This is a genomic window from Streptomyces sp. 142MFCol3.1, assembly GCF_000424945.1.
Lineage (GTDB): Bacteria > Actinomycetota > Actinomycetes > Streptomycetales > Streptomycetaceae > Streptomyces > Streptomyces siamensis.
The window spans coordinates 1-115,343 of record NZ_AUKV01000026.1 but is presented as its reverse complement, the minus strand read 5'-3'; the positions used below and the strand labels follow the sequence as shown (position 1 = coordinate 115,343).

Annotated in this window: 98 protein-coding genes, 1 tRNA gene, 3 pseudogenes and 1 riboswitch (1 of these 103 running past the window's edge); of the genes and pseudogenes, 49 read left to right on the top strand and 53 right to left on the bottom strand. The window is 69.5% G+C overall.

Annotation, left to right across the window (positions count from 1 at the left end; genetic code table 11):
- Window positions 1-33, bottom strand: partial view of a chromosomal replication initiator protein DnaA gene (dnaA, locus tag H305_RS0132415; RefSeq protein WP_063611371.1) — the 5' portion only. It extends 2,040 nt beyond the left edge of the window; only the first 33 of its 2,073 coding nucleotides appear in the window; its start codon is at window positions 31-33; the stop codon falls past the left edge of the window.
- A gap of 396 nt (window positions 34-429) precedes the next feature.
- On the opposite strand from dnaA, the gene rpmH reads away from it, so the two are divergent.
- The 9 genes from rpmH (at window position 430) to H305_RS0132370 (ending at window position 7,433) form a co-directional block, all read left to right on the top strand.
- Window positions 430-567: a 50S ribosomal protein L34 gene (gene rpmH, locus H305_RS0132410; protein WP_006381191.1), complete on the top strand. Its 138-nt coding sequence runs from the start codon at window positions 430-432 to the stop codon at window positions 565-567.
- A 21-nt stretch (window positions 568-588) separates the two neighbouring features.
- Window positions 589-960 (top strand): ribonuclease P protein component, encoded by a 372-nt coding sequence (gene rnpA, locus H305_RS51320; protein WP_078629361.1) that lies wholly within the window; start codon window positions 589-591, stop codon window positions 958-960.
- A complete protein-coding gene (gene yidD, locus H305_RS0132400; protein ID WP_028804109.1) occupies window positions 957-1,322 on the top strand; it encodes a membrane protein insertion efficiency factor YidD in 366 nt (121 codons plus the stop codon). The genes rnpA and yidD overlap by 4 nt, the downstream gene beginning before the upstream one ends.
- 3 nt (window positions 1,323-1,325) lie before the next feature.
- Window positions 1,326-2,612: a membrane protein insertase YidC gene (gene yidC / locus H305_RS0132395; protein WP_028804108.1), complete on the top strand. Its 1,287-nt coding sequence runs from the start codon at window positions 1,326-1,328 to the stop codon at window positions 2,610-2,612.
- 15 nt (window positions 2,613-2,627) lie between these two features.
- The gene (locus tag H305_RS0132390; RefSeq protein ID WP_028804107.1) at window positions 2,628-3,137 is read left to right on the top strand and encodes a protein jag; all 510 of its coding nucleotides are present in this window, start codon (window positions 2,628-2,630) and stop codon (window positions 3,135-3,137) included.
- 118 nt (window positions 3,138-3,255) lie between these two features.
- Window positions 3,256-3,972 (top strand): 16S rRNA (guanine(527)-N(7))-methyltransferase RsmG, encoded by a 717-nt coding sequence (gene rsmG / locus H305_RS0132385; RefSeq protein ID WP_028804106.1) that lies wholly within the window; start codon window positions 3,256-3,258, stop codon window positions 3,970-3,972.
- Window positions 3,973-4,305: 333 nt separating this feature from the next.
- The gene (locus tag H305_RS0132380) at window positions 4,306-5,379 is read left to right on the top strand and encodes a ParA family protein (RefSeq protein WP_078629360.1); all 1,074 of its coding nucleotides are present in this window, start codon (window positions 4,306-4,308) and stop codon (window positions 5,377-5,379) included.
- Entirely contained in the window at window positions 5,376-6,470 is a 1,095-nt protein-coding gene (locus H305_RS0132375; RefSeq protein ID WP_028804104.1) for a ParB/RepB/Spo0J family partition protein, read from the top strand. The genes H305_RS0132380 and H305_RS0132375 overlap by 4 nt, the downstream gene beginning before the upstream one ends.
- Before the next feature lie 345 nt (window positions 6,471-6,815).
- Window positions 6,816-7,433 carry a GNAT family N-acetyltransferase gene (locus H305_RS0132370; protein WP_028804103.1) on the top strand — a complete coding sequence of 206 codons (618 nt, stop codon included), beginning with the start codon at window positions 6,816-6,818 and terminating at the stop codon, window positions 7,431-7,433.
- 130 nt (window positions 7,434-7,563) lie between these two features.
- On the opposite strand, the gene trxA is transcribed toward H305_RS0132370, so the two are convergent.
- From trxA to H305_RS0132335, 7 genes are all read right to left on the bottom strand, one after another.
- Window positions 7,564-7,896 (bottom strand): thioredoxin, encoded by a 333-nt coding sequence (gene trxA, locus H305_RS0132365; RefSeq protein ID WP_028804102.1) that lies wholly within the window; start codon window positions 7,894-7,896, stop codon window positions 7,564-7,566.
- Window positions 7,897-7,938: 42 nt separating this feature from the next.
- Window positions 7,939-8,904: a thioredoxin-disulfide reductase gene (trxB, locus tag H305_RS0132360; protein ID WP_028804101.1), complete on the bottom strand. Its 966-nt coding sequence runs from the start codon at window positions 8,902-8,904 to the stop codon at window positions 7,939-7,941.
- A 182-nt stretch (window positions 8,905-9,086) separates the two neighbouring features.
- Window positions 9,087-10,079, bottom strand: coding sequence for a hypothetical protein (locus tag H305_RS0132355; RefSeq protein WP_028804100.1), 993 nt, complete (start codon window positions 10,077-10,079; stop codon window positions 9,087-9,089).
- Window positions 10,076-10,804, bottom strand: coding sequence for an RNA polymerase sigma factor SigM (sigM, locus tag H305_RS0132350; protein WP_028804099.1), 729 nt, complete (start codon window positions 10,802-10,804; stop codon window positions 10,076-10,078). The genes H305_RS0132355 and sigM overlap by 4 nt, the downstream gene beginning before the upstream one ends.
- Before the next feature lie 28 nt (window positions 10,805-10,832).
- A complete protein-coding gene (locus H305_RS0132345; RefSeq protein ID WP_028804098.1) occupies window positions 10,833-12,554 on the bottom strand; it encodes a protein kinase family protein in 1,722 nt (573 codons plus the stop codon).
- 118 nt (window positions 12,555-12,672) lie between these two features.
- Window positions 12,673-14,928 (bottom strand): murein biosynthesis integral membrane protein MurJ, encoded by a 2,256-nt coding sequence (gene murJ, locus H305_RS0132340; RefSeq protein ID WP_028804097.1) that lies wholly within the window; start codon window positions 14,926-14,928, stop codon window positions 12,673-12,675.
- A 46-nt stretch (window positions 14,929-14,974) separates the two neighbouring features.
- Window positions 14,975-17,377, bottom strand: coding sequence for a DUF6049 family protein (locus tag H305_RS0132335; RefSeq protein WP_028804096.1), 2,403 nt, complete (start codon window positions 17,375-17,377; stop codon window positions 14,975-14,977).
- Between the two features lie 221 nt (window positions 17,378-17,598).
- Here H305_RS0132335 and H305_RS0132330 point away from each other — a divergent pair, with 221 nt between their 5' ends.
- Window positions 17,599-19,083, top strand: a complete 1,485-nt coding sequence (locus tag H305_RS0132330; RefSeq protein WP_028804095.1) for a CCA tRNA nucleotidyltransferase — start codon at window positions 17,599-17,601, stop codon at window positions 19,081-19,083.
- A 141-nt stretch (window positions 19,084-19,224) separates the two neighbouring features.
- Here the strand turns inward: H305_RS0132330 and H305_RS0132325 are convergent, their stop codons facing one another.
- The 4 genes from H305_RS0132325 to H305_RS0132310 form a co-directional block, all read right to left on the bottom strand.
- Window positions 19,225-19,716 (bottom strand): LppU/SCO3897 family protein, encoded by a 492-nt coding sequence (locus H305_RS0132325; protein WP_028804094.1) that lies wholly within the window; start codon window positions 19,714-19,716, stop codon window positions 19,225-19,227.
- 112 nt (window positions 19,717-19,828) lie between these two features.
- Window positions 19,829-21,091 (bottom strand): MFS transporter, encoded by a 1,263-nt coding sequence (locus tag H305_RS0132320; RefSeq protein ID WP_028804093.1) that lies wholly within the window; start codon window positions 21,089-21,091, stop codon window positions 19,829-19,831.
- Window positions 21,092-21,169: 78 nt separating this feature from the next.
- The gene (locus H305_RS0132315; protein ID WP_028804092.1) at window positions 21,170-22,252 is read right to left on the bottom strand and encodes an inositol-3-phosphate synthase; all 1,083 of its coding nucleotides are present in this window, start codon (window positions 22,250-22,252) and stop codon (window positions 21,170-21,172) included.
- 43 nt (window positions 22,253-22,295) lie between these two features.
- Complete coding sequence (locus tag H305_RS0132310; RefSeq protein ID WP_028804091.1) at window positions 22,296-22,979, bottom strand: PadR family transcriptional regulator; 684 nt, start codon at window positions 22,977-22,979, stop codon at window positions 22,296-22,298.
- A 374-nt stretch (window positions 22,980-23,353) separates the two neighbouring features.
- Between H305_RS0132310 and H305_RS0132305 the strand changes: the two genes are divergently transcribed.
- Together H305_RS0132305 and H305_RS0132300 are read left to right on the top strand one after the other, a co-directional pair.
- Window positions 23,354-26,068, top strand: coding sequence for a transglycosylase domain-containing protein (locus H305_RS0132305; RefSeq protein WP_078629359.1), 2,715 nt, complete (start codon window positions 23,354-23,356; stop codon window positions 26,066-26,068).
- A 122-nt stretch (window positions 26,069-26,190) separates the two neighbouring features.
- On the top strand, window positions 26,191-27,696 hold the full coding sequence (locus H305_RS0132300) for a glycosyltransferase family 87 protein (protein ID WP_028804089.1): 1,506 nt from the start codon (window positions 26,191-26,193) through the stop codon (window positions 27,694-27,696).
- Window positions 27,697-27,787: 91 nt separating this feature from the next.
- On the opposite strand, the gene H305_RS0132295 is transcribed toward H305_RS0132300, so the two are convergent.
- The 3 genes from H305_RS0132295 to H305_RS0132285 form a co-directional block, all read right to left on the bottom strand.
- Window positions 27,788-28,819, bottom strand: coding sequence for an alanine racemase (locus tag H305_RS0132295; RefSeq protein ID WP_028804088.1), 1,032 nt, complete (start codon window positions 28,817-28,819; stop codon window positions 27,788-27,790).
- 128 nt (window positions 28,820-28,947) lie between these two features.
- On the bottom strand, window positions 28,948-30,069 hold the full coding sequence (femX, locus tag H305_RS0132290; RefSeq protein ID WP_028804087.1) for a peptidoglycan bridge formation glycyltransferase FemX: 1,122 nt from the start codon (window positions 30,067-30,069) through the stop codon (window positions 28,948-28,950).
- A 163-nt stretch (window positions 30,070-30,232) separates the two neighbouring features.
- Window positions 30,233-30,553, bottom strand: a complete 321-nt coding sequence (locus tag H305_RS0132285) for a hypothetical protein (RefSeq protein ID WP_028804086.1) — start codon at window positions 30,551-30,553, stop codon at window positions 30,233-30,235.
- A gap of 310 nt (window positions 30,554-30,863) precedes the next feature.
- On the opposite strand from H305_RS0132285, the gene rpsF reads away from it, so the two are divergent.
- The 4 genes from rpsF to rplI all read left to right on the top strand — a co-directional run bounded on the left by rpsF (window position 30,864) and on the right by rplI (window position 32,572).
- Window positions 30,864-31,154: a 30S ribosomal protein S6 gene (rpsF, locus tag H305_RS0132280; RefSeq protein WP_028804085.1), complete on the top strand. Its 291-nt coding sequence runs from the start codon at window positions 30,864-30,866 to the stop codon at window positions 31,152-31,154.
- A gap of 77 nt (window positions 31,155-31,231) precedes the next feature.
- Window positions 31,232-31,825, top strand: a complete 594-nt coding sequence (locus tag H305_RS0132275) for a single-stranded DNA-binding protein (RefSeq protein ID WP_028804084.1) — start codon at window positions 31,232-31,234, stop codon at window positions 31,823-31,825.
- A gap of 45 nt (window positions 31,826-31,870) precedes the next feature.
- The gene (gene rpsR / locus H305_RS0132270) at window positions 31,871-32,107 is read left to right on the top strand and encodes a 30S ribosomal protein S18 (RefSeq protein WP_003949403.1); all 237 of its coding nucleotides are present in this window, start codon (window positions 31,871-31,873) and stop codon (window positions 32,105-32,107) included.
- Between the two features lie 18 nt (window positions 32,108-32,125).
- Window positions 32,126-32,572 (top strand): 50S ribosomal protein L9, encoded by a 447-nt coding sequence (gene rplI / locus H305_RS0132265; RefSeq protein ID WP_028804083.1) that lies wholly within the window; start codon window positions 32,126-32,128, stop codon window positions 32,570-32,572.
- A 182-nt stretch (window positions 32,573-32,754) separates the two neighbouring features.
- Here the strand turns inward: rplI and H305_RS0132260 are convergent, their stop codons facing one another.
- Window positions 32,755-34,092 carry an MATE family efflux transporter gene (locus H305_RS0132260; protein WP_028804082.1) on the bottom strand — a complete coding sequence of 446 codons (1,338 nt, stop codon included), beginning with the start codon at window positions 34,090-34,092 and terminating at the stop codon, window positions 32,755-32,757.
- Window positions 34,093-34,551: 459 nt separating this feature from the next.
- Here H305_RS0132260 and dnaB point away from each other — a divergent pair, with 459 nt between their 5' ends.
- The 4 genes and pseudogenes from dnaB to H305_RS51315 all read left to right on the top strand — a co-directional run bounded on the left by dnaB (window position 34,552) and on the right by H305_RS51315 (window position 40,652).
- Entirely contained in the window at window positions 34,552-36,024 is a 1,473-nt protein-coding gene (gene dnaB, locus H305_RS0132255) for a replicative DNA helicase (protein ID WP_028804081.1), read from the top strand.
- A gap of 101 nt (window positions 36,025-36,125) precedes the next feature.
- Window positions 36,126-37,967, top strand: a pseudogene (locus H305_RS47675) (helix-turn-helix domain-containing protein); the annotation flags it as partial.
- Complete coding sequence (locus H305_RS47670; protein WP_234021247.1) at window positions 37,964-38,524, top strand: hypothetical protein; 561 nt, start codon at window positions 37,964-37,966, stop codon at window positions 38,522-38,524. The pseudogene H305_RS47675 and the gene H305_RS47670, both read left to right, overlap by 4 nt.
- A 127-nt stretch (window positions 38,525-38,651) precedes the next feature.
- Window positions 38,652-40,652 carry a helix-turn-helix domain-containing protein gene (locus tag H305_RS51315; protein ID WP_234021245.1) on the top strand — a complete coding sequence of 667 codons (2,001 nt, stop codon included), beginning with the start codon at window positions 38,652-38,654 and terminating at the stop codon, window positions 40,650-40,652.
- Window positions 40,653-40,662: 10 nt separating this feature from the next.
- Here H305_RS51315 and H305_RS0132235 read toward each other — a convergent pair whose 3' ends face one another.
- Complete coding sequence (locus H305_RS0132235) at window positions 40,663-41,040, bottom strand: hypothetical protein (RefSeq protein ID WP_028804080.1); 378 nt, start codon at window positions 41,038-41,040, stop codon at window positions 40,663-40,665.
- Window positions 41,041-41,344: 304 nt separating this feature from the next.
- Here H305_RS0132235 and H305_RS0132230 point away from each other — a divergent pair, with 304 nt between their 5' ends.
- Window positions 41,345-42,814: an FG-GAP-like repeat-containing protein gene (locus H305_RS0132230; protein WP_234021236.1), complete on the top strand. Its 1,470-nt coding sequence runs from the start codon at window positions 41,345-41,347 to the stop codon at window positions 42,812-42,814.
- Window positions 42,815-43,260: 446 nt separating this feature from the next.
- Complete coding sequence (locus tag H305_RS0132225) at window positions 43,261-44,646, top strand: serine hydrolase domain-containing protein (protein ID WP_028804078.1); 1,386 nt, start codon at window positions 43,261-43,263, stop codon at window positions 44,644-44,646.
- Between the two features lie 63 nt (window positions 44,647-44,709).
- On the opposite strand, the gene H305_RS0132220 is transcribed toward H305_RS0132225, so the two are convergent.
- Window positions 44,710-45,162 (bottom strand): GNAT family N-acetyltransferase, encoded by a 453-nt coding sequence (locus tag H305_RS0132220; RefSeq protein ID WP_028804077.1) that lies wholly within the window; start codon window positions 45,160-45,162, stop codon window positions 44,710-44,712.
- A gap of 10 nt (window positions 45,163-45,172) precedes the next feature.
- Window positions 45,173-45,649: a MarR family winged helix-turn-helix transcriptional regulator gene (locus H305_RS0132215; RefSeq protein WP_028804076.1), complete on the bottom strand. Its 477-nt coding sequence runs from the start codon at window positions 45,647-45,649 to the stop codon at window positions 45,173-45,175.
- A 143-nt stretch (window positions 45,650-45,792) separates the two neighbouring features.
- On the opposite strand from H305_RS0132215, the gene H305_RS0132210 reads away from it, so the two are divergent.
- Window positions 45,793-47,001 carry an MFS transporter gene (locus tag H305_RS0132210; RefSeq protein WP_028804075.1) on the top strand — a complete coding sequence of 403 codons (1,209 nt, stop codon included), beginning with the start codon at window positions 45,793-45,795 and terminating at the stop codon, window positions 46,999-47,001.
- Window positions 47,002-47,119: 118 nt separating this feature from the next.
- Entirely contained in the window at window positions 47,120-47,542 is a 423-nt protein-coding gene (locus H305_RS0132205; protein ID WP_028804074.1) for a GlcG/HbpS family heme-binding protein, read from the top strand.
- Window positions 47,543-47,784: 242 nt separating this feature from the next.
- On the opposite strand, the gene H305_RS0132200 is transcribed toward H305_RS0132205, so the two are convergent.
- A complete protein-coding gene (locus tag H305_RS0132200; protein WP_028804073.1) occupies window positions 47,785-48,651 on the bottom strand; it encodes a GNAT family N-acetyltransferase in 867 nt (288 codons plus the stop codon).
- A 695-nt stretch (window positions 48,652-49,346) separates the two neighbouring features.
- Here H305_RS0132200 and H305_RS0132195 point away from each other — a divergent pair.
- A complete protein-coding gene (locus tag H305_RS0132195; RefSeq protein WP_078629358.1) occupies window positions 49,347-50,987 on the top strand; it encodes a globin domain-containing protein in 1,641 nt (546 codons plus the stop codon).
- A 73-nt stretch (window positions 50,988-51,060) separates the two neighbouring features.
- On the opposite strand, the gene H305_RS0132190 is transcribed toward H305_RS0132195, so the two are convergent.
- The 5 genes from H305_RS0132190 to H305_RS0132170 form a co-directional block, all read right to left on the bottom strand.
- A complete protein-coding gene (locus H305_RS0132190) occupies window positions 51,061-51,543 on the bottom strand; it encodes an NUDIX domain-containing protein (RefSeq protein WP_028804071.1) in 483 nt (160 codons plus the stop codon).
- Window positions 51,544-51,611: 68 nt separating this feature from the next.
- Window positions 51,612-52,517, bottom strand: a complete 906-nt coding sequence (locus tag H305_RS0132185) for a LysR family transcriptional regulator (protein ID WP_028804070.1) — start codon at window positions 52,515-52,517, stop codon at window positions 51,612-51,614.
- A gap of 245 nt (window positions 52,518-52,762) precedes the next feature.
- The gene (locus H305_RS0132180; protein WP_028804069.1) at window positions 52,763-53,908 is read right to left on the bottom strand and encodes a cystathionine gamma-lyase; all 1,146 of its coding nucleotides are present in this window, start codon (window positions 53,906-53,908) and stop codon (window positions 52,763-52,765) included.
- Complete coding sequence (locus H305_RS0132175) at window positions 53,905-54,396, bottom strand: low molecular weight protein-tyrosine-phosphatase (protein ID WP_028804068.1); 492 nt, start codon at window positions 54,394-54,396, stop codon at window positions 53,905-53,907. Before H305_RS0132175 ends, H305_RS0132180 begins: the two co-directional genes overlap by 4 nt.
- 6 nt (window positions 54,397-54,402) lie before the next feature.
- Entirely contained in the window at window positions 54,403-54,783 is a 381-nt protein-coding gene (locus tag H305_RS0132170; protein ID WP_028804067.1) for a phage holin family protein, read from the bottom strand.
- Between the two features lie 80 nt (window positions 54,784-54,863).
- Between H305_RS0132170 and H305_RS0132165 the strand changes: the two genes are divergently transcribed.
- The 4 genes from H305_RS0132165 to H305_RS0132150 all read left to right on the top strand — a co-directional run bounded on the left by H305_RS0132165 (window position 54,864) and on the right by H305_RS0132150 (window position 57,218).
- Window positions 54,864-55,181 carry a cupin domain-containing protein gene (locus H305_RS0132165; protein WP_028804066.1) on the top strand — a complete coding sequence of 106 codons (318 nt, stop codon included), beginning with the start codon at window positions 54,864-54,866 and terminating at the stop codon, window positions 55,179-55,181.
- A 163-nt stretch (window positions 55,182-55,344) separates the two neighbouring features.
- Window positions 55,345-55,557 carry a DUF5326 family protein gene (locus H305_RS0132160; RefSeq protein ID WP_028804065.1) on the top strand — a complete coding sequence of 71 codons (213 nt, stop codon included), beginning with the start codon at window positions 55,345-55,347 and terminating at the stop codon, window positions 55,555-55,557.
- Between the two features lie 214 nt (window positions 55,558-55,771).
- Entirely contained in the window at window positions 55,772-56,680 is a 909-nt protein-coding gene (locus tag H305_RS0132155) for an IclR family transcriptional regulator (RefSeq protein ID WP_234021222.1), read from the top strand.
- Between the two features lie 100 nt (window positions 56,681-56,780).
- On the top strand, window positions 56,781-57,218 hold the full coding sequence (locus H305_RS0132150; protein ID WP_028804063.1) for an SsgA family sporulation/cell division regulator: 438 nt from the start codon (window positions 56,781-56,783) through the stop codon (window positions 57,216-57,218).
- Window positions 57,219-57,275: 57 nt separating this feature from the next.
- Here the strand turns inward: H305_RS0132150 and H305_RS0132145 are convergent, their stop codons facing one another.
- Window positions 57,276-58,814, bottom strand: a complete 1,539-nt coding sequence (locus H305_RS0132145) for a YibE/F family protein (protein WP_028804062.1) — start codon at window positions 58,812-58,814, stop codon at window positions 57,276-57,278.
- Window positions 58,815-58,885: 71 nt separating this feature from the next.
- A riboswitch (TPP riboswitch) is annotated at window positions 58,886-59,042 on the top strand.
- On the opposite strand from H305_RS0132145, the gene thiC reads away from it, so the two are divergent.
- Window positions 59,035-60,855, top strand: a complete 1,821-nt coding sequence (gene thiC, locus H305_RS0132140) for a phosphomethylpyrimidine synthase ThiC (RefSeq protein WP_028804061.1) — start codon at window positions 59,035-59,037, stop codon at window positions 60,853-60,855. Its footprint overlaps the riboswitch before it by 8 nt.
- 169 nt (window positions 60,856-61,024) lie before the next feature.
- Window positions 61,025-62,548, top strand: a complete 1,524-nt coding sequence (locus H305_RS0132135; protein WP_028804060.1) for a VWA domain-containing protein — start codon at window positions 61,025-61,027, stop codon at window positions 62,546-62,548.
- A gap of 131 nt (window positions 62,549-62,679) precedes the next feature.
- Here the strand turns inward: H305_RS0132135 and H305_RS0132130 are convergent, their stop codons facing one another.
- The 3 genes from H305_RS0132130 to H305_RS0132120 all read right to left on the bottom strand — a co-directional run bounded on the left by H305_RS0132130 (window position 62,680) and on the right by H305_RS0132120 (window position 66,259).
- Window positions 62,680-63,543: a hypothetical protein gene (locus H305_RS0132130; protein ID WP_028804059.1), complete on the bottom strand. Its 864-nt coding sequence runs from the start codon at window positions 63,541-63,543 to the stop codon at window positions 62,680-62,682.
- Between the two features lie 181 nt (window positions 63,544-63,724).
- Window positions 63,725-64,930 carry a metallophosphoesterase gene (locus H305_RS0132125; RefSeq protein ID WP_028804058.1) on the bottom strand — a complete coding sequence of 402 codons (1,206 nt, stop codon included), beginning with the start codon at window positions 64,928-64,930 and terminating at the stop codon, window positions 63,725-63,727.
- Window positions 64,931-65,146: 216 nt separating this feature from the next.
- Window positions 65,147-66,259: a LacI family DNA-binding transcriptional regulator gene (locus tag H305_RS0132120; protein WP_078629357.1), complete on the bottom strand. Its 1,113-nt coding sequence runs from the start codon at window positions 66,257-66,259 to the stop codon at window positions 65,147-65,149.
- Between the two features lie 443 nt (window positions 66,260-66,702).
- Here H305_RS0132120 and hisC point away from each other — a divergent pair, with 443 nt between their 5' ends.
- Complete coding sequence (gene hisC, locus H305_RS0132115) at window positions 66,703-67,782, top strand: histidinol-phosphate transaminase (protein ID WP_028804056.1); 1,080 nt, start codon at window positions 66,703-66,705, stop codon at window positions 67,780-67,782.
- Window positions 67,783-68,021: 239 nt separating this feature from the next.
- Here hisC and H305_RS51305 read toward each other — a convergent pair.
- Window positions 68,022-68,375: pseudogene (locus H305_RS51305) on the bottom strand (cyclophilin-like family protein); the annotation flags it as partial.
- A 214-nt stretch (window positions 68,376-68,589) separates the two neighbouring features.
- On the opposite strand from H305_RS51305, the gene H305_RS0132110 reads away from it, so the two are divergent.
- The 5 genes from H305_RS0132110 (at window position 68,590) to H305_RS0132090 (ending at window position 77,679) form a co-directional block, all read left to right on the top strand.
- Window positions 68,590-70,098 carry a cytochrome ubiquinol oxidase subunit I gene (locus tag H305_RS0132110; RefSeq protein WP_028804055.1) on the top strand — a complete coding sequence of 503 codons (1,509 nt, stop codon included), beginning with the start codon at window positions 68,590-68,592 and terminating at the stop codon, window positions 70,096-70,098.
- A 20-nt stretch (window positions 70,099-70,118) separates the two neighbouring features.
- Window positions 70,119-71,126 carry a cytochrome d ubiquinol oxidase subunit II gene (gene cydB, locus H305_RS0132105; protein WP_028804054.1) on the top strand — a complete coding sequence of 336 codons (1,008 nt, stop codon included), beginning with the start codon at window positions 70,119-70,121 and terminating at the stop codon, window positions 71,124-71,126.
- A 60-nt stretch (window positions 71,127-71,186) separates the two neighbouring features.
- Window positions 71,187-74,756: a thiol reductant ABC exporter subunit CydD gene (gene cydD / locus H305_RS0132100; protein ID WP_028804053.1), complete on the top strand. Its 3,570-nt coding sequence runs from the start codon at window positions 71,187-71,189 to the stop codon at window positions 74,754-74,756.
- A 42-nt stretch (window positions 74,757-74,798) separates the two neighbouring features.
- The gene (locus tag H305_RS0132095) at window positions 74,799-76,517 is read left to right on the top strand and encodes a GAF domain-containing sensor histidine kinase (RefSeq protein WP_028804052.1); all 1,719 of its coding nucleotides are present in this window, start codon (window positions 74,799-74,801) and stop codon (window positions 76,515-76,517) included.
- Between the two features lie 118 nt (window positions 76,518-76,635).
- On the top strand, window positions 76,636-77,679 hold the full coding sequence (locus H305_RS0132090; RefSeq protein ID WP_028804051.1) for a peptidoglycan DD-metalloendopeptidase family protein: 1,044 nt from the start codon (window positions 76,636-76,638) through the stop codon (window positions 77,677-77,679).
- On the opposite strand, the gene H305_RS0132085 is transcribed toward H305_RS0132090, so the two are convergent.
- The 7 genes and pseudogenes from H305_RS0132085 to H305_RS0132055 form a co-directional block, all read right to left on the bottom strand.
- Window positions 77,676-78,572, bottom strand: coding sequence for a Cof-type HAD-IIB family hydrolase (locus H305_RS0132085; RefSeq protein WP_078629355.1), 897 nt, complete (start codon window positions 78,570-78,572; stop codon window positions 77,676-77,678). The genes H305_RS0132090 and H305_RS0132085 overlap by 4 nt on opposite strands.
- A gap of 77 nt (window positions 78,573-78,649) precedes the next feature.
- On the bottom strand, window positions 78,650-79,552 hold the full coding sequence (locus H305_RS0132080) for an LLM class flavin-dependent oxidoreductase (protein ID WP_028804049.1): 903 nt from the start codon (window positions 79,550-79,552) through the stop codon (window positions 78,650-78,652).
- 147 nt (window positions 79,553-79,699) lie between these two features.
- On the bottom strand, window positions 79,700-80,248 hold the full coding sequence (locus H305_RS0132075; RefSeq protein WP_028804048.1) for an RNA 2'-phosphotransferase: 549 nt from the start codon (window positions 80,246-80,248) through the stop codon (window positions 79,700-79,702).
- Window positions 80,249-80,488: 240 nt separating this feature from the next.
- Window positions 80,489-81,433: a MerR family transcriptional regulator gene (locus H305_RS0132070; protein WP_028804047.1), complete on the bottom strand. Its 945-nt coding sequence runs from the start codon at window positions 81,431-81,433 to the stop codon at window positions 80,489-80,491.
- A gap of 45 nt (window positions 81,434-81,478) precedes the next feature.
- Window positions 81,479-81,676, bottom strand: a pseudogene (locus H305_RS55175) (metal-dependent hydrolase); the annotation flags it as partial.
- 65 nt (window positions 81,677-81,741) lie between these two features.
- Window positions 81,742-83,511, bottom strand: coding sequence for an SDR family oxidoreductase (locus tag H305_RS0132060; RefSeq protein WP_028804045.1), 1,770 nt, complete (start codon window positions 83,509-83,511; stop codon window positions 81,742-81,744).
- Window positions 83,508-84,371 (bottom strand): M24 family metallopeptidase, encoded by an 864-nt coding sequence (locus H305_RS0132055; protein WP_028804044.1) that lies wholly within the window; start codon window positions 84,369-84,371, stop codon window positions 83,508-83,510. Before H305_RS0132055 ends, H305_RS0132060 begins: the two co-directional genes overlap by 4 nt.
- A gap of 293 nt (window positions 84,372-84,664) precedes the next feature.
- Here H305_RS0132055 and H305_RS0132050 point away from each other — a divergent pair, with 293 nt between their 5' ends.
- From H305_RS0132050 to H305_RS0132025, 6 genes are all read left to right on the top strand, one after another.
- Complete coding sequence (locus H305_RS0132050; RefSeq protein WP_028804043.1) at window positions 84,665-85,627, top strand: ABC transporter ATP-binding protein; 963 nt, start codon at window positions 84,665-84,667, stop codon at window positions 85,625-85,627.
- Window positions 85,617-86,522, top strand: coding sequence for an ABC transporter permease subunit (locus tag H305_RS0132045; protein WP_028804042.1), 906 nt, complete (start codon window positions 85,617-85,619; stop codon window positions 86,520-86,522). Before H305_RS0132050 ends, H305_RS0132045 begins: the two co-directional genes overlap by 11 nt.
- Entirely contained in the window at window positions 86,519-87,430 is a 912-nt protein-coding gene (locus tag H305_RS0132040; RefSeq protein WP_028804041.1) for an ABC transporter ATP-binding protein, read from the top strand. The genes H305_RS0132045 and H305_RS0132040 overlap by 4 nt, the downstream gene beginning before the upstream one ends.
- A 10-nt stretch (window positions 87,431-87,440) precedes the next feature.
- The gene (locus H305_RS0132035; protein ID WP_028804040.1) at window positions 87,441-88,160 is read left to right on the top strand and encodes an ABC transporter permease; all 720 of its coding nucleotides are present in this window, start codon (window positions 87,441-87,443) and stop codon (window positions 88,158-88,160) included.
- 154 nt (window positions 88,161-88,314) lie between these two features.
- Window positions 88,315-88,548 carry a hypothetical protein gene (locus H305_RS0132030; protein ID WP_028804039.1) on the top strand — a complete coding sequence of 78 codons (234 nt, stop codon included), beginning with the start codon at window positions 88,315-88,317 and terminating at the stop codon, window positions 88,546-88,548.
- A gap of 450 nt (window positions 88,549-88,998) precedes the next feature.
- Window positions 88,999-89,083 (top strand) — tRNA-Ser (locus H305_RS0132025).
- Between the two features lie 217 nt (window positions 89,084-89,300).
- On the opposite strand, the gene H305_RS0132020 is transcribed toward H305_RS0132025, so the two are convergent.
- The 9 genes from H305_RS0132020 to H305_RS0131980 form a co-directional block, all read right to left on the bottom strand.
- Complete coding sequence (locus H305_RS0132020) at window positions 89,301-90,080, bottom strand: HAD family hydrolase (protein ID WP_028804038.1); 780 nt, start codon at window positions 90,078-90,080, stop codon at window positions 89,301-89,303.
- A gap of 104 nt (window positions 90,081-90,184) precedes the next feature.
- Window positions 90,185-91,462: a serine--tRNA ligase gene (gene serS / locus H305_RS0132015; RefSeq protein ID WP_028804037.1), complete on the bottom strand. Its 1,278-nt coding sequence runs from the start codon at window positions 91,460-91,462 to the stop codon at window positions 90,185-90,187.
- 777 nt (window positions 91,463-92,239) lie between these two features.
- Complete coding sequence (pheA, locus tag H305_RS0132010; RefSeq protein WP_028804036.1) at window positions 92,240-93,172, bottom strand: prephenate dehydratase; 933 nt, start codon at window positions 93,170-93,172, stop codon at window positions 92,240-92,242.
- A 145-nt stretch (window positions 93,173-93,317) separates the two neighbouring features.
- Window positions 93,318-94,598, bottom strand: a complete 1,281-nt coding sequence (gene efeB, locus H305_RS0132005; protein ID WP_028804035.1) for an iron uptake transporter deferrochelatase/peroxidase subunit — start codon at window positions 94,596-94,598, stop codon at window positions 93,318-93,320.
- Window positions 94,599-94,606: 8 nt separating this feature from the next.
- Window positions 94,607-96,604, bottom strand: a complete 1,998-nt coding sequence (locus H305_RS0132000) for a copper resistance CopC/CopD family protein (RefSeq protein WP_028804034.1) — start codon at window positions 96,602-96,604, stop codon at window positions 94,607-94,609.
- 13 nt (window positions 96,605-96,617) lie between these two features.
- Entirely contained in the window at window positions 96,618-97,100 is a 483-nt protein-coding gene (locus H305_RS0131995) for a copper chaperone PCu(A)C (protein WP_051371179.1), read from the bottom strand.
- Window positions 97,097-97,750: an SCO family protein gene (locus H305_RS0131990; protein ID WP_028804032.1), complete on the bottom strand. Its 654-nt coding sequence runs from the start codon at window positions 97,748-97,750 to the stop codon at window positions 97,097-97,099. The genes H305_RS0131995 and H305_RS0131990 overlap by 4 nt, the downstream gene beginning before the upstream one ends.
- A 121-nt stretch (window positions 97,751-97,871) precedes the next feature.
- Entirely contained in the window at window positions 97,872-98,615 is a 744-nt protein-coding gene (locus tag H305_RS0131985) for a YcnI family protein (protein ID WP_028804031.1), read from the bottom strand.
- Window positions 98,616-98,724: 109 nt separating this feature from the next.
- On the bottom strand, window positions 98,725-99,555 hold the full coding sequence (locus H305_RS0131980; protein WP_028804030.1) for a hypothetical protein: 831 nt from the start codon (window positions 99,553-99,555) through the stop codon (window positions 98,725-98,727).
- Between the two features lie 223 nt (window positions 99,556-99,778).
- Here H305_RS0131980 and H305_RS0131975 point away from each other — a divergent pair, with 223 nt between their 5' ends.
- Window positions 99,779-100,234: an ATP-binding protein gene (locus H305_RS0131975; RefSeq protein WP_028804029.1), complete on the top strand. Its 456-nt coding sequence runs from the start codon at window positions 99,779-99,781 to the stop codon at window positions 100,232-100,234.
- The gene (locus tag H305_RS0131970) at window positions 100,201-100,458 is read left to right on the top strand and encodes a hypothetical protein (protein ID WP_028804028.1); all 258 of its coding nucleotides are present in this window, start codon (window positions 100,201-100,203) and stop codon (window positions 100,456-100,458) included. Before H305_RS0131975 ends, H305_RS0131970 begins: the two co-directional genes overlap by 34 nt.
- Here the strand turns inward: H305_RS0131970 and H305_RS0131965 are convergent.
- The 4 genes from H305_RS0131965 to H305_RS0131950 form a co-directional block, all read right to left on the bottom strand.
- Window positions 100,448-101,731, bottom strand: coding sequence for an MFS transporter (locus H305_RS0131965; protein WP_051371177.1), 1,284 nt, complete (start codon window positions 101,729-101,731; stop codon window positions 100,448-100,450). The two genes, H305_RS0131970 and H305_RS0131965, sit on opposite strands and share 11 nt — an antisense overlap.
- A gap of 321 nt (window positions 101,732-102,052) precedes the next feature.
- The gene (locus H305_RS0131960) at window positions 102,053-103,432 is read right to left on the bottom strand and encodes a PLP-dependent aminotransferase family protein (protein ID WP_028804026.1); all 1,380 of its coding nucleotides are present in this window, start codon (window positions 103,430-103,432) and stop codon (window positions 102,053-102,055) included.
- A gap of 128 nt (window positions 103,433-103,560) precedes the next feature.
- Window positions 103,561-105,048 (bottom strand): aminopeptidase P family protein, encoded by a 1,488-nt coding sequence (locus H305_RS0131955; protein ID WP_028804025.1) that lies wholly within the window; start codon window positions 105,046-105,048, stop codon window positions 103,561-103,563.
- 166 nt (window positions 105,049-105,214) lie between these two features.
- Window positions 105,215-106,726: a PP2C family protein-serine/threonine phosphatase gene (locus H305_RS0131950; protein ID WP_199791482.1), complete on the bottom strand. Its 1,512-nt coding sequence runs from the start codon at window positions 106,724-106,726 to the stop codon at window positions 105,215-105,217.
- A 483-nt stretch (window positions 106,727-107,209) separates the two neighbouring features.
- Between H305_RS0131950 and H305_RS0131945 the strand changes: the two genes are divergently transcribed.
- Complete coding sequence (locus H305_RS0131945) at window positions 107,210-107,875, top strand: bifunctional DNA primase/polymerase (protein WP_028804023.1); 666 nt, start codon at window positions 107,210-107,212, stop codon at window positions 107,873-107,875.
- A gap of 56 nt (window positions 107,876-107,931) precedes the next feature.
- On the top strand, window positions 107,932-108,474 hold the full coding sequence (locus H305_RS0131940) for a hypothetical protein (RefSeq protein ID WP_028804022.1): 543 nt from the start codon (window positions 107,932-107,934) through the stop codon (window positions 108,472-108,474).
- A 234-nt stretch (window positions 108,475-108,708) separates the two neighbouring features.
- Here the strand turns inward: H305_RS0131940 and H305_RS0131935 are convergent, their stop codons facing one another.
- The 3 genes from H305_RS0131935 to H305_RS0131925 all read right to left on the bottom strand — a co-directional run bounded on the left by H305_RS0131935 (window position 108,709) and on the right by H305_RS0131925 (window position 111,686).
- Window positions 108,709-109,698, bottom strand: coding sequence for a DUF5926 family protein (locus H305_RS0131935; RefSeq protein ID WP_028804021.1), 990 nt, complete (start codon window positions 109,696-109,698; stop codon window positions 108,709-108,711).
- A gap of 428 nt (window positions 109,699-110,126) precedes the next feature.
- On the bottom strand, window positions 110,127-110,672 hold the full coding sequence (locus H305_RS0131930) for an ATP-binding protein (RefSeq protein WP_028804020.1): 546 nt from the start codon (window positions 110,670-110,672) through the stop codon (window positions 110,127-110,129).
- A 204-nt stretch (window positions 110,673-110,876) separates the two neighbouring features.
- Complete coding sequence (locus tag H305_RS0131925; RefSeq protein WP_028804019.1) at window positions 110,877-111,686, bottom strand: glycerophosphodiester phosphodiesterase; 810 nt, start codon at window positions 111,684-111,686, stop codon at window positions 110,877-110,879.
- A gap of 256 nt (window positions 111,687-111,942) precedes the next feature.
- Here H305_RS0131925 and H305_RS0131920 point away from each other — a divergent pair, with 256 nt between their 5' ends.
- Window positions 111,943-113,439, top strand: coding sequence for a S1C family serine protease (locus H305_RS0131920; RefSeq protein ID WP_028804018.1), 1,497 nt, complete (start codon window positions 111,943-111,945; stop codon window positions 113,437-113,439).
- A gap of 1,049 nt (window positions 113,440-114,488) precedes the next feature.
- Window positions 114,489-115,343 (top strand): ice-binding family protein (locus H305_RS51295; RefSeq protein WP_234021207.1); only part of this gene is annotated, 855 nt, incomplete at its 3' end.

Here is a 115,343-nt window from a genome sequence, read left to right as displayed (position 1 = left end):
CACTGCGGCAAGATCGGCAGGTACGTCAGCCACAGGGCACGCTCTCTCATGGGTCCCACGAACGTGTGGTTCTGGGAACGGGTTGGGAAGTCAGTCGGGTGGGGCGGGGGGAACAAAACCGCTGCGGCGGTGGGAAGGGAACGAATCGGAGTCCAGCCACGGTAGTCAGGGCGACCGGTGCGGTTCAAGTTGTTGTCCCCAGCCTGTGGATAGTGTCTCCCGGCAGGGGTTGGTTTGACCGGATGGCGTAGCCGCGCGTACCGTAACCAGGTCGAGTTGTCGATGGCTGCTGCCGCCTGCCTCCGATGGGCACAGATCGCGAAGAGTGATCGGGAAGCGGTGCACTCGGGCGTAACGAGCTACCTCGTGGGCGCACGGTGACAGCCAGGACGGCACCCCGCCACCACCGATTCTTTCTGGAGCCCCCGAGTGAGCAAGCGCACCTTCCAGCCGAACAACCGTCGTCGCGCCAAGACCCACGGCTTCCGCCTGCGGATGCGCACCCGTGCCGGCCGCGCGATTCTCGCGAACCGTCGTGGCAAGGGTCGCGCCAGCCTGTCCGCCTGATCACTTACAGGTCATGACGTCGTGCTGCCTACCGAGCATCGGCTGAGGCGGCGCGAGGACTTCGCGACCGCGGTACGCCGAGGACGCCGGGCCGGACGCCCGCTCCTCGTCGTCCATCTGCGTAGCGGTGCAACGGACCCGCACGCGCCTGGGGAGAGCGCTTCCCCGACGCGTGCGGGTTTCGTCGTGAGCAAGGCCGTGGGTGGAGCGGTCGTACGCAACAAGGTGAAGCGCAGGCTTCGCCATCTGATGCGTGACCGAATCGCTCTGCTGCCCCCCGGTAGCCTGGTAGTCGTACGAGCGCTGCCCGGTGCGGGCGACGCCGACCATGAACAGCTGGCCCGAGACCTGGACGCCGCCCTTCAACGGCTGCTGGGAGGGGGCGCGCGATGAAGTACCCGCTGCTGGCTCTTATCAAGCTGTACCAGTGGACGATCAGCCCGTTGCTCGGGCCGGTCTGCAAGTACTACCCGTCGTGCTCCCACTACGGCTACACGGCCATCGACCGGCACGGTGCGATCAAGGGAACGGCACTCACCGCCTGGCGCATCCTCCGGTGCAATCCGTGGTCGCTGGGTGGCGTGGACCATGTTCCGCCGCGCAAGCGTCCGCGGTGGCACGAAATGCTGCGTAACGCCTGGCGTGCACGCAAGGGCGGGAACTCCGCCGCCGAACCGGCCACCGAGGGGCCTGGTAGGTCCGACCACCCCTCAAGCCCGGCCGCCGAGACCCCGTCCCATGCTCAAGGAGCCTGATTAGTGGACACGATTGCCAGTCTTTTCAGCTTCATCACGACACCCGTTTCTTGGGTCATCGTCCAGTTCCACTCCGTGTACGGGGAGATCTTCGGTCCCGACACGGGATGGGCCTGGGGCCTGTCCATCGTGTCACTGGTGATCCTGATCCGTATCTGCCTGATCCCGCTCTTTGTGAAGCAGATCAAGGCCACTCGGGCGATGCAGACGCTGCAGCCCGAGATGAAGAAGATCCAGGAGCGCTACAAGACCGACAAGCAGCGCCAGTCCGAAGAGATGATGAAGCTGTACAAGGAGTCGGGTACCAACCCGCTCTCCTCGTGCCTTCCCATCCTGGCGCAGTCGCCGTTCTTCTTCGCCCTGTACCACGTGCTCAACGGCATCGCGACGGGCAAGACGATCGGCGTCATCGACGACCAGTTGCTCGCCAGCGCCCGTAAGGCGCACATCTTCGGCGCCCCGCTCGCGGCCAAGTTCACCGACAGCGCCGACAAGGTCGCTCAGCTCGGCGCCACGCTGACCGACGTCCGCGTCGTCACCGCGATCATGATCGTCCTGATGTCGGGGTCGCAGTTCTACACGCAGCGCCAGCTGATGACGAAGAACGTCGACACCACGGTGAAGACGCCCTTCATGCAGCAGCAGAAGATGCTGATGTACGTCTTCCCGGTCATGTTCGCCGTCTTCGGCATCAACTTCCCGGTCGGTGTCCTCGTCTACTGGCTGACCACCAACGTGTGGACCATGGGCCAGCAGATGTACGTGATCCACAACAACCCGACCCCGGGTTCCAAGGCTCAGGCTGCTTACCTGGAGCGTCTGACCAAGCACGTCACTCACCACGGCAAGACCCGCAGCCGGGGCGAGCGCGCCATCGTCAAGGCGATCGTCGCCAAGGGCCGCGACCGCAACGAGTTCGAGCGCAAGTTCATCAACAGCCTCACCAAGGTGGGCCTGGCCGCTGCGGCCGATGGCACCGTGGCGAAGAGCGATGTCGCCGTCGTCACCGAGACCGAGGACGGCACTCCGGTGACCGGCGCCGCTCCCAAGCGCCAGCAGCCGAAGCGGCAGTCGAAGTCGCAGCGTCAGTCTCAGTCGGGCACCGCCAAGGCGGCCGACGAGCCCGAGCCGAAGACCTCGCTGAGCAAGTCCGACGAGCCGGAGGACGCCAAGCCCTCCCCCGCCAAGCCGGCCGGTGGGGGCAACAAGCCCGGCGCCGGTACCCGCAGCAAGGCCCAGTCCGGACAGCGCAAGGGCCCTCAGCGGCCCAAGTCCCCGTCCAAGAAGTAAGAAGGAGTCCATCCCGTGACGGAAGGCACCACCTCCGCCGCCACCGAGGGCGACACCCTGACCCGCCTGGAGCAGGAAGGCGAGATCGCGGCGGACTACCTCGAGGGTCTGCTCGACATCGCCGATCTCGACGGTGATATCGACATGGACGTCGAGGCCGACCGCGCCGCTGTCTCGATCATCAGCGACGCGGGAAGCCGTGACCTGCAGAAGCTGGTCGGCCATGACGGTGAGGTGCTGGAGGCGCTCCAGGAGCTCACTCGCCTGGCAGTGCACCGGGAGACCGGGGACCGCAGCCGCCTCATGCTGGACATCGCGGGCTACCGGGCAAAGAAGCGCGAGGAGCTCTCCGAGCTGGGCGCCAAGGCCGCGGCCGAGGTCAAGAGCTCGGGCGAGCCCGTGAAGCTGAAGCCGATGACGCCCTTCGAACGCAAGGTGGTGCACGACGCGGTCAAGGCAGCGGGGCTGCGCAGTGAGTCCGAGGGCGAGGAGCCGCAGCGCTTCGTCGTCGTGCTTCCCGCCTGATCGGTACGTACGTTCCATCGGCCCCGTCTGTTGCGCAGACGGGGCCGAACTTTGTCAGCCTGATAGTCCTGGAGACAGCGCCCAGTGCGCTCATGCGGTACGGAAGGACGGTCCCCCCGTGACGGAGGCAGCGGAGCTTCCCCCTGCGCCCGAGCAGGCGCGCGAGGTTTTCGGCGATCGCTTCGCGGACGCGGTGCGGTACGCGGAGCTCTTGGCCGAGGCGGGAGTGAAGCGGGGTCTGATCGGCCCGCGTGAAGTGCCCCGGCTCTGGGAGCGGCACCTGCTGAACTGCGCGGTGCTCTCCGAGGTCGTCCCCGAGGGCGTGACGGTGTGCGACGTGGGCTCGGGTGCCGGGCTTCCGGGCATTCCGCTGGCGCTCGTCCGTGAGGACCTCAAGATCACGCTGCTCGAGCCGCTGCTGCGGCGCACCAACTTCCTGACCGAGGTCGTGGAGCTCCTCGGCCTCGATCATGTGACGGTCGTCCGTGGACGTGCTGAGGAGGTCATGGGCAAGCTGCCTCCGGTCCATGTGGTGACGGCTCGTGCGGTGGCGCCTCTGGACCGCCTGGCCACGTGGGGCATCCCTCTGCTGCGCCCCTACGGCGAGATGCTCGCCCTCAAGGGCGACACCGCGGAGGAGGAGCTGAAGAGTGCTGCCACGGCCCTGAGCAAGCTCGGTGCCGTGGAGACGTCCGTTCTCCACGTCGGGGACGGGGTGGTCGACCCGCTCTCCACCGTCGTGCGTGTGGAGGTCGGTGAGAGTCCGGGTGGTGTGCGCTTCGCCGCCAAGCGAGCCAAGGCCGCCCGAACCGGTCGAACCCGGCGCCGACGCTGACCTCCTGAGAGGCCTCGATCTCCCGGTTCTGCTGTGTGGAGCCGGGAGTCTTTCGTCACTCCACCCGGTCAGATCGGGTGGCTGTCCGTACTCCACACAAGCCTCCAAACCTACGCATCTCGGAGTGTCGCGCGGTGATGGCCTGAATGGCTATGCATCGTGTTTCACGTGAAACGTCGCTCACTGTTGCACGGAATCATCAGCCGCGGCCGTGCTGCGGCCGAACCTCGCGACCGAAAGCCTCTCGGTTCACTCGGAGAGGGTGCGGAGTTGTCCACAGAGGTGGATTTCTCCACAGAACAACGGGCCTCGCTGGTTCACGACCCCGAAGGCATGGGAGGCTCTGTTCATTGCGAGCCTGAAGTCGAGGAGAGTGAATCCTTGCGGTCCGACGCCAACATCGCGGGACCGATGACCGATCCGGTCCCCGGTCCCCGTACCGAGTCGATGGGGGAGGATGTTTCACGTGAAACACCGCCCCCGATGGACGACACTCCCATCGGTCGTGCTGCCCAACTTGCGGTGGAGGCGCTAGGTCGCGCCGGCGAGGGTCTGCCACGGCCCGAGCAGACCCGGGTCATGGTGGTCGCCAACCAGAAGGGTGGGGTGGGCAAGACCACGACCACGGTCAACCTGGCCGCTTCGCTGGCGCTGCACGGTGGTCGTGTCCTGGTGATCGACCTCGACCCTCAGGGCAATGCCTCTACAGCGCTGGGCATCGACCATCACGCCGAAGTCCCGTCCATCTACGACGTGCTGATCGACAGCAAGCCGCTCTCGGAAGTCGTCCAGCCCGTCCCGGACGTCGAGGGTCTCTTCTGCGCTCCCGCCACGATCGATCTCGCCGGTGCGGAGATCGAGCTGGTGTCCCTGGTGGCTCGGGAGAGCCGGCTGGAGCGAGCGATCCAGGCGTACGAGCAGCCGTTGGACTACATCCTCATTGACTGCCCGCCGTCGCTGGGCCTCCTCACGGTCAACGCTCTCGTTGCCGGTGCGGAGGTACTCATCCCCATCCAGTGCGAGTACTACGCGCTGGAGGGGCTGGGCCAGCTTCTGCGCAACGTGGACCTGGTGCGGGGACATCTCAACCCCGCTCTCCATGTCTCGACGATCCTGCTCACCATGTACGACGGCCGGACGCGTCTCGCGTCGCAGGTCGCGGACGAGGTGCGGAACCACTTCGGTGACGAGGTGCTGCGGACAAGCATTCCGCGCTCGGTCCGTATCTCCGAGGCCCCGAGCTACGGGCAGACCGTCCTGACTTACGATCCGGGTTCCAGCGGTGCTCTCTCGTATCTTGAGGCCGCACGGGAAATCGCCCTCCGAGGTGTCGGAGTGGCGTACGACGCGCAACACGCACACGCGGGTGCGCAGAACGATCAGAACACGGTGGAGGGGATCCAGTGAGTGAGCGACGACGGGGGCTGGGGCGCGGCCTCGGCGCACTGATCCCTGCGGCTCCGACAGGGGAGAGGCCGGCGCCTCCGACGAGTGGGACACCCACCTCGTCGGCGGCCGCGCCTGTCCTCACGGCGGAACGCGGGGTGGCTGCGGCGAAGGTGGCCACGCTGCCGCCCGTTTCACATGAAACGGAGGAGCCGGCGGAGGTCGCATCCTTCGAGGTGCCTTCAGAGCCCGTCGGCGCGCACTTCGCCGAGCTGCCGCTCGACTTCATCACTCCTAACCCGCGTCAGCCGCGTGAGGTCTTCGACGAGGACGCCCTCGCCGAGCTGGTCACCTCCATCAAGGAGGTCGGGCTCCTCCAGCCCGTCGTCGTGCGTCAGCTGGGGCCGGCCCGCTACGAGCTCATCATGGGCGAGCGGCGCTGGAGGGCCTGCCGAGAGGCGGGACTGGAGGCCATTCCGGCGATCGTCCGGGCCACGGACGACGAGAAGCTCCTCCTGGACGCCCTGCTGGAGAACCTCCACCGCGCTCAGCTGAACCCTCTGGAGGAAGCGGCCGCCTACGACCAGCTACTCAAAGACTTCAACTGCACGCACGACCAGCTGGCGGACCGCATCGGACGGTCCCGTCCGCAGGTCTCCAACACCCTGCGTCTGCTGAAGCTCTCCCCTGCGGTCCAGCGCCGCGTTGCAGCGGGTGTCCTCTCCGCGGGGCACGCACGGGCCCTGCTCTCCGTCGAGGACTCTGAGGAGCAGGACAGGCTTGCCCACCGCATCGTGGCCGAGGGGCTCTCGGTGCGGGCGGTCGAAGAGATCGTGACGCTCATGGGTTCCCGGCCGCAGAGTGCGCCACGCTCCAAGGGGCCCCGCGCCGGCGGTCGCGTCTCTCCGGCTCTGAGCGACCTGGCGACGCGCCTCTCGGATCGCTTCGAGACGCGGGTGAAGGTCGACCTGGGGCAGAAGAAGGGAAAGATCACCGTCGAGTTCGCATCGATGGACGATCTTGAGCGCATCCTCGGCTCCCTGGCGCCCGGCGAGGGTCCTGTCCTGCAGAAGAGCCTTCTGGACGACGACTCCGACGACTCGGAGGCCTGAGTCGGCCGAGTAACCGCGCGGCCGCTCGACGACACGTTCTGCCGTCGGCCCGACCAGCGGAGCGGACTGTGTCCGGTGTGTACCGGAACACGGTCCGCTCTTTGCTTTCTGGCGGTATCGATGGAATCGCATCGTGGATACGATGCGATCAGGTATGGCGCATCCACCTGGCAGCACCTTCATCGGGGAGGCGGGGGCCATGCAAACCGTGAGCCGTACCGGATTGGTGACCGCGGGCCTGGGGCTAGGGGCGGTCGGCGGCTTCGTCGGCAGCCTGCTCAGGGAGCACAGCGCCTTGACAGCCGCCCGCGATGCCGCGGGTCAAGGAAGCGAGGAACACCCTTCATGGGGCGTCGGCTGGTACCGCTCACGCTGGACAACCTCCAGGACCTTCCCAAGCGCTGCCGCGCGTGTGTCTTCTGGGAACTGGACCCAGTCAGCGGAGAAGCCGCGATAAAGGCGGGTACACCGGCACTGGAAAAGGAAGCCTGGATCTCCGCGGTCCTGCTGGACTGGGGTTCCTGTGGCCGTGTCGTCTACGTGGACGACGTGCCGGTGGGCTTCGTGCTGTACGCGCCCCCTGCTTATGTCCCACGCTCCACGGCCTTCCCCACGAGCCCGGTCTCGCCGGACGCGGTGCAGCTGATAACGGCGTTCATCATGCCCGGCTACCAAGGGCAGGGACTCGGCCGTGTGATGGTCCAGACGGTCGCCAAGGATCTGCTGCGCCGGGGCTTCAGAGCGATCGAGGCCTTTGGCGACGCACGGTGGAAGGAGGCGGCGTGTGTGCTCCCCGCCGACCATCTGCTCTCCGTGGGATTCAAGACGGTCCGGCCGCACCCCACGTATCCGCGGCTGAGGCTGGAGCTGCGCTCGACGCTCTCGTGGAAGGAAGACGTGGAGCTGGCTCTGGACCGGCTCCTGGGGGCAGTGCAGAAGGAGCCGGCGCTCCGTCCACTGTGACGGCTGATCCGGCGCCGCTCGATAGAGGTGACGAGACCTCTGTGACGGTCAAGCAAATGGGCCAGCCCTTTCGGGCTGGCCCATTCGTGTTTCACGTGAAACATGCGCCGCTCGCCGCGGCGAACACCGACTACTCGGCGATGAACGCCTCGAGGTCGCGCACGATCGCGGCCTTCGGCTTCGCGCCAACGATGGTCTTGGCGACCTCGCCACCCTGGTAGACGTTCAGGGTCGGGATCGACATGACGCCGTACTTGGCGGCCGTGGCCGGGTTCTCGTCGATGTTGAGCTTGACGACCTCGATCTTGTCGCCGTACTCGGAGGCGATGGCCTCGAGGGACGGCGCGATCTGGCGGCACGGGCCGCACCAGGCGGCCCAGAAGTCCACCAGGACGGGCTTGTCGCTCTTGAGGACGTCCTCGTCGAAAGAAGCGTCGGTCACATTCTTCAGGGTGCCGGCCACGGCGGGCTCCTTAACTTGTTGGTGCGGTGGGGCGGGTGAGGGTCAGACGGTGGCAGTCGCGGCAGCGGTCTCGCTGTCCGCGAGAGCGGCGAGGAAACGCTCGGCGTCGAGAGCGGCCGAGCAGCCCGTGCCGGCGGCGGTGATGGCCTGGCGGTAAGTGTGGTCGACGACGTCGCCGGCGCCGAAGACACCGGTCAGGTTCGTCCGGGTGGAGGGTGCGGCGACCTTCAGGTAGCCCTCGTCGTCCAGGTCGAGCTGGCCCTTGAAGAGCTCGGTGCGAGGGTCGTGGCCGATCGCGATGAACAGACCGGTCACCGGCAACTCGGAGGTCTCGCCGGTCTTCAGGTTGCGCAGGGTGAGGCCTTCCAGCTTCGGGTCGCCCTTGATCTCGGCCACCTCGCTGTCCCAGACGAACTTGATCTTCGGGTCGGCGAAGGCACGCTCCTGCATCGCCTTGGAGGCGCGAAGGGAGTCCCTGCGGTGGACGATGGTCACGGACTTGGCGAAGCGGGAGAGGAAGGTCGCCTCTTCCATCGCGGTGTCGCCGCCACCGATCACAGCGATGTCCTGGTCCTTGAAGAAGAAGCCGTCACAGGTCGCGCACCAGGAGACGCCACGACCGGAGAGCGCGTCCTCGTTGGGCAGGCCGAGCTTGCGGTGCTGGGAGCCCGTCGTGACGATGACGGCCTTGGCGCGGTGCACGGTACCGGCGGTGTCCGTGACGGTCTTGATCTCGCCCGTCAGGTCGACGGCGACGACGTCGTCGGGAACCAGCTCGGCGCCGAAACGCTCAGCCTGGGCGCGCATGTTGTCCATGAGCTCCGGGCCCATGATGCCGTCCTGGAAGCCGGGGAAGTTCTCCACCTCGGTGGTGTTCATCAGTGCACCGCCTGCGGTGACGGCGCCCTCGAAGACCAGCGGCTTCAGCGACGCGCGCGCGGTGTAGAGCGCCGCCGTGTAGCCGGCCGGCCCGGAGCCGATGATGATCACGTTACGGACGTCGCTCACGGCTTGATTCCTCGTCTCTGGAGACTGCTGCGTATCCGGTGGGAGCCACTCTCAGTACTCTCACCCCACCCAACGGATCCTAAGGGGCTTCAATTCCCGCTGTGTCCGGGCACACGGAGACGTCGTACCGCACACAGATCCCATGCGGTATCCGGGGACGAGCGGGGTCGAGAGAGACAGCGTCAGGACCGGTCGTACGACTTCGTGAGAAGCAGCTTGCCCGGCGTCGCCGAGCCCTCCTTCTCACAGGCGTCGTCGACGATGTACGCCGTGACCTTCGTGCCGTCGGATGTGTCGGGTTGGACGACGAGATAGACGCTCGTCCCCTTGTACGTACCCTTCTCGGCGCCGAGCACTGCTCCGGCGTTCCCAGTCCCTTGTTGCACGCAGTCGGGCACCGGCACCTTCGGTGTGATCAGGGTGTCGACTCCACCGGATTCAGTGCCTGTGTCGTGTGACTCGACGCCCCAGGGCTTGGCGCTGCCGGACTTGGTTCCCGTGCTCTTGTTCTTGGACAGCAGGTCCGAGACGCGCTGCTCCAGCTGGCCTTCGGAGAAAGTGGCCTTCGACGACGTTTCCTGCTGCGCGCGCGTCTGAGGCTCCTTGCCGGAGCTGTCGCCCCCCATGGACTGCACAAGGATCGTGCCCAGCCCCAGAGCGGCGGCGGTGAAGACGGTCCCCAGGACGACCACCCTGCGCCGCCCGCGGCGTGCTCGGCGGGCACGGCCTGGTCCTGAGGCCGCCCGCGGATGTCCGGAAGGGCGGTCGGTGGGAGCGGGGGAGCCGGAGTCGCCGACGGATGAGGCTGCTCCGGTGCCGAGCGGTGTGAGAGGAGTGTCGGTGGTGGAGGGGACGGTCGATGTTTCACGTGAAACATCGGCGTGCTCGTCCTGCGCGCGCGCCGCGTGATCAGGCGCCGTGGCGCTCAGCAACGCTTCCGCCGCGAGAGCCGCATCGATACGGCCTGCGACGTCGTCGGGCATACGGGCAGGGCCGGGCATCGTGCCCAGCAGTCCCCGGATCTCCTCCAGCGACTCGTACACCTCGGAGCAGAGTGCGCACTCTTCGAGATGCCGTCGCACATCCTCGGTACGGGAAGGCGAGAGCAGACCCTCGGTGAGGTCGGAGATCTCCGCGACGTCCGGGTGCCCGGCCGTCTCTGTCGTGGATGTCACGCTCGCCCACCTCCGCCCTTCACAGCAGCTGAATCGCTCGGCCCTGCGTCCTGCGGGCCCGCATCGTGCGGTCCCGCTGCCGGTGGGACGGATGTCCCCTGCGTCCGGTTCCTTCGGCCGCCCGACTTCTCGGACTCCTCGCCGCCGCCGGCCGTGCGGAGGTGGGTGAGCAGCGGGAGCAGTCTCGCTCTGCCGCGAGCACAGCGGCTCTTCACCGTGCCGGTGGGGACGTCGAGGATGCGGGCGGCTTCGGCGACGGGGTAGCCCTGCATGTCCACCAAGACCAGGGCGGCGCGCTGGTCGGCCGGAAGCGTGCCCAGGGCGCCGATGAGTTCGCGGTGGAGGTCATTGCGCTCGGCCGGCGCGGAAGCGGACTCGTGCGGTTCGAGGAGCTGCTCAAGACGTTCGGTGTCGTCGACCGGCGAGGTCTTCCTGGAGGCGGTCTTGCGGGCACGGTCCAGGCAGGCGTTCACCGTGATGCGATGCAGCCACGTCGTGACGGCCGACTGGCCGCGGAATGTGTGGGCTGCCCGGTAGGCGGAGACGAGGGCGTCCTGGACCGCGTCAGCGGCTTCCTCGCGGTCTCCCAGCGTGCGCAGGGCCACCGCCCACAACCGGTCGCGATGACGCCGTACAAGCTCGCCGAAGGCGTCCGGGTCGCCCGCTACATGGCGGGCGAGGAGATCCTGATCGCTTGCTTCGTCGTATGCGACTTCATCGGCCATCGGACCCCCTCCCCTCCCGCGACGGACGTCAGCCAGTGAATTTCACGTCCGTGATGGCTTGCTTGTAGCCAGGTTGGCTGTAGTTGGCTGCGTCGTTGCCCGAGTACGGCATCGCGGTCAGCCACACGAGTACATAGCGGCTCTTCTTCTGCTTGCCGACCGTCACCTTGGCGGAGGTGCCGTTCGTCGTCACCGAGCCGAGCTTCGTCATCGAGCTCAGCGGCGTGGACGAATCCGGTGCGTCGGTCGCGTACAGCTCGACCGTCGTGTGAGGGCCGCCGTACCGGAGCGCGAGGTCGGCGGTCGACACGCTCTGGGCGGAGCCGAGGTCGTAGACGATGCCGACACCGGGCTTGATCAGTATTTTCGGACCTTCTTTGTAGCTGTTGGTCCGCCACCCGGTCGTCGGGCTGTTGTCGTACGTCTTGCCCACGTCGTTCGGGTGTTGCGCGTCGCCCTCGGCCACGTACTCCGTGGCGCCCTGGATGGCGATCGGCTTGGTCGGCTTGGTGTTGTCGTCGCCCTTGTCGTTGCCGTCCGTCGTGTGCGTCTGCTTGGTGTCCTCGGGCTTGTCCCCGCGGTCCATGAGCGCGTCCGCGAGCTGCCAGCTGCCGAGTCCCAGAGCGGCGATGAGCAACGCCGACACGGCCCACTTGAGCGCCTTGCCGGTACGGCTCTGCAACGGGGGCGGCGGGGTGGGCAGCGGCTGGGCGGCACCGGGACGGGACGCGGGGCGGCCGTACGTGCCCTGCTGGTAGGTCGTGCGCTGGTACTCCGGCGGGGCGGTGAAAACGGGCTCCGGCGGGCGGATGCGGGGCATCTCGCTGATCGCCTTCACCAGCTCCTCGGGCGTGGTGCACGGCGATTCGTGACGGGAGGCCGTCGCGCCGTCATTGGCGAGCGCGCGCATGGCCAGCTCGGAAAGCCCTCGGTGGACCCCGGCGCGCACTTGGTCCGGGGCGATGAGGCCGACGCCCTTGGGCAGCCCGGACAGGCCGTACGCGTCGTTCTCGTACGGCCAGCGCTGGGTGAGCGCGGCGTAGAGGAGCGCGCCGATCGCCTCCGTGTCCGTGCGCTGCGGGGTGTCGGAGCTGATGCCGCGCAGTGCGGCGTTCACGGCGAGCCCGCGGATGCGCCACTGGCCGGTCGACGTGCGCAGCACGGCGCCCGGAGTCAGACGCAGATGCGCGAGACCCTCGCGGTGGGCCGCGGCCATGGCCTGGGAGACCTGGCTGACCATCTGGTAGGCGTCGTGCACCTCCAGCGGACCGGCGGCCAGGAGCGCCGTCAGCTCGGTGGCGTCCGGGAGCCACTCATGGACGACGTAGACGAGGTCGTTCTCCTCGACGGCGTCCAGGACCTGGACGAACCGAGGATCGCCCAGGAGGGCGGACGACCGGGCCGCCGCCAGTACCGAACGGGCCCGCGGATGATCGGCGGGCAGTAGATGAACGCCGACGGCACGGCGGAGTTTTTCGTCCACCGCGCGCCAACTGCTGAAACCGTCCAGTCGGGTGACGCACTCCTCGAGGCGGTAGCGCCTGGCGAGTTTGTGACCGCTGTGCAACTCGGGCGGTGAGGCCTTTCCGGGATTCTCGATCCCGCCGCTCCCCTGTGCCTCTTCGCTGTCCGTCTCCCGCTCCCGGTCCTGGGCCACCCCGTCGGACGTGGACTGGTCCGCCTTGGCGGTCAGCGGCTCGTCACCGCTGTTGTCTGCCACGTCGACGGCAGCCGTGCTCCGTTCCGCCACCGTCGTTCCCGCCTCCCCATCCGTTGCGCACTGTCCGACGCAGAAACCAATTGTGCCCACAGTCCGGCGCTATGCACGACACACGGCGACGGACGATGGTTGTGCGCGTACCCCCGCCTCAGCGCCCCAGGCGCCCGCGGACCATTCCGACCATTGAATTCAGTTCTTCGATGCGCATCTTGCGCGCGGCGACGTAGAAGACGCCGAGGAGGGCTACCGAACCGACCAGCAGCGCCGCGATCGATCCGATGACCCCGTCCCCGAGGGCCTCGGTGACCGCAAAGCCGATGGCGCCACCCACCACGGCGCCCGGGACGGCGGCCAGGCCGAGACGTGCGTACGTGCGCAGGACCTGGGCCCCGTCGAGGTCGCCACCGAGGCGCTTGCGCAGTCGTCGCCAGGCCACACCGACACCTACGGCGTAGGCCAGGCCGTACGCGCCGGCCATGCCGACGACGGCCCATTCCGCGGGCAGGATCACGTAGCACAGGGCCGAGGCGGCGGCGTTGACCGCGGCCACGATGACCGTGTTGTAGAAGGGGGTGCGGGTGTCCTCGTACGCGTAGAAGCCGCGCAGGACGACGTACTGCACCGAGAACGGGATCAGGCCGAGGCCGAAGGCCATGAGCACGTAGCCCATCGACTGGGCGGCGTCGATGCCGCTGGCGCCGAAGAGCAGGGTGCACATCGGGATGCCCAGCGCGACGAACATGAAGGCCACGGGCACGATCGCGACGGCCGAGGTGCGCAGACCGTGGGAGATGTCGTCCCGCACCGCGCCGGCGTCGCCGTCGTGGGCGGCGCGCGAGATCCGGGGGAGCATCGCGGCCATGACCGAGACGGTGATGATCGCCTGCGGCATGCCCCAGATCAGCTGCGCGTTCGAGTAGGCCATGATGCCCGCACCGCTCTTGCCCGAGGCCTTGCCCGCGGCGGTGGCGAGCTGGGTGACCACGAGGACGCCCGCCTGGTTGGCGAGGACGAAGAGCACGGTCCACTTGGCGAGCTTGACGGCCTTTCCGAGGCCGTGGCCCTTCCAGTCGAACCGCAGCCGGAAGCGGAAGCCGGTCTCGCGCAGATACGGCACCATCGCCAGGGCCTGCACGACCAGGCCGAGCAGCGTGCCGACGCCCAGCAGACGGACTCCGTCCGCGGGGATGTTGTGGACCGACATGCCCGAGTCGCCGGACGTCCCGTAGACCCACAGGAACAGACCGAAGGTGGCGATCATGACGATGTTGTTGAGGACCGGGGTCCACATCATCGCGCCGAACTTTCCGCGGGCGTTGAGGATCTGCCCCATGACCACGTGGATGCCCATGAAGAAGATCGTGGGCAGGCAGTAGCGGGCGAAGGTGACGGCGACGTTGTTCGAGGCCGGGTCACTGGCGACGGAGTCCGACATCAGCTGGATCAGCAGCGGCGCCGCGAAGACCACGATCGCGACGATCACACCGAGGGCGACCATGACGAGGGTCAGCAGGCGGTTGGCGTAGGCCTCACCGCCGTCCTCGTCCTCCTTCATGGATCGCACCAGTTGCGGTACGAACACGGAGTTCAGACCGCCGCCGACGGTCAGGATGTAGATCATGGTCGGCAGCGTGTAAGCCACCGTCCACGCGTCACCGAGGGTCGCGGCGCCCAGGGCAGCCGTGATGATCATGGTCCGTACGAACCCGGTGAGCCGGGACACCAGCGTGCCCGCAGCCATCACGGCGCTGGACTTCAGCAGACCCGAGGCCCGCCCGCCGGACTTCCTCGACGCGGGTACGGCGGCGGGGGCTGCCGGTGCCGTGGCGGCCGGAGCCGGCTCGGGAGCCGGTGCGGGGACACCGGGCGTGGCGGCGTACGCCCCGGCCGGAGCGGCGTACTGCGGACGGCCGCCGCCCTGTTGCTGGTCCCGGAAGAGATGGGCGAACGCGTCGGGCTCGTGACGCTCGTCACCGGCCTGGGTGACCAGGTCGTCGACACCGACGTACTGGGTGGTGCGCGCGTCGTCGCCGTAGGGCAGGTGACGCGTGGGGCCGGCCGGCTCGGGCGGGGGCGTCTGGGCCCACACGCGCGGGTCGGGGGCGTGCTGAGGCGTTGGGGGCTGCGCGTAGAGCGCCTGCGGCGGGTAGTACGTGCCGGGAGGCGGCGGGGGGTGCGCGGCACGGTCGTAGAGCGCCTCGGTCACCGGATCCTGGGCGGAGAGGTCCTGGCCCCGGTAGGGATCCTGGTTGTAGGCGTCCTGGAGGTACATGTCGGCCGGGGGGCCCGGCTGCGTGTGGCCCTGCTCCGGCGGGGGGCCCTCGGGGTAGCCCTCGGAGTATCCGTCCGGGTAGCCCGAGCTGCCCGCGCCCTGGCCGCGGTCACCGTTGTACGGCGCGTTCATGGTTACCCCACCTCATCGTCCCCGGGCCGACCGGCCACGACATCGCTCAACGGTCCACTCTCTCACCCGTCCCGGACGGGTCGGCGCTTTCCGGTGCGGTGTCCGGTGTCGGGTCACTCGGGTGCTCCGGGTCGTCTGCCCCGGACTCCGCTTCGGACTCCCTTTCGGGGTCCTTCGCGGAGTCTTCGGCATCCTCAGTGTCTACGGTGCCGTCCGCATCCTTGTTCACGGCCTCGTCCTCGGGACCGTCCTGCGCCTCCTCGGCATGCCGGGCGGCGGCGCGCTTGCGCTGGGTGTACATCCGGAAACCGGCGAGGACGAGCAGCAGGACGCCACCACCGATGACCAGCATCACCGTCGGGGTGAACTCGGTGACCTTCACCTCGAAGGTGACCTCGGGACCGTACGCCTGACCATCGGCCGTGTACAGCTGCGCGACGACCATGACCGGGCCGTTCGCCTCGGCCGAGGTGGTGAACTTCACCGACTGGCTGTGCTCACCGGCGACCTTGATCGGCTGCTCGTCGTAGGGGCCGTTCCCGATCTTGAGACGGTTGGGCTTCTTCGACGTGAGACGCAGCACCAGATTGTCGACACCCTGCACCAGGTTGTTCTGCACCGTCACGGGGATCGTGGCGCTGCGCCCGGAGAGCTTGGCGTCGGACTTGTCGATCAGCCGGACGAGCCCGGTCAGGTTGTTGAGGTACGCCTCGACGCCGACACGGAAGGTCGCCGCCTCGGCGGGCCTGCCCCGCCACGACGTGGACATCCCACGGTCTATGGCCCGGCCGAACGGGGTGGCCACACGGGACTTGTCGGTGAGGATCACCTGGAAGTTGTCGAGCTTGGTCTGCGTGGCCTGGATCCGCTCGAAGGCCGAGCGCGGCAGCTCCTGCTTCCGCAGCGAGGACGGGTAGGCGGACGCCGAGGGCACCTTCGTGGTGGCGGCCGGGTCCGGCTTGGCCTTGGCCGCGGCGGTCAGGCCCTGGGACTCCGACCAGTTCCCCTCCTGGAGAGCCTTCAGCGCCTGTGCCATCGTCTGGGCCTGGCTCGCGGACGGCATGCGCTGCGGGGCCACCACGATGCTGCGCTGCTCGTCCTCCTGCAGGTTGATCATCAGGCTCTGGGCGAGGAATTCCTGGATGGCGAGGGTGGAATTGGCGGCCTTCGTCATGTCGCCCTGGAACTGGGTCGACAGACGGGCGTCCGCGACGACCGCCGTCGTCCCGCCGCCGATGGGGCGGGCCGCGCTCGGCGTGTACGAGAGTCCGCCCGTCTCACGCATGCTGTCGCTGCGGGCGATCACCGTGTCGGCACCGGCCGAGGTGGCCACCTTGACGATCGAGGGGTCCACGGCGCCGTCGGCGGGCCAGGCGAACTCGGTGCTCGGCTTCACATGCAGGATCGTGTCCACCGTGCTGGCGGCCACGTCGGTGGCCTCCTTGAGATGGCTCAGCGAGCCGGTGACGTCCTTGCCGTTGTGCGCCAGCGAGGCGAGGTCAGGGTCGGCGAAGGGGAGAGCGACGACCTTCTTGTCCTGGACCGTCTTCTCCAGCTTGTCCAGCCAGGCCTGGGCGACCGCCTGGTTCTTCCCGGCCGTGGTGGTGCCGTCGGGCCCCTGGATCCGGTAGCTGTCCCGCATCGCGTCCACGGAGGCCAGCAGGTCGGGATCGAGGACCCAAGTCACGTCGAGATCGCTGCCCAGGGACAGCATCTGGTCCAGCCGGCCTCCGGGAGAGAGCTCCTTGGCCAGTTCGTCGTTCTTGAAGACGCGGGTCTGCTGCTCGTCCGATCCGGTCTCCGCCGTGAGGTGGACCGTGGAGATCAACGGCCAGAGGTACGTCGTCCTGGTCTTGGTGTCCGCCGCCTCGGGCTGCCAGGGCAGGAACGTCCGCTCGATGCCGAGTACCTGGTCCCACTGCTGGGCCGCGGTCCGGCCGGTGAGCGAGACGGCGAGCTGGTAGACGCCGTCGTCGCCGAGATCCAGCTCCTTGACGGGCACCGAGATGCTGAAGCGCTGCGAGACGCCCGCCGCGAGTTCTGAGAACTTCGCCACGTACTTGCCGCCGAGCTCCGCCGCGTCGAGGCCCGGCTGGAAGCTGGTGCGCCGTGTGGCGGTGTCGATGGCCGAGCGGCTGTTCAGGGAGGGCCCCACACGCAGGCCCACATGGGCGTCCGTGATCTTCTGCTTGCCCTTGTTGGTGACCGAGCCGGAGACGGTGACCGTGTCGCCGTCCGTGGGGATGCTGGGGCTGAGCGAGTCGAGGGACACGTCCACCGTGCCGGAGCCCGTGGCTTGGGCCGCAGAGGCCTTCTGGACGGCCGCTGCGGGCGCGCTGAGGGGCAACTGGAGCAGCCCTGCCAGCAGCGGTGCCCCGGCCAGCAGCGCTCCGCTGCGCCGGAGCCACCGGCGGGGACCCGTCCCCTGGAAGTCTGCCGCCTCGGCCACGCGCTCGCCCGTCCCTCGTCGTCGTCAGTGGTCGTCGGAATGTGCGTCCACGCATGGTAACGATGCGCGCTGAGGGGAAGTGCCGCGGAGGGCTCACAAGATCGGCCGAGAGCGCATGCTGTCCTGTATATGCGCGTATTGATGCGCGTACCGAGAGAGGGCGCCTGTGCACGTTTTATGGAGGCGCTCGCGGGGGTCTCGGCCACGTACTCTTTTCTGTTGTGCCGAACGCCAACGAAGACACTTCCAGTGCCCTGAGCCAGGTGCAGCACCGCGCGGTGAGCGAGCTGCTGCGGGTCTCCCCTGTCGCCGACGACCTCGCCCGCCGTTTTCAGGAGGCCGGGTTCTCGCTCGCCCTGGTAGGCGGATCGGTGCGGGACGCCCTCCTCGGCCGGCTCGGCAATGATCTGGACTTCACGACCGACGCGCGCCCCGAGGACGTGCTCAAGATCGTGCGGCCCTGGGCGGACGCCGTCTGGGAGGTCGGGATCGCCTTCGGCACGGTGGGTGCTCAGAAGGACGCCCGGGTGGACGACGTGGAGCAGTCCTTCCAGATCGAGATCACGACGTACCGGTCCGAGGCGTACGACCGGACCTCGCGCAAGCCCGAGGTTTCCTACGGCGACTCCATCGAGGACGATCTCGTGCGCCGGGACTTCACGGTGAACGCCATGGCCGTGGCGCTGCCGGAGAAGGAGTTCATCGACCCGCACGGTGGGCTCGACGACCTGTCCGCCCGCGTCCTGCGTACCCCCGGCACCCCGCAGGCGTCCTTCTCGGACGACCCGCTGCGGATGATGAGGGCCGCGCGATTCGCTGCTCAGCTCGACTTCGAGGTGGCACCCGAGGTCGTCGCGGCGATGACAGACATGGCGGTACGCATCGAGATCGTCTCGGCGGAGCGGGTGCGGGACGAGCTGAACAAGCTGATCCTTTCCACGCACCCCCGCAAGGGGCTGACACTGCTGGTGGACACGGGCCTCGCCGATCATGTGCTGCCCGAGCTCCCCGCACTGCGTCTGGAACGTGACGAGCACCACCGGCACAAGGACGTCTACGACCACACCCTGATCGTCCTCGAGCAGGCGATGGCTCTGGAGGAGACAGGCCCCGACCTGACCCTCCGGCTCGCCGCACTGCTGCACGACATCGGCAAGCCGCGCACACGTCGCTTCGAGAAGGACGGCCGGGTCTCCTTCCACCATCACGAGGTGGTGGGTGCCAAGATGACCAAGAAACGGATGACCGCACTCAAGTACTCGAACGAACTCGTGAAGGACGTCTCCCGACTCGTCGAACTTCACCTGCGCTTCCACGGGTACGGAACGGGCGAGTGGACGGACTCTGCCGTCCGGCGCTACGTGCGTGACGGCGGACCGCTTCTCGACCGTCTGCACAAGCTGACCCGTTCCGACTGCACCACGCGGAACAAGCGGAAGGCTTCGGCGCTGTCCCGCGCCTATGACGGGCTCGAGGAGCGTATCGCTCTGCTCAAGGAGCAGGAGGAGCTCGACGCGATCCGCCCGGACCTCGACGGCAACCAGATCATGGAGATCCTCGGCATCGGTCCGGGCCCGGCCATCGGGCAGGCGTACAAGTTCCTGCTGGAGCTGCGCCTCGAGAACGGCCCGATGGAGTACGACGTGGCTGTGGCAGAGCTCAAGGGATGGTGGGCTGCGCGGCAGGACGTTGCCGCGCAGAGCTGAGGTGCTCGCAGCAGTGTCATGTTTCACGTGAAACACGACGCGGTGAGCGAGGCCCGGCGTCCCTGTCGGAGCGGCTGGGGCATGCGAAAGGGCGGTGTTTCACGTGAAACACCGCCCTTTCGCGACGTCCGGCTCCGCGGGTTACTTGTTGTCACCCAGGCAGAGCGTGAAGGACTCGCCGGTTTCCTTCCACGTCAGCGTGGCCGTCGTGCCCGTGACGCTCTGACAGGTCAGCTGGGGAAGCGAGGCGCCGTCCGCCTTCTTGAGGACCTTGTGCGTGGCCTTGGAGTCGCCGCAGTCGACCTGGACGACATCCGGGTCGTTGTCCGTGCCCTTGTTGTACAGGCAGTCGCCGACAGCAAGCTTCTTGGCGTCCTCGCCGTCCTTGCTGACCAGCCATCCGCCGACGATGACGGCGAGGCCCGCGACGGCCACGATTATGCGGAGGTACTGCTTGAAGCCGCGCTTCGGGGCCTGCGGCGGCACGGGGGCGTACGGGGCGCCCTGCTGCGGGTAGCCGGGCTGGCCGGGCTGCTGCGGGAAACCCTGCGGCGGCTGCTGGCCGTAGGGAGCCTGCCCCTGGGGCGGGGTCTGAGCGAACGGGTTCTGGCCCTGGGGCGGCGGAGTGGTCACTTGGGGGTCCCCCTAGAACTTAGGCACGTGACGCGAATAAGACGCACGTAAGCTATCGGGCCGCTGTGACAACTCAGTAGTCCGGAGGGGGTCTGTGGCACTGATGTGACACTTACTGCAGCTCAAATCGGGCCATAGTCACAGCAATCGCTCCGTAGAGCGTCGCCACGATGACGACGAGAGAAACCGATCGTCCGTCAGAAGGCAGTATCAGGGCGGCCACTGCGGCGGCGCCGACGAAGGCGACGTTGAACAGAACGTCGTACACGGAGAAGATCCGTCCCCGGAATCCGTCGTCCACCGATGACTGCACGATCGTGTCGGTGGCGATCTTGGCGCCTTGTGTGGTCACGCCCAGGACGAACGCCGCGACCATCATGGGCGCGGGGGCGAAGGGAAGGGCGAGCGCGGGCCCCAGGACCGCGGCGGCTCCAGCGCACGCGGCGATCCAGCCGCCGGGGCCCAGCCGGCCGGCTGCCCAGGGCGTCACCACGGCCGCGACGAAGGAGCCCGCCCCCGAGAGGCCCACCGCGAGCCCCAGCAGGGCCAGCCCGTCGTCGGACTCGGACGCCCAGGCGTACCGGCAGAGCATCAGCACCATGACGGTCAGTGCGCCGTAACAAAAGCGCATCAGCGTCATCGCCAGGAGTGCCCAGGCGGCTTCCCGCCGGGCCGGCTCGGCCAGGTGTCGTATGCCCGCCGCCAGGCCCCGCGCGGTACCGGTGACGGCCGAGACGAGGCGAGGGTGGGCGGACACCCGGTCCGGACCGAGCAGCTCCGGGGCGATGCGCAGAGAGGCGAGAGCGGCACACAGGTACAGAGCCGCGCCGACGAGGACGACCGCCGCGTCGGAGTCCGAGGCGACAAGACGCACGGCGAAGGCGAGAGCGCCGCCGATCGTCGCGGCGAGAGTGCCCGCCGTCGGAGAAAGAGAGTTGGCCATCACCAGCCGGCCCCGGTCGACGACGCGAGGCAGCGCGGCCGACAGACCGGCCAGGACGAAGCGGTTCACCGCGGTGACACACAGCGCGGAGACGTAGAAGAGCCAGTCGGGGACATGGCTCAGCATCAGAACGGCCGTCACACACGCCAGCGCGGTCCGCAGCAGATTGCCGTACAGAAAAACCTGTCGGCGCCGCCAGCGGTCCAGCAGCACGCCCGCGAAGGGGCCGACGAGGGAGTACGGGAGCAGCAGGACCGCCATCGCGGAGGCGATCGAAGCCGCCGAAGTCTGTTTCTCCGGCGAGAAGACCACGTATGTGGCGAGGGCGACCTGATAGACGCCGTCGGCGCCCTGGGACAGCAGCCGTATGCCGAGCAGGCGCCTGAAGCCCTGGAAACGCAGAAGTACGCGCAGGTCACGCACGACAGCCATGGGGCACAGCCTCACATACGAGGAGGGTCCCCGGACGCAATGCCCGAGGACCCTCAACAGCACTCACGAGGATGTGCTTTAGCGCTCGACCTCGCCCTTGATGAACTTCTCGACGTTGGCGTAGGCCTCGTCGTCGAAGTACTGGACCGGCGGGGACTTCATGAAGTAGCTCGACGCGGAGAGGATCGGTCCGCCGATGCCGCGGTCCTTGGCGATCTTCGCGGCGCGCAGGGCGTCGATGATGACACCCGCGGAGTTCGGGGAGTCCCAGACCTCGAGCTTGTACTCCAGGTTCAGCGGAACGTCACCGAAGGCACGACCCTCGAGGCGCACGTACGCCCACTTGCGGTCGTCCAGCCAGGCCACATAGTCCGACGGACCGATGTGGACGTTCTTCTCGCCCAGGTCGCGGTCGGGGATCTGCGAGGTGACGGCCTGCGTCTTCGAGATCTTCTTCGACTCGAGGCGGTCGCGCTCCAGCATGTTCTTGAAGTCCATGTTGCCGCCGACGTTGAGCTGCATGGTGCGCTCGAGACGGACACCGCGGTCCTCGAACAGCTTCGCCATCACACGGTGCGTGATGGTCGCGCCGACCTGCGACTTGATGTCGTCGCCGACGATCGGGACACCGGCCTCGGTGAACTTGTCGGCCCACTCCTTGGTGCCGGCGATGAACACCGGGAGGGCGTTGACGAAGGCGACCTTGGCGTCGATCGCGCACTGCGCGTAGAACTTCGCCGCGTCCTCGGAGCCGACGGGCAGGTAGCAGACGAGAACGTCGACCTGCTTGTCCTTGAGGATCTGGACGATGTCGACCGGGGCCTCGGCGGACTCCTCGATGGTCTGGCGGTAGTACTTGCCGAGACCGTCCAGGGTGTGGCCGCGCTGGACCGTCACGCCCTTGTTGGGGACGTCGCAGATCTTGATGGTGTTGTTCTCGCTGGCGCCGATGGCGTCCGAGAGGTCGAGGCCGACCTTCTTCGCGTCGACGTCGAAGGCCGCGACGAACTCGACGTCACCGACGTGGTACTCGCCGAACTGGACGTGCATGAGGCCCGGCACCTTGGACGCCGGGTCGGCGTCCTTGTAGTACTCGACGCCCTGTACCAGCGACGCGGCGCAGTTGCCCACGCCGACGATGGCTACGCGAACCGAACCCATTCCGGTTGCTCCCTGTGTGTATCGGTGAAACCCCGAATGGGCCTCACGTGGCGGTGTCGTCGGACGGATCCGGCCGGGTGCTGTCCCGGTGCCGGGGCAGGCCGCCCGTCTCTCCAGATGTGCTGTCCTGCTGAGCGGAGCCTTCGGAGGCGGAACGCTTGATGTCCCGTCCCGCTCGCTCGCTCTCGATGAGCTCGTTCAGCCAGCGCACTTCGCGCTCCACGGACTCCATTCCGTGGCGCTGGAGCTCAAGCGTGTAGTCGTCGAGGCGCTCCCGGGTGCGCGCCAGGGAGGCACGCATCTTCTCCAGACGCTCCTCCAGCCGGCTGCGGCGGCCCTCCAGTACGCGCATGCGTACGTCGCGTGACGTCTGCCCGAAGAAGGCGAAGCGAGCAGCGAAGTGCTCGTCCTCGTACGCGTCCGGGCCCGTCTGCGAGAGCAGCTCTTCGAAGTGGTCCTTACCTTCTGCCGTCAACCGGTAGACGATCTTGGCGCGACGCCCGGCGAGTGTTGCGGCGAGGGCGTCCTCAGGTGCCGACCCCGATTCCTCGATCAACCAGCCGTTGGCGACCAGCGTCTTGAGGCAGGGGTAGAGCGTCCCGTAGCTGAACGCACGGAACACACCCAGTGACGTATTGAGTCGTTTGCGCAGCTCATAGCCGTGCATCGGGGATTCGCGGAGCAGGCCGAGTACGGCGAATTCGAGGATCCCGGAACGTCGGCTCATCGTCGCCTCCTCCCCTGTCGCCACCCGTCAGCGCGGCCTTTATGCCGTGCTGATGTATCGACTCGATACATCAGCACGATAGAACGACCGTCCGGATGCGACAAGAGGGGTCACGGTGAACGGCGTCACATCACCGATTGATACGAAGCGAGTTGCCTGATTTGAGGTGAACTTCGAACCTAGGTGGGTTTTGGCGGTGCGTAGTCTGTGCGGCATGCACACCACCGGGAACCGAGTGACACCTGAGGGCGTCATCGTCTTTGGTGCAGTACGGGTGAATGTACAAACGACCACATCCGTACTTCGGGGGGACCGGAAACCAGCCGCCGTTTCCAGGCGCGCAAAGGTGCGCCTGCCCGAGGAGTAATCGTTCGATGAGCGAGCACCGTCGCAAACCGCCGCAGCCGCAGGGCGGCGGACGTGCCGCGGCCCGACGCGGTCAGCCCGGCCCGTCCGAGGGCCGCCGCGCGGCACCGCGAGGCGCCACCGGGTCTCCTTCCGATTCCTATGGTTCGGGGGGTGAAGAGCGCCCGTTCAGCAGCCGTGCCGAGGCTCGGCGGGCCTCACAGCGAAGTAGTAGTAGTGGCGGAGGCCGACGCAGAGCGGCCGACGGCGCCGGGCGGGGCCCCGGAGGCGGTGGCGGCCGACGCGGCGGCCCCGCGGGGCCTAACGGCCCCGGACGCGGCCGTGGCCGTGCTCCCGTGCCCGCCAAGAAGCGCATCATCGACTACCCGCGTGCCGGCAAGTACGGCGCGGCACGCTGGGTGCCGTCATGGAAGCTCGTCACCGGGCTGTTCATCGGCTTCTGCGGCAGCCTGGTCGCGGTGGCCGGCATCGCGTACGCGATGGTGTCCGTGCCCAAGGTCGCCGACACCGCCACTGCGCAGAACAACGTCTACTACTGGAAAGACGGCACGGAGATGGTCGCCACCGGTGGTGAGACGAACCGGCAGATCATCAACTACGACCAGATCCCCGAGGCGATGCGGTACGCGGTCATCTCGCAGGAGAACAAGACCTTCGAGACCGACAGCGGCATCGACCCCAAGGGCATCGCGCGGGCCCTGTTCAACATGGCCAAGGGCGGCCAGACCCAGGGTGGCTCGACCATCACCCAGCAGTACGTCAAGAACGCGATGCTGGACGACCAGTCGCAGACAATCTCGCGAAAGTTCAAGGAGCTCTTCGTCGCGATCAAGGTAGGCGCCACGGTCGACAAGGAAGACATCATGGCCGGCTACCTGAACTCCGCGTACTACGGTCGCGGTGCCTACGGCATCCAGGCGGCCGCGCGGGCGTACTTCAACAAGGACGCCGTCAAGCTGAACGCGAGCGAGTGCGCCTTCCTCTCGGCGGTCCTCAAGGGCGCCACGTACTACGACCCGGCCGGCGCGACCGAGGTCGACCCCGCGGCCACGCCCGAGGACAACACCAGGCGGCTCAGGGCCCAGTGGGCGGACACCTTGGACAAGGAGGTCGAGTACGGCCACCTGAGCGCCTCTGACCGCAACAAGTTCAAGGACCTGCCCAAGTGGAAGAATCCGCGGTCCAACACCCGGCTCAGCGGCCAGATCGGCTATCTCGTCGACCTCGCCAAGGGCTACATCGTCAACAACACGGACATCACGGCCAGCCAGCTCCAGCGGGGCGGCTACTCGATCCACACGACCTTCGACAAGACGAAGGTCGACGCGCTCACCGCGGCCGTGTCGAAGGTCCAGAAGGCCAACATCAAGCCCAAGCAGCGTCCGAAGACGGACACGCACGTCCAGTTCGGCGGGGCCTCCATCGACCCCAACACCGGCGCGATCAGGGCCATCTACGGCGGTGAGGACGCGACCAAGCACTTCACCAACAACGCCGACCAGACCGGTGCCCAGGTGGGTTCGACGTTCAAGCCGTTCGTGCTGGCGGCCGCCATGTCCTGGGGTGCCCGTGATCCCGACGGCGACCCGGTCCAGGCACAGGACGAGCGCACCATCGTCTCTCCGAAGAGTCTCTACAGCGGCAAGAACAAGCTGAAGATCCGGGACTACGACCGCCAGGTCTGGATGGACGACAAGGGCAAGGAGTGGCTCCAGCGGAACGACGGCAACCAGTCGTACAACCCGCCGAGCTACAAGATCGACCTGCGTGAGGCGATGCGGGAGTCGGTGAACTCCGCCTACGTCCAGCTGGGCATGGACGTAGGCCTGGACAAGGTCAAGGAGGCCGTCCTGGACGCCGGCATCCTGAAGTCGAGTCTGGCCAGCTCCAACTATCCGTCGTTCTCGCTGGGTACTTCCTCGCCGAGCGCCATCCGCATGGCGGGCTCCTACGCCACCTTCGCCGCCAGCGGCAAGCAGCGTGACCCGTACTCGGTCGACAAGATCACCAACAAGGACGGCACGGTCTTCCGTCACGCCGATGTCGCGAAGACGAGGCAGGCCTTCACCGAGAAGGTGGCCGACAACGTCACCGACGTGCTGAAGACCGTGGTCGAGAAGGGAACCGGTACCAACGCCCAGCTGACGGGCCGTGACGTGGCCGGCAAGACCGGTACCACCGACGGCAACAAGTCCGCCTGGTTCGTCGGGTACACGCCCCAGCTGTCGACCGCGATCGGCATGTACCGCCTGGACGACGACGCGTCGAACAAGAACCGCCAGTTCCTCCAGATGTACGGCACGGGTGGTGAGAAGACCATCCACGGTGCCTCGTTCCCGTCGCAGATCTGGCGCGACTACATGGAGCAGGCACTGAAGGGCGAGAAGGCGATTCCGTTCCCGAAGCCCGAGGAGATCGGCACGGTCCTCAACGACGTCCCGAGCCCGAGCGTGACCCCCTCGGCCACCGAGAGCGCGGTGGAGACCCCGACTCCGACCCCGACTCCCAGCGAGACCGTGACGTCTCCCTCACCCTCGACGAGTGAGAGCTGCAACAAGTTCGACTGGAACTGCAACAACAACGGCGGGACGGACACCGGCGGTGTCGATACCGGTGGTACCGACGGTGGCGTCACATCCACACCTACGGAGACCACCACGACCGGGAGCACAAAAGGCAACGGCAATGGCAACGGAGGGATCTTCGGAGGACCGAACGGTTAGCTGCCTTCAGTCAGTCTGTTTCACGTGAAACACACCGTTTCACGTGAAACGAGGGCCGCCGCACCCCACCGGGTGCGGCGGCCCTCGGCGTATTCTCAGGCTCGTACGGCAGGATGTGCGGCATGCCCAGTGCAGAGACGACGCGAGCGAGCGCGCACGAGCCGGAGCTGGTACGGCCGACCAGGGAGGACGAGGTCGCCGCGAACGGCAGCGAGCTGTTCGGCGGCCCCATCGGACGCCGAGCCCTGCTCGGCACGTCCTGGTGGACGCCCGTGCGCGTGATCGCGCTCGTGGCGATCGGCATGTTCGCCCTCGGTATGGTGCAGAAGCTGCCCTGCTACGACGGCGCATGGTTCTTCGGCGCCAGCTCGCAGTACACGCACGCGTGCTACTCGGACATCCCGCACCTCTATCAGGGGCGGGGCTTCGCCGACGGGCTCGTGCCGTACTTCGACAAGATCCCCGGCGACATGCAGTACCTCGAGTACCCGGTGCTGACCGGTGTCTTCATGGAGGTCGCGGCCTGGCTCACGCCGGGTGGCGGGAGCATCCAGCACCAGGAACAGATCTACTGGATGGTCAATGCCGGGATGCTGATGGTGTGCGCGGCGGTCATCGCCGTCTGCACCGCCCGCACCCACCGCCGACGCCCGTGGGACGGCCTCCTGGTCGCTCTGGCGCCCGCCTTCGCTCTCACGGCCACCATCAACTGGGATCTCCTCGCCGTCGCCCTGCTGGCCGCCGCGATGCTGATGTGGTCACGGGGCCGCGTGCTGGCGTTCGGAGTGCTGATCGGGCTCGCCACGGCCGCGAAGTTCTACCCCTTCCTGGTGCTCGGGCCACTCTTCCTGCTCTGCTGGCGGGCCGGCAGGTGGCGCGACTTCGGCACGGCCCTGCTCGGCTCCGTGGGAGCCTGGCTCGCGGTGAACCTTCCGGTCATGTATTTCGCCCCGGAAGGGTGGGCGAAGTTCTACAGCTTCAGCCACGATCGCGGTGTCGACTTCGGCTCGGTCTTCCTGTTCGTCTCGCAGTGGCTGAAGATCACGATCACCCCCGACGCCGCGAACAACTGGGCGCTGGTCATGATGGTGCTCGCCTGTGTGGGACTGACCGTCCTCACGCTCACCGCCCCGCGACGTCCCCGCTTCGCCCAGCTCGCCTTCCTGATCGTCGCGGTCTTCATCCTCACCAACAAGGTCTACTCACCGCAGTACGTGCTGTGGCTGGTTCCGCTCGCCGCGCTGGCCCGGCCGCGCTGGCGGGACTTCCTGATCTGGCAGGCGTGCGAGGTCACGTACTTCCTGGGGATCTGGCTGTACCTCGCGTACACGACCAGTGGTGACGCCCACAAGGGCCTGCCGACGGACGGGTACCAAGTCGCCATCCTCGTCCACCTGGTGGGGACCCTGTACCTCTGTGCCGTGGTCGTCCGGGACATCTTCATGCCGGAGCGCGACCCGGTTCGCCGGGCGGGCGACGACGACCCCTCGGGCGGTGTGCTGGACGGGTCCGAGGACGTCTTCGTCCTCGGTGCGGCGGCCCATCCGCCGCGGCATGCGGCGCACTTCGAGGGGCCTCAGGTCGAGTGGGGCAGCCGCCCCGTACCGGCAGGTGACGGTTCGCCCTGAGCGAACATGGCGTAGAGAGGCTACGCAAAAGGCCGTACACGGAGACCCGCGTACGGCCTTTCTGCTGCTGCGATCCGGTCAAACCCCGGGGTCAGCGCTCGACGATGCGGTCGAACTGCGTGGTGGTGTGCCGCAGATGCGCCACCAGTTCGTCGCCCACCTTCGGTTCCGTGGCGTCAGACGGCACGAAGAGGATCGACACCTGCATGTGCGGCGGCTCGGCGAACCAGCGCTGCTTGCCCGCCCAGACGAACGGAGAAAGGTTCCGGTTGACCGTCGCGAGGCCGGCGCGTGCGACGCCCTTGGCACGCGGCATGACGCCGTGCAGCGCCTTCGGGGCCTCCAGGCCCACGCCGTGCGATGTACCGCCCGCCACGACGACCAGCCAGCCGTCTGAGGCCGTCTTCTGCTGCCGGTAGCCGAAGCGGTCGCCCTTGGAGACCCTCGTGACGTCCAGGACGGCTCCCCGGTACTCGGTGGCGTCGTGGTCGCCCAGCCACAGCCGCGTGCCGATCCGGGCCCGGAAGTGGGTCTGCGGGAACTGCTGCTGGAGCCGCGCGAGTTCCTCGGCCTTGAGGTGGCTGACGAACATCGTGTGCAGTGGCAGCCGGGCGGCGCGCAGGCGGTCCATCCAGCCGATGACCTCCTCGACGGCGTCCGAGCCGTCGGTGCGGTCGAGCGGCAGGTGGATGGCGAAGCCCTCCAGCCGGACGTTCTCTATGGCGGCGTGCAGATGCGGCAGGTCCTGCTCGCTGACGCCGTGGCGCTTCATCGAGGACATGACCTCGATGACGACACGGGCCCCCACAAGGCCGTACACGCCGTCCACGGACGATACGGAGCGGATGACGCGGTCGGGCAGCGGCACGGGCTCCTCGCCCCGCCTGAACGGCGTCAGCACCAGCAGGTCGCCACCGAACCAGTCCTTGATCCGGGCGGCCTCGTAGGTGGTGCCGACCGCGAGGATGTCCGAGCCGAGGCGCGTGGCCTCGTCCGCGAGCCGCTCGTGGCCGAAGCCGTAGCCGTTGCCCTTGCAGACGGGGACCAGCCCCGGAAACTGCTCGGACACGTGCTTGTGGTGTGCCCGCCAGCGCGCGGTGTCGACGTAGAGCGTGAGCGCCATGGCCGGTCCCGGAACCTTTCTCGTGGCTGCGGTGTATCAGAGGTATGAAAGGAAATTGTGGCGGATCCGCCGGACCTACGGGGCGACGCCGTGCCGGAAACGCGGCTCGGCGGGTGGCCCGGGCCGGTTCAGCGGCGCGACATGTAGATGTCGAGCGCCTTGTGGAGCAGCTTGTTGAGGGGGAAGTCCCACTCGCCGAGATACTCCGCGGCCTGGCCGCCGGTGCCCACCTTGAACTGGATGAGGCCGAAGAGGTGGTCGGTCTCGTCCAGAGAGTCGGAAATGCCGCGCAGGTCGTAGACGGTCGCGCCGAGGGCGTACGCGTCGCGTAGCATCCGCCACTGCATCGCGTTCGAGGGCCGAACCTCACGGCCGATGTTGTCCGAGGCTCCGTAGGAGTACCAGACGTGCCCGCCGACGACGAGCATCGTCGCGGCCGACAGGTTCACGCCGTTGTGACGCGCGAAGTACAGCCGCATACGGTTGGGGTCCTCGGTGTTGAGGGCCGTCCACATGCGCTGGAAGTACGAGAGCGGGCGGGGCCGGAAGTGATCGCGCACGGCCGTGATCTCGTAGAGCCGCTGCCACTCCTCCAGGTCCTGGTAGCCACCCTGGACGACCTCGACGCCGGCCTTCTCGGCCTTCTTGATGTTGCGGCGCCACAGCTGGTTGAAGTTCTTGTGGACCTCTTCCAGAGAGCGGTTCGCGAGCGGCACCTGGAAGACGTAGCGGGGCTGGACGTCGCCGAAGCCGGCGCCGCCGTCCTCGCCCTGCTGCCAGCCCATGCGGCGCAGCTTGTCGGCGACCTCGAACGCGCGCGGCTCGATGAAGTCGGCCTCGATGTCACGCAGGCGCTTGACGTCCGGGTTCTGGATGCCGCCCTTGATGGACGCGGCTTCCCAGCGCCGGATGATCACCGGCGGGCCCATCTTCACGGAGAAGGCGCCCTGCTGCTTGAGATGCGCGAGCATCGGCTGGAGCCAGTCGTCGAGGTTCGGCGCGAACCAGTTGATCACCGGGCCCTCGGGGAGGTAGGCGAGATAGCGCTTGATCTTGGGCAGCTGGCGGTAGAGCACCAGGCCCGCTCCGACCATCTCGCCGGTCCGGTCGTCGAACCAGCCGAGGTTCTCGGAGCGCCACTCCGCCTTGACGTCTGCCCAGGCCGGGACCTGCATGTGGCTTGCCGAGGGCAGGCTCTGGATGTATGCCAGATGCTGCTCTCGACTGATGGTCCTCAGGGTCAGGCTCATTCGGGGCGCTCCTCGGGCTGGTGTGTCCCCATGGGTACAGGGGCTCCGGCTCTCGCGCCGAAGCCTACTGCGCCCTGCGAGCGCCCCGTCTGGCCGTATGGAACCTTGGCCCCGGGCAGGGTGTGGAGGGGGTCCCGGGGTCAGAGGAAAACGGGCGTTCGGGTCAGAAGAGGCCGCCGAAGAGGCCTCCGTGCGCCATGCCGAGGAAGAAACCCACGGCCGAGGCACCGAGTCCCAGGATCAGGCCGAACCGCTCACGCGTCGTCTCGGAGATGAACTGTCCGTATGCGCCGGTGAGGATGCCGATCAGGCCGGCCCACGAGCTGATCAGATGAAGGCTGTCGAACATCGCCGTGACGAAGGCCGTGATTCCGAGCACCAGGGTCACTGCGAGCAGGGAGTCCTGGAGTGGATGAGGCTTGCCGTCCGTGGCGAAGAGGGATCCGGTCGAGCCAGTGGTGTTGGGTCGCAATACCTGTGCCATGGGGCACCTCCTGCGGAAGGCCGCGCATCGTAGCGCCTTACACACCCGATGTGTACAGACTGACGGTCTCCCCGGTCGGATTTCAACCGGAAGCCACCGTGCAGGTAGTCTGTACCGTCTGCACCGGTGTCTGCCCAGGTTGTGACCGGGTCGAAACCCAGGTCACAGCACTGATGGCGTCTGGTACTCCGTTCGGTTCACCGACGGGGGCACCCGATTGTCAGTGGCGGCCGATACCGTTGCGTACGCATCACAACCCTCCTGCCACGGAACGACCGTGGCCGTTGAGTCCAAAGGAGGTGGGTTCCACATGCGTCACTACGAGGTGATGGTCATCCTCGACCCCGATCTTGAGGAGCGCGCTGTCTCTCCCCTGATCGAGAACTTCCTCTCCGTGGTCCGTGAGGCCAACGGAAAGGTCGAGAAGGTCGACACCTGGGGCCGTCGTCGTCTCGCGTACGAGATCAAGAAGAAGCCCGAGGGCATCTACTCGGTCATCGACCTGCAGGCCGAGCCTGCGGTCGTCAAGGAGCTCGACCGCCAGATGAACCTGAACGAGTCGGTCCTCCGGACCAAGGTCCTCCGCCCCGAGACCCACTGAGCTCTCCCGCTCAGCTGAACTCGGGATTCGAGTAGCAGCACCAAGCAGCCAGCAGCAAACCCGCCGAGAGGTTCCCCATGGCAGGCGAGACCGTCATCACGGTCGTCGGCAATCTTGTCGACGACCCCGAGCTGCGCTTCACCCCTTCCGGTGCGGCGGTCGCGAAGTTCCGTGTCGCGTCCACCCCCCGCACCTTCGACCGTCAGACCAATGAGTGGAAGGACGGCGAGAGCCTGTTCCTGACCTGCTCGGTCTGGCGTCAGGCGGCGGAGAACGTCGCCGAGTCGCTCCAGCGAGGCATGCGCGTCATCGTGCAGGGCCGGCTGAAGCAGCGGTCCTACGAGGACCGTGAGGGCGTCAAGCGCACGGTCTACGAGCTGGACGTCGAGGAAGTCGGCGCCAGCCTGCGGAACGCCACGGCCAAGGTCACCAAGACCACGGGCCGAGGCGGCCAGGGTGGCTACGGCGGTGGCGGTGGCGGCGGCCAGCAGGGCGGCGGCTGGGGCGGTGGCTCCGGCGGCGGCCAGCAGCAGGGCGGCGCTCCCGCCGACGACCCCTGGGCGACCGGTGCTCCCGCCGGTGGCAACCAGGGCGGCGGCGGTGGTGGCTGGGGCGGCTCCGGCGGCTCCGGCGGCTCCGGCGGTGGCTACTCGGACGAGCCCCCCTTCTAGGGACGGGCTCGTACCCAAACTTCTTGATCACACAGGAGAAACACCATGGCGAAGCCGCCTGTGCGCAAGCCTAAGAAGAAGGTCTGCGCTTTCTGCAAGGACAAGGTCACGTACGTGGACTACAAGGACACGAACATGCTGCGGAAGTTCATTTCCGACCGCGGCAAGATCCGTGCCCGCCGCGTGACCGGCAACTGCACGCAGCACCAGCGTGACGTCGCCACGGCCGTGAAGAACAGCCGTGAGATGGCGCTGCTGCCCTACACGTCCACCGCGCGATAAGGGAAGGGTGACCGACACATGAAGATCATCCTCACCCACGAGGTCTCCGGCCTCGGTGCCGCGGGCGACGTCGTCGACGTCAAGGACGGTTACGCTCGCAACTACCTGATCCCGCGGAACTTCGCGATCCGCTGGACCAAGGGTGGCGAGAAGGACGTCGCGCAGATCCGTCGTGCTCGCAAGATCCACGAGATCGCGACCATCGAGCAGGCCAACGAGATCAAGGCCCGCCTCGAGGGCGTGAAGGTCCGTCTGGCCGTTCGCTCCGGCGACGCCGGCCGTCTCTTCGGTTCCGTCACCCCGGCCGACGTCGCTTCGGCGATCAAGGCCTCCGGTGGCCCCGAGGTCGACAAGCGCCGCATCGAGCTGGGCGCGCCGATCAAGACCCTGGGCGCCCACGAGACGTCCGTGCGTCTGCACCCCGAGGTTGCCGCGAAGGTCAGCATCGAGGTTGTCGCTGCCTGAGTGCAGCGCTCGGCATAGCTGAGAGAAGGGCCGTACCCGAGGGTGCGGCCCTTCTGCCTGCCGTGGGACGCGGCGGTGTTCGTGTCGCAGTGGCCTTTCCGTACGCGGGAGTCGTGTCTCCCTGTGGCGGTCGTCGTTTCACGTGAAACCCCCGTTTCACGTGAAACGGTCAGCGTCAGGCGTCAGCGCGTCGCTCCCGTGACGATCCAGCGTCCCGAGCGGGAGCGCAGCCCCAGGGTCAGCAGGCGGATCGCCATCATCAGCGTCATCGTTGCCCAGAGAGCGGTGAGCCCACCGCCCAGCACAGGGACGAGCAGTGCGACGGGAGCGAAGACCGCCAGGGTGAGCACCATGGCCCATGCCAGGTAGGGGCCGTCCCCCGCGCCCATCAGAACTCCGTCCAGGACGAAGACGATTCCACAGATCGGCTGCGAGAGCGCCACCACGACCAGTGCGGGCAGCGCGGCGTCACGCACAACCGAGTCGCCGCTGAACATCGGCAGGAAGAGCGGGCGCGCCACGATGACCAGCAGGCCGAGTGCGACACCGGTGGCGAGACCCCACTGCACCATGCGACGGCATGCCTCGCGGGCGCCCTGGGCGTCGTCCGCGCCGAGGTAGCGGCCGATGATGGCCTGCCCCGCGATGGCGATGGCGTCGAGGGCGAAGGCGAGCAGACTCCACAGCGACAGGATGATCTGGTGGGCGGCCATATCGGCGTCCCCGAGCCGGGCGGCGACCGCTGTGGCGATCACGAGAATTGCCCTCAGGGACAGAGTACGGACGAGCAGGGGCGCGCCGGCCTGGGCGCAGGCTCGTATCCCGGCGGCGTCGGGACGCAGGGAGGCATCGTGCTCGCGGGCTCCGCGGACGACGACGACCAGGTAGGCCGCCGCCATCCCGCACTGGGCGATGACGGTCCCCCAGGCCGAGCCGGCGATGCCCAGGCCTGCGCCGTAGACGAGGCCGGCATTGAGGGCGGCGTTGGCCACGAATCCGGTGACGGCGACGTACAGCGGCGTCCTGGTGTCCTGGAGTCCGCGCAGGACACCGGTCGCGGCGAGCACGACGAGCATGGCCGGGATGCCGAGCGTCGAGATCCGTAGATATGTGGTCGCGTAGGGGGCGGCGGTGGCGGAAGCGCCGAGCCAGTCCATGAGGGCGGGTGCCGTCGGCAGGACGACGGCGATGGTGGCCGCGCCGATCAGCAGGGCGAGCCAGATGCCGTCCATGCCCTGCCGGATAGCGGCCCGGTAATCGCCCGCGCCGACTCGGCGGGCGACGGCGGCCGTGGTGGCGTAGGCGAGGAAGACGAAGACGCCGACGGCTGTCATCAGGAGGGTCGAGGCGACGCCGAGGCCGGCCAGTTGGGCGGTGCCGAGGTGGCCGACGATGGCGCTGTCGGCGATCACAAACAGAGGCTCGGCGACGAGCGCGCCGAAGGCCGGAACGGCCAGTGCGACGATCTCTCGGTCGTGCCGGCGTCGGACGGCCCTGGGTGCCGCGGGAGCCTGTGTCATGAGCACCAATCTAATCTTCCACAGGTAAGAGACGCAAGGCGATAAAGACCCTTACTAACTGTCAGGTCGGGCGCGTCGCGTCACGTCATTTGCAGCGATCTTGGTCCGACTGGGAAAGTTTTTCTTCTGCACATCCGGTGGATGGAAGAGTCGCAGGTCAGAGCGGTTTTCCTGAAGTGGCTGAGGGCTTGTTCACAGGGCTGTCCACCGTGTCGTGCACAGGTTTTGCCGAGTTCTCCACAGCATCGGGCCCGTCGTCCACATGGCCTGTGGATAACCAGATTGGCTGACGGTGCCCGCGGGCCTAACGTGGTGCGGCGCCCGCTCTCTCCTCCGTCCTCGGAAAGCTCGCAAAACCGACGCGTCAGAACCGGAGTTGGGCCGCTCAGTTGTCAGTGCTGTGCCGTAGAAATGAGGGGCACGGCGAGGTCCGCTCGGCGGACGGGAGGAGGTCGCTCGGTGAGTATTTCCGAGCCCTTGGACGATCCCTGGGCCGACAGCGGGCCCAGTGACCGTCTGCCTTCTTCCCGTCAGCGCCGAGACGTGCGTGGCCGTGACGAGCAGCACGACCGTGACCGGGACACCGGTTCGTGGGAGAGCGGCGGTTCGGCCTTCGAGCGGGTGCCCCCACAGGATCTGGACGCCGAGCAGTCCGTCCTCGGTGGCATGCTGCTGTCCAAGGACGCCATCGCGGATGTCGTGGAGGTCCTCAAAGGACACGACTTCTACCGGCCCGCCCACGAGACCATCTACCAGGCGATCCTCGACCTGTACGCGAAGGGGGAGCCCGCCGACCCGATCACCGTTGCGGCCGAGCTCACCAAGCGGGGCGAGATCACCAAGGTCGGCGGAGCACCGTACCTGCACACCCTGGTGCAGACGGTCCCGACCGCGGCGAACGCCGAGTACTACGCCGAGATCGTGCACGAGCGGGCGGTCCTGCGCCGCCTGGTCGAGGCGGGCACCCGCATCACGCAGATGGGATACGCGGCCGACGGCGACGTCGACGAGATCGTCAACAGCGCCCAGGCGGAGATCTACGCCGTCACCGAGCAGCGCACCACCGAGGACTATCTGCCGCTCGGCGACATCATGGAGGGTGCGCTCGACGAGATCGAGGCGATCGGCTCGCGATCGGGGGAGATGACCGGTGTACCCACCGGATTCACCGACCTCGACTCGCTCACCAACGGTCTGCATCCGGGCCAGATGATCATCATCGCGGCCCGTCCCGCCATGGGTAAGTCCACGCTCGCCCTGGACTTCGCCCGCGCCTGCTCGATCAAGCACAACATGCCCAGCGTGATCTTCTCGCTCGAAATGGGCCGCAACGAGATCGCGATGCGTCTGCTGTCCGCCGAGGCGCGGGTGGCCCTGCACCACATGCGATCCGGCACGATGACCGACGAGGACTGGACCCGGCTCGCCCGCCGGATGCCGGACGTCTCCGCCGCCCCGCTCTACATCGACGACTCCCCGAACCTGTCGATGATGGAGATCCGCGCCAAGTGCCGCCGCCTCAAGCAGCGCAACGACCTGAAGCTGGTGGTCATCGACTACCTCCAGCTGATGCAGTCGGGCGGCAAACGGTCCGAGAGCCGTCAGCAGGAAGTCTCGGACATGTCGCGAAACCTGAAGTTGCTGGCCAAGGAGCTGGAGCTGCCAGTCATCGCGCTCTCGCAGCTCAATCGTGGCCCCGAGCAGCGAACCGACAAGAAGCCCATGGTCTCCGACCTGCGTGAGTCCGGCTCGATCGAGCAGGACGCCGACATGGTGATCCTGCTGCACCGCGAGGACGCGTACGAGAAGGAGTCTCCGCGCGCGGGCGAGGCGGACATCATCGTCGGCAAGCACCGTAACGGCCCGACGGCCACCATCACGGTCGCTTTCCAGGGTCACTACTCGCGCTTCGTGGACATGGCACAGACCTGACCGGGAGCCGTGTAGGGTCTCAGATTTCGTGGCCAAATCTCACGAGCGATGGCCAAGCGATGGCATATCTGACACGAATCTGAGACTGGCAGGTCAAGTCGCATGTCCGTGAACTTCTGACGGGGTATCGCTCCGGGAGTCCGGAACTTGCGCGTGCCGGTGAACCCCGTGATGAGTACGCACCGTCGACATCGCTGGAAGCCAGGTATGCGGCGAAGGCTGCGGAGCTGGGGGTCTCCTCGCGTTCGGTGAGGAGATGGGTCACCGCGTTTCGTGAACAGGGCGAAGTGGGGCTCGCGCCGAGCCAGGGATCGACCCGGAAGTCGCAGGTCGCGGTCGACGAGCGGTGGGTGGAGACCGCGGTGGAGGTGATGGTCGAGCACGCCGACCAGTCGCGGCCGTCGAGGACGATGGTGATCGGGCGGACCCGGGCTCGGGTGATCGCGCGGTTTGGCGAGGGGGTGGTGCCGCAACCGAGTCGAGCGACGGCCTTTCGGCTGCTGGAGGAGCTGGAGCGACGCCATCCGCTGTTCCGGCTGAGTACGAAGCGCAACCGGGACATCGCAGGTCGGCCGGAGGGGCCGTACGGCAAACTGCGGCCGACGCGGCCGGGCGAGTACCTGCTGATGGACTCCACCCGCCTGGACGTCTTCGCGTTCGACCCGCTGACGCTCAAGTGGGTGCAGGCCGAGCTGAGTGTCGGTATGGACTGGTACACCCGCTGCATCACGGGCATCCGGCTCACGCCGGTCTCGACGAAGGCAGTGGATGTCAGTGCGGTGCTGTTCCAGTCGTTTCGACCGAGGCCGGCGGGGCGGGACTGGCCGCGGCACGCGGTCTGGCCCGAGCACGGCATCCCCCGCACCGTTCTGGTCGACGTCGACGGTGTCACCGGGCCGGGTCTGGCCACGCCTCCTCTGGTTCCCGAGACGCTGGTCCTCGACCACGGAAAGGTCTACGTCTCGGAGCACCTGACCAGCGTCTGCCGACGGATGGGTATCTCCATCCAGCCGGCCCGGCTCCGGACGGGCCGCGACAAGGGGCCGGTCGAGCGCTACTTCCGGACCCTGCGGGAGGGACTGCTGCAGGTGCTGCCCGGTTACAAAGGGCCCGACATCCACTCGCGGGGCGAGAGCCCGGAGGACGACGCGTTCTTCTTCCTCGACGAGCTTGAGTCGATCATCCGGGAGTGGACCGCGGCGGTCTATCACTGCCGGCCGCACTCCAGCCTGGTCGATCCGGGCCTGCCGGGTCTGCGGATGTCCCCGGCGAAGATGTTCGAGCACTGCATCGCCCGCGCCGGTTACATCGAGGTTCCCCGGGATCGCGATCTCGCCTTCGAGTTCCTCCAGACGAAGTGGCGCACGGTCCAGCACTACGGGGTCGAGATCGGCCGCCGCCGCTACAGCGGCCCCGGCCTGCCCGAGCCCGGTGTCCGCAGCCCCTACGACAGTCCGGTCAAGAACGGCTGGCCCTTCCAGGTGGATCCCGACGACATCACCCGGATCTACTTCCGTGATCCGGCTACTCGGGCCTGGCACACGCTGGTCTGGGAGCACGCGCCGTCGGCCGAGATGCCGCTGAGCGAGGACGCGTTGACGTTCGCCCGGCAGCTGGCTGCCTCGAAGTATCGCTTTCCCGACGACCGGCTTGCCGTCGCTGATTTGTTGGAGCGGTGGAATCTCGGCCTGGGCACCACGATTGCCGAGCGGCGCATGGCCCTGCGGCTCTCGCGTGAGCAGGCGGCCATCGAACTTCCGGAGAGTGAGGCGGAGACGGTCGTCTCGCTTCCGTCCGTACGCAAGGCCCTCGGCCAGGACGAGCAGACCGCGGAACTGCGGGAGCCCGACGTGGTGGCGGAGACAGGGGACGATGACGAGGCTGATCTGGAGGACCTCGCCGGGGAGAGCGACTTCTACGCCGATGCCCTGGAGGACGTGTGAACGGCGGCAGCGGTCTGCAGCCGGGCAGTCTTGCCTTGTCGCGGAAGGAGGACTTCAAGGCGTTCGCCGAGAGCCCTCGCCGCAGCCGGCCTGACCTGCTGACTCGCAAGCAGCTGAAGTCCCTGGCAACGCAGGCGCGGGCGGACTACGACCGTCAGCGCCGGCAGTGGCACGCGAACATCGGCCCGGTGAAGACGCCGCAGCTGACGGAGCTCCATGAAGACCTATGGGACATCGTCGACAGCAACGAGCAGGACGGCGACAAGGCCAAGGGGGCGGTGGCCGTCGACGCGTTCCCGGGGCTGGGCAAGACGACCTCGGTGCTGGCCTTCGCCCGGGACTTCCACCAGAGGGAGATCGAGGAGTCGGGAGCGTTCACGAGCCAGGGGCACGAGCGGATCCCTGTCTGCCGGGTCGGACTGACCGGGAACACCGGAATGGCTCGGGTTCTCCTTCGCCTGCACCCGGCACCGCAGGTTGCTGGCGGACTGCTGTCCGCACTGCGGGAGGGTGCCGCGGCAGCGGCCCCGTTCCGGCCGGTCCGTCCCTCGGTCTGAACTCTGCGGCAATCCACCGACCCGTCTCACCCGCCCGTTCTCGGCTGGCTGCGGCACCGATCTGACCCGCGCTTCGACACTTCTTCTGCCTCCTGGCCATCCGGTTCTCACGGCGCAGGACCGAGTGATGGAGATCATCGACGGGTCACCGGCTGCCTTCGGCCCCTACCGGACCTGTCCCCAGCCGGCACCGGCGGTGCTGGCGGACATCCGGGCCTTGGGCATCCGCGTCCTGAGCGGCCTGCCCGCAGCCGTCCTACGAGAACAGATCCCGGCTGACATCGCAGAAGCTCACCTCAGCACCGATGCGGTCTCCCCGCACACCGGACAGGCCATGGAACGTCCGGGGTTCATGGCCCCGCCCCGAGCCGCGGACACGGCCGTCGCGGTCACCATGGCCCTGAGCATCCTGGAGCAACCAGGAATCCACCCGGCCGGCGAGGCCCTGCGGAGCCTGCTGGAAGCAGTACGCGAGGAACTCACGCAGATCTCGGCGACCAGCATCGACAACTGGGGCAGGGGCATCAGCCCGGTGCTGCAGTCCGTGCACCTGGCGGCCCTCGCCCCTTCCCTCCGCCCCAGCGAATACGTCCGCTACCGCATCACGACCGAGACCCCCCGCCGGCCGACCCGGACCACTCGGGACATCGAGCAGCGAGCCAGGAAGATCCCCACGATGTTCTGGCCGCCCTGGACGATCCGTCTCGCACCACTTGAAGGAATCCATGCGCGGGCTCTGGCCCCCGCCCTCGCCGCCCTGCTGCTGATTCCCGACAGCCGCACATCCCTGGACCAAGCAGCCGGGCTGATCGGCGACGCCATCGACGGCACTGAGGTGTCACGCCTCCTCCAGGAAGTCGACGACCTTCCGCAATGGCCGGGCATCGCCACTGCCCTGGACCGGCTCGCGGACTACCTCGATGCCAACGGCACCCCCATCGATTACGGCCGGCGCCGACTCCTGGACTACACCAGCCTGCTTCCTCATGATCGCTGGCTGGAGATTTGCCGCCGCACCGGAACACCACCGGGAACCGGACGGCGCGAACGCATCGCACGCAGCCAGCTCTTCCAACGTCTGAGCGGCCTGCCCGCCGAGTCCGTCCCTGACGACCTGGGCGGGCTCGACAGCGCAGAGTTCCGGGCGACGTCCCTGCGGTTCACCGCGCTTCAGACCCCCGAACTCGTGCACGCCCTCCAGCAGGAAGCTCTCACCTTTCTGGCCTCACACCACATCCACGACGAGCCCGTGACCTGGCAGCCGCCCGCCACCCTGCTGGCAGGGCTCTCCCTTCCTGGACCCGACCCGGCACACGTCGACCTACCCCGCCTGCACCAGCTTGTCCGCGAACGCCAGCACCCTGTTCAGCACGCCGCCCAGGTTCTGGGCACGACCGTCGAGGCCATCCGACATGTTCTCGACGAAAATCCAGCCCCTGCACCCCCGCTGACGAAGAGCACCGCCAGGGCCACGGGCCGCATCCGGCAGCAGGCCCGGCAAGCCATTCCGGCAGAGCGCTTCACCCGGCTCTACCTTGACGAACACCGGTCCCTCCAGCAGATCGCCACCCTCACCGGCTTCTCCCGCAGAGTGCTGACCGACCTTGCCAAGGAGTACGGCATCCCGCTCCGCGAGGGCCCCAAGCACTACAAGCGCCGCGGCACCGTCGAACGGTCCTGGCTCATCGATCAGTACATCCATCGCCGCCGGACCCTGCCGGACCTCGCCCGAGAAGCTGGCATGAGCACCGCGAACATGGCCCGCTGGGCCCATACCCACAACGTTCCGCTGCGATCACGTGGAGGAGCCAGCCACAGTCAGGCACTTCGCGCTGTCGACCAGGCCCATCGAGCCCCGCGCGTCCTCCGGCCAGCGCTAAGGGGTCAGGGTGCCAGCGAACGCTTGAGGCGGTTCGCAGCTGCATCCGCCTTTCCCAGCCTCGGCGCGGCCGCGAGTGGCCTCGGTCTCAACACGTTCACCCTCGTCGCACAGATCAACCGGATCGAGCGAGAGCTCGGCGGGCCGCTGCTGGTCAGAGCCGAACGAGGCCGGCCCATGACGCTGACCCCCTTGGGGAGGAGGGTGCTCAGAGCTATTCGAACGTCTCAAGATGGTGCAGCGTCATGAGATCCGGAGTTCATTCCGGGTCGGAAAGGCGATGAAAGGCTCCGTCGAACTCTCCCGACGCAAGCAGCTCGGCGATCACGCCCACCATGCCTTGGATGCCAGGGACGCGAACGATCAGCCCGTCCGAGCACCAGAAGCACCGGCCACCTGCTGCTTCTCCGGTCCCCTCCCATCTCCTCATCAGCCGGTCTACCTCGGCGAGGGTGAAGATCGTCGCACTCCAGCGAGAGCCATCGGGGAGGTGAACCTCGGCATCCACATTGCAGACCTCATCGAGCGCCTCGTCAGGGCTCGGGAGGAACAGTGCCTCGAATCCTTCGGCGAGGACGCGGTAATAGGGGCCGTCCCATCCGGCGTCGGTCTGCAGTTTGCTCGTCGTGGTGTTCACAGCAGGAGCATCCCAGTAGTCCACGTGACACTCCACAGGAATGGACACCGCAGCGGCTGGCGCGCAGACCGCCGCCATCATTGGCTCGTGATGACATGGATGCGCTGCTACTGGGACGAGGAAGACACCTGGTTCTACTTCGAGGCGCCGCCAGTTGTCCAGTCCGCCGGCGCCCGCAACATTGAGGGTCTCGCCCGCCCACCGTGAACCCGGCGCCAACCACCGGTGAACTCCGTACAACCAGCTCCGCCCTTCGACGGTCACACCAGATAGCCCGCACCCCGTCGACCGAGTGGGAGCCTCCGTGCCACACAGCCGCCGCATCCTGACGTACGCCATCGCAGCCGCCGCTGCGGCCACCGCCGGGTTCGTGTTCCCGTCCGGCGCCACCGCTGCCGCACCCCGTACCGCCACGAGCGACTTCAACGGCGATGGCTACGCGGACCTCGCCGTCGGCGTCCCGGACGGGACCGTCGGCGGCCAGGCCAAGGCCGGGTACGTGAACGTCGTCTGGGGCGGCCCGAAGGGCGTCGGCGCCTACGGAAGCATCCGTGTCACCCAGGCCACTCCCGAGGTTCCCGGCACCCCGGAGGCGGGCGACCGCTTCGGCGCATCCGTGGCCCTGACGGACCTCAACGGCGACGGCATCGCGGAGCTGCTCGTCGGTGTCCCCGGCGAGGACGTCATCGACCGCGGTACGGACGCGGGCATGGTCATCGCGGTAGGCGGCTCGACGGACGGGCCGGGACCGGGGTCGACGGTTCTCACCGGGCCGTCGCCGTCGGCTGCGTACGGCAAGTCCGTCGCGGCGGCCGACCTGACCGGCGGCGACAACAAGGCGATCGTGATCGGCGGCACGGACAAGGTCGTCGCTCGTGTCATCCAGGGTGAAGACAGCATGGTCACCACCGTCGTCGCCGCCCCCATGGGCGGCCGCGCCCCCGTCCTGGTCACCGGCGACTTCGACAGCGACGGCACGGCGGACCTGGCCGTGGCGTACTGGACCGCGGGCGCCCCCACCACGCAGTCCCATGTGCGCCTGTGGAAGTGGGACGCCGGCCGGTCCGCGATGGCCAACTTCTGGAACACGGACAACGCCGGCGTGACCGCCCTGGCCGCCGGCGACTTCGACGGCGACGGCCACGCCGACCTGGCGCTCGGCGAATGCCGTGAGATCGCCGACGAGAACATCGACGACCCGTGCGGCCCCGAAAGACTCGCCAAGGGGGGCGGCATCCACATCCACTACGGAAGCCCCGCAGGCGGCCCGTTCGGCAGCCGCGCCCAGACCCTCAACCAGGACACGGCGGGCGTCCCGGGCGTGGCCGAGGACGGCGACCGCTTCGGCGCCGCCCTCGCCGTCGCCGACGTCAACCGCGACGGCCGCGACGACCTGATCGCGGGCGCTCCCGGTGAGGCCATCGGAAGCAAAGCGGGGGCGGGCGCCGCCTGGCTGCTCTACGGCGGCGCTCAGGGCCTGCTCGACGCCAATGGCGCTGCCACGTCCGTCTCCTGGAACCAGGACACGCCCGGCGTCCCGGGCGTCGCCGAGGCGGGCGACACCTTCGGCGCGGCGGTCGCCTCGGGTGACTGCAACGCCAACGGTGTACCGGATGTCACGGTCGGATCCCCTGGCGAGAACGCCTCCCTGGGCGCCGTATGGCTCCTCCCCAGCGGCTCGGCCGACAGCTCGGCGGCCTTCTCGCCCCGCACGCTCGGCCTCCCGTACCTATCCACGGCTCAGAAGTACGGCAAGCCGCTGAGCAGCCGCTGAGTGCGCCTTACGGAGGTTGCGCCCTCCCCCACAGCGTCGGCCCGCCCGCCGGGCGGCGAGCCGATACCTCCCTGCCCGGAGCACTCGATGTACGCCTCGACAGCTGCGCAACGCAGAGGCGGTGGCAGACCAGGCTCCGCGGCGCCCGTGAGTTCCTTCGTTGAGGCCGCGGTGGCCAACTATCCCTGAGCAAAACGGCCAACCACGGCTGAGCACCGGCCGCCCACCAGCGGACGCAATGGCTGCTGACGCGGAACTGGGTTGCCGAGAGGTTTTGGCCCCGCCCGTGAGACAAGGACCTCGGCGGCCGCGGTGAGGCAGATCAAAGAACAGCAGGCCAGAGTGTTGTGGGAATGCAGCGCCGGCTGAGATCCCACAGCCGGGGCTGGCGTGGAGCCGCGGAAATGCGCTCGACGTCCGGTCACCTGCCGGGTGGACTGGGGGGCATGACGACACCCCAGGAACTTCTGCTGCCCGCCACCCGCCGAGCGTTGTTGCACCGTATCGCCGTAGCGCAGAGCGAGGGGCGGGCGCCGTCGCTGGTCGCGGCGGTCGTCCGGGGCGGGGAGACCGTGTGGCACGGGGCCAGGAGCTCGGTGGACGGACACGGTCCGGACGAGAACGTGCAGTACCGGATCGGCTCCATCACCAAGACCTTCACCGCCGTACTGGTCCTGCGTCTGCGCGACGAGGGTGTGCTGGACCTCGGTGATCCGCTGGAGAAGCATCTGCCGGGCACGAGGGCAGGGGAGATCACCGTCGCCGAACTGCTCGCGCACACCGGCGGGCTGGCCGCCGAGTCGCCCGCGCCCTGGTGGGAGCGGACACCGGGCTCGCTGCGCCCCGAGCTCACGGATGTCCTGGGTGAGCAGCCCTTCCGGCATTCCGTCGGCCGGCGGCACCACTACTCGAATCCCGGTTTCACGCTGCTGGGCGCGCTGGTCGAGGAGCTGCGGGGCGCTCCGTGGCAAGAGGTGCTTCGGCGGGAAGTGCTCCAACCGCTGGGACTGCACCGCACGAGCGGTCGGCCCGAGATGCCGCACGCGGGCGGCTGGGCGGTCCATCCGTGGGCGGATGTGATGATGCCCGAGCCCGCGGAGGACCTCGGCAGGATGGCCCCAGCGGGTCAACTGTGGTCCACCACCGGTGACCTGGCGCGCTTCGCCGTCTTCCTCGCCCGGGGTGACGACCGGGTCCTGAGCGCGGACTCCGTACGGGAGATGCGGACGCCCGCCGCTCCGCCTGAGGCGGCGGACCTGGCGGCGGGGTCCGGCTACGGCCTCGGGATGCAGATCGCGCACCGCGACGGCCGGACCCTGGTGGGACACTCCGGCTCGCTGCCCGGGTTCCTGGCCGGCCTGGCGATCGGTGTGGACGACGACGTCGCGGCGATCGTGCTCACGAACTGCACCTCGGGCCCAGCCGCGTTCACCGTGGCCGCCGATCTCGTGCGGATCGTGGCGGAGGCCGAGCCGAGGATTCCCGAACCCTGGCGGCCGGTGGCCGAGGCCGACAGCGCCGTCCTGGAGCTGGTAGGGCAGTGGTACTGGGGGACTCAGGGGTTCGGGCTGCGGTGGTCGGCCGACGGCCGGCTCACGCTGGAGCCGTTGTCCGGTGTCGGTCGCGGCGCGCACTTCCGGCCGGACGCCGACGGAACCTGGACGGGCCTCGACGGCTACTACGCGGGGGAGGTCCTGAGGGCCGTACGGCGCCCCGACGGCTCGGTGAGCCATCTGGACCTCGGTTCGTTCGTGTTCACCCGTCAGCCGTACGACGACGGGTCTTCCGTGCCGGGTGGAGTGGATCCGGAGGGCTGGCGGGGGATCCAGTAGCCGACGCCACGTGGGAGGCGGCCCGTTTCACGTGAAACGGGCCGCCTCTGTCCTCAGTGCGTCTCAGAGGGGGAGTTTGAAGCCGACGTGCGAAGCAGTGAAGCCGAGACGTTCGTAGAAGCGATGGGCATCGGTGCGGGTGACGTCGGAGGTCAGCTGGACCAACTGGCAGTCCTGACGCCGGGATTCCTCGATCGCCCATTCGATGAGCTGGGTTCCCAGGCCGCTGCCGCGCTCGTCGGCGTGGACGCGCACGCCTTCGATGACGGAGCGCGTCGCCCCCTTGCGTGACAGTCCGGGGATCACCGTGAGCTGAAGCGTTCCGACCACGCGGCGCTCGCGAACGGCGACCATCAGATGCTGATTCGGGTCACCGCTCAGACGCTCCAGGGCGGCGAGATACGGGCTCAGGTCGTCGGGTGACTCGCGTTGCGCGCCGAGCGGGTCGTCCGCGAGCATCGCGACGATCTCAGGCACGTCGTCGGCGACCGCGGCACGTATTTCAAGATCTGCCATGAGCGGCACCCTACGCAGGCGCCGTAGGCTGCGCCGGCACGTTCGCCGACTCCACGACCCGGACCAGTGGGGCCAGATCCGGGTTCTTCGCGGCCTCGTCGAGCGCCTCCCGCAAAGCGGCGTCATTGGTGGGCCGGGCCTCGTCGAGGAGCTGGAGTCCCGCCTCGCTGACGTTCGTGTAGATGCCGCGGCGATCGGTCGGGCACAGGTAGCGCGAGAGCAGGCCACGGTCCTCGAGGCGAGTGACGAGCCGCGTGGTGGCGCTCTGGCTCAGCACGACCGCGTCCGCGACCTGCTTCATCTGGAGATGACCGCCTTCACCGTCGTGCTGCCTGCTCAGGACGTCGAGCAGCGAGTACTCCCGCACGCTCAGGTCGTGCTCGGCCTGCAGCGCTCGCTCGATGTGGGCCTCGATCCTCCCGTGCAGCAGGGAGAGAGCGCACCAGCCCTGAGCGAGGGCGGTGAGCGCGGGGTCCGTGGCTGTCATGGCGTTTTCCTCCGTCCCGGAGCGGCTGAAGCCCAGGATAGACCACAATCGAAATATCCCGCGGTTGCATATAGCCCGCGTCTGCAACTATTGTGAACGCACGCAAAGCGCTCCTGCAATCTTTTGGGAAGGTGTACCCCACCATGCCTCTCGCGCTTCTGGCCCTCGCGATCGGGGCCTTCGGAATCGGAACGACCGAGTTCGTGATCATGGGCGTGCTGCCCGAGGTCGCCGGTGACTTCGGTGTCTCCATCCCCACAGCCGGTCTGCTGGTGACCGGATACGCCCTCGGGGTGGTGATCGGAGCCCCGATCATGACCGCGTTCGGTACTCGTGTGTCCCGCAAGCGGATGCTGATGCTGCTCATGGGGCTGTTCGTGATCGGCAACCTGCTCTCCGCCGTCGCGCCCGCCTTCGGACTGATGCTGGTGGGACGAGTGATCGCGTCCCTCGCTCACGGCGCCTTCTTCGGCATCGGGTCCGTGGTGGCCGCCGAGCTGGTCGCGCCGGAGAAGAAGGCCGGCGCGATCGCCATGATGTTCAGCGGTCTCACCATCGCCAATGTCGTCGGTGTCCCGCTGGGCACACTGGTCGGGCAGTCGGCGGGCTGGCGCGTCACCTTCGCGGGCGTCGCGGCGCTCGGTGTGATCGGGCTGCTGGGCATCGCCAAGCTGGTCCCCGAGATGCCCAAGCCGGAGGGTGTGCACCTGCGGCACGAGCTGGCCGCCTTCAAGAACGTCCAGGTCCTGCTGGCCATGGCGATGACCGTGCTCGGCTTCGGCGGCGTCTTCGCGGCCATCACGTACATCGCGCCGATGATGACGCATGTCGCGGGCTTCGCCGACGGCTCCGTCACCTGGCTGCTGGTCCTGTTCGGCCTCGGCATGGTCGGCGGGAACCTGATCGGCGGCAGGTTCGCCGACCGCTCGCTGATGCCGATGCTCTACATCTCCCTGGGCGGTCTCGCGGTCGTGCTCGGCCTGTTCACCGTCACCGCGCACAACAAGATCCTCGCGGCCGTCACGATCGCTCTGATCGGAGCACTGGGCTTCGCCACCGTGCCGCCGCTGCAGAAGCGGGTCCTCGACCAGGCGCACGGCGCCCCCACGCTCGCCTCGGCCGTGAACATCGGCGCCTTCAACCTCGGCAACGCCCTCTCGGCCTGGCTCGGCGGCCTCGTCATCGCGGCCGGCCTGGGCTACACCGCTCCCAACTGGGTCGGCGCCGTCCTCGCCGCGAGCGCCCTCGTCCTAGCCGTCGTCTCGGCCGTGCTGGAGCGCCGTACGGAGACGCCCAGCGCCGTCGTAGCCGGCGTCGCGCCCGCCGAGCAGCGGGCCGCGGTCCACCACTGACCCGAGCCGAACGCGGAGCGAGGCCAGGGCCGCCCCGCCCCGCCGGCTCGCACGACGTCGCGACACCTCCAAGCATCAGCACCACCCCGCGACACCCCCAAGAAGGAGAAGACCCCTCATGAGCACCACCACTGCCGTCGCCCCGCTGACCGTCGAGGACGCCGAGGTTCTCGTCACCGCGGCCCGCCGTGCCGCCGAGGCGGCCGGTGTCCGAGTCAGCGTCACCGTCCTCGACGCGGGCGGTCACCTGCTCGCCTTCCGACGTGACGACCAGGCCGTGCTGATCTCCGGCGAGACCAGCACCCGCAAGGCCTACACGGCACTCCAGTTGAACTCCGCCACCGCCGACCTCGTCGACGCGGTTCAGCCCGGAGGCCTCTTCCACACGCTGCCGACCGCACTCGACCGTCCCCTGCTGTTCATCGCGGGTGGCGTCCCGGTGCACCGTAAAGGACGGCTGATCGGCGCGATCGGGGTCGGCGGAGGCATGCCGGACCAGGACCACGGTTTTGCCTCCACCGCGGTCGAGACGCTCGTCTGACACGCGCCGACCGGCGAAGCCCCGGCCCAGGTCCGCTCCGACCGAGGTAGGTCACGCTCCGGCCCAAGTCCTGTCCGACCCGGGCCGTTCGGCTGCGGCAGGGATCGGCAGGGAAGTGCCGGCCCCACCATCTGGTGGGGCCGGCACTTCCGTGTGCACATGCGGAGGGGCACTCGGCCGACCGGTCCGCGGTCATGGCCCGGCATCCGGTCCGGACACCAGGCGGCCGCGCCCGGTCCCCGCTACCCGGCGGCCACTGTCAGGGGCGCGAAGCGTCGCGTCCAGTCCCCGGGCAGCTCCGGGATTTTGTAGGACATGACCGCGTTGAAAGCGACGGACGTGAGGCCGCGCTCCTGCACCCACGACAACAGCTCTTCGTGTCGCAGGTCGATATCGGTACGCAGCGGACGGTCGGTGTGGGCGGCGAGCGAGGTGATGAGGGCCTTCGCCGTCTGCGTGTCACGAGCGATCAGCGGGCCGACCACGTGGTTGTCCATGTTGGGCCAGGCCGCCCCGTATCCGATGATCCGGCCGCCCTCCTCGGCGACGCGCAGCTGATCGGAGAAGGCCGGGAGTCGTGTGATCATGTGGGTGCGATCGACGCCGAAGACCTCCTCGTCGAGCCGGAGAATCGTGGAGAGATCCTCGGCGGTGGCCGCACGCGTGAAGACGTCGGGCGCCTGCCTGTCTGGAGTGAAGACTCCGCGGACCATCTCGGCGCGGCCGGTGACCTTGAAGCCCAACTCCTCGTAGAGCGGGCGGCCGTGCGGGGTCGCGTGCAGGGTCAGCGGCGTGGCGCCCATCTCGGTGACGACATGGCGCATGAGTCGACGTCCGACACCTTTGCGCGCATGACGCTCGGCGACGAGCACCATGCCGATCGCGGCCAGTTCAGGTCGCTCCCGCGGTCCGTACTCGGTCACAACACAAGCGGTGGCGAGGCCGCCGTACGGATCGTCGATTCCATAACCGGTCCCCGCCGCGAGCAGGAGACCCCACTTGTGTTCCTCGCGCGGCCACCCCCGGTTCTCGGACAGGTCGGCACAGGCGGTGAGATCGCGAGGCGTCAGGCGGCGGACGGGGAGATCGGCGAGGGAAGGTGTCGACACGCAGGTCAGGCTGTCCGACCTGCAGCCCTGGCGTCCACCGGTTTGCGGCCGGATGTACGTGCTTTTGGCCACGCCATACACAACCGCACAGCACGCGGACAGATGTTTCACGTGAAACAACACGGACAGGGGCATTCCAGCGCCGCTGTCTGCCGAATCGGCGGAACGGGCGGCAATTGCCGATATCGCATCCAAGGTGGAGATCGCGAAGTAGCCATGTGAAGGGTTCGGAGAGGGCCGGGGTGATCTGTCGGACGCGTGCGAATGCCTGTGAAATGGCCCGCCCTGCACGGCAATTGGGCGACATTGATGCATCGCCCCCGGGCCGTTCACGGGGAGGACGAGGAGGACTTGTGCCTGGGGCGCCTGCCGGTATGGTCGACTCCGGTTCACCTCCGTCGAGACGTAGGCATGTCCTCAGGGGGCTGAACGCAGGCCAATGCAGCCTAACGGGACGGAGAGATCGAAGACCCGCATTTTCCCTTGCGTGACCGGGCGTTGATGCGGCGTGGCATGCTGCGGTGAGGCCACTGCGGCCAATGTCACATTCGCTCCTTACTTGTCCTTACGTGACGGAAATGCGAGTCCAATGTGGCCGCATTGGCCGACGGGGACTGAACCGGGAAAGAGGGCGAGCCGTCTGCGGGGGAAAGCAGGCATCTTCCGACCGCGGAGGTGCGCAGACCGATCGAAATATGTTCGAGGCGAGGCACACCATGGACGCTCCGACCACGGCGTCGGCCGACAAGGGCACTTCCGGCGGCAACGGCGGGGGCGGTTGGTTCACACACCGCCAGGAACCGGCGCCCGCCGACGGTGATCAGGGGGCATCCGACGGCCGTCGGCTCGCAGCGATGCGCCCCGTCCGCCGGCCCACCACGCCGCAGGGCGAGCCCGGCCAGGAAGCGGACCAACGGATGCCGCCCACGGCACCGGCCGCGCAGGAACGAATATCCCCGTCGGCGCAGGCTCCCCGTGACGCGGCAGCCCCTGCGCCACAGGCCCCCCGTGACACGGCACCGCAGACCCCGTACCAAGTGGCGCCGTACGAGCCCCGGCGTCCCGGGACGGAGGCCGTCGGCGGAGCCGCACAACCCGTGTCGGTGGCCTCACAGCCCGCGTACGGCCCTCCCCGGCCCGCACGCGATGCCCGGCAGCCGGAATCCGTTCCTGCCCCGCGAGCGCCGGGACGGACGCCCTACCCGACTCCGGGCCCGAAAGTGTCTCCCGACGCCGTGCTGATCCGCCGGACCATGGCGGAGGTCGGCCCGGTGGCCGACAAGGTCACCTCCTACTTCTACGCACTGCTCTTCGTGCGCCACCCGGAGCTGCGCCAGCTGTTCCCCGCCGCGATGGACACTCAGCGGGACCGGCTTCTCAGGGCCCTGCTGACTGCCGCCGAGCACATCGACAACACCGAAGTCCTCGTGGCGTATCTGCAGAACCTCGGCCGTGGGCACCGCAAGTACGGCACCAGACCGGAGCACTACCCGGCCGTCGGCGAGTGCCTCATCGGCTCGCTCAGCAGGTATGCCTCGGGGAGCTGGGACGCCGATACGGAGGCGGCCTGGGTGCGCGCGTACACGACGATCTCCCAGGTCATGATCGACTCGGCGGCAGCGGACGAACTGCTCGCGCCTGCCTGGTGGTACGCCGAGGTTGTCTCGCACGATCTGCGGACCCTGGACGTCGCGGTCGTGACCGTCCGCCCCGACCAGCCCTATCCGTTCCTCGCCGGCCAGTACACGAGCGTGGAGACGCCGTGGTGGCCGCGGATCTGGCGCCACTACTCCTTCGCCTCGGCCCCCCGCTCCGACGGGCTGCTGTCGTTCCATGTGAAGGCGGTTCCGGCGGGCTGGGTGTCCAACGCCCTGGTGCACCGCGCCCGGCCCGGCGACATCATCCGGCTCGGCCCGCCGGCCGGTTCGATGACCGTCGACCACACCACCGACAGCGGGCTTCTCTGTCTGGGCGGGGGTACCGGCATCGCGCCGATCAAGGCCCTGGTCGAGGATGTCGCCGAGCACGGTGAGCGACGCCCGGTCGAGGTCTTCTACGGGGCACGCACCGACCACGACCTGTACGACATCGACACGATGCTGCGGCTTCAGCAGAGTCACCCCTGGCTTGCCGTACGGCCGGTCGTCGACCAGCAGGCCCACCTTCAGCTGCCGGACGCCGTCCGTGCATACGGGCCGTGGAACGAGTACGACGCGTATCTCTCGGGCCCTCCTGGGATGATCCGCAGCGGTGTGGACGCGCTGAAGGACATCGGCATCCCCTCGGACCGCATCCGCCACGACTCGGTGGAGGAACTCGTGACGGCCGGAGGCTGAACACATCGCGGCCGGGACGGCGTGGATCCGTCTCCCGGCCAGGACGGTTCGACGATCCTCCGGCCCGCGACGGTCAGCCCAGGTCGGGCGCGTGCATCGCCCGTACACCCTCGATGTTCCCGTCGAGATAGTGCCGCAGGGACAGCGGCACGAGGTGGACGGAGGCGATGCCGACCCGCGTGAACGGCACGCGGACGATCTCGTACTCGCCGATCGGCTCGTCCACCTCAGGACCGTGTCTCTGAGACAGGTCCATGGACTCCAGGCGGCAGACGAAGAAATGCTGCACCTTGACGCCGCTCGCGCCGCCGTCGTCGCCGATGTGCTCGACGGTGTCGACGAAGCAGGGCACCACATCGGTGACCTTGGCGCCGAGCTCCTCGTGCACCTCGCGGTGGAGGGCGTCGACGACGGTCGTGTCCTCCGGTTCGACCCCGCCGCCCGGTGTGAGCCAGTAGGGATCGACGCCGGGCTTGGTGCGCTTGATCAGGATCAGGTCGTCACCATCGAGCAGGATGGCGCGGGCGGTGCGCTTGACCACGGGTCGGACGGTCATGGGAGAAATGTGGCCCGGCTGGTTCCACGTGAAACATCGCGACGCCCCCGAACTGCCGCGACGAGCTGTCAGGCCCAGTCGGCAGCGGCCCGCAGCAGCCACTCGTGTGCCCGGGCGATGTGCGGCATGGCCAGCGTCCCCGTGCGGACCACCAGAACGTACGTGCGCAGGGGTGGTACGGCCGGGTCGAGCAGCGCCACGACGTCGCCACGCTCTAGGGACTCGGTGCACAGATACCGGGGCAGGACGGCGAGGCCCGCACCCGCAGCCGCACAGGCCAGGACGGCCCGCAGATCCGGGACGACGACAGTGCCGGAGGCGGCGGGGCGGGAGTCGAAGACGGAGGCCCAGTAGCGGGCGACGAGGGGCAGCGACTCGTGCACCTCGACGATAGGGAGGTCCTCCAACGCGTGGGCACCCTTGCGGCGCAGCTTCCCAGGGCCCACGTGGGCCATCCAGCGCGGAGCGGCGACCAGGACGTGCTCTTCGTCGCAGAGCGGAGTCGCGGTCAGCAGAGCACCGCGTGGGCGGGCCGTCGTGATGGCCAAATCATGATGTCCGGCAGCAAGCCCTTCCAGGGTCTCCTCGGCGTTGCCGAAGGAGGCGCGCAGCGCCAGGCCCTGCCCGCGCTCACCGACCAGCTCGGTGAGCGCGGGCAGGGCCCGCTCCGCGGTGAACTCCGGCGGTCCGGCGAGATGAAGGGTGCGCAGGGACGAGTCCTCGTCGAGGCCGGTCTCGGTGATCTCCACGAGGGCGTCGAGGTGCGGTGCCGCCTTGTGGGCCAGTTCGTCGCCGATGGTCGTGGGGGTCACCCCACGGGCCTGGCGCAGGAACAACGGCCGCCCCAACTGCCGTTCCAGCGTGCGGATCTGTGAGGTGACGGCCGGTTGGGAGAGCCCGAGCAATGCGGCGGCGCGGGTGAAGGAACCGGCCCGGTGCACCGTCACGAACGTGCGCAACAAGGCCAAATCCATGGTGCCCCTCCCCTCCCAGCACCCCCGCGCGAGCCCTAACTATAAATAAGTCGATAGGTCGCTGTCGCTACTGTGATTGGACACTGACACAGAGTCAACTAGCCTTGGTCGCGCGGTTCTTCGCGCGCAGAACCGGGACGGTCCGAGCCACGAGGGGGGAGGCTCGGACCGTCCGTCGTGCGTAGCGAGGCACCGGTCCCGCGGCCGCGCACGACGTCCCGGCTCAGTGGCCGCTCAGAAGGCCTTCACCCCGCGGACTCGTCGAGTGCCCGCAGCAGGTCCGCCACCAGGTCCTCGGGGTCCTCCGCACCGACCGAGAGGCGGACGAAGCCTTCCGGCACCGCGTCTCCGCCCCAGCGCCCCCGCCGCTCCGCCGTGGACCGGACGCCGCCGAAGCTCGTCGCGTCGTCCACCAGACGCAGCGCATCGAGAAAACGGTCGGCATGCGCGCGCGTAGGCAGCGTGAAGGACACCACGCATCCGAACCGCCGCATCTGCTGAGCGGCGATCTTGTGCGAGGGGTCTTCGGGCAGACCGGGATAGCGCAGCCCGGACACCTCGGGCCGCTCCCGCAGGGCCTCGGCGACGATCAGGGCGCTGGAGGTCTGCCGGTCGGCCCGCAGCTGCAGGGTGGCGAGCGAGCGGTGCGCGAGCCAGGCCTCCATGGGGCCGGGGATCGCGCCGACGATCTTCCGCCAGCGCTTCACCGGAACCATCAGCGCACTGTCGCGGGCGGTGACGTACCCCAGGAGGATGTCGCCGTGCCCGGTGAGCATCTTGGTGCCGCTCGCGACCGAGAAGTCCGCGCCGAGCTCCAGAGGGCGCTGTCCGAGCGGAGTGGCCAGGGTGTTGTCGACGGCGACGAGCGTGCCCTGCGCGTGGGCCGCCGTGACCAGCCGCCGGATGTCGCACACCTCGAGCCCCGGGTTCGACGGCGTCTCGAGCCACAGCAGCTTCGCGCCGTCGAGCACCTCCAGCTGGGCGTCGCCGGCGGTCGGGGCGGTGCGCACATCGACGCCGTACGCGGTCAGCTGCTCGCGCACCAACGGGAGCACCTGATAGCCGTCGCCGGGCAGGACCACGACGTCGCCGGCGCGCAGCTGGGAGAAGAGGACGGCGGAGATGGCGGCCATGCCCGAGGGGAAGGCGAGGGTCTCGACGCCGTCCTGCCCGGGGGCCTCCAGCTCGCCGATGGCGCGCTCCAGGAGCGTCCAGGTCGGGTTCTCGTCACGGCCGTAGGCGTACGGGCCGGTGGGATCGCCGGGCAGGTGGAAGTGTGCGGCGAAGACCGGTCCCGGAAGCGTCGGCTCGTACTTGACGGGCTCGGGCAGCCCGGCCCGCACCGCGCGGGTGCCGTCACCGCTCGGCGCGACGAAATCCCCTGAGGTCATGAGACCTGTCCCTCCACTTGCTCCTGTACAGCGGCGAGCAGACCGATGCTCGCCGCCTCCACCATCTCAAGACACTCCTCGAAGCCGTCCATACGTCCGTAATACGGATCCGGGACGTCCGGATCGTCGCCCTGGGCGGGGTCGTACGACCGCAGCAGTCTGACCTTGTCGGCGTCCTCGGAGGTGGGCGCGAGACGGCGCAGCGCCTTCAGGTGGCCGGAGTCGAGGGCGATGACGAGATCGAGGCGGGAGAACCACGAGGCCTGGAACTGCCTGGCGGTGTGGTCGCTCCCGTATCCGTTCGCCTCCAGGACGGCGACGGCCCGCGGGTCCGCGCCATCACCCTCGTGCCAGCCGCCCGTGCCCGCGCTGTCGACCTCGATGAGCTGATCGAGCCCGGCTTCTTCCACCCGGGCGCGGAAGACGGACTCCGCCATCGGGGAGCGGCAGATGTTGCCGGTGCAGACGAAACAGACGCGATAGGGCATGGGTACTCAGTCCTTGCCGTCGGGCAGCACGACGTTGAGCGCCCAGGACACGACGGAGATGATCAGGCCGCCCAGGACGGCGGTCCAGAAGCCCTCGACGTGGAAGCTCAGGTCGAGCTTGTCGGCCAGCCACGAGGTGAGCAGCAGCATCAGTGCATTGACCACGAGCGTGATCAGGCCGAGCGTGAGAATGAAGAGTGGGAAGGTCAGGATCTGCACGATGGGCTTGACCAGGAAGTTCACCAGGCCGAAGACCAGCGCGACGAGCAGCAGCGTGCCGACCTTCTTGCCGGTGTTGTCCCCCGTGAGGGTGATCTTGTCGAGCAGCCACACCGCGACGGCCAGGGCCCCCGCGTTGGCGAGTGTCTTGACTACGAAATTCTTCATGTGTCTGATCGTGGCAGAAGAGATCGACTGGCGAGCAGGCTGTGTGCACAGCTTGTGGGGTACGAGAGCGGACGAGAGCGATGAAGGCATTCCGGCTGGACGAACTGGAGGCGGAACGCGCCGCCAACGAAGGCGCCTACCTGCAGTTCCTGCGCGAGCGGAACATGTCGGTCGGCCTCTACGCGCTCGACGCGGGTGAGCTCGACCCGCAGAAGCCGCACCAGCAGGACGAGGTGTACTTCGTGGTGAGCGGACGGGCCTCGATCACGGTCGGACTGGAGACCACGCAGGTGGCGCGCGGAAGCGTCGTCTACGTGCCCGCGGGCGTCGCCCACAAGTTCCACCACATCACCGAGGATCTGAGGGTCCTGGTGGTGTTCTCTCCGCCCGAGAGCTGACCGCCGCCTCAGGGTTCCCTAGGGGAACGGTCAGGGGAGGACAAGGGATGCGAGGTCCCTGTACGGGTCTCTCCCGGCCTAGCATCGAAGCAGGACATCGGAGAACCCGGAATCACGGCCCCGGACTTGGGGCGACGGGCGAAGAGAGGTAAGGACGAGGGCGATGCGAGAGATCTTCAGCGGTATGCCGTGGTGGGTGAAGTGGGTCGCGGTGCCGGTCATCGCCCTGGTCGTGTTCGGCGGCCTGATAGCCAGCGTCGTCGGATTCGTCATCGGCCTGCTCTTCAAGCTGCTGATCTTCGTCGCGCTGGTCGGCGGACTGATCTACATCGTGCGGAAGTTCATGGCGGGCTCGTCGTCCCGCAGCGACTGGTGAGACGCGAGAGGGTGAGCGGGGGGTAACGGGTGTGCCGGGAAAGGGAACTCCAGGTTCCCTCGCCCGAGGGAAGTTTCCCGGTGAGGCCGTCTGCGAGCGGTGACAGACGGTTAAAGTCCGGAGCTCGACGCGGGGCCGACCCCCGCGGGCAGCGCACAGCCCCCTCCCGTGTTCCCCCGCACGGGCGGTTCCCCTCGCGCTTCGGGAGTGCCCCTTGGCCACGGTTGACACCGCACCCGCAGAATCACCTGCTCCCCCCGTCCAGCGGTCGGGCGGACCCACGGCGTCACGCGTTCCGCCGACCCAGCCCCTGACCACCCCCGGCGAGACCCGCGCCGCACTCCTCCCGCCGGCGCACCCGCCCGCGGAGTCGAACTCCACCACCCTTATCGGCTCGGTGCAGCGCGCGATGCGGCTCCTGGAGGCGGTGGCCTCACGCGAGCACGGGGCGCCCGCCAAGCAGCTGGCCCGGGAGGCCGGGCTCGCGCTGCCGACGGCGTACCACCTGCTGCGCACCCTCGCCCACGAGGGCTATCTGCGCCGGGACAAGGGACTCTTCTTCCTCGGAGAGTCGGCCGAGCGGCTGAGCAGCAGTGGAGCGCAGCAGAAACGTCGCAGCACGATGAGTGACGCACTGGCGCACTGGCGCGATGAGATCGGTGTGCCCGTCTACTACGCGAACTACCGGGACGGCGAGATCGACGTCATCTGCGTCGCCGACAGCCCCGCCGCCCCCGCCGTCGAGGAGTGGGCCGACTTCCGCGAGACCGGCCACGCCCACGCGATCGGTCAGTGCCTGCTGTCCCAGTTGGACGACAAGGCCCGCCGCGACCACCTCGACCGCTATCCGGTGCAGTCGATCACCCCGTACACGGTGCGTGACAACGACAGCCTGTTGCGGCGACTGGAGCGGACGGGGCGCATGGAGCCGGTCGTCGAGCGGCAGGAGTACGCGCTGGGCGCGGTCTGCGCCGCTATCCCCATCACCGCCGGCAGCACGGCCGCGACAATGGCCATTTCTCTCCCTTCCCATCAGGCAGACCGGCTGCTACCTGCCGCACGCCGATTGCAGAGTGAGATCGGCCGGATGCTAGGGACACTCGCGATCTCTATCAGTATCTGAAAACTCACTCCTTGTGATCTCTTGTGCACGTTCTGCAAGATTCCAGCAGTGTCAGGGGGACGATTCCTGGCCAGGGCGACGGCAGACGACGGGGTAGGCGATGCGCGAGTCGGTACAGGCAGAGGTCATGATGAGCTTCCTCGTGTCGGAGGAGCTCTCTTTCCGCATTCCTGTGGAACTGCGATACGAGACCTGTGATCCGTACGCGGTCCGGCTGACCTTCCATCTGCCTGGCGATGCGCCGGTGACCTGGGCGTTCGGACGGGAATTGCTGATCGACGGTGTGGGGCGCCCGTGCGGTGACGGTGATGTGCGCATCGCGCCGGCCGACCCGGAGTCCCTCGGCGAGGTCCTGATCCGCCTTCAGGTGGGTTGTGACCACGCGCTGTTCCGGTCCGGCGCCGCGCCGCTCGTCGCGTTCCTCGACCGCACCGACAAGCTGGTGCCGCTCGGGCAGGAGCGTGCGCAGGCGGGCTTCGACACGCATCTCGACGAGGCCCTCGACCGCATTCTGGCGGAGGAGCAGAGCGCGGGCTGATCCGCATCCTCAAGTGGAGTAACGCTTCCTCACCGTCGGTGCGGCCGGCCGACGGTCTCAGCGCTTACGGCGGCGACCGCCACCGCCGCGCATCGGCGTCCGGGCCCTGGCGGGCTCGGGCACGCTCTGCGCGGCCTCGGGGCGGTCGGCGGCCACGACCAGGGCGGCCAGCGCCGTGGTCACCGGCACGGAGGCGACCAGTCCGATCGAGCCGATCAGGGTGCGCACGATCTCCTCGGCGACGAGTTCGCTGTTGGCCACCGTGGCCACGCTGCTCTGCGCGATCGAGAAGAGCAGCAGCAGCGGCAGCGCGGCGCCCGCGTAGGCGAGGACGAGGGTGTTGACGACCGACGCGATGTGGTCACGGCCGATGCGGATGCCCGCGCGGTACAGGCCGCGCCAGCCCATCGTCGGATTCGCCTCGTGCAGCTCCCAGACCGCGGACGTCTGTGTGACGGTCACGTCGTCGAGGACACCGAGCGAACCGATGATGACGCCCGCGAGCAGCAGACCGCTCATGTCGATGGACGGATACAGGCCATGGATCAGGCCGGTGTTGTCGTCGGTGTTGCCGGTCAGCGCCGCCCATCCGATGAAGGCCGAGCCGAGCACACCGATCAGCACCAGCGAGAGCAGCGTGCCGATGACGGCCACCGATGTGCGGGCCGAGAGGCCATGACACACGTAGAGGGCGATCAGCATGATGGCGCTGGAGCCGACGACCGCCACGATCAGCGGGTTCGAGCCCTCCAGGATCGCCGGCAGGATGAAGAACGTCAGGATCAGGAAGCTGATGGCCAGCGCGACCAGCGCCATGACGCCGCGCATCCGGCCCACGACCACTACGACGATCGCGAAGATCCCGGCCAGCAGGGTCAGGGGGAACTTCCGGTTGACGTCGGTGACCGAGTACTGGAGGTCCTTCGGCGCGGACGGCTCGTACGCGACGACGACCTTCTGTCCCTCGTGCAACTGCCGTGTCTGGTCGGGCTGGACGATCTCCGTGAACGTGCGGCCCTTGTCCTTGCCGGTGTCGATCCGGATCGTGGCCTTCTTGCACCCTCCCTTCGCCCGCTGCTGCGTGGACGAACCCTGGGCGGTGGAGTTGTCGCCGGTCGGCGCCTGCCCCGCGGCGTTCACCGACTTGCAGTCCACTTCGTCGACCTGGGTGACCGTCGCCTGTTGTGTCTGCCGGTCGAAGCCGACGCCGGTCCGCTCGTGGGACGGAGCGCCACCGGGCCAGAGCACCAGGAGACCCACAACGACCGCTGCCGCGAAGGGGATCAGCACCGCGGCGATGACCTTGCGCAGGTGGCGTGAGACGGGCGCGGCCGGGCTGTGGCTGTGACTGTGCGAGTGGCCGTGGCCTCCGCCGGGGCCGTGTGCGTGCCCTCCGTCAGGACTGTTGCCGTGGCCGTCACCCGGACCGCCGCCGCGCCCGTTGCCGGGACCGTGGCCATGGCCGGCGCCTGGTCCACGGCCACCGTCGGATCCGAGTCCGGAGCCGTCACCGGAGCCATGCCGGTGGCCGTCGCCGGAGCCTGCACCGCGGGGCGGCTCGGACGGTGGGAACGGGGACTGCTGCGTCGTGGTCACCGACCGATCATCGCAAGAGCGGCAGGGGCCCTCTGTTCACCGCGCCAGATATGACGCTAGCGTGGAGGCACCTTTGCACACGCGGGAGCTCGGAGCACCGGGCTGAGAGGGCGCTGACCTCCGCCTCAGCGATGTTTCACATGAAACATCGACGGACGGAAGCCGCTGCGTCGACCGCCGAACCTGTTACCGGGTAATGCCGGCGTAGGGAGTAGGTCTCATGACCGACAAGGACGTACGCACGCCTGCCTCCAGCCAGACGGACGGGGCTCCTTCCCCGTCCTCGAACGGCGAGGCCGGGAAGTCCATCGGCTGGCACAAGGGGTACGTCGGGGGTCCGCGCCCCGACGTACGGGTGCCGGTCCGTCAGGTGCACCTCACCAACGGGCAGTCCGTCACGTTGTACGACACCTCCGGCCCGTACACCGATCCAACCGTCGACACCGATGTGCGCAGGGGTCTGGCGCCCCTGCGGGAGAACTGGATCATCGCCCGCGGCGACACCGAGGAATACGCGGGCCGCCCCGTCCGTCCCGAGGACGACGGGATCAAGCACACCTCAACGCGCGGGGGCCTGCGCAACCTCGACGCCGTCTTCCCCGGCAGGCCGCGGCAGCCGCGCCGGGGCCGGGACGGGCAGGCGGTCACGCAGCTCGCGTACGCCCGCCGGGGCGAGATCACGCCCGAGATGGAGTTCGTGGCGGTCCGCGAGAACGTCGAGCCCGAGGCCGTACGCGAGGAGATCGCCGCGGGGCGCGCGGTGCTTCCCGCGAACGTCAACCACCCGGAGATCGAGCCGATGATCATCGGCAAGCGGTTCCTGGTGAAGGTCAACGCCAACATCGGCAATTCGGCGGTCACTTCCTCCATCGAGGAGGAGGTCGAGAAGATGACCTGGGCGACCCGCTGGGGCGCGGACACGGTCATGGACCTGTCCACCGGCCGCAACATCCACACCACCCGCGAGTGGGTGCTGCGCAACTCCCCCGTGCCCATCGGCACCGTGCCGCTCTACCAGGCACTGGAGAAGGTCGACGGCCGCGCCGAGGAACTGACCTGGGACATCTACAAGGACACGGTCATCGAGCAGGCTGAGCAGGGCGTGGACTACATGACCGTCCACGCGGGTGTGCGGCTGCCGTATGTGCCGCTCACCGCGAACCGCAAGACCGGCATCGTCTCGCGCGGCGGCTCCATCATGGCCGCGTGGTGCCTCGCGCACCACAAGGAGTCGTTCCTGTACGAGAACTTCGAGGAGCTCTGCGAGATCCTCGCCGCGTACGACGTCACGTACTCGCTGGGCGACGGCCTTCGTCCGGGCTCGATCGCGGACGCCAACGACGAGGCGCAGTTCGCGGAGTTGCGCACGCTCGGGGAACTCAACACGGTCGCCAAGCGTTTCAATGTTCAGACCATGATCGAGGGCCCGGGACATGTCCCGATGCACAAGATCAAGGAGAACATCGACCTTCAGCAGGAGATCTGCGATGAGGCTCCGTTCTATACGCTCGGCCCGCTGACCACGGACGTCGCGCCGGCGTACGACCACATCACCTCCGGTATCGGCGCCGCGATGATCGCCTGGTGGGGCACGGCCATGCTCTGCTACGTCACACCCAAGGAGCACCTGGGCCTGCCCAACCGCGACGACGTCAAGACCGGTGTCATCACCTACAAGATCGCCGCTCATGCCGCCGACCTCGCCAAGGGGCACCCGGGTGCACAGGAGTGGGACGACGCGCTGTCCGACGCCCGCTTCGAGTTCCGGTGGGAGGATCAGTTCAACCTGGCGCTCGACCCGGACACGGCACGCGAGTTCCACGACGAGACGCTGCCGGCCGAGCCCGCCAAGACGGCCCACTTCTGCTCCATGTGCGGGCCGAAGTTCTGCTCGATGAAGATCAGCCAGAACATCACCGAGCGATTCGGTGGCGCGGCGGCCGAGGGGGCTTCTCCGGAGGAGATCGCCGAGGGGATGCTCCAGAAGTCGAAGGAGTTCGCGTCCAGCGGCAACCGGGTCTATCTGCCGATCGCGGACTGATCCGACGAGGTTCCTGCCGAGCGGCCCTTCCCTCCCGAAGGAGGGAAGGGCCGTCTCCCGCTCGTGGTCTGGCGCGTCTTCGGCCGGCAGAAGGTCCCGGGCTGTCCGATGAGCACGGGTGTGCGTACGGGCCGCTCCCGGGGACGGGTTCAGTTGGCAGACTGGGCCCATGACAGCCACATCCATGAGCAAAGGCGCCAATCTTCCCGTGGCCGCCGAGGCCGTGCAGGTCGTGCTCGGTTGGTCCGCCGGGCCCGGTGCGCCGGACGCCGATGCCTCGGCGCTCCTGCTCGGGGCGGACGGACGGGTGAGGGACGACGGGGACTTCGTCTTCTACAACCAGCCCCAGCACGCCTCCGGCGCCGTGCGTCACCTCGGGAAGCGGCAGGACGCCGGCGGCACGACGGACACCGTCGGGGTGGACCTGCGTGCCCTGGAGCCCGCCGTCGAGCGTGTCGTGCTGGGTGCCTCGGCCGACGGCGGCACCTTCGGCCAGCTGTCGGGACTGATGCTCAGGCTGCTGGACGCCGGGACGGGCCGGGAGCTCGCGCGTTTCGAGATGGAGGCCACGACGGAGACGGCGTTCATAGGAGGCGAGCTCTATCTGAGGGGCGGCCAGTGGAAGTTCCGCGCGGTCGGACAGGGCTACGACTCCGGGCTGGCGGGCCTCGCCACCGACTTCGGGATCAGCGTGGACGAGGAGCCTGCCGCCCCGGAGCCCGCCGAGCCCCGTGCCGCGGCGGTGGCCCACCAGGCGCCGGTGACCGCCGCTCCGCCCGCGCCGACGGCGCCCCCGGCTCCGGTGCCCGCCGCGCCGACCGCACCCCCGGCGCCTCGTCCGCCCCTCCCCGCCACGGCGCCCGCACCCGCTCCGCCGGTCGTGGGTCCGCCGGTTCCCATGGCGCCGCAGGCCACCCCTCCTCGCCTGGTCAAGGGTGAGGAGCACCTGCCCGTGGACATGCGCAAGCGGCTGTCCCTGCGCAAGGAGCAGGTGGCGGTCAGCCTGCGCAAGCACGGCGTGGAGGGTGTCAGGGCCCGTGTCGTCCTGGTCCTCGACGCCTCGGGCTCGATGTCCTTCCTGTATTCGCGCGGTGTCGTGGCCGATGTGGTGGAGCGGATGGCCGCGGTGGCCGCGCAGCTGGACGACGACGGGGAGATGCAGGCGTGGACCTTCGCCTCCAATCCGGCCCGGCTGCCGGACCTGGTGCTGGGGGAACTGCCCGAATGGCTGGAGCTTCACGTCCGGGTCGGTGAGCTGACCCTGTTCCGGCGCAAGAAGCCGCGCAAGGGTCTGCGGCCGGGACAGGTGGACATGCGCGCGGTCGGCATCCAGAACGAGGAGCAGAAGGTCATCGCCGAGGTGCGGTCGTTCGTCCGTGAGAACCCGGCCGCCGATCCCACGCTGGTGCTGTTCTTCTCCGACGGCGGCATCTACCGCAACAAGGAGATCGAGAACGAGCTGCGTGGGGCGGTGGAGGAGCCGATCTTCTGGCAGTTCGTGGGACTGGGGCGGTCGAACTACGGCGTGCTGGAACGGTTCGACGCACTCCCCGACCGACGCGTCGACAATGTCGGCTTCTTCGCCGTCGACGACATCAGCACCGTGCCCGACCCGGAGCTGTACGACCGCTTGCTGTCCCAGTTCCCGGCCTGGATGAGCGCGGCACGGCGTCTGGGTATCGTCCGCGGCTGAGGCCATGAGGCCATGAGGCCGTGAGCCGAGGCAGTCGCACGGGGCCAGGAGAGCACAGGGGCAGGCCCCGTGCGGGCCCGCGCCGCCGGAGCGCGGGCCCGGATTCCCCCGGCCGTCGGCCGACCGGGGTCCTACTCGGGCTGGTGTTCCGGTCCGCCGAAGTCCGGGCTGGTGAAGTCCGGACTGGAGAAGCTCGGGCGCGGTCCTGCCGCCGGTCCGCCTTCGGGGCTGCTGAACCCCGGCCGGTTGTACCCGAGTTGCGGGATGCGGCTCGGTGTCGGGGTCTGGCGGCCCAGCGCGGCGGAGCCGGGATCGGCGAGGGCCTCCCGGAGGAACGGCAGGACGCCGCGCTCCAGCAGGGCCTCGTGCCAGGCTTCCCTGGCCCGGACCACTTGTTCGCGCAGTTCGCCGCGGGCCTCGTCCGGGAGGGAGGACGAACTGTTGCGCAGTGCCGTCAGCAGCAGTCCGACCGCGGCGACCAGGATCGCGGCCGCCGTGACCGCGCCGAAGACCCACCCCGTGGTCAGGAGGGTCTTGGCGAATGCCGGCTCGGGGTCGAGCATCTTCAGGATGTACCCGACGAGCAGGAAGATCGCCGCCGCTGTGCCCGCGAGCATGGGTGCGAGCACCGCGACGACGGCGATGGCGCCGGCTCCGGCGGTCTCGGTGACCTCCCCCACGGTGGCGACGAGCCCCATCGCGGTCGCGCCGGGCTCCGGGGAGCCGACTTCCTCGCTCACGACCGGGTGGGACGACGCCGGGTTGCGCAGTTCCTCACGGGCCTTCACATAGTTCTGGTACTCGGTCGCCGCGGCCGCCGTGATGAGCGCGGTGGCGTCGAGTGCCATGGTGCGCAGTTGTTCGGGGTTGAGCCGCTGGCCGACAGCGGCGAGTTCCGGGCGGTGTGGTGCGGAGCGCAGCGCCTCATCGAGGATCCGCTCGTATTCCCGGCGGTCCTCGCTCAGCAGGTGCTGCGGAACGCTGTTCATGTGCATCCCCCGATGCTCCGTAGGGCTGGTGGCTCGCACGCTGACGAGCCGTCGGGCAGAAACGGAGGGGAGCCTGCTACGGATAAGCCGATGGTAGAGCGGTGACGGCACGCCGTGACAGGGGGTTTCCAGAAATAGGACCCTGGCTCGGCGCAGTCCTCCTGGGGGACGCCTGCCCGGTGAACGCTCAGGTATCCAGGGGAAGTTGCTGGACCAGCAGCTTTCCGGCCATGGTCACCCCGCCGTCCATCGCGATGGCCAGCCCGTCGGCGTACAGGTGGGGGCCTTCGACCACGGGGCCCGCGCCGTCCTCGCCGTCCTCGGAGCCGACCTCGCCCAGGAGATACGGGATGGGGCTGTGACCATGGACGATGCGCTTGCCGCCGTAGGCGTTGAGCAGTTCGCGGACGGCCTCGGAACCGCCGTCGTCGCGGAAGGCGAAGCGCTTGGTGAATTTGCGGAACAGGTCCCAGCACTCGTCGGCGTCGTTGCGGGTGAGGGTTTCGCGGACGGTGTCGTTGACCGCTTCGATGGAGTCGCCGTAGTCGAGGTAGGCGGTCGTGTCCGAGTGGACCAGGAGGTGCCCGTCGACCAGTTCCATGGCGTCGAGGCGGGCCATCCACTGGAGGTGGTGGTCCTGGAGGCGGTCCATGTCGGTCTTCTGCCCGCCGTTGAGCAGCCAGGCGGCCTGGAAGGTGGCGGTGCCCGCGCCGGAGTTGACCGGGGTGTCGGCGAACCGCTTGGCGCCGAGGAGCAGCAGCTCGTGGTTGCCCATGAGGGCCTTGCAGTAGCCGCCGGCCGCGGCGGCCTCGGCGGACAGCCGCATCACGAGGTCGATCACGCCGATGCCGTCGGGTCCGCGGTCGGTGAAGTCGCCGAGGAACCACAGGCGGGCGTTGCCCGCGGACCAGTTGCCCGAGGCGTCGACGAGGCCCCGCTCCTGGAGCGCCGCGACCAGCTGGTCCAGGAAGCCGTGCACGTCGCCGACCACGTACAGCGGGCCGGGTCCGTCGGCGGGCGCGGGGGCGGGCACGGCGACCGGGTCGACGGTGACCTGGACGGTGTCGCCCCGGTTGATGACGGGGAGGTCCCGCTGCGTGGGCGTGTACTCCTCCGTGTATTCCGTCCGGTAGTCCGTGGACGGGTGCTCGGCCGATTCCGGGGCCCGGTGCTCCGCCGTGTCCGGGGCCCGGCGCTCGGTCTGCTGCTGGTTCCGGTACTCGGCCGGGGCCGGGTTCCGGTACTCGCCCGGCCCCCCGGCGGGGCCGGTGGCCTCGCCGGGGAGTGTGCTGGGCGTGTACGGACCGGTCTCGTGGACGTACGCGGGCACCCGGAAGTCGCGCAACGTCGCCGTCCGCACCACCTCGGGTCCCTGACCGGCCCCCTGAGTCATCGACCCCTCCACCACCATCGCGCCGCATCTGCACCGGATCGGACTGCCTGGTCGCAGCGGCCCGCGGTGTCGTCCGCCCATCATAGGAATGCGGATCGCGCCATGTGATGACCCAGGGGTGGTGAATCGGAGCAGGAGCCCTGTTCACCGCGGTTTTCGCCCGAATTGGGCGGTGCTTTCCCAGCCCTTCCGGCGGCGCCCCTTGTTTACGGGACGTCAACCCTCCTCGGGTGATCGTGGCGGACTGACGGTCGTGCGTGGCGAGCGACGCTCCGAGGACGTCCGGACGATCAGTTCCGTAGGTATCACCTGCTCGACCGGATGGTCCGATTCGACCCCTTCGATCGCGTCGATGAGGAGCTGGACCACGGCCGTACCGATGCGGCGCGGCTTGAGCGAGAGCGTGGTGATGGGCGGCTCGGTGTTGGCGTAGACGGTGGACTCGCTGCAGCAGACGAGCAGCAGGTCGTCCGGGACGCGCAGGCCGTACCGGCGGGCCGCGGCCAGCAGGTCCGTGCCGTTCGGGTCGAAGAGCCCGTAGACGGCGTCGGGGCGGTCGGGCCGGGCGAGCAGCCGGTCGGCGGCGACGGCTCCGGCGCAGGGATCGTGCGCGGGGTAGGCCTCGTACACCGGATCCTGGCCCACCCGCTCGCACCAGTGCAGGTAGGCGGTGGTGGAGAGATGGGTGTACGTGTCCGTGGTGGTGCCGGTGAGGAGGCCGATCCGGCGGGCGCCGGCGTCGGCCAGGTGGTCGAGGATGCCCAGCACCGCGGCCTCGTGGTCGTTGTCCACCCAGGCGGTGACCGGGAGCGAGCCCGCCGGGCGGCCGTCGGAGACGACGGGTAAGCCCTGGCGGACCAGTTCGCTGACGACCGGGTCCTGGTCGGACGGGTCGATGACCACGGTCCCGTCCAGGGCGACGTTCGACCACACGTCGTGGCGCGAGGTCGCGGGGAGGATCACCAGGGCGTAGCCCCGGGCCAGCGCGGCCGACGTCGCGGCTCTGGCCATCTCCGCGAAGTACGCGAACTCGGTGAAGGTGAAAGGTTCATCCCCGTACGTCGTCACGGTCAGGCCGATCAGCCCCGACTTGCCGGTACGGAGGGTTCGGGCCGCGGCCGACGGGCGATAGCCCAGCCGGTCGGCGACCTCGCGGACATGGCGTCGGGTGGCGTCCGGGAGCCGGCCCTTGCCGTTGAGGGCGTCGGACACAGTCGTGATGGAGACCCCTGCGGCCGCCGCCACGTCTCTGATGCCCGCCCGGCCCGGTCGACCGCCTCGGCGGGAGGTCTCCGCCCGGCTCACCTGGTGCTTCCCTGCTGCTGTCATGGCGAGCCGATAGTAGGGCTCATGCGGTGGGGTAGTGCGGACGCATATGCACGCGTTGACAGGCACGTTTCTGCATGGTCGAAGCCGAGCAACAACCTTGGAAACAAAGGAAGTTGAACGATCCAATGGCAGTACGTGACTTGTCGACACGCATGGGCCTGCCAAGTGGGCCATGTTTCGAAGAGGTCTCAACTCACCTTCACGAGGGATGCGCGCCACGGCGTGAGCCACCGGCGCGTGCGTGCCTGAGTGGCGCGCCCCCCTTTTCGTGCACCTTCGTACAAGGATGACCGTCAGGTCGCCCGGAGGCGGTGGGCGGTCCGGCGGGGGTTGCCGCCCGGTTGACCACAGCCCATTCGCAGCGGCGCCGAATCCTCATAAGGTGAGAAGCATTGGTAGCCGGCGGTGGTCATGAGCCGCCGGTGGTCGCGAGGAGGACTGCGGTGAGCGAGACGAGCCCCAAGCTGCGTGCCGAGCTGGAGGGTATCCCCAGCTACAAGCCCGGCAAGCCCGCCGCGGCCGACGGTCCGGTGGCATACAAGCTGTCCTCCAACGAGAACCCGTATCCGCCGCTGCCCGGGGTGATGGAGAGCCTCCTGACCGCCGCCGGGTCGTTCAACCGCTACCCGGACATGGCGTGCACCGGCCTGATGAACGAGCTGGCGGACCGCTTCGGGGTCCCCGTCTCGCACCTGGCGACCGGCACCGGATCGGTCGGGGTCGCGCAGCAGCTGCTCCAGGCCACCAGCGGTCCCGGCGACGAGGTCATCTACGCCTGGCGGTCCTTCGAGGCGTACCCGATCATCACGCAGATCAGCGGGGCGACCTCGGTGAAGGTGCCGCTCACGCCGGGAGAGGTGCACGACCTGGACGCGATGGCCGACGCGATCACCGACCGCACCCGGCTCATCTTCGTCTGCAACCCGAACAACCCCACCGGGACCTCGGTGCGCCGGGCCGAGCTGGAGCGCTTCCTCGACCGGGTGCCCCGCCACGTACTGGTCGTCCTGGACGAGGCGTACCGCGAGTTCGTCCGCGACGTCGAGGTGCCGGACGGCGTGGCCGTCTACCGGGACCGGCCCAACGTCTGCGTGCTGCGCACGTTCTCCAAGGCGTACGGACTGGCCGGGCTCCGCGTCGGCTTCGCGATCGCCCATGAGCCGGTGGCGGCGGCCCTGCGCAAGACCGCGGTGCCCTTCGGCGTGAGTCAGCTGGCCCAGGACGCGGCGGTGGCGAGTCTGCGTGCCGAGGACGAGCTGCTCGGCCGGGTCGGCTCCCTGGTCTGCGAGCGCAACCGGGTCGTCGAGACGCTGCGTGGCCAGGGCTGGACGGTTCCCGAGACCCAGGCCAACTTCGTGTGGCTGCGGCTGGGGGAGCGCACGCTCGACTTCGCCGCGCACTGCGAGCGCGCCGGGGTCGTGGTGCGACCCTTCGCCGGCGAGGGCGTGCGCGTCACGATCGGCGAGACCGAGGCGAACGACATCTTCCTCAAGGCGACGGAAGGCTTCCACGCCTCGCTCTAGTCCGCCGGGAGCCTTCGGCCGCCGGGAGCCGCCCGCCGGCGGAGCCGTCACGGGTCCGCGGGGGAGCAGGTCGGCGAAGTCATCGCGCCCTCCGCTCGGGGAGCCGCCCCGCGCGGTCGCGGCGGGTTCGCCGGGGCCGTCGGCCGGTGAGGGCACCGGTGGACGGCCGGGGTCCGGACCGTCGGCATCCCCCGGGTCCGCCTGGGCTGTCGGCTCGTGGAATCACCGGCGCTCACAGGTTCCACGCGGACGGGATCGCCGTCGCGCAGCGTGGTCGGTGAGCGGGGGTCGCCGTCGAGGCGGCCGGACATTGCACGGGCTCGTGAGGCGGTACTCGCCGCCTCACGAGATCGGCGTGGGTCCGTAGGGGAGGGCGAGAGCGTCGCCGTCGGTCCAGAAGGCCATCGTGCCCGGCGGGACCCCTCCCGGGCGCCCGTCTCGCGGGCGACCGCGAACCCGGTGTCGAAGTGGACGTCCTCGCCCCAGAGACGGGCGGTGGAGGAGAGCGGCAGCGCCCGGGTGGTCGGGGTGTCGTCGAGGGTCGCGGTGAGGTTCCCCGCGGGCCAGGAGATCCGTATCCCCGTGTCGCAGATACAACATCATGTTCAAGTCAAGGGGGAGCCCTCCCGTCGCCGAAGCCCTCGAACCGACTGGGGACCCCCCCACCCTCACCCTTCGAACGGCTATGCGTCATAATTGCTTGTGAATGTGAACGCGTTCACAAGCGTGTCCCGGTTGCTCCCGTGATGCACGTGACAAAGGGAGCAAACTGCCGCTGTACCACGGCGACGTAAGGAGACTGACGACGTGGAATTGGCTCTGGCGCCGGAGACTCTGGCGCGCTGGCAGTTCGGCATCACCACCGTCTACCACTTCCTGTTCGTCCCTCTGACGATCTCGCTCGCTGCCCTCACGGCCGGCCTGCAGACGGCGTGGGTACGTACGGAGAAGGAGAAGTACCTCAGGGCCACCAAGTTCTGGGGGAAGCTTTTCCTGATCAACATCGCGATGGGTGTCGTCACCGGCATCGTGCAGGAGTTCCAGTTCGGCATGAACTGGTCCGACTACTCGCGCTTCGTCGGTGACATCTTCGGTGCCCCGCTCGCTTTCGAGGCTCTGATCGCCTTCTTCTTCGAGTCCACGTTCATCGGGCTGTGGATCTTCGGCTGGGACAAGCTCCCGAAGAAGCTCCACCTGGCCTGCATCTGGATGGTCTCCATCGGCACGGTCCTGTCCGCGTACTTCATCCTCGCGGCCAACTCGTGGATGCAGCACCCTGTCGGCTACAAGATCAACGGGGCGAGGGGTCGTGCCGAGCTCACCGACTTCTGGCAGGTGCTGACCCAGAACACGGCGCTGGCCCAGGCGTTCCACACGCTCAGCGCGTCCTTCCTGACCGGTGGCGCCTTCATGGTCGGCATCGCCGCCTTCCATCTGCTCCGCAAGAAGCACATCCCCGTGATGAAGACCTCGCTTCGGCTGGGGCTGGTCACCGTCGTCATCGCCGGACTGCTCACCGCGGTCAGTGGTGACACCCTCGGCAAGGTCATGTTCAAGCAGCAGCCGATGAAGATGGCCGCCGCGGAGGCGCTGTGGGACGGTCAGGACGCCGCGCCGTTCTCGATCTTCGCCTACGGCGATGTCAGCAGGGGCCACAACACCGTCGAGCTGTCCATCCCGGGGATACTGTCGTTCCTCGCCGACGACGACTTCACCTCGTACGTTCCCGGCATCAACGACACCAACAAGGCCGAGCAGGAGAAGTACGGTCCGGGCGACTACCGCCCCATCATCCCCGTCACCTTCTGGGCGTTCCGCTGGATGATCGGCTTCGGCATGGCGTCCTTCGCGATCGGTCTGGTCGGACTCTGGCTCACGCGCAAGAAGTTCATGCTGCCGCAGCACCTGAGGGTGGGTGAGGACGAGGTGCCGCATCTGGTCCCGTTCAAGAACCAGGCGCTCGGCCCGAAGCTCACCAAGTGGTACTGGCGCATCGCGATTCTGACGCTGGGCTTCCCGTTGATCGCCAACTCCTGGGGCTGGATCTTCACCGAGATGGGCCGCCAACCGTGGGTCGTCTACGGCGTGCTGCAGACCAGGCGCGCGGTCTCCCCCGGCGTCTCCCAGGGCGAGGTCCTCACCTCGATGATCGTCTTCACGGCGCTCTACGCGATCCTCGCCGTCGTCGAGGTCAAGCTGCTCCTGAAGTACGTCAAGGCCGGGCCGCCGGAACTCACCGAGGCCGACCTCAACCCGCCCACCAGGATCGGCGGCGACTCCCAGGACGCCGACAAGCCGATGGCCTTCTCCTACTAGGCCCAGGGAGCTGCTGAGTCATGGAACTTCACGACGTCTGGTTCGTACTCATCGCGGTCCTGTGGACCGGCTACTTCTTCCTGGAGGGCTTCGACTTCGGAGTCGGCATCCTGACCAGGCTGCTGGCCCGGGACCGCCCCGAGAGGCGGGTTCTGATCAACACGATCGGCCCCGTCTGGGACGGCAACGAGGTGTGGCTGCTCACGGCGGGCGGGGCGACCTTCGCCGCCTTCCCCGAGTGGTACGCCACGCTCTTCTCCGGCTTCTATCTGCCGTTGCTGATCATTCTTGTCTGCCTCATCGTGCGCGGTGTCGCCTTCGAGTACCGGGCGAAGCGGCCCGAGGAGCAGTGGCAGCGCAACTGGGAGACGGCGATCTTCTGGACTTCGCTGATCCCCGCGTTCCTGTGGGGTGTGGCCTTCGGCAACATCGTGCGCGGGGTGAAGATCGATGAACACTTCGAGTACGTGGGCAACTTCGGGGATCTGCTGAACCCGTACGCGCTCCTCGGCGGTCTGGTCACCCTGACGCTGTTCACCTTCCACGGCACGGTGTTCGTGGGACTCAAGACCGTCGGAGACATCCGGGAGCGGGCGAGGAGGCTGGCATTGAAGCTGGGTGTGGTGACCGCCGTGGTGGCGCTGGGCTTCCTGCTCTGGACCCAGGCCGACAGCGGTGACACCGCGTCGCTGGTGGCGCTGATCGTGGCCGTGGCCGCACTCCTCGTCGCGCTGGTGATGGTGAACGCCGGCCGTGAGGGCTGGGCGTTCATCCTGTCGGGTCTCACCATCGTGGCGGCCGTCGCGATGCTCTTCCTGGCGCTCTTCCCGGACGTCATGCCGTCCTCGCTCAATCCCGATTGGAGCCTGACGGTCACCAATGCCTCGTCGAGCCCCTACACCCTCAAGATCATGACGTGGTGCGCGGGAATCGCCACACCGATCGTCCTGCTGTACCAGTCGTGGACCTACTGGGTGTTCCGCAAGCGGATCGGTACGCATCACATCGCCCCTGATGCCGCGCACTGAATCCGACCTCAGGAACGTTTCACGTGAAACGTGCCTGATGAGCCCAAGGGTGTGTTTCACGTGAAACCAATCGATCCGCGTCTGCTCCGGTACGCCCGGGCCACCCGCCTCTTCCTCGTGGCGGTCGTCGGTCTGGGTGTCGTCGGAGCGGCGCTGGTCATCGCCCAAGCGATGCTCATCGCCGAGGTCGTGGTCGGAGCCTTCCAGCGCGGCCTGCCGGTCGCCGAACTGCGCACACCCCTGGTGCTGCTGGTGGCGGTCGCGGCCGGCCGTGCGGTGGTGGCCTGGCTCACCGAGCTAGCCGCCCACCGGGCGAGCGCAGCGGTCAAGTCGGAGCTGCGGGGCCGACTGCTGGACCGGACCGCGGAACTCGGTCCGGGGTGGCTGAGCGGTCAACGGACGGGGTCGCTGATCGCCCTCGCCACGCGAGGGGTCGACGCGCTCGACGACTACTTCTCCCGCTATCTGCCGCAGCTGGGGCTCGCTGTGGTGGTTCCGGTGGCCGTGCTGGCGCGCATCGTCACGGAGGACTGGGTCTCGGCGGCGATCATCGTCGCCACGCTGCCGCTGATCCCCCTCTTCATGGTGCTGATCGGCTGGGCCACGCGAACCCAGATGGACCGGCAGTGGACGATGCTGTCCCGCCTGTCCGGGCACTTCCTGGACGTCGTCGCGGGACTGCCCACGCTCAAGGTGTTCGGCCGGGCCAAGGCGCAGGCCGAGTCGATCAGGAAGATCACCGGAGAGTACCGTCAGGCGACCATGCGGACGCTGCGGATCGCCTTCCTGTCGTCGTTCGCTCTGGAGCTGCTCGCCACCATCTCGGTCGCTCTGGTCGCCGTGACCATCGGCATGCGACTCGTCCACGGCGAGATGGACCTCTATGTGGGGCTGGTGATCCTGGTCCTGGCGCCCGAGGCGTATCTGCCGCTGCGGCAGGTGGGCGCGCAGTACCACGCCGCCGCCGAGGGGCTCGCGGCGGCGGAGGAGATCTTCGCCGTCCTGGAGACACCGGCACCGGCCTCCGGAGCGCTGCGTGTTGCGATGGGGGAGATCAGCTTCGAGGGCGTGACCGTGCGGTACCCCGGGCGCTCGGCGAACGCGGTCTCGGACGCCTCCTTCACGGTCGAACCCGGTGAGACGGTGGCTCTCGTCGGACCGAGCGGCGTGGGCAAGTCGACGCTGCTGAACGTCCTTCTCGGATTCGTGGAGCCCGACGAGGGGCGCATGCGGATCGGAGGAACCGACCTCGCGGAGGCCGACCTGGCCGAGTGGCGCTCGCAGGTCGCCTGGGTGCCGCAGCGTCCCCACCTGTACGCCGGTTCCATCGCCGAGAACGTACGGCTGGCCCGGCCGGACGCGGACGAGGCGGCGCTGCGGCAGGCGCTTGCCGACGCGGGCGCGGCCGGCTTCGTCGATGCCCTGCCCGATGGCGCCGGCACTCTCCTCGGCGAGGACGGTGCCGGGTTGTCGGCCGGTCAGCGGCAACGCCTCGCCCTCGCGCGCGCGTTCCTCGCCGACCGGCCCGTGCTGCTCCTCGACGAGCCGACGGCCGCGCTGGACGGGACGACGGAGGCAGAGGTGGTAGAGGCTGTGCGGCGGCTCGCCGTGGGGCGCACGGTCCTGCTCGTGGTGCACCGGCCGGCGCTGCTCGGGGTGGCCGACCGGGTGGTGCGTCTGGAGCCCGGGACGGCCGGCTCCACGGACGGCGGACCGCGCGTCCCGGCGTCCCGCTCGACGGACGCCGCTTCGCTCGTCGCGGTGCCCGGCTCCGAGGAGCCGGGCCGTGCTCGTCCGCTTCACGAGGTGGAACCGGAGGTCGAGGGGTCCGCCTCCGGAACGGTCCCGTCGAAGCGGGGCGGTGTGCTCGCGCGGGTCCGCGCGATGGCCGCTCCCCGGCGCGGGCCGCTCGTGCTGGCCCTGCTCCTCGCCAGCCTCGCGCTCGGAAGCGCCGTCGGGCTGATGGCGACGTCCGGCTGGCTCATCTCGCGGGCGTCCCAGCAGCCGCCCGTGCTGTACCTGATGGTGGCCGTGACGGCGACGCGGGCCTTCGGCATCGGACGGGCCGTCTTCCGTTACGCGGAGCGGCTCGTGTCCCACGACGCGGTGCTGCGGATGCTGGCCGACACACGGGTCGCCGTCTACCGGCGCCTCGAGCGCCTGGCGCCCGCCGGCCTGCGGACGACCCGGCGCGGCGATCTGCTGTCGCGGCTCGTCGCCGATGTGGACGCGTTGCAGGACTACTGGCTGCGCTGGCTGCTGCCCGCCGGAGCCGCGCTGGTCGTCTCCGCCGCCTCCGTCGGCTTCACGGCTTGGCTGCTGCCGGAGGCCGGTGCCGCCCTCGCTCTGGGGCTGCTCGCGGCCGGGGTCGGTGTCCCCCTGGTGACGGGAGCCGTCGCCCGGAGGGCCGAGCTGCGGCTCGCCCCCGCGCGGGGTGTCCTGGCGACGAAGGTGGCCGATCTGCTCACGGGAACGGCGGAGTTGACCGTCGCGGGCGCGCTTCCCGCCCGTACCGCCGAGGCGCGCAGGGCCGACGCCGTACTCACCCGCCTTGCCTCCCGGGGCGCCACCGCGACCGCGCTCGGCGACGGGCTGACGGCGCTCGCATGCGGGCTGACCGTCGCGGCCACGGCTCTCGCGGGTGCGCAGGCGGTCGCCGCCGGGCGCCTGAGCGGTGTCGCGATGGCCGTCGTCGTGCTCACCCCGCTGGCCGCGTTCGAGGCCGTCCTCGGGCTGCCCCTCTCCGTCCAGTACCGGCAGCGGGTGCGCAAGAGCGCGGAGCGCGTGTACGAGGTACTGGACGCCCCCGAGCCCGTACGCGAACCGGAGCGGCCGCACGCCGCGCCCGCGTCGCCGTTCCCGCTGCGTGTGCGGGGGCTGCGGGCGCGCCACGAGGGACAGGACCGGGACGCGCTCGTCGACGTCGATCTGACTCTCGAGCAGGGCCGTCGCATCGCCGTCGTGGGTCCCTCCGGGTCCGGCAAGACCACGCTCGCGCAGGTTCTGCTGCGCTTCCTGGACGCAAGCGCGGGGGCCTGCACGCTGGGCGGCACGGACGCCGCCGCGATGGACGGGGACGCCGTACGCCGTCTGATCGGGCTCTGCGCCCAGGACGCCCACCTCTTCGACAGCACGGTCCGCGAGAACCTGCTGCTGGCCCGGAAGGACGCCGACGAGGCAGAACTGCGTGACGCGCTCGCCCGGGCCCGGCTCCTGGAGTGGGCGGACGGCCTGCCCGACGGCCTCGACACCCTGATCGGCGAGCACGGAGCCCGGCTGTCCGGCGGTCAGCGCCAGCGGCTCGCGCTGGCGAGGGCGCTCCTCGCCGACTTCCCCGTGCTCGTCCTCGACGAGCCGGCGGAGCACCTCGATCTCCCGACGGCCGACGCGCTCACCGCGGACCTGCTGGCCGCGACCGAAGGACGTACGACACTGCTGATCACGCACCGGCTGGCCGGCCTCGGCGCGGTGGACGAGGTGATCGTGCTCGTGGAGGGAAGCGTGGTCCAGCGCGGTCCGTATGCTCGGCTGGCCGCCGCCGAAGGACCGCTGCGGGACATGGTGGAACGGGAGACGGCGGGAGATCTGCTGCTCGGAGCCGGGCCCCTGACCGCCGCCGCGCACCCGTGAAGCCGACTTTCACTCACAAAGGGGACTAATTAGGCTCAAGGCATGTCGGCAGCTCCCGCCCCGCGCTCATCCGACGGCAGCCCGGATGCGGCCGCCGGGACGATCCGCGGCCTGCGCGGGCTGTCCAAGGAGCTGACCGCGCGGGTGCCGCAACTGCTGGAGGCCCTGAGATCGGTCGGCTCGGGCCTTGAGCTGCACGCCACCCTCAACCGGATCTGCGCGACGGCGGCCGAGCTGACGAACGCCCGCTACGCGGGTCTGGGAGTCGCGGCGGAGGACGAGGAGGGGCTCGCGGACTTCGTCTACTACGGCATGGACGAGGACACCGCCCGGCGGATCGGGCGCCTCCCCGACGGGCAGAGCGGTCTTCTCGGGGCGCTCATCCAGGACCCGAATCCGGTACGGCTCACGAACCTGGCGGACGACGTGCGCGCCGGCGGACTCCCCGAACACCACCCGCCGATGCGCAGCTTCCTGGGCGTCCCGATCAGGGTGCAGGGCGCGATCTTCGGCAATCTGTACCTGGCCGAGAAGCGGGACGGCCGTCCGTTCACCGACTACGACCTCCACCTGGTCCGCGTCCTGGCGGCGGAGGCGGGCATCGCCATCGGCAACGCCAGGCTGTACGAGGCCGCCCAGCAGCGCGAGCGGTGGATCGACGGCTCGGTGGCCGTCACCACGGCGCTCCTGGCGGGTGATGACGCCGAGGACGCGCTCCAGGTGGTCGCCGAACAGGCCCGCCGGCTGGCCCGCTCGGCCGCAGGGATCGTGATGGTGCCCGCCGTGGAGGGTGGTCTGGAGATCGTCGCGGTCTCCTCGGCCCACCCGTCGAAGGCGCTCGGCGTGGTAGTCCCGCCGGAGAGCCAGATCGTCGCCGAACTCCTCGACGGAAAGCCGGTGTTCGTCGAGGACGCCGCCACCGAGCCGCGCATGATCACGGACCTCGCCCGCGGCTACGGACCGATCATGATGCTGCCGTTGCAGAGCGACGGCCGGCTGCTGGGGGCCCTCGTCCTGCCCCGTGCCGAGGACGGGCGGCCCTTCACCGGGACCGAACGGGTCCTGGCGGCGCAGTTCGCCTCGCAGGCCGCGCTCGCGCTGATGGTGGCCGAGACACAGCGCGACCGGGAGCGGCTCGCGGTGTTCGAGGACCGCGACCGGATCGCCCGGGATCTGCACGATCTCGTCATCCAGCGGCTGTTCAGCACCGGGATGATGCTGGAGAGCGCACAGCGGAGGTCGGCCCTGCCCGAGGTGCGCGAGGGCGTCGGACGGGTGGTCGACGAACTCGACGTCACCATCCAGGAGATCCGCACGGCCGTCTTCGCGCTTCAGCCGGGTTCCGAGGAGCCGCCGTCCGGACTGCGCACCCGGATCCTGCGCGAGATCAACATGGCCGCCGTGCCGCTGGGCTTCAAGCCCGGCCACCGCTTCGTCGGCCCCGTCGACACCGCGGTCGGCGAACTCACCTGCAAGAACCTGATCGCCGCGCTGCGCGAGGCCCTGTCCAACGCCTTCCGCCACTCCGGGGCTTCCCGGATCGACGTCACGGTCGACGCGACCGCGCGGCTGCCGGACGGGCGGCGGGGCGTGCGCCTCAGCGTCGCCGACGACGGCGTCGGCATCCCCGAGGGCGGCCGGCGCAGCGGGCTGCGGAACCTCGCGCGGCGGGCCGAGTCCCTGGGCGGCGACAGCTCGTACGGATCGGGCATCGGCGAGGGCGGTGCCGGTACGACGGTGACATGGCAGGCTCCGTACTGAAACGTCCGTCACGCGCACCCCGTTCGGCCCAGTCCTTGCGGCCATTCGTGCCGTGCGGTCCCCCGGCTGTACGACGTGGACGCGACCGGGCCCACCGAGGCGGTCCACGATCGCTGTCATGCCCCTTCTCCGCCGCCGTCCCCTGCTCCTGCCGGTGCTGCTGTGCGCACTCGCGGTTCTCGCGTCCCGGCCCACGACGGCCGAGAGCGAGGACGACGGCTCCGAGGCCGGCGCCAGGGTGGCGCGACTGTACGAGGAGGCCGCCACGGCGTCGCGCGAGTACGAGGCGGGACGCAAGGCGGCCGACGCGCAGCGGGGCAGAGCGGAGCGGGCCGAGCGGCTTCTCGCGCGCGAGCGGTGGGAGATCACGGTGCTGCGCGAGGACCTGGGGCGGATCGCGCGCGCTCAGTACCGGGAGGGGGACGGGCTCCCGTACTCCGCGCAGATGCTGCTGGCGGCCGGCGACGACGAGCTGATGCGTGGTCAGGCCGCCGCATGGCGCGCGGATCTGGCTTTGGGCAACGCGGTCGGCAAGAGCCGTCGCGCCGAGGCCCGGCTCGCCGCCGACGAAGCGAAGGCCCGGTCCGCCCGGAAGGCGCTGGACCAATGGAACGGCGAACTGGCCGCGATGAAGCGGACCATCGCGGCGAAGCTCGACGAGGCACGGTCGACGCTGCAGAGCCGGGCGGACGCCTCGGTGGCGGCGGGCTCCTGCCGCGGTGCCGTCCACCTCGACGGGGCGCGGACGCACAGCGAGCGCAAGTGGGTCGCACCGGTGCCTTCGTACCGTCTCTCCGCGCGTTTCGGCAGCGGTGGTGAGCGCTGGGCGAACCGCCATACCGGGCAGGACTTCGCGGTGCCCATCGGTACGCCGGTGCGGTCGGTCGGGGCGGGCCGGGTGGTGAAGGTCTCCTGCGGGGGTTCCTTCGGCATCGAGATCGTGATCCGGCATCCCGGCGGTTACCGCACGCAGTACGCGCACCTCGCCGCCGTGGCCGTCGACCAGGGTGACCGGGTGTCGACCGGGCAGCTGATCGGGCAGTCCGGCACGAGCGGCAACTCGACGGGACCACACCTGCACTTCGAGGTGCGGATCAGCGACGAGCTGGGATCGGCGATCGACCCCGTGCCGTGGCTGGCCCGGCACGGGGTCCAGCTCTAGAGGTTGCCGAGCCGCTCGGCGAGAATCCGCTCGATCACGACGGCCACTCCGTCGTCGTTGTTGGCGACGGTGCGGCCGGAGGCGGCCGCGAGGACGTCGGGGTGGGCGTTGCCCATCGCGTACGAACGGCCTGCCCAGGTGAGCATCTCGACATCGTTCGGCATGTCGCCGAAGGCGACGACCTCCTCGGGGGAGATGCCCCGCTCGGTACAGCACAGCGCGAGGGTGCTGGCCTTGGAGACGCCGGGGCCGCTGATCTCGAGGAGGGCGCTGGGGCTCGACCGGGTCACGTTGGCCCGTTCGCCGATGGCCGTGCGGGCGACCGCGAGGAAGGCGTCCGGGTCCATCTCGGGGTGGTAGGCGAGCACCTTGAGCACCGGCTGATCGGCGTCCAGGGCGTCCGCGGCGAGGAGCTTCTCGGCGGGCGCGACGATCTCCGGGGGCTCCATGTGCAGCGAGGGGTAGGCCGGTTCGAGGTGCAGGCCGTACGTCCGCTCCACGGCGTACACGGTGCCGGGTGCCGCGGAACGCAGGAGGCGGACGACGTCGAGCGCGACGCCGGGCGCCAGTTCGCGGATCTTGACGAAGCGGTGGGCGCCGGGGCCGCCGTGCAGGTCGACCACGGCGGCGCCGTTTCCGCAGATCGCGAGGCCGTGCCCGTGGACGTGGTCGCTGACGACGTCCATCCAGCGGGCCGGGCGGCCTGTGACGAAGAAGACCTCGACTCCGGCCTGTTCGGCGGCGGCGAGGGCGGCGATCGTACGGTCGGACACGGACTTGTCGTCGCGCAACAGGGTGCCGTCGAGATCCGTGGCGATCAGCCGGGGCGGAACGGTGGAGGCCGGGGTCTCGGGCCGTCGAGTCGCTGAGGTCACCCGGTCATTCTCCCGCATATGCCCGCACGGCCGTGCGGCGGTCCGCACAGTTGAGTGGTTACCGTCCTCACCAGCGCCCTTACATCCCGTCGCCCTCACGGCAGCTGGGCGAGGGCCTCCATGGCGATCTGCTCGAAGACCTTCACGTCGGCGGCGAAGACCGAGTCGGGGATCGGCCAGTGGATCACGATCTCGGTGAAGCCCAGCTCCGCGTGCCGGCCGGCGAAGTCGACGAACGCGTCGAGGGACTCCAGGGGACGGCCCTTGTCCGGGGTGAATCCGGTGAGCAGGATCTTGTCGAGCCCGGACACGTCCCGGCCGATCTCGGCGCAGGTGTCGGCCAGTTTGTCGACCTGCCGGCGAATGGCCTGAACCGACTGTTCGGGGGTGCCCGTCTCGTAGAGCTTCGGGTCGCCGGTCGTCACCCAGGCCTGCCCGTGCCGGGCGGCGAGCTTCAGGCCGCGCGGGCCCGTGGCGGCCACGGCGAAGGGCAGCCGGGGGCGCTGCACACAGCCCGGGATGTTGACCGCCTCGTGCGCGGAGTAGAAGTCACCGCCGTACGAGACGGACTCCTCGGTGAGCAGGCGGTCCAGCAGCGGCACGAACTCGCCGAAGCGGTCGGCGCGCTCACGCGGGGTCCACGGGTCCTGGCCGAGCGCCGTCGCGTCGAAGCCGGTGCCACCCGCGCCGATGCCCAGGGTGATCCGGCCGTTCGAGATGTCGTCGAGGGAGACGAGTTCCTTGGCGAGGGTCACCGGGTGCCGGAAGTTCGGCGAGGTGACGAGCGTGCCGAGGCGGATGCGGCCGGTGACGGCGGCCGCGGCGGTGAGCGTCGGCACGGCACCGAACCACGGGCCGTCGCGGAAGCTCCGCCACGACAGGTGGTCGTAGGTGAAAGCGGTGTGGAAGCCGAGCTGCTCCGCGCGCTGCCAGGCGGAACGCCCGCCCTCGTGCCAGCGGACGTACGGGAGGATCACGGTGCTGAGGCGCAGACTCATGCTTCGAGCGTAAGCGGAACCGGAAGGTGGTCGCGGCCACCGCGTGATCGTCCATGGGCCGCAGGGACCGCGGGCACGGTTGCCCCGGGCCGTCGGTGGGGCCGGTGGGGCCCTGGGGGCACGGCTGCCCCACGGCGGCCGGCGGCGTCAGTGCGGGGCCGGAAAGCGCAGGTAGCGCGCGGGTACGGCCTGGGTCAGCCAGACGCCGTTCGCGCTGACGTGGAAGACGTGGCCGTCGCGGTGCATGGCGGCGGCGTCCACGGAGAGGACGACCGGCCGGCCGCGGCGGGCACCGACACGGGTCGCGGTCTCCCGGTCGGGCGAGAGGTGCACGTCGTGTCGCCTCATGGGCTTGAGTCCCTCGGCACGGATCGCGTCCAGGCTGGATGCCACGGTCCCGTGGTAGAGGTACGCCGGAGGGGTCGCGGGGGGCAGTCCGAGGTCGACCTCCACGGAGTGGCCCTGGCTGGCGCGGATCCGGGTGCCTTCGACGGCGAAGCGCCGCTTGTCGTTCGTGACGACGACGTGGTCCAGTTCCTCGCGCGTGATGCGGAAGCCGTGGGCGGCCGCCGCGGCGATCAGCGTGTCGATCTCGACCCAGCCGCCCTCGCCGAGCGTCAGCCCGATCCGCTCGGGCTGGTGCCGCAGGTGCTTCGAGAGGTACTTCGACACCCTTACGGTGCGTCTTTCATCCATACGTACATCCATCTTGTCATTCGATCTCTTTGTTCTATGTTCCGTCCGGCACTCGTTCGCGGGGGTGTGCGGCTCTCGGCGGTCGAGCTGTACGCCACCCGTACTTCGTGCCGTCGGGTTCACCAGAGTGCCTGGCGAGACGCTGATCACGCATTTGATTTTGGTCCGGAGGTTTGATCCACAACCAAGTCCTGTTATCCACAGGGGATTTGGAGATTCTGTGGACAACGTGATGAAGATTTAGGGGGATTGGTCAATCATGCGGCACTTGACGTGATTTGCCGTCAGGTGATCCAAGGCACGTGCCTGGACCTCGCGTTCGGTCGCGGCGGTGACGAAGGCGGCCACCTGTGATGGACCAACCAGGCCCGCCACGACCCGCATTGTCTCCGCGGGGATCTCCACCGAACGCACCTCATCAGCTCTTTCCCGGGGCTGCCCGGCCCCCAGCTGCTCACGCAGGTGACGGTGCGCGAACAGGCGCATGGCCCTGGCCAGTTCGGCGTCGACCGTCTGCTGCGCCAGAGGCCGCAGCCGTCGCACGAGAGAGGCCGCCTCGGCCGCCTCTGCGTCCTTCGGCGGGTGCTCCCCCAGATAGCGGGCGAAGACATGCTCGGTCGTGAACTCCATGAAACGGTCCGCGATATGTTCGACCTGAACCCTCAACTCCCGCAGGTGACCTGAGATCGCGGACAGCGGTACGCCCGCCGCGTGCAACTCCACTGCCACACCCAGTTCTTGAGGGCTCGGGACGAGGTACGTGTCCTCGTCGCCGGGAATGCGCTCCAGCACCCCCAGCTCCAGGGCCTCGGCCACCGCCGCGTCGTCCGGGATTCCGCCGAACCGCTCGTCCAGTTCGGCGCGCGAGATCCGCGCGGCCTCCTCGTCGGTCCACGGCCCGTCGACCTCGGCGACCAGACCGAGGACGCCGCCCAGGCCCCGGCCGGTGTCCCAGGCCTCCAGCAGCTCCTTGATGGACGCCAGCGTGTAGCCGCGGTCGAGGAGGTCGGCGATCTGCCGCAGCCGGGCCAGATGGGTGTCCGCGTACACGTTGGCGCGGCCCCGCCGCTCGGGGCGGGGGAGCAGGCCGCGGTCCTGATAGGCGCGGATCGTCCGGACCGTGGCACCGCTGAGGTGTGCCAGATCCTCGATCCGGTACGCGGCACCGGCCGATTCGTCGCTCATGCTCCCTGCCCTTCCGCGTCGCCCGGCGCAGTCGCCCGGCGGTCGCTACGCGGTCGCCGCACGCCCGATCGCCGCACGCCCGATCGCCGCGGCTGCCGTCCGTGCCGCCGGCGAAAGTGCCAGGTGTTCGACGGCCCGGCGCAGTGACCCCTCCTGGGACGGATGGTACGACCGCCGCAGACAGCGCGGTACGGCCGCGCCGAGCTCCTTCCACGTGGGCAACAGCCCTTTGCGCACAGCTCTGCCGAAGGAGACCCGGCGCGGCGCGATCGCACCGCGCTCGGGGACTCCCGCGGGCTCCGCCGTGCTCACAGCGGTGGCTCCAGGCGGGCGATCGCGCGCAGCGCCTTCGGGGTGAACCGGGACATGAGGTGGGCGCCGCGCGCCTCCGGGGTGACGGGGACGACGGCCTGGTTGCGGGCGACAGCGCGCAGGATCGCGTCGGCGACCTTCTCCGGCGGATAGTTGCGCAGGCCGTACAGCCGGGCGGACTTCTTCTGGCGCCGCTTCTCCTCCGCCGCGTCGACGCCGGCGAAACGAGCGGTCGAGGTGATGTTCGTGTTGACGAAGCCGGGGCAGATCGCCGAGACGCCGATCCCCCGCCCGGCCAGCTCCGCGCGCAGGCACTCACTGAGCATCAGTACGGCCGCCTTGGAGGTGCTGTAGGCGGGCAGCGCCTTCGAAGGCTGGTACGCCGCGGCCGAGGCGGTGTTGACGATGTGGCCGCCCTGGCCGCGCTCGGCCATCTGCTTCCCGAAGAGCCGGCAGCCGTGGATCACACCCCACAGATTGACGTCGAGGACCTTCTTCCAGTCCTCCGACGTCGTGTCGAAGAAGGAGCCGGAGAGCCCGATCCCCGCGTTGTTCACCAGGACGTCCACCACGCCGTACTCCGTGGCGACCTTCTCGGCGAGTTTCTCCATCGCCTGCTCGTCGGAGACGTCGACCGTCTCCGCCCAGGCCTCGGGGGAGCCGATCAACCGGGACATCTCCGCCGTGCGGGCGGCGCTCTCCGCGTCCCGGTCGACGGCCACCACACGCGCGCCGGCTTCGGCGAACGCGAAGGCGGTGGCCCGTCCGATGCCGCTGCCCGCGCCGGTGATCAGGACGAGCCGGCCCCCGAACCGGTCCGCGTACTTGCCGGTGGCCGCCGTGTCCTGCGCGGGCAGTCCGCCCTCCCGGCCTTCGTTGGCCGTCACGAACTCGGTGATCCAGGCGGCCAGCTGGTCCGGCCGCGTGCGCGGAACCCAGTGCTTGGCGGGCAGCGTGCGGCGCAGCAGCCGGGGCGCCCACTCCTCCAGGTCGTCGTAGAGCCGCTCGGAGAGGAACGCGTCGCCCAGGGGCGTGATCAGCTGCACGGGCGCGTGGGCGTAGGCGTCGGCGCGCGGCCTGCTCAGCCGGGGCCGTACGTTGTCGCGGTACAGCCATGCGCCGTGCGCCGCGTCCGAGGGCAGCGACGAGGTCGGGTAGTCGCCCGCGGGCACCTTCTCGAACCGCTCGAGCATCTTCGGCCAGCGCTTGCCGAGGGGGCCGCGCCAGGCCAGCTCGGGCAGCGCAGGAGTGTGCAGCATGTACACGTACCAGGACTTGGCGCCCTGGCCGAGGAGCTGACCGACCCGACGGGGGGTGGGCCGGCGCACACGCCGCTTGATCCAGTGCCCGAAGTGGTCGAGGGACGGACCGGACATCGAGGTGAAGGACGCGATCCGGCCCTCGGTGCGTGCGATTGTGACGAACTCCCAGGACTGCACCGAGCCCCAGTCGTGCCCCACCAGGTGCACAGGGCGGTCCGGGCTCACCGCGTCCACGACCGCGAGGAAGTCGTCCGTCAGCTTCTCCAGGGTGAACCCGCCGCGCAGCGGCTGCGGCGCCGACGACCTGCCGTGCCCGCGCACGTCGTACAGCACGACGTGGAAGCGGTCGGCCAGTCTTGCGGCGACCTCGGACCACACCTCCTTGGAGTCCGGATATCCGTGCACGAGCACCACCGTGGGCTGCCGGTCGTCGCCCAGCTCGGCGACGCACAGCTCGATCCCGCCCGTCCGCACCCAGCGCTCGCGCGCACTTTCGAGACTCACTTGTCCTCCGCCCAGCGCCGCACGTGCGGCAGATCGTCGTCCAGCCAGAAGGCACTCGCCTCGGGGTCCTTGGAGTCGGTGACGACCAGGATCTCCTCGAACTTCGCGCCCGTGCCCCGGAATCCGAGGTGGGGTTCGACCGCCCACAGCCCGGGCTGCGGCGGATGGTCGGAGAAGCGGTACGGCGACCACAGTGGCGACCAGCCGTCCCGGTGCCCGCGCAGGGCGTCGCTCGCCAGGCCCTTCAGGGACTGGGTGCCGAAACCGAACAGACGGGGGGACCAGGGACGCTCCCTCACCCGGTTCACCTTGTGCGCGATCACACCGAAGGGGTACGCGCGGTGTCGATTGGCGTACCCCTGGCGGACCATGAGCCGGTCCACGTCCTCGTAGATCTCGCGCAGCGTGCGGCGCTCGCGCACCTCGCGCAGGATGAGCTCGCGGTGCGCCTCCAGGTCGGCGAGCAGCTTGTCCTGGAGGGGGTTCGGGCCCAGGGAGCCCGAGTAGCCGATGTCGGCGGTGAAGCCCTTGTGGACCGGTGCCATGTCCAGGATGAAGGGCATCCCCGGCTCCAGTCGCCGGTCGGTCGGGAAGAACTGGAGCGGGACGCGGAAGCCGACGAACGCCGTGCGGTCGCCGAACCAGGCGAAGGGCAGGTGGAACCAGTCCCGCACCCCGCGCTCGCGCAGCCAGTCGCGCTGCATGCGTGCCGCCTCGCGCTCCGTCACACCGGGCTTCAGTTGCGCCGCGACCGCCTCCGCGCACTCGTACGCGAGGCGCTGCACCTCTTTGAACCCGCGCAGTTCCTCTCCGAACCCGCGCGGCTCCGCGGAGAGTTCGCCTGCCACAGCCGTCGTCATGCCACCGCCCCACACCCTGTCCACGCTGACCGCGGTACGTGTCCGTAACTTGACACTGGCGAATGTGACAGTAGTTAGAGGCTGCGTCAATAGCCGGGTGCGGTGCCTGTGGACGACCGGCCCCTTGGGGACGGCCGGCACCCCCGGACGGGTGGCCCGGCCGGGCCACGGCGACGGACGGCATTCGACCTCAGGGGGACCCCTACGGGCCCCTACGACTGGAGTCTGACGCGGATCCAGCTCCGTGGTCTGACGACCGCTGTGGCGTGCGCCACTACCTTCGAAACGTGACTGTGATCGCGACCGAAAGCCTGAGCAAGCGGTTCCCCCGGGTGACCGCGCTTGACCGGCTCTCCGTGGACGTCGGGCCCGGTGTGACCGGACTCGTCGGAGCCAATGGAGCCGGCAAGTCCACACTGATCAAGATCCTGCTGGGTCTGTCCCCCGCCACCGAGGGCCGCGCCGAAGTGCTCGGACTCGACGTCGCCACCGAGGGCGCCGCCATCCGTGAGCGGGTCGGGTACATGCCCGAGCACGACTGCCTGCCGCCCGACGTCTCGGCCACCGAGTTCGTCGTCCACATGGCCCGCATGTCCGGCCTCCCGCCGACAGCGGCCCGCGAGCGCACCGCGGACACCCTGCGCCACGTCGGCCTGTACGAGGAGCGCTACCGCCCCATCGGCGGCTACTCGACGGGCATGAAGCAGCGCGTGAAGCTCGCGCAGGCCCTCGTCCACGACCCCCAGCTGGTCTTCCTCGACGAGCCGACCAACGGCCTCGACCCGGTCGGCCGCGACGACATGCTCGGGCTGATCCGCCGGATCCACACCGACTTCGGCATCTCGGTCCTGGTCACCTCGCATCTCCTGGGCGAGCTGGAGCGCACCTGCGACCACGTCGTCATCATCGACGGCGGCAAGCTGCTGCGGTCCAGCTCCACCACGGACTTCACCCAGACCACCACGACCCTCGCCATCGAGGTCACCGACACCGACGAGCACCCCGACGGCACCCGCACGGTGCGCGACGCGCTGCACGCGCGCGGGATCGAGACCCACGACGGCAGCGGCCTGCCGGGCGCCGGGCACATCCTGCTGCTGACCGCCGAAAGCGAGGAGACGTACGACCTCGTCCGCGACGTCGTCGCCGACCTCGGCCTCGGCCTGGTCCGCATGGAGCAGCGCCGGCACCACATCGCGGAGGTCTTCAAGGACAGCGACGAGCAGCGGAAGGAGGCGGTCGGCCATGGCGGTTGAGCAGCCCACGGCCCGGGAGGCCGAGCAGACCCGGATCCACAACATCGGCTACCGCAACTACGACGGACCGCGGCTGGGCCGCGCGTACGCCCGTCGCTCGCTGTACTCGCAGTCCCTGCGCGGTGCCTACGGACTCGGCCGCTCGGTCAAGTCCAAAGTGCTGCCGATGCTGTTGTTCGTCGTGATGTGCGTCCCCGCCCTCATCATGGTGGCGGTCGCGGTCGCCACCAAGGCGAAGGACCTGCCCGTCGACTACACGCGATACGCGATCATCATGCAGGCCGTGATCGGTCTGTACGTGGCCTCGCAGGGACCGCAGGCCGTCTCCCGCGACCTGCGTTTCAAGACCGTCCCGCTGTACTTCTCGCGCCCCATCGAGACCGCGGACTACGTGCGGGCCAAGTACGCGGCGCTGGCCTCGGCGCTGTTCGTCCTCACCGCCGCGCCGCTGATCGTGCTCTACGTGGGAGCGCTGCTGGCGAAGCTGGACTTCGCCGACCAGACCAAGGGATTCGCACAGGGGCTGGTCTCCGTGACACTGCTGTCGCTGCTCTTCGCCGGGATCGGCCTGGTGATCTCCGCGGTCACGCCGCGCCGCGGCTTCGGCATCGCTGCCGTCATCGCCGCCCTGACCATCTCCTACGGGGCGGTGTCCACCGTCCAGGCCATCGCCTTCGAGCAGTCCAGCACCGGAGCCGTCCCGTGGCTCGGCCTCTTCTCGCCGATCACGCTGATCGACGGGGTGCAGACGGCCTTCCTGGGCGCCACCTCCGCCTTCCCCGGAGGGGAAGGACCCTCGTCCGGGCAGGGCATCGTCTACCTCATCGTCGTCCTGGGGCTCATCTCCGGCTGCTACGGCCTCCTGATGCGCCGCTACCGAAAGGTCGGGCTGTGACCACCCTCAACATCGACCACGTCTCACGCTGGTTCGGCAACGTGGTGGCGGTCAACGACATCACGATGACGATCGGCCCCGGAGTCACCGGCCTGCTCGGCCCGAACGGCGCGGGCAAGTCCACCCTCATCAACATGATGGGCGGCTTCCTGGCCCCCTCCACGGGCACCGTCACCCTCGACGGCGAGCAGGTCTGGCGCAACGAACAGATCTACCGGCACATCGGCATCGTCCCCGAGCGCGAGGCGATGTACGACTTCCTCACCGGCCGCGAATTCGTCGTCGCCAACGCCGAGTTGCACGGCCTCGGCGACAAGGCCGCCCAGCGCGCGCTCGCCACGGTCGAGATGGAGTACGCGCAGGACCGCAAGATCTCGACGTACTCCAAGGGCATGCGGCAGCGCGTGAAGATGGCGTCCGCGCTCGTCCACGACCCGTCGCTGCTGCTGCTCGACGAGCCGTTCAACGGCATGGACCCGCGTCAGCGCATGCAGCTCATGGACCTGCTGCGGCGCATGGGCGACGAGGGTCGCACGGTGCTGTTCTCGTCCCACATCCTCGAAGAGGTCGAGCAGCTCGCCGCGCACATCGAGGTGATCGTCGCCGGACGGCACGCGGCGAGCGGCGACTTCCGGCGCATCCGCCGCCTGATGACCGACCGCCCGCACCGCTATCTGATCCGGTCCAGCGACGACCGGGCGCTCGCCGCGGCGCTGATCGCCGACCCGTCGACGTCGGGCATCGAAGTCGACCTGGCCGAGGGTGCGTTGCGCATCCAGGCGGTCGACTTCGGCCGGTTCACCGCCCTGCTCCCGCGCGTCGCGCGCGAGCACGGCATCCGGCTGCTCACGGTCTCGCCGTCCGACGAGTCCCTCGAGTCCGTCTTCTCGTATCTCGTCGCGGCGTAGGAGGCCGAAGATGTACGACCCCACAGTCGCCCGGCTCACCTACCGTGGCCTGCTCGGCCGGCGCAGGGCCCTGATCCTGTGCGCCCTGCCCGTCCTGCTCATCGTGATCTCCGCCGCCGTGCGCGGCTTCACCGGCGCCGACGACCAGGTGGCCTCGGACGTGCTCGGCGGTTTCGCCCTCGCGACGATGGTCCCGATCATCGGCGTCATCGCGGGCACCGGCGCGATCGGCCCCGAGATCGACGACGGCTCGGTGGTGTATCTGCTGGCCAAGCCCCTCAAGCGGCCCACGATCATCTTCACCAAGCTGATCGTCGCCATCGCCGTCACCATGGCGTTCTCGGCGGTGCCGACGTTCATAGCGGGCCTGATCCTGAACGGCAACGGCCAGCAGATCGCCGTCGCCTACACCGTCGCCGCGCTGGTCGCATCGATCGCGTACGCCGCCCTGTTCCTGCTCCTGGGGACCGTGACCCGGCACGCGGTGGTCTTCGGACTCGTCTACGCCCTCGTCTGGGAGGCCCTCTTCGGGTCGCTGGTGTCCGGCGCGCGCACGCTGAGCGTCCAGCAGTGGGCACTCGCCGTGGGCCACAAGGTCACCGGCGGCGACCTCGTCACCTCCGACGTGGGCCTGCCGACCGCGACGGTGCTGCTGATCGCGGTCACCGTGCTGGCCACCTGGTACGCGGGACAGCGGCTCCGGTCGCTGACGCTGGCCGGCGAGGAGTGAGCGGGTTCCACGCGCGCGTGCCGGTCGTCACGGTGCACGCGCGCGTGGAACCCCGCCGAGGCCGCCCCTTCACCGGGCGGCCTCTTCTTGACATCGGCTTCACCTGCGTCCGGGCACACTGGGCTGAGGGGATGCGTTTGCTAGGAGGACGGGGATGTCCGCTGAGGAACTGAAAGGCGACGGGGAACCCGGGGACGTCTGGGACGACCTCGTCCTGGACGAGGACTTCATACGGTCCGCGGATACGGCCGAGCCCTCGGCCCGCGCCCGTATGCTGGCCGCCCGCTGGCGCCAGGGAGGACCCGACCCGCAGCCCTGGCGGTCCGACGAGCCGCCCGCGGGATGGTTCTTCAGCAAGGCGCGACGGCGCAGGTGGCGCCGCCGCTGACCGGCTGCTTCCGAGGGTCGCGGCGTACGGGGCGCCGCCGGGGCGGGTGGCCCTGACCCCGCACTGGGTGCGAACCCAACATGAGAGACGCGCACTTGGCGCGAGGCACGAGCCCGGCGTGAGACGCGTACTCGGCAGGGGATGCCGACCCGGCGTGAAGCGGGAGCCCGGCACGGAATGCGGACCCGGCACTGCGTGCGAGCCTCACATTTATTCGGTGGCGTCCAAATCGGCTCCGGGGCACAGTAGTTGTGTCCACGCCGCCGCATCTAGCCGGCGCCATGTTCTGGGAGAGGAGCGCGACGATGTTCATCAGGAGCAGTTCGTCGAGCTCCCGACAGGGCAGCCCGCGGCGGGTTCCGGAGTAGTCACCCTCCGTCGAACCCACCCGCACGGGGGGCTGCCCGGGGCGGCCGCTTCGAGCGCGCGTCACGCGCGGGCCGCCCACCCGGAGGATTGGCCGAGAGGTAAGGCACCGGCTTGCTAAGCCGTGGTCGGGGTCTTCCCCGCGCGCGTTCGATCCGCGCATCCTCCGCAAGAACGCACCGGCCACGGCTGATGCCGTCGAGTCACGGCCGGCACGACTGCCGATGCCGTCGTCCCCCGCCGACCGGCCGACGTCCGTGAGCGCCCGCCCTGCCGTGCGGCTCCGGGCTCGACAGCGCAGGCCCCACCCCCCGCCGCGCAGCTCATGGCTCCGTGGAGCCACCCCACCGCGCCCGGCGGGAGCCGGGACCGGACCGAGGTCGGGACTAGCCCAGCAGGCGTTCCAGGACCACCGCGATGCCGTCCTCCTCGTTCGAGAACGTCACCTCGTCCGCGACGGCCTTGAGATCGTCGTGGGCGTTGGACATGGCCACCCCGTGCGCCGCCCAGGCGAACATCGGAATGTCGTTGGGCATGTCGCCGAAGGCGATCGTGTCGGCCGCCTTCATGCCGAGCCGACGGGCCGCCAGGGAGAGCCCGGTCGCCTTGGAGAGGCCGAGGGGCAGCAGTTCCACTATCCCGGCACCCGCCATCGTGACGCTCACCAGGCCGCCCGCGACCTCCGTGCCGACGGCGGCGAGCTCGTCGTCGGAGAGCGTCGGATGCTGGATGTACACCTTGTTCAGGGGAGCCGACCAGAGGTCCGCCGCGTCCCTGATCGGCACGGTCGACAGCGGGCCGTCCTGCACCCGGTAGCCGTGGCCCACGACGACCTCGCCGTCGAGCCCGTCGCGGCTCGCGGCCAGCAGGAGCGGTCCGACCTCCGCCTCGATCTTGGCGAGCGCCAGACCGGCCAGCTGCCGGTCCAGCGTCACCGACGTGAGCAGCCGGTGCTCCCCCGCGTCGTACACCTGCGCACCCTGGCCGCAGACCGCGAGGCTCTCGTAGCCGAGGTCGTCGAGGATGTGCCGGGTCCAGGGCACCGCACGTCCGGTGACGACGATGTGGGCCGCGCCCGCCGCGGTCACCGCGGCGAGCGCCTCACGCGTGCGCCGGGAGACCGTCTCGTCGGCACCCAGCAGCGTGCCGTCGAGGTCGGTCGCCACGAGCTTGTACGGGAACGACCCGCTCGGTCCGTCCGGCTCGTGCGACGCCCACGGCGCGCTCGAGCCGTGCGGCGCGGTCGAACCGGTCGCTCCAGATGTGCCGGTCACTTGGAGATCGGCTCCAGGACCTCACGGCCGCCCAGGTACGGGCGCAGCACCTCCGGCACCCGGACGGAGCCGTCGGCGAGCTGGTGGTTCTCCAGGATCGCGACGATCGTGCGGGGGACGGCGCACAGCGTGCCGTTGAGCGTGGCGAGCGGCTGGACCTTCTTGCCGTCGCGCATGCGGACGGACAGGCGGCGGGCCTGGAAGCCGTCGCAGTTCGACGCCGAGGTCAGCTCGCGGTACTTGCCCTGCGTGGGGATCCACGCCTCGCAGTCGAACTTGCGGGAGGCGGACGCGCCGAGGTCGCCCGACGCCACGTCGATGACCTGGAACGGCAGCTCAAGACCGGTCAGCCACTGCTTCTCCCAGTCCAGGAGGCGCTTGTGCTCGTTCTCCGCGTCCTCCGGGTCGACGTACGAGAACATCTCGACCTTGTCGAACTGGTGCACGCGGAAGATGCCGCGGGTGTCCTTGCCGTAGGTGCCGGCCTCGCGGCGGAAGCACGGCGAGAAGCCGGCGTAGCGCAGCGGCAGCTTGTCGGCGTCGAGGATCTCGTCCATGTGGTACGCCGCGAGCGGGACCTCGGAGGTGCCGACCAGGTAGTAGTCGTCCTTCTCCAGGTGGTACACGTTCTCCGCGGCCTGGCCGAGGAAGCCGGTGCCCTCCATGGCGCGCGGGCGGACCAGCGCGGGCGTCAGCATCGGGGTGAAGCCGGCCTCGGTGGCCTGCGCGATCGCCGCGTTGACGAGGGCGAGTTCCAGGAGCGCGCCGACGCCGGTCAGGTAGTAGAAGCGCGAGCCGGACACCTTGGCGCCGCGCTCGACGTCGATGGCGCCCAGCGCCTCGCCGAGCTCCAGGTGGTCCTTGGGCTCGAAGCCCTCGGCGCCGAAGTCGCGGATGGTGCCGTGCGTCTCCAGGACGACGAAGTCCTCCTCGCCGCCGACCGGGACGTCGGGGTGCACCAGGTTGCCCAGCTGGAGGAGGAGCCGCTTGGTCTCCTCGTCGGCCTCGTGCTGCTCGGCGTCGGCCGTCTTGACGTCGGCGGCGAGCTGACCCGCCTTCTTCAGCAGCTCGGCCTTCTCGTCGCCCGAGGCCTTGGGGATCAGCTTGCCGAGCGCCTTCTGCTCGGAACGCAGCTCGTCGAAGCGGACGCCGGACGACCTGCGCCGCTCGTCGGCGGAGAGGAGGGAGTCGACGAGGGCGACGTCCTCTCCACGGGCGCGCTGGGAGGCGCGAACACGGTCGGGGTCCTCACGGAGCAGGCGAAGGTCAATCACCCCTCAAGGCTACCGGTGCGCGGTTCCGGCCAACGACTCGATATTCCGGCCCGCCGGTTCTGTCACGTTATGAGGGGAATGGCGGACTGAATCTTTTGATCATGAGTCGGTGTCAAGGAAAAGGGTCGTACTCCCTGAAAGGGGGCAGGCGGCGGCCCGTCGGTTGACCGGATTTCCCTGTGCCGACAGGGACTTGGTGCGTGGTTGTCCACAGGAATCCACAGCCCTCCAGAGTTATCCACAGGCTGTGCGGAAGATCTGTGGACTTCGGAAATGATCATTCGGAGGGGTGGACACGGGTCGAGGAATTCCCGGCTCAAACCCTGCGTACACGCACTTTCGGGTGTAAATGATTCGCTCCATAGAGTTGATCAATGGAAAAGGGTGGACGAAGGGTGACGTGCGGGGCTGTGGAAGAGGTTGAGGCCTGTAGGCCGATTTGTCGACGATGCAGTATTTCGTTGTCGACTTGTCCCCAGGTCGAGAAGCGCGCCTGTGGATAACGTCTGTGGATGACGAAAATCTGCAGGTAGGACCAGTGATCAAGGGTGCACGGGCCGGTGGACAGGGATGACCCCGGGAGTGGGCAGGCAGCGGGGGACGGGCCGCCGGCCAGGGGTGATCGGCTCCCGCGCACCGAACCGGTGGAAATGCGCCGCACGGAGTGTTCACGGCGTGTTCGGGAAGTCCATTCGATTTTCGACATCGGCCCACTCCTTCGGCTGCCCGGGCCCGGACCCGTGCTCCCCGTCCCGGCCGCCCGCGGAACGGCCCCTTTCAGAAGCGGCCGTCCTGGCAGCGCGCCAGCCAGTCGGAAGCGGCGGAGAATTCGCTGTCCGAGGTCCCGGCCCGGGGTGCGCGCACGTCCTTGGGGTCGACTTCCGCCCGGGGGTACGAACCGAGGAAGCGCACCTGCGGGCAGACACGCTTGAGCCCCATCAGCGCCTCGCCCACCCGCCGGTCGGAGATGTGGCCTTCGGCGTCGATGGCGAAGCAGTAGTTGCCGATGCCCTCGCCGGTCGGCCGGGACTGCAGCAGCATCAGGTTGACGCCGCGCACCGCGAACTCCTGGAGGAGCTCCAGCAGGGCGCCGGGGTGGTCGTCGCGCTGCCAGATGACCACGGACGTCTTGTCCGCGCCGGTCGGTGCGGCGGGCCGGGCGGGCCTGCCCACCAGCACGAAGCGTGTCTGCGCGTTCTCCGCGTCGTGGATGCCGGACTCCAGCGGCTCCAGGCCGTACTTGGCCGCCGCGAACTCGCCCGCGAAGGCCGCGTCGTACCTGCCCTCCTGGACCAGGCGCGCACCGTCGGCGTTCGACGCGGCGGACTCCCACAGGGCGTCGGGCAGGTGCGTCCTGAGCCAGTTGCGCACCTGTGGCTGTGCGGCGGGGTGCGCGGTGACCGTCTTGATCTCCGACAGCTTCGTGCCGGGCCTGACCAGCAGCGCGAAGGTGATCGACAGCAGCACCTCGCGGTAGATCATCAGCGGGGCGCCCGCGACCAGCTCGTCGAGGGTCGTGGTGATGCCGCCCTCCACCGAGTTCTCGATGGGGACGAAGGCGGCCTCGGCCTCGCCGTTGCGGACGGCGTCCAGCGCGGCGGGAACCGACACCACCGGGACCAGTTCCCGGGTGGCGGCCTCCGGGAGCGTGCGCAGGGCGACTTCGGTGAAGGTGCCTTCGGGACCGAGATACGCGTAGCTGGCTGGCATGACCTCACCCTAATGGGCCTCGAACAACCAGGACGACGCGTGTCGAAACGGGACCCCCAGAGGTGATCGGCCCCCCAGGGGAGATCGGCCACCCCCAGAGGTGTTCGGGGACCCCCAGGGGCGATCCGGGGCGGGCCGGGGCGGGTCAGCCTTCCAGCAGGCGCTGCCCCACGTACTCGCCCGTCGCCGCCCCGCCGGGCACCGCGAACAGGCCGCTCGACTCGTGGCGGACGAAGGTGGAGAGCGCGTCACCGCGGTCGAGCTTGCGCTGGACGGGCACGAAGCCGCGCAGCGGATCGGCCTGCCAGCAGACGAAGAGCAGGCCCGCGTCGGGCACCCCGTCCGTGTCGATGCCGTCGTGGAAGGAGAACGGGCGCCGCAGCATCGCGGCACCGCCGTTCTGGTCGGGCCGGGTGATCCTGGCGTGCGCGTTGATCGGGACGACGAGATTGCCGTCGGCGTCGGTCTTGTCCAGGTCCATCGGCGTGTTCTCGGTGCCGCCGCCGAGCGGGGCGCCGGTGGCCTTCTTCCGCCCGATGACGTCCTCCTGGGCCGCGGGAGAGAGCTTCTCCCAGTCGTCGAGGAGCATGCGGATACGGCGGACGACGGCGTAGGAGCCGTTCGCCATCCAGGCCGGCTCCCCCGCGGCGGGCACGAAGACGCGCCGGTCGAAGTCCGACTCGGACGGCTTCGGGTTGCGGGTGCCGTCGATCTGCCCCATCAGGTTGCGGGCCGTCATGGGCCGACCGGTCGCGCCGGGTGAGCGGTTGAAACCGTTCATCTGCCAGCGCACCCGGGCCGCGCTGCCCGCGTCCTTCTGGACGGCGCGCAGGGCGTGAAAGGCGACCAGGGCGTCGTTCGCTCCGATCTGCACCCACAGGTCGCCGTTGCTGCGCGCCTTGTCGAGATGGTCGGAGGAGAAGTCGGGCAGCGGGTCGAGCGCCACCGGCCGCTGCTTCTCCAGGCCCGTACGCGCGAAGAAGCTGTGGCCGAAGCCGAAGGTGACCGTCAGGGAGGAAGGGCCGGCGTCGCGTGCGACGTCCGTGTCGTCCTGGGCGGCCGGCTCACCGGCCATCAGCCGCTGGGCGGTCGCCGACCAGCGGCGGAGCAGCGCGGCGGCCTCCTTGCGGCCCGCGCCCGCCGCCAGGTCGAAGGCGACGAGGTGACCGCGTGCCTGGAGGGCGGTCGTGATGCCCGGCTGATGTTTCCCGTGAAACATCACCACGTCCGAGCCGAGCGAGGTCAGCGGCGCGGCCGGCGCGCCCTTCTCGGCGCTCGGAGCGGCCGCGTATCCTGCGGCGCCCCCGGTCGCGCCCAGGGCGAGACCGGTGGCGCCGGCGGTGCCGAGCAGCCGGCGCCGCGAGAAGCCGCCCTTGGCGGCGGCCTCGGGCGAGGAGACGGCGTCGGGAGTGGACTGGTCGGGCATGGTGGGGTTCAGCCGATCTGCGCGTTCTTGTTCACGGTCGCCTGGTCGATGTCGGAGGTGCGCACGGTCACCGCGATCTTCCAGTCGCCCGCCATGGGGATCTGTACTCCGCTCGCCGACCAGTGTCCGGTGGCGATGCGGTCGGGGGTCACGGGCAGTGGGCCGATGTCCTTCGCGGCGAGGGTGAAGGCGACCTTCACCTCGGGGACGTCGAAGGCCTTGCCGTTGGGCCGCTCCACGAAGACGTGCATCTCGTTGCCGCCGACGCGGGCCGGGTCGAGGGTGAGCTCCACGGTGCCCTTGCCGTCCTCGCCGCCGGTGTCGAACGGGACCTTCAGGGACAGCGGGCCCGAGCGCTGGGACGCGGAAGCGGTGGCCTGCTGGGCTGCCTCTTCTGTACGCCCGGGCTCGGTGGAGGTCAGCACGGTCGTGACCGCGAGCAGGGCGACGGCGACACCCGCCTCCGCGAGCACCGAGCGGCGCAGACCCGAGCGGTGCGGATCGGCGTGGCGGAGACGCTTGTCGCGCGCGGTGGCCACGGCCGCCCGCTGCCGGGCGAGCTGCGCGGCACGCCGGGAGTCCGCCGGGACCGTCTCCCGGGTCTCCTCGCGCTGTCCGGCCACATCCTCGGCCGCGGAGCCTCGTTCCTTCGAGGCCGGCGCCTCGGACAGCCGGCCGGTCCAGCGGCGTGAGATCCATGCGATGCCGACGAGGACCGCCACCAGAGCGATCTTGACGAGCAGCAGTTGCCCGTACCTCGTGCCGGTGAACGCGGACCACGACCCGAGCTGGCGCCAGGACTGATAGATCCCGGTGGCGACCAGGGTGACGACGGCGCCGAACGCGAGGCGGGAGAAGCGGCGCACGGCCGCCGTCTCGATCGCGTCCTCGGCCGGAGCCCTGAACAGTGCCGTCAGCAGGGCCGACAGCCCGCCGAGCCACGCGGCGACGGCCAGCAGGTGCAGGACGTCGACGGGCATGGCGATACCGGGCTGAAGACCGGTCGAGGCGTGCTCGGCCATCGCCCAGGTCGCGGCCAGGCCCGCCGCGACGACGGTGCCGCCGATCGCGAAGCCGAAGGTGAGGTCCTTCTTCTCGGCGGCTCTGTCCGCGGCCTCGGCCGCCCGGGCGGCCGCCACGGTGACCTCGTCGTCGCCCCCGCTGGTCCCGTCAGTCCCGTCAGTCCCGTCGGCCGCGTCGGACGCCCGGGCCTCGGGCTCGTCCCGCTTGACGTACGCCCCGAAGAGCACCGCGACGAACAGCGCCGCGGCGGCGAGCAGCAGCAGCCGGGACACCAGGGCGGCGCCCGACTTGGTCTGGAGCACCTGACCCAGCAGGGTCAGGTCGAAGATGTCGCCGATCTTGCCGGAGCCGACGTACGAACCGCGCAGGAGCAGCAGCGCGAGCGTGGCGCCGGTGAGGGCGAGCCAGCCGGTGACGACGAGCCGCTGGACCGGCCGGACGCCGGCGCCGCGCTGCCAGCAGGTCAGCACGAAGGCGGCTCCGCCGGCCAGGAGGACGAAGCCCGCGTAGGAGACGTATCGCGCGATGCCGTAGAGCACGCCGACGGTTCCGCCGCCCGCGCCCTGGTCGGACAGGGCGACGGAGGTCTGCGAAGGCGCGCCGACGGAGAAGGTGAAGGCCCCGGAGACGGGGTGGCTGTCCTCGGACACCACCTGATAGGTGACCGTGAAGGTGCCGTCGGGCAGTCCCGAGTGCAGCTTCACGCCGTACGTGGTGCCGCTCAGGTTGGCCGCCCGGCCGGTGTCGACCCGCTTGCCCCTGGGGTCGAGCACGCGGAGAGAACCGTCGGACAGCGCGACCTTCTCGGAGAAGGTGAGCGACACCTGGGTGGGCGCCTGGTCGACCACCGACCCCTGCTTCGGGTCGCTCCCGGTCAGCGCGGCGTGCGCGGAGGCGGGCGCGGCCCCGGCCAGGAGCGCGCCGGCGACCGCGAGGAACAGCAGCAGGAGGGTCCGGAGACGGGGGGCGATGGTCTGGGTCAAGGTGGTCGCTCCCTCAGTGCCCGGTCTTCGGTGTGTACGTCGCTGACTTCACCGGCATGGATATCTTCACTGTGCCGGATTTGGCGAAGTGGAGTTCCACGGCCACCTTCTCGCCCTGCTCCGGCTTGCGGGTGAGCTTCTCGAACATGAGGTGGTTGCCGCCGCTCGCGAAGTTCAGCGTGCCTTTCGCGGGCACGGCGAACGACTTCTCCTCCTTCATCGCCCCGCCCTGGGTGGAGTGCAGCGTGACGTCGTCCGAGAGGCTGCTGGTGACCGAGGTCAGGGTGTCGGCGCCACCGGAGTTGCTGACGGTGAAGAAGCCGGCCGCCATGGTGGCCATGCTCGGGGCGGGCATGTAGGCGCCGGTGACCTTCAGCTCGGGCCTGCCCGCCGAGGAACCGCCGCCGTCCGAGCCGCAGCCCGCGAGTGGGGCCGCGGTGGCCACGAGGACCGCGCAGGCGGCGAGCGGACGCGAGGCCCGGCCGGGACGGCTCACGGGTTCTCCCCCTTGATGAGCTCGGGCAGGTCCTTGGTGTAGTCGTCGACGGTGGCGTCCTCGCCGTACAGCACATAGCCGCCGTCGGTCTTCGGCGAGAACGCGACGACCTGGGTGCCGTGCACGGAGACGAGCTTGCCGTTCTTGTCCTTCGACGTCGGCTCGATCGAGATGCCCAGGGTGCGCGCGCCGGCCTGGATCGTGGCGAAGTCGCCGGTGAGGCCGACGAAGCCGGAGTCGATGCCCTTGAGCCAGCTACCGAGGGCGGCGGGGGTGTCGCGGTCCGGGTCGGTGGTGACGAACACGACGCGGAGCTTGTCCTGTTCGGCCTTGGGCAGCTGCTTCTTGGCGACGGCCAGGTTGTTCATCGTCAGCGGGCAGACGTCGGGGCAGTGCGTGTAGCCGAAGTACACGAGCGTCGGCCGGCCCTTGGTCTGCGCGCGCAGGTCGTACTTCTTGCCGTGCGTGTCGGTGAGCACGAGGTCCGGCTTCTCGAACGGCTTGTCGAGGATCGTCGCCGCCTTGGCGGAGCCGGTCTCGGCGGACACGTCGGCGACGGGCTTGTTGCCGTCGTCGCCGCTGCCGCAGGCGGAGAGGGTCAGGGTGGCGGCGGCGAACAGGGCGGCCACGGCATACGTCTTCTTGCGCATAGAAAAATGTCCCAGATGTGTGCGCTCCGGCGCGCACCGGGGGTCGTACCGGGCCCGAAGCCCACGTCGTACGACGTCCCGGTGCGCACCGAAGGGATGAGCCTCGGTACCGCGCGCTGCCTCAGGCGGCGCGGCGGCGGCCGGCGAGCACGCCGTACGCCACGCCCGCCACGCCGACGACGATGCCGACGAGGCCGAGTACGCGCGCGGTGGTGTCGCTGCTGTCGGACGAGGCCTCGGTGGTCTTCTCGGACTCCGCCTTCGCGTCGGACGAGTGCGACGCGTCGGAGGCGTCCTCGGCGTCGGCGGAGCCGTGGTGGCCGCCCTCGGACGCGGCGGAGAGCGCGAGCACCGGGGCCGGGTTCTCGGGCTCCTCCTGGCCTTCCTGCTGCGGCTCGATCCAGCGCACGACCTCCTTGTCGGAGTACGTCTGGACGGCCTTGAAGACCAGTTCGTCGGTGTCCTCGGGCAGCGCGCCGACGGAGAGCGGGAACTTCTGGAAGAAGCCCGGCTCGATGCCCTTGCCGGTGGCGGTCCAGGTGACCTTGGTGACGGCCTCGTCGATCTTCTGGTCGTGCACGGTCAGCGGCTTGTCCAGCTTGGACTTGGTGATCTTCACGTCCCAGCCGTCCAGCTTCTGCGGCATGACCGAGGCGAGCGGGTGGTCGGTCGGGAAGCTGACCTCGAGCTTGGTGGTCGAGGCGTTGTCGCGCTCGTTGGGGACCTTGAAGTTCACGACCGCGTAGTCGCCCTTGGCGGCCGTGCCCTCGGGCTGAACGCTGACGTGCGCGAAGGCGGGGACCGACAGGGTGAGGACGGCCGAGGCGGCCACGGCAGCGGCGGCGGCGATACGGGAAGGCTTCATGGCAGGGGACACTCCGGTTTCAGTCCGTTGGCAAGGGGGTGCGCGTGCGCGACGGGCACGCGCGCGTGCCGCACGACGGCGTGGCCCCTTGGCGGAGTGACGCGTCGTGTCAGGCGGCGAGGACGAGTGCGGTGGAGGACGGCGGTCCGCGCCGGACGACGGTGTGCTGGAGTGTGCTCGCCTGCGGCTTCGGGGGCGCGAGCAGCGCGGTGCGCGGTGCGCGGACAGCGTCGGGCGCTCCCGGAAGACCCGCGCGCAGGGCGCGTACGAGCGCGAACGCGGAGCGCAGGGACCGTACGAATGCCGCCTCCGCGACCCCGTGGGCGGACAGACGCATGAGGCGCAGCAGCGCCAGGTCCCCGCGGCGCAGCACCCATCCCGCGGCGACGGCCGCGAGGACGTGGCCGAGCAGCATCGGCAGGGACGGCAGGACCGACATCGATGAGCCGGCCGTGGCCGCCATGGCGTCCGTCGGGTGGTGCATGGACGGGCTCATGCCGGTCGTCGTACCCGAGTCGATCCGCGCCTCGGCGAGGATCCGCTGGGCCTGTGCCGGACTGATCGCCGCCGCGGCCGTGCCGCACACGAGGCGCGCGGCCCGTTCGACGAGCGAGGCGTCGGACATCGGCATGCCCGCCATGGCGTCCGTGGACGTCGTGCCGGCGTGCTGGCCGAGTCCGAACAGCGTGTGCAGGGCGGTCTGTCCGGCCGCGAGGACCACGGCGATACCCGGGAGCGACCGCTCGCGTCCCGCCAGTGCGGCTGCGACCGCGAAGACCGCGAGGAAGCCGGCCCCGAGTGTCCACAGGGGGACCGAGGCGCAGGAGGCGAGACCATGACCGGCCGCGGCCAGCGCGACGCAGACCGCGGCGAACACCGCGGCCCTGAGCATCCGGAGGTCGAGTCCGGAGCGTGCCGAGCGCTTGTGGGGGGCAGTCATGGCGGGCTCATCATCCCACTCGCCCGGCTCGTCCCGTACGGCAGGTCCGCTAGGTGGTGTTCGACCGGTAGGTCACCGTGTGCGGTGTCTTGGGTGTACATACACCCATCCTCGGCACCCGCGCATCCACCGTATGGGCGGCATCACCTCGTGCAGGCGATTGCGTGCGGGTGCTTGCGGCAATACGTAACGGTATGTCGAGCCGCGGCCGGGAGGCTGGAGCATGAGCATCTGGTGGTCACTCCATCTGCGGCGCGAAGCTGCGAGCGTTCCGCTCGCGAGACGCCTGCTGCTCGGCACGATGGAGAGCGCGGGAGTCGACCCGGACATCTCGTACGACCTCTCCGTCGCCCTGACCGAGGCCTGTGCCAATGCCGTCGAGCACGGTGGCGGCACCGCGAACGGCCCCTCCTCCGAGGCCTACCGGGTGACGGCCTACCTGGACGGTGAGAGGTGCCGCATCGAAGTCGCCGACTCGGGCCCGGGTTTCCCCGGCGGCCGTGCCCGACCTCCGATCCGTCCGGCGCGCGGCGACAGCGAGCACGGGCGCGGGCTGTGCCTGATCCATGAACTCGCGGACCACGTCCAGATCGACAGCGGCCCCGGCAGGGGCGGCGCCGTCGTCAGCTTCGACAAGATCCTCAAGTGGAAGAAGGACCCCTCTTTGCTGACGGCGTAGCGCTGCTGCCGCGCAGCCGGATCACCTTCACCGATCCGGCGATCCACGCCCGCTCCGTCGGCGAACGGGAGCGCGGCGAGCGGGAGATCGCCGCGATCATCGCGGAGCGCAGCGGCCGGGACGCCTCGGACCTCGACGCGCGGTGCGCGGCGGCGGCCATCATCGCCCTGTTCACGACCCTTGCCCTGTTCGTGGACTCGCGGCCCGTGACCGTCAGGTCGTGACCGGGACACCGCGCCGGCCCGCGGCCTGGTCGGAGGGTGGGTCCGACGCCGGGTCCCGCGCGAGGCGGGAGCGGGCCGCGGGCCCCATCGCGTACGACGCCCCGGCGATCAGCGCGCCGAGCAGCAGCCATCCGGGCGTTCCCCAGCCCACCAGCAGGGCCGTCAGGACGAGCGGACCCATCGTGCGGGCCACCGTGACACCGGTGCCGAAGAAGCCCTGGTACTCGCCCATGCGGTCGGCCGGGGCGAGGTCGAAGGCCAGTTGCCAGGAGCCCGCCGACTGCTGCATCTCGGCGACGACCTGAAGGAGCGCACCCGCCACGAGGATCCCGGCCGCGACCCACGGGGAGGCCCCGGACGACAGGGCGAACACCGCGCAGGACGCCAGCATCACGAGGCTGGACCGGCGGATCGCGCGCACGGCGGCCGTGACACCCGTGACGCCCTGAGCCATCCGTACCTGGAAGACCATCACCGCGCCCGTGTTGAGCAGGAACAGCGCGGAGACCAGCCAGGCGGGCGCCTCGGTGCGCTCGGTGATCCACAGCGGGACGCCGAGGCTGAGCAGCGGCATCCGCAGCAGCAGCACGGTGTTGAGGAACGTCACCAGCACGTAGGGGCGGTCGCGCAGGACACCGAGCCCGTGACCGCGCCGCACGGTCACCGGCCGCACCGGCGGCAGGCGCAGCAACAGCCCGGCGCACAGCAGGAAGCTCGTCGCGTCCAGCGCGAACACCCCGGAGTAGGCGGTCCGCGTCCCGGCGTGCAGCGCGAGTCCGCCGAGGCCCGCGCCCACCGCCAGACCGGCGTTCAGCGTGGACTGCAGGTGCGCGAGCAGTCCGGTGCGCCGCCCGGCCGGCACCAGTCCCGCGAGCAGCGCCTGCCGGGCCGCCGCGAGCCCCGACTGCGCGGACGCGTACGCGCACGCCGCGAGGACGAAGGGGACGAAGCCGCGGACGACCAGGAAGGACGCCACCGCCGTCGCCGTCGCCAGGGCCAGCAGAGCCGCCGTGCCGCGCGGCCCGCGCCGGTCGGCGAGCCGGCCGAGCGGCACGCCCACCAGTGAACCGACGGCCCAGGCGACGGTCAGTCCCAGACCCACGTGCTCGGGCGCGAGACCGACGACGTGCGTGAAGTAGAGGGCGGAGGTCACGTAATAGGCGCCGTCGCCCACGGAGTTGGCCAGCTGGGCGAGGGCGAGCACGCGCTGCGGGCCCACGGGCGGAAGGAGACGGTGCGACGTCGCGTGCGCCGCGGCTGCATGGTTCGTCATGCCACCGACGCTACGGACGTATTGGCTCCACGGGCAGCTCCAATCAGCACGCCTCCAGTTGGCCCAATTTGACGCCCCGCCACCGGCAAGGCCCACGCCGGAGGCCTCTGCCGCCGGGGCGGACGAGCCCGCAGCCGACGACCGGCAAGGCTCACGCGGGCGGCGTCCGCCACCGGTGGGGCCGGCTCGCGGGCCACCACCACGGGCACGGCCCACGCCGGCGGCGTCTGCCACCGGTGGGGTCGGCCCGCCGCCCACCACGGGCACGCCCACGCGCGGGCCGCTGCCGGCCGGGGCGGACCGATCCGCACCGGTGGGCCCTCAGCCCGCCCTCCGCACCGCGTCCAGCACCCGCCCCAGCGCCTCCAGGGCCTCCGGATACGCGCGTTCCCGGGGTGTCCCGTACCCGACGACGAGTCCCTGCGGGCGGTCCGCGTCCGGTGCGTGCCAGTGATCTCCCAGGCGGCCGATCGAGAGTCCCTCCCGTTCGGCGCGCTCCAGCACCTCCGACTCGTCGTCCACCTCCACCAGGGCATGCAGCCCCGCGGCGATCCCCCGGACGCTCCTGCGCGTCCCCAGCCGGTGGAGCAGCTGGTCCCTGCGGCGCCGGTAGCGCAGCCGGCACGCGCGCACATGACGGTCGTACGCGTGGCTGTCGATCATCTCGGCGAGCGCCAACTGGCCGATGGACTCGGTGTGGTGGTCGCTGTGCAGCTTGATGTCGGCGACCGCGTCGACGAGGTGCGGCGGCAGCACCATCCAGCCGAGCCGCAGCGCGGGCCCGAGCGTCTTGGAGGCCGTGCCCAGGTAGACGACCTGGCCGGGTGCCATCCCCTGGAGCGCGCCGACCGGCTGCCGGTCGTAGCGGAACTCCCCGTCGTAGTCGTCCTCGACGATCAGCCCGTCACGCGCGCGGGCCCAGTCGGTGAGGGCGCGCCGCCGCTCCGGGTGCAGGGTGACGCCCGTCGGGTACTGGTGGGCGGGCGTGACGACGACCGCGTCCGCCTCCGCTGCGGCGTCCGCACGGGCGCCATGTTCGTCGACCGGCAGCGGCACGACGGTTCCGCCGCTTTTGCGCACCACCTCGCGGTGGAACGCCAGGCCGGGGTCCTCCATGGCCACCGTGCCGCCGTCCAGCACACGGGTGAGGAGCGCCAGACCCTGCACGTAGCCCGACGTGATGACGATCCGTTCGGGCGGCGCGATCACTCCCCGTGCCCGCCCCAGGTAACCCGACAGCGCGGTCCGCAACTCGATACGTCCGCGCGGGTCCCCGTAGTCGTACGCCAGGGACGGTGCCGTCGCGATCGCGCGGCGCAGCGCCCGCAGCCATGCCGCCGCCGGGAAGGTGCCGACGTCCGGGCTGCCCGGCCGCAGGTCGAAACGGGGTGCACGCGCGTGTGGTGCCCGCACGGCCGCCGCCGCGCCGTCCGTGGGCAGCGGTGCCACCTCGGTGCCGGAACCCTGCCGGGCCGTCAGATAGCCCTCCGCGACCAACTGGTCGTACGCCGCTTTCGCCGTGCCGCGGGAGATGCCCAGTTCGGCCGCGAGCCGGCGGGTCGCCGGCAGCCGTGTGCCGGGCGAGAGCCGTCCCTCGCGCACGGCGTCCCGCAGGGCCCGTTCGAGCCCGGCCCTGCGCCCCGCCCCGGCGTCCGGCTCCAGATGCAGGTCCACCCCGACACCGGACCAGAAGTCGTCCACGAAAAGCCGCCCCCCTAGGCACACCGGAAAGCCCGGGAGCGCCGAAGTCCCCCGGGCACGCCGATGGCCGGGTACCCAGGAGGGCACCCGGCCATCAGTCTCGTCATCAGCCCTCGCGGGGCACTATGTCAGCCCTTCAGGGACGCCATCCAGGCCTCGACCTCGTCCGAGCGGCGCGGCAGGCCCGCGGACAGGTTCCGGTTGCCGTCCTCGGTGACGAGGATGTCGTCCTCGATGCGCACGCCGATGCCGCGGTACTCCTCCGGGACGGTCAGGTCGTCCGCCTGGAAGTACAGGCCGGGCTCGACGGTCAGGCACATGCCCGGTTCCAGCGTGCCCTCGACGTACGTCTCGGTCCGCGCGGCCGCGCAGTCGTGCACGTCCATGCCGAGCATGTGGCCGGTGCCGTGCAGGGTCCAGCGGCGCTGCAGGCCCAGCTCCAGGACGCGCTCCACGGGGCCCTCGACCAGACCCCACTCGACGAGCTTCTCGGCGAGCACGCGCTGCGCGGCGTCGTGGAAGTCCCGGTACTTGGCGCCCGGCTTCACGGCCGCGATACCGGCCTCCTGGGCCTCGTACACGGCGTCGTAGATCTTCTTCTGGAGCTCCGTGTACGTGCCGTTGATCGGCAACGTGCGCGTCACGTCGGCGGTGTAGAGCGTGTGGGTCTCGACACCCGCGTCCAGCAGGAGCAGGTCGCCGGAGCGGACCGGGCCGTCGTTGCGCACCCAGTGCAGCGTGCAGGCGTGCGGGCCCGCGGCGCAGATCGAGCCGTAGCCGATGTCGTTGCCCTCGACGCGTGCGCGCAGGAAGAACGTGCCCTCGATGTAGCGCTCGCTGGTCGCCTCGGCCTTGTCCAGGACCCGGACGACGTCCTCGAAGCCGCGCGCGGTCGAGTCGACGGCCTTCTGCAGCTCGCCGACCTCGAAGTCGTCCTTGAGGAGCCGCGCCTCGGAGAGGAAGACCCGCAGCTCCTCGTCGCGCTCCGCGGTGACCTTGTCGGTCAGGGCGGACTCGATGCCGGCGTCGTAGCCGCGCACGACACGGACCGGGCCGGTGGCTTCGCGCAGCGCGGCGGTCAGCTCGCGCACGTCCGAGGCCGGGATGCCGTACAGCGCCTCGGACTCGGTGAGGGAGTGGCGGCGGCCTACCCACAGCTCACCCTGGCCGGACAGCCAGAACTCGCCGTTCTCGCGGTCGGAGCGCGGCAGCAGGTAGATCGTCGCCTTGTGGCCGCCGGACACCGGCTCCAGGACGAGGACGCCGTCCTCGGTCAGGTTGCCGGTCAGGTACGCGTACTCGACCGAGGCGCGGAAGGGGTACTCGGTGTCGTTCGAGCGGGTCTTCAGATTGCCCGCGGGGATCACCAGACGCTCGCCCGGGAAGCGCGCGGAGAGCGCGGCGCGGCGGGCGGCCGTGTGCTCGGCCTGGGCGATGGGCTTCAGGCCGCGCAGCTCGGTGTCGGCCCAGCCCGACTTCATGCTCTCGGCGAGCTCGTCGGACACGCCCGGGTACAGGCCGTTCTTGCGCTGCTTGATCGGCTCCTCTTCGCCCGCTTCGTCAGCGGCATCGTCAAGCACGGCTTCCGGGGTCTCCGGGGTGAGCGCCTCCGACACGGTCTGCCTCCTAGATACGACATTGGACCTCCCCCATCGTACGGTCGTACTGAAGGGGGCCCAGGGCCGGAGGACCTGTTACGTACGGCTCACCGTGAACGGCGGCCGCGGGCACTGCGGGCCGGCCGCGGGGGTCGGTCGCCCGGCACGGCGGCGCTCGGGGCGCTCACTCGAAGCGCGCCGCGAGAAGGACGACGTCCTCCTTGCTGTCGGCCTCGTCGAGTCCGTCCGGCAGCACCGTGCGCAGGACGTGGTCGGCGACGGCGCCGGGGTCGTCGCGGACCGCCCGGGGCACGCTCGCCGCCGCCGCGTGCAGCCGGGTGAAGGCCCGGTCCATGGGGTCGCCGGTGCGGTGCAGCAGGCCGTCGGTGTACAGCAGCACGGTCTCGCCCGGCTCCGTGGTCAGCTCGACGCTCGGCGCCTCCCAGCACGCGAGCATGCCGAGGGGGGCCGACAGGGAGGTCTCCACGAACTCCGTGCGCCGGGGCCCGACCACCAGGGGCGGGCTGTGTCCGGCTCCCGCCAGCGTGAGCTTGCGCAGCGCGGGCTCGCAGTAGGCGAACAGCGCGGTCGCGGAGCGGGCGGGCTCGGTCAGCCGCAGCAGCAGCTCGAGGTCGGACAGGACCGCGACGGGGTCCTCGCCCTCCATGACGGCGTACGCCCTCAGGGACGCCCTCAGACGGCCCATCGCGGCGACCGCGCTGGGCCCGCACCCGGTGACGGAGCCGACCGCGAGGCCGAGCGCGGCGTCGGGCAGCGGCAGCGCGTCGTACCAGTCGCCGCCGCCGCGCGCACTCGTGCGGTGCCGTGCGGCGAGCCGGACGCCGGAGACGCGGGGGAGCCGCGGGGGCAGCAGTTCCTCGGAGATCGTTGTCATGCACGCGCGCGTGCGCTCCAGTTCCACCAGGCGGGCCAGGTGCTCGGTGGCGTAGCGGGCGTAGAGGCCGACGAGGTGGCGCTGGCGCTCGACCGGTTCGGCGGGTTCGTCGTAGAGCCAGACGGCGGCGCCCAGCCGGCCCGCCGCGCCGGTGGACAGGGGGAGTGCGTAACTCGCGGCGTAGCCGAGCCGGGCGGCCACCTCGCGGTGGCGGGGGTCGAGCCCGTCCTCGGAGAAGAGGTCCGGCTGGGCGATCTCGCCCTCCCCACCGGGAAGTCCGTCCAGGATCTTCCCGTACGACATGGCCCTGCGCGGGACGGTCTCGATATGGCCGAGATCCGCGCGGGCCAGCCCCAGGCCGATCGTCGTGTCGGGCCCGAGACCGTCGCCCGGCTCCAGGACGAGGAGACCGCGGCGGGCGCCCACGAGAGCGGCTCCGGCGCGCAGCGTCTCCTGCAGGGCGTCGTCTAGTGCCGAGGTGCGCGCCAGACGCTCGGTGAGCTCGTGGAGCGTGGTGAGATCCGAGACCCAGCCCGCCAGACGATCTTGGAGAAGGGCACCGGGACCGATGGGGGAAGTGGCCGAAGGGGCACCCGGGGGGGCAGGCGTCGGCGCGACAGTGTGTGCGGGCGAAGGAACCGTTGAATCGATTCCGGCCACTTTCGGAATGTGAGGGGCGTTCATGGCGTCCGGCCTTCCGACCGGTGCGTATTGCTCAATAGCATCGCAAACCCCCATGTCGTTCTGCGCCGCTAGCGGTGTCTCCACATGTACACGCACTCGTGAGGGGATGTCCAGCATTGTCCTGCTGGGATTCCTGGTGTCCGTGAGACTGTCGGTAACCCTTGCGGGAAAGCAAAGTTGGCTTAAAACTGACTCGGGCAACGGCTTATTGAGGTCGACTGGCCTCGTTCGACGGAGCGTCACAGCGGTCGTGATGGGTACGTACTCGGTGAAGGCCAGGGGTGGTTGAGATCCGCCCGGAACCTGGCGACGGACCCGGGCGTCTTAGCCACCGACGACCGTGCCCCATCCTCCCGTGGCGGAGGCGGCAAGAAATACACGGGACGGCAAATCGCCAGGCGCCGCCACCCCACGCCATGCCCATGCTTTTGATAGACGCAGTATGGACGCGGACGCAGCCAAACGCTCGGCCCATAGGGGTTCCCCTTGTCTCCAGCAGGGGTGTGATGCGCCAGTAGGTACGCACAGTGAAGAGATCGACACATGGTGTGATGTGGTCCACGGTGTTGCCAGGCGTGCAACGGAAAGGAACGAGCGCTCATGCGCGAGATCCTCGGAAGGCGACGCAGGCTCCTGTCCAGGCGGAACAACGGGAGGCCTGAGATGCTCAGCGCGGCCCTGACCTTCGCGACCGAATGGCAGTGGCCCGTACTCCCGGGAGTGGCGGCGGACCCGCAGGGGCGCGCCCGCTGCGCGTGCCCCGACCCGGAGTGCACGGTGCCCGGTGCCCACCCCTTCGACCCCGGCCTTCTCGCGGCCACCACCGACGAACGCATGGTGCGCTGGTGGTGGACCAACCGACCGTCGGCACCTGTCGTGCTGGCCACCGGCGGCAAGGCCCCCTGCGCGGTGAGCCTGCCGGCTCTCGCGGCGGCCCGCGCCCTCGACGCCCTCGACCGCGGGGGCATGCGCCTCGGCCCGGTCGTCGCGTCCCCGACGCGCTGGTCGATCCTCGTCGCGCCCTACTCCATGGAGCAGCTCGGCGAGCTCCTCTACGCGAAGGACTTCGTCCCCGGTTCCCTGCGCTTCCACGGCGAGGGCGGCTATCTCGCACTGCCGCCGTCCGAGACGGGCCAGGGCCAGATCCGCTGGGAGCGTGCCCCGCTGCCCGGCTCCGCCGCCCCCTGGGTGCCCGACGTGGAGGCCGTCGTGGACGCCGTCGTGGAGGCCCTCACTCGTACGGGTGTGAGCGCGCCCGAGTTGTAGGAGCGCCCGGCGCGCGGTCGACCGCGCGCCCACCCGCGCTCGTTATCTTCCCCTTCATGAACCTTCGCCTGCTCGCACTCGCGGGCGTAGTGGCGTTCACGGTGGCCCTTCCGCTCGCCGTGGCATCCGCGGGGCCCGTCGCGGACGCCGGAGACCCCGGCCCCGACGGCGCCGCGGCCGCAGGGGCCCCGGGGCGCGACGACAAGGGGACGGCGGCTCCCGTCCCCACCCGGTCGCCCCGGCTGCTGGGACTCGGCCTCGCCACGGCCGCCCGGTGCGGTCCCGAACTCTCCTCCCCCGACGGCATCGAGGCGCAGACATGTGTCCTCACGCAGGGTGAGGACACATGGGCACGCACGTACTACCGCAACGCGACCGGCGACGAGCTGAGCTCCGTGCTGACGTTGATGGGGCCCGGCGGGCGCACCGTGCAGATGATCTGCGCGGTGGGCGCGGAGGACGATCCCGGGGTCTGTGAGACCCCCAGGGAACGCACCGACGGCGACGTGGGGGGCTATTCGGCGGTCGCGGAGTTCGCGGAACGCAGCGCGGCCGGAGGGCCGCTGCTGCTGCGTTCTGGGAGCAACTCGGGGCCATAGCAAGGCGGTTGATGCCGCGCTCGGTTGCGGACATGGAAAGACCCGGTTGCTGGCGACGGGGGATGCACCAGCAACCGGGCTACTCGAACGGTAACAAGAGATCGGCGGTTCGCAAATTCGATCTCGGCTATTCGGACACGGATTTACCTGTCACAACGGGGAGTTGTGACAGGAGTCACCCGTTCTGTGGGGCTCTGCCCAGCTGACCGGTCGGTCAGTTCGACTTTCGGTGGGTCAGCTGAGTGTGACCTGTCGGTTCGTGAGCCCGCCGCGCGCCCTGCGCTCCTCCGCGGTGAGCGGTGCGTCGATGGCCAGGGCGGTGGCGAGGCGCTCGGCGAACTCGGCCGCGGGCTTCTCGATGTCGTCCGCCGTGACGCTCGTCGGCAGGTCCCAGACCGGCACCGTGAGCCCGTGGGCACGGAAGGAACCGACCAGACGGGTGCCCTCGCCGAGGTTCGAGCGGCCGGCCGCGTGCAGCCGGGCCAGTGCGTCCAGAAGCTGCTCCTCCGGGTGCGGCATGACCCAGCGGAGGTGGTTCTTGTCGGGGGTCTCGCACCAGTAGGCGGCGTCGACCCCGGCGAGCTTCACGGTCGGGATGGCGGCGGCGTTGGCCCGCTCAAGGGAGGCGGTCACGTCCGCCGTCGCGTTCTCCGCGTCCGGAACCCAGAATTCGAAGCCGCTGTGCACAACTGGCTCGAACGCGCCTTCGGGGTCGAGCAGGTCCTGGAGCCGCGGGCCGTCGGCGGGGGCGCGCCGGCCCTCGACCGGGGTGCCCGGCTTCGCGGTGAGCGCGCGCTGGAGGGTGTCGGCGAGGTCGCGGCTGATGTCGCCGGACGCCGTGTCGTTCTGCAGGCCCAGGAGCACCGAGCCGTCCTCGCGGCGCAGTGCGGGCCAGGCCATCGGCAGGACCGTGGCGAGCGTGACCGACGGGACGCCCTCCGGCAGGCTCTCCTTGAGGTTCAGCTCGACCGTCGCGGCGGGCACCAGCTCGCGCAGTGCGACCCAGTCGCACTCGCCGGGCAGGCCCTCGAAGGGGCGCTGCACCAGCTCGGTCACGGCGTGCGCGGCGGCCCGGCCGTGGCAGGCCTTGTAGCGGCGGCCGCTGCCGCAGGGGCAGGGCTCGCGAGCGCCCACAACCGGGACGTGCCCATCGGCGCCTGCGGCGCGGGCCCCGGCTTTCGAGGTGGGCTGCTTGGCCTTGGTGTGGGGTCGCTTCTTGGCCATCGTGGGTGTCTCCCGATCACGGCTCGTCTCGTACGGGCGCGAGCCTAGCCGTTCCTACGTGGGCTGACGGGACCCTGTGGACAACGCACCGGGTCGTCCCGGAGCCGGTGATTCGGCCCGCGTGCGCCACTACCGGCACGACCCGCTCCGTCCTCTCCCCGCCCGGCGGTGTCGCCGGGTCGGCGTGTCCCTGTCGGTGACTCCGAAGACGTGATCCCCGAGGGTGTGCCTCCGGGGGACGCCCACGGCGTGCGTCCGACGGCGACCCCCGGGGAGCGAGACTTCGAGAACGTGTCGCCGCGGCGGCCGGGAACGTGTCCCCGGCGGCGACCCAGGGCGTGTGTCCCCGAAGGCGTGCCCGATGAGCGTGCTCCCGCCGGCGCGGTCCCGGCGGCCCGCTTCCCGGGCGCCGCGGCGTGTCGGTGTCCTCAGCCCAGTTCGTCGAAGACGTCCGCGAAGTCCAGCTCCGGTATCCCCGCCGACACGTTCGGTGACGCGACGCGCGTAGCGAAATCATCATGCCTGCGCGCGGATTCCACGTTGTCCTGGACGACCACCCACACCGTGACCTCGCCGCGGACGTCGTCGCGCACGCCCCAGTCCTTGGCCAGTGCCGAGACGATGTTCAGCCCGCGGCCGCCGCGCGCGGTGACCGAGGGCGTGGCCGGGACGGGCCGGGTCGGGCCACCGCCGTCCGTCACCTCGACCACGAGCTGTCCGGACGTATCGACGCGCCACGCCGCTCGGACGTCGCCGTCACCTCTCAGGGCGTCGCTCAGCGGCCTGCCGTGCCGGCAGGCATTGCTGAGCAGTTCGGAAAGGATCAGTACGGCATCGTCGATGACCGAGTCCGCCACGCCACCGGTACGCAACTGATCACGCATCCGGTGTCTTGCTTCCCCCACGCCTGCAGGACCATGGGGTACGGCCATGCTCGACGACGTGGGCACCTCCTGTGCCACCACCAACGCCACCCCCGAGACCTCCTTCGCCCCACGCCACGTTGTGGATGCCCCTTTGAACTGGACCGGAAACCGGCCAATCAACGTCTACTGACGCACTCGTAACGATCGAATACGGAGCGAACGCGCCGGTGCACTCCCCGTAATCGCATGACTGGATTCCGGCGGTGGAGCCCGCGGTCCGTGGAGGCCCCCGCCTGGGTGAACGGGGCGGGATCAGCGGCCCAACTGGCGCAGGACGGCACGCGGTCGGTTGGTGATGATGGCGTCGACGCCCAGCTCAACGCAGAGATCGACGTCCTCGGGCTCGTTCACCGTCCAGACGTGCACCTGGTGTCCGGCTCGTTTCAGCCGTTCGATGTAACCGGGGTGACTGCGTACGATCCGCATCGAGGGCCCCGCGATCCGGACACCGGCGGGCAGTCGTCCGTCGCGCAGGCGCGGGGAGATGAACTGCAGCAGATAGACCGTGGGCAGGTTCGGCGAGGCGGCCCGGACGCGGTGCAGCGAGCGTGCGGAGAAGCTCATGACGCGTACAGGTGACTGGGCGGGGGTCTCGGGTGCGTCCAAGCCGAAACGCTTCAGCAGGACCAGCAGCCGCTCCTCGACCTGGCCGGCCCAGCGGGTCGGGTGCTTCGTCTCGATGGCCAGCTCGACGCGGTGGCTCGCGTCGGCGACGAGTTCGAGCAGCCGCTCGAGGCTGAGGACGGAGGTGTCCTCCGGGTCCCCGGGACCGTACTCCCAGTCGGGGGCCTCGTCGCGGTTCTTCCAGGAGCCGAAGTCCAGGGCGGCGAGGTCGGCGAGCTCCAGGGCCGAGACCGCTCCGCGGCCGTTGGACGTACGGTTGATCCGGCGGTCGTGCACGCAGACGAGATGGCCGTCGGCGGTCAGGCGCACATCGCACTCAAGGGCGTCCGCACCGTCCTCGATCGCCTTCCTGTACGCGGCCAGCGTGTGCTCGGGAGCGTCTTCGGAGGCTCCGCGGTGGGCGACGACCTGGATGGGGTGCTGTCGTGCGAGGGTCACCGCGTCATGGTGCCACCGTCGTGCGGCAGGCGTGAGGCCGAGGAGGCAGGGATCCGCCCGTTTCGCCAGACTGGTCCGATATAAAGGATGGTCGCGGACCCACAGCCACCGCTTATGGTGCTCTGACGGCCGGTGGGAAAAGCTGACGTCGTACAAAAGCGCATGCACAGCTGAATCGCGCCGGACCGTCGAGAAGCGTGAGTGAGCGTGACCGAGTGCGACCGAGAACAACAGCCGTGGATCTAGGAGTAGAGCTGTGAGCACCGAGAACGAGGGCACCGCAGTACCCCCGGCCCCGTCCGCACCTCCCGTGCCGGTGGAAACTCCCGCTGCCTCCGCGCAGGCCACTGCGCCCGAGGGGGGCGCACCGACGGCGCCGATCCCGGTGGTGCCTCCGAGCGCCCCCGGCGCGCCGGAGCGGGCGCCGGCGCCCGCGCAGCAGCCGGCGTACGCGCACGCCGGAGTCGGGCACGGCGCGGCCCCGCACGGGCAGGGCGCCGGAGTCCCCGGATCCGCCGCCGAGGCGGGCTGGCCGCCTCCGCCGCCGCCCACCCCGTCGTACGCGGACGGTGGCGGCTCGGGCCACGGCGGCTGGGGCTCCTCCTACCAGCAGCCCGCACCGAAGCCGAAGAACGGGCGCGGTGGCATGGTCGCCGCCCTCCTGGTGGCCGCCCTGGTCGCCGGCGGCGTCGGTGGCGGTATCGGCTACTCGCTCGCGAAGAACAACGACGACCCCACCGACTCGACGACGGTCTCCGCCCCGAGCAGCAGCGGTGACGTCAAGCGCGCCTCGGGGACCGTCGCGGGCGTGGCGGCCAAGGCGCTGCCGAGCACCGTGACGATAGAGGCGCAGAGCTCGAGCGGCGAGGGCGGCACCGGCACCGGCTTCGTCTTCGACACCCAGGGCCACATCCTCACCAACAACCACGTGGTCGCGGACGCGGTCGACGGCGGCAAGCTCACCGCGACCTTCCCCGACGGCAAGAAGTACAACGCCGAGGTCGTCGGCCACGCACAGGGCTACGACGTCGCGGTGATCAAGCTGAAGAACGCGCCGTCGGACCTGAAGCCGCTCGCCCTCGGCAACTCCGACAAGGTGGCCGTCGGCGACTCCACGATCGCGATCGGCGCGCCCTTCGGCCTGTCGAACACGGTGACCACCGGAATCATCAGTGCCAAGGACCGCCCGGTGGCGTCCAGCGACGGCAGCTCCGGCAGCAAGGCCTCCTACATGAGCGCCCTGCAGACGGACGCCTCGATCAACCCGGGTAACTCCGGCGGCCCGCTCCTGGACGCGCAGGGCGCGGTCATCGGCATCAACTCGGCGATCCAGTCGAGCAGCGGAGGCGGCCTCGGCGGCAGCAGCCAGTCCGGCTCCATCGGACTGGGCTTCGCGATCCCGATCAACCAGGCGAAGAACGTCGCGCAGCAGTTGATCAAGACCGGCGAGCCGGTCTACCCGGTGATCGGTGCTTCGGTCTCCCTGGAAGAGGGCACCGGCGGCGCGAAGATCACCGAGCAGGGTGCGAGCGGCTCCGACGCGGTCACCTCCGACGGCCCCGCCGACAAGGCCGGTCTCAAGCCCGGCGACGTCATCACCAAGCTCGACGACCACGTGATCGACAGCGGACCGACCCTGATCGGCGAGATCTGGACGCACCGCCCCGGCGACACGGTCAAGCTCACCTACACCCGGGACGGAAAGACCCACACCGTCGACGTCACCCTGGGGCAGCGCGAGGGCGACAGCTGAGCGGTTAGTCCTGTCCCCGCGCCGTCGACGATCGTGGACGGCGTGGGGTGGGTTGCCCGAGCGGCCTAGGGGAACGGTCTCGAAAGACGTGAGGACGCGACAGCGTCTCCGTGACTTCGAATCCCACCGTCCTCACAGGTCAGCAGACGTACAGGTCAGAAGGGGTGTCTCTCATGAGAGACACCCCTTCTGCGTGCAGGTTGTCTCACCTTGATGTTGGGCTGTCACACCCGTGGATCAGTGCGTGTGGACCACGTGTGGACCGGATTCATGCCGACGCCCGACAGCTCATCGGGTGCACCCTTGGCCGGCCGGCGCAGGCGCTCGCGGGCCAGACAGCAGCGATCTGCACGGGACGGAAGTCAGGCCGACGCGTCGTCTTCACCGTGCCGGCGCGTCCAGTGCGGATGTAGCTCACTGACGCGCTCGTGGCACTGGCGGAGGATGCGAGATTCGAACTCGTGAGGGGTTGTCTCCAACACGCTTTCCCAGTCTGTTGGTGACGACCCCGCGCGATGCCGGACCGTCTCCACCTGGTGCAGCCATCTGATCTGCAGCTCTATCTGGATCGGTCGGTGGCGGTCATGCCAGTCACTTCGCGGACCTGGAGGGGCGCTGCCGGACGGGGGCGGTGGCTGCGGTTGCGGTACTGCGTTGCTGTACCACCCCGGCCAGGGCCAGGGCCAGGGCCAGGGCCAGGGGCGACGGCGTGATTGTGCTCGGCATCCTGCTGCGTCGATGGCCCGGTAGATCCGTGGGCATCCGCCGGTAGGGCGAACGTCACGCCGTCGCATCACCTTTGACGTCAAAGAACACTACTTGCGTTGATATAGCTAATTTCTGCAGTTAAGTGACGATGCATCACGATTCTGCGACATTTCGTCGTGAGTGCAGCGGCCCGTGGCCTGACCAGAGCTCACCTCAGTCGCCAGGAAGCGTGGTGACTGAGGTCAACGGTGACAAGGAAGGACCCGTCCATGGCAGTGGATGCCATCCCCTCCGCCCCTCCCGACAGGCGGCGAACACTGAGATTCAGAGCAACTGTCGTCATGGTGCCCGCGACCGCGCTGCTACTGACGATGACTCTGATCTCGAACCTTGCGCGTGCAGCCGAGGCCCCCGTGGGATTGGGAAGCGCCACGAGTTACGCGGTCCTGGCCGGTACAACGGTCACCAATACGATCACCCCCACGGTAGTCAACGGCGACCTGGGAGTCAGCCCCGGGAACTCGGTGACGGGCTTTCCGCCCGGAATCGTCAACGGAGTGCAGCATGTCGCCGATGCCGCCGCCGGTCAGGCTCAGTCCGACCTGACCACCGCCTACAATGACGCGACCAGCAGAGCATCCACAGTCACCCTGACCTCCCCGGGAGACATCGGCGGACTCACACTGACGCCCGGCGTCTACAGCGCCTCGTCGTCGCTGAATCTCACCGGGACTGTCACTCTGGACGCCCAGGGCGACCCCAACGCCGTCTTCATCTTCAAGATCGCCTCCACTCTGATCACGGCTCCATCGAGCAACGTCCTGCTGGTCAACGGAGCGCAGGCCTGCAACGTGTTCTGGCAGGTAGGGAGCTCGGCCACCCTCGACACCAATTCATTCTTCAAGGGCAACATCCTGGCCCTGCAGTCCATCACGGTGAACACCAACGCGGCGATCGAGGGCCGGGCGCTGGCGCGTAATGGTGCGGTCACGCTGGACAACAACGTCATCACGAGGGCGGTTTGCATGACAGGCCCGGCCGGGCCTCCCGGTCCGACCGGACCCGCCGGGCCCTCTGGGCCTCCCGGACCGACCGGATCCACCGGCCCCTCTGGGCCTGCCGGTCCGACCGGACCTGCCGGGCCCGCCGGCCCCTCTGGGCCTGCCGGTCCGACCGGACCCGCCGGGCCCTCTGGG

Excerpts from the sequence above, each read along its gene's own strand:
- yidD (WP_028804109.1), top strand. The coding sequence starts at position 957 with ATGAAGTACCCGCTGCTGGCTCTTATCAAGCTGTACCAGTGGACGATC.
- H305_RS0132380 (WP_078629360.1), top strand. The coding sequence starts at position 4,306 with ATGGGAGGCTCTGTTCATTGCGAGCCTGAAGTCGAGGAGAGTGAATCC.
- H305_RS0132370 (WP_028804103.1), top strand. The coding sequence starts at position 6,816 with ATGGGGCGTCGGCTGGTACCGCTCACGCTGGACAACCTCCAGGACCTT.
- sigM (WP_028804099.1), bottom strand. The coding sequence starts at position 10,804 with ATGGCCGATGAAGTCGCATACGACGAAGCAAGCGATCAGGATCTCCTC.
- murJ (WP_028804097.1), bottom strand. The coding sequence starts at position 14,928 with ATGAACGCGCCGTACAACGGTGACCGCGGCCAGGGCGCGGGCAGCTCG.
- H305_RS0132320 (WP_028804093.1), bottom strand. The coding sequence starts at position 21,091 with ATGGCTGTCGTGCGTGACCTGCGCGTACTTCTGCGTTTCCAGGGCTTC.
- H305_RS0132315 (WP_028804092.1), bottom strand. The coding sequence starts at position 22,252 with ATGGGTTCGGTTCGCGTAGCCATCGTCGGCGTGGGCAACTGCGCCGCG.
- H305_RS0132310 (WP_028804091.1), bottom strand. The coding sequence starts at position 22,979 with ATGAGCCGACGTTCCGGGATCCTCGAATTCGCCGTACTCGGCCTGCTC.
- H305_RS0132305 (WP_078629359.1), top strand. The coding sequence starts at position 23,354 with ATGAGCGAGCACCGTCGCAAACCGCCGCAGCCGCAGGGCGGCGGACGT.
- H305_RS0132300 (WP_028804089.1), top strand. The coding sequence starts at position 26,191 with ATGCCCAGTGCAGAGACGACGCGAGCGAGCGCGCACGAGCCGGAGCTG.
- H305_RS0132295 (WP_028804088.1), bottom strand. The coding sequence starts at position 28,819 with ATGGCGCTCACGCTCTACGTCGACACCGCGCGCTGGCGGGCACACCAC.
- femX (WP_028804087.1), bottom strand. The coding sequence starts at position 30,069 with ATGAGCCTGACCCTGAGGACCATCAGTCGAGAGCAGCATCTGGCATAC.
- H305_RS0132285 (WP_028804086.1), bottom strand. The coding sequence starts at position 30,553 with ATGGCACAGGTATTGCGACCCAACACCACTGGCTCGACCGGATCCCTC.
- rpsF (WP_028804085.1), top strand. The coding sequence starts at position 30,864 with ATGCGTCACTACGAGGTGATGGTCATCCTCGACCCCGATCTTGAGGAG.
- H305_RS0132275 (WP_028804084.1), top strand. The coding sequence starts at position 31,232 with ATGGCAGGCGAGACCGTCATCACGGTCGTCGGCAATCTTGTCGACGAC.
- rpsR (WP_003949403.1), top strand. The coding sequence starts at position 31,871 with ATGGCGAAGCCGCCTGTGCGCAAGCCTAAGAAGAAGGTCTGCGCTTTC.
- rplI (WP_028804083.1), top strand. The coding sequence starts at position 32,126 with ATGAAGATCATCCTCACCCACGAGGTCTCCGGCCTCGGTGCCGCGGGC.
- H305_RS0132260 (WP_028804082.1), bottom strand. The coding sequence starts at position 34,092 with ATGACACAGGCTCCCGCGGCACCCAGGGCCGTCCGACGCCGGCACGAC.
- H305_RS51315 (WP_234021245.1), top strand. The coding sequence starts at position 38,652 with ATGGAGATCATCGACGGGTCACCGGCTGCCTTCGGCCCCTACCGGACC.
- H305_RS0132225 (WP_028804078.1), top strand. The coding sequence starts at position 43,261 with ATGACGACACCCCAGGAACTTCTGCTGCCCGCCACCCGCCGAGCGTTG.
- H305_RS0132220 (WP_028804077.1), bottom strand. The coding sequence starts at position 45,162 with ATGGCAGATCTTGAAATACGTGCCGCGGTCGCCGACGACGTGCCTGAG.
- H305_RS0132215 (WP_028804076.1), bottom strand. The coding sequence starts at position 45,649 with ATGACAGCCACGGACCCCGCGCTCACCGCCCTCGCTCAGGGCTGGTGC.
- H305_RS0132210 (WP_028804075.1), top strand. The coding sequence starts at position 45,793 with ATGCCTCTCGCGCTTCTGGCCCTCGCGATCGGGGCCTTCGGAATCGGA.
- H305_RS0132205 (WP_028804074.1), top strand. The coding sequence starts at position 47,120 with ATGAGCACCACCACTGCCGTCGCCCCGCTGACCGTCGAGGACGCCGAG.
- H305_RS0132195 (WP_078629358.1), top strand. The coding sequence starts at position 49,347 with ATGTTCGAGGCGAGGCACACCATGGACGCTCCGACCACGGCGTCGGCC.
- H305_RS0132190 (WP_028804071.1), bottom strand. The coding sequence starts at position 51,543 with ATGACCGTCCGACCCGTGGTCAAGCGCACCGCCCGCGCCATCCTGCTC.
- H305_RS0132185 (WP_028804070.1), bottom strand. The coding sequence starts at position 52,517 with ATGGATTTGGCCTTGTTGCGCACGTTCGTGACGGTGCACCGGGCCGGT.
- H305_RS0132180 (WP_028804069.1), bottom strand. The coding sequence starts at position 53,908 with ATGACCTCAGGGGATTTCGTCGCGCCGAGCGGTGACGGCACCCGCGCG.
- H305_RS0132175 (WP_028804068.1), bottom strand. The coding sequence starts at position 54,396 with ATGCCCTATCGCGTCTGTTTCGTCTGCACCGGCAACATCTGCCGCTCC.
- H305_RS0132170 (WP_028804067.1), bottom strand. The coding sequence starts at position 54,783 with ATGAAGAATTTCGTAGTCAAGACACTCGCCAACGCGGGGGCCCTGGCC.
- H305_RS0132165 (WP_028804066.1), top strand. The coding sequence starts at position 54,864 with ATGAAGGCATTCCGGCTGGACGAACTGGAGGCGGAACGCGCCGCCAAC.
- H305_RS0132160 (WP_028804065.1), top strand. The coding sequence starts at position 55,345 with ATGCGAGAGATCTTCAGCGGTATGCCGTGGTGGGTGAAGTGGGTCGCG.
- H305_RS0132150 (WP_028804063.1), top strand. The coding sequence starts at position 56,781 with ATGCGCGAGTCGGTACAGGCAGAGGTCATGATGAGCTTCCTCGTGTCG.
- thiC (WP_028804061.1), top strand. The coding sequence starts at position 59,035 with ATGACCGACAAGGACGTACGCACGCCTGCCTCCAGCCAGACGGACGGG.
- H305_RS0132135 (WP_028804060.1), top strand. The coding sequence starts at position 61,025 with ATGACAGCCACATCCATGAGCAAAGGCGCCAATCTTCCCGTGGCCGCC.
- H305_RS0132130 (WP_028804059.1), bottom strand. The coding sequence starts at position 63,543 with ATGCACATGAACAGCGTTCCGCAGCACCTGCTGAGCGAGGACCGCCGG.
- H305_RS0132125 (WP_028804058.1), bottom strand. The coding sequence starts at position 64,930 with ATGACTCAGGGGGCCGGTCAGGGACCCGAGGTGGTGCGGACGGCGACG.
- H305_RS0132120 (WP_078629357.1), bottom strand. The coding sequence starts at position 66,259 with ATGACAGCAGCAGGGAAGCACCAGGTGAGCCGGGCGGAGACCTCCCGC.
- cydB (WP_028804054.1), top strand. The coding sequence starts at position 70,119 with ATGGAACTTCACGACGTCTGGTTCGTACTCATCGCGGTCCTGTGGACC.
- H305_RS0132095 (WP_028804052.1), top strand. The coding sequence starts at position 74,799 with ATGTCGGCAGCTCCCGCCCCGCGCTCATCCGACGGCAGCCCGGATGCG.
- H305_RS0132090 (WP_028804051.1), top strand. The coding sequence starts at position 76,636 with ATGCCCCTTCTCCGCCGCCGTCCCCTGCTCCTGCCGGTGCTGCTGTGC.
- H305_RS0132085 (WP_078629355.1), bottom strand. The coding sequence starts at position 78,572 with ATGCGGGAGAATGACCGGGTGACCTCAGCGACTCGACGGCCCGAGACC.
- H305_RS0132080 (WP_028804049.1), bottom strand. The coding sequence starts at position 79,552 with ATGAGTCTGCGCCTCAGCACCGTGATCCTCCCGTACGTCCGCTGGCAC.
- H305_RS0132075 (WP_028804048.1), bottom strand. The coding sequence starts at position 80,248 with ATGGATGAAAGACGCACCGTAAGGGTGTCGAAGTACCTCTCGAAGCAC.
- H305_RS0132070 (WP_028804047.1), bottom strand. The coding sequence starts at position 81,433 with ATGAGCGACGAATCGGCCGGTGCCGCGTACCGGATCGAGGATCTGGCA.
- H305_RS0132055 (WP_028804044.1), bottom strand. The coding sequence starts at position 84,371 with ATGACGACGGCTGTGGCAGGCGAACTCTCCGCGGAGCCGCGCGGGTTC.
- H305_RS0132045 (WP_028804042.1), top strand. The coding sequence starts at position 85,617 with ATGGCGGTTGAGCAGCCCACGGCCCGGGAGGCCGAGCAGACCCGGATC.
- H305_RS0132035 (WP_028804040.1), top strand. The coding sequence starts at position 87,441 with ATGTACGACCCCACAGTCGCCCGGCTCACCTACCGTGGCCTGCTCGGC.
- H305_RS0132030 (WP_028804039.1), top strand. The coding sequence starts at position 88,315 with ATGTCCGCTGAGGAACTGAAAGGCGACGGGGAACCCGGGGACGTCTGG.
- pheA (WP_028804036.1), bottom strand. The coding sequence starts at position 93,172 with ATGCCAGCCAGCTACGCGTATCTCGGTCCCGAAGGCACCTTCACCGAA.
- efeB (WP_028804035.1), bottom strand. The coding sequence starts at position 94,598 with ATGCCCGACCAGTCCACTCCCGACGCCGTCTCCTCGCCCGAGGCCGCC.
- H305_RS0131990 (WP_028804032.1), bottom strand. The coding sequence starts at position 97,750 with ATGCGCAAGAAGACGTATGCCGTGGCCGCCCTGTTCGCCGCCGCCACC.
- H305_RS0131985 (WP_028804031.1), bottom strand. The coding sequence starts at position 98,615 with ATGAAGCCTTCCCGTATCGCCGCCGCCGCTGCCGTGGCCGCCTCGGCC.
- H305_RS0131980 (WP_028804030.1), bottom strand. The coding sequence starts at position 99,555 with ATGACTGCCCCCCACAAGCGCTCGGCACGCTCCGGACTCGACCTCCGG.
- H305_RS0131975 (WP_028804029.1), top strand. The coding sequence starts at position 99,779 with ATGAGCATCTGGTGGTCACTCCATCTGCGGCGCGAAGCTGCGAGCGTT.
- H305_RS0131965 (WP_051371177.1), bottom strand. The coding sequence starts at position 101,731 with ATGACGAACCATGCAGCCGCGGCGCACGCGACGTCGCACCGTCTCCTT.
- H305_RS0131950 (WP_199791482.1), bottom strand. The coding sequence starts at position 106,726 with ATGCTGGACATCCCCTCACGAGTGCGTGTACATGTGGAGACACCGCTA.
- H305_RS0131945 (WP_028804023.1), top strand. The coding sequence starts at position 107,210 with ATGCGCGAGATCCTCGGAAGGCGACGCAGGCTCCTGTCCAGGCGGAAC.
- H305_RS0131940 (WP_028804022.1), top strand. The coding sequence starts at position 107,932 with ATGAACCTTCGCCTGCTCGCACTCGCGGGCGTAGTGGCGTTCACGGTG.
- H305_RS0131935 (WP_028804021.1), bottom strand. The coding sequence starts at position 109,698 with ATGGCCAAGAAGCGACCCCACACCAAGGCCAAGCAGCCCACCTCGAAA.